Source organism: Nonomuraea sp. bgisy101 (assembly GCF_057708945.1).
Genome location: NZ_JBYITD010000001.1, coordinates 56814 through 167235 on the forward strand (window position 1 = coordinate 56814; position 110422 = coordinate 167235).

The window sequence follows — 110422 nt, forward strand, 5'->3', positions numbered from 1 at the left end:
CTCTTCATGGACGGGCTGGACGGCGTCGCCGACGGCAAGTTCGCCGAGCAGGTGTTCTTCCCGGCCGACAACGACCTGCTCAGGGGCAGGCTGACTCCCGCCGCGTTCGTGGACAGGCTCGCCACGGCGACCGCGGCGTTCTGGAAGACGCAGGGCTGATGGCACAGGCCGTGATGGCGGGCAGGCGCGCCCTGCCCGCCGCTGTCACCCCCCACCTGCGCAACCGGCGGCGGCTGTTCTGGCCGTTCACGCTGCCCGCGATCGCGCTCTACGTCGTCTTCCTCGTCGGCCCCGCCGTCGCGACCGTGGTGCTCGGCTTCACCCGCTGGTCGGGCGCGGGCCCGGTCACCTTCGTCGGCCTGGAGCAGTACGGCAGGCTGCTGGGCAGCGAGTCGTTCCGCGACGCCTTCGTCAACACGCTGGGCTACATCGTGGTGGGAGGGGCGGGCACGTTCGTGTTCGCCTTCCTGTTCACGATGGTGCTGAGGGGCATGCGGGCCTCGAAGACGGTCAGAGCGATCCTGTTCTTCCCCAACATCGTCGCGCCGGTGGCGCTGGGCATGTTCTTCGGGTTCGTCTTCAAGTACAACCCCGGACGGCAGGGCCTGGCCAACTTCCTGCTGGAGTCGCTCGGCCTGCCCGCGGCCGGATTCCTGCGCCCCGAGAACGTCACCTGGGTCGTGATCGGCGCGCTGGTCTGGTCCAGCGCGGGCTTCTACATCACCATCATGATGGCGGCGGTCGACCGCATCCCGCCCTACCTGTACGAGGACGCCGAGTTGTGCGGGGCCTCGCCCTGGCAGCAGTTCCGCGCCGTCACACTGCCGCTGACCTGGGACGTGGTGGGCATCGCAGGGGTGCTCTGGACGATCGGCGCCGTCAAGATCTTCGAGATGGTGTTCGTGCTCGCGGGACCCGGCACCTACCTGCCGCCCAGCAGGACCTGGACGCTGGCCATCTACGTCTACGACCGGTCCTTCGGCGCGCAGGGCACCCCGGAGTACGGCACGGCCTGCGCCTGCGCGGTCGTGATGATCGTCCTGGTGACCGTGCTCGTGACCGCGCTACGCCGGGTGATGCGCAGAGAGAGGCTCGAATACTGATGCTCAGACTCACGGGGAGGACGGCCGTCTGGCTGTTCACCGCGCTCAACGTGCTCCTGCTGTACTGGCTGGTCGCGGCGTCGTTCAAGACCCCGCTGGAGATCTTCCGTGACCCGTTCGGCCTGCCGTACACGTGGTTCGCCCGCGGCAATCCGTTCCGCAACTACCTGTACGCATGGAACCAGGCCGAGTTCGGCCACGCGTTCATGGTCACCGTGGTCCTGGTGGCGGCGGCCTCGGCCTCGATCGTGCTGGTCTCCGCTCCCGCCGCCTACGCGCTCAGCCGGTTCGGCGTGCGCGGGTCGGGGGCCCTGACCGGCTTCCTCGCGATCGGCATGGGCGTCCCCATGCAGACCGTGATCATTCCGCTGTTCGTCGGCCTGGCCGCGTTCGGGCTGACCAACAGCCTGTTCGGCCTCTACGTGCTCTACGTGGCCCTGTCGGTGCCCTTCACGGTGTTCCTCCTGACCGGCTTCTTCCGCACCCTTCCCGAGGAGACCGAGGAGGCCGCCGCCCTCGACGGCGCCTCACCCCTGCGCACGTTCGTCTCGATCACGCTGCCGCTGGCCCGCGGCGGCATGGTCACCGCGCTGATACTCAACGCGATCGGCCTGTGGAACGAGACCCTGCTGGCCATCGTGTTCATCCAGGAGAACTCGGGCTTCACCCTGGCCCGCGCGCTGTTCACCTTCTACGGCGCGGCGACCTACCAGTCGGAGTACGGCGGGCTGATCGCGGGCGTCGCGATCGTGGTGCTGCCCATGCTGGCCCTGTACCTCCTGCTGGCCCGCCGCATCATCACCGGCCTGACCCTGGGCGCGGGCAAGTAGGGACCGTCCCGCTCGGCTCCGGGCGGCCCACGCGACGTCCGCCTGGAAGAGGGCGGCGGGAGGCCGGTCTTCGCAACGTGGGATGTCAACCGGCGGGCCGGGGTCGTACCGTGGGAGATGTCCGCATACGGCTCTGGCCGTGGCAACGCGCGATCGAGTAGAGACCATGTCCGACGACCCCGTCACTCCTCCCGAGGAGGAGCTCGCCACGCTCCGGATGCGCCGTGCCCATCTGCGTCGCGCGTGCGACGAGCTCGAACAAGCACTGGCCGCGCTGTCGGCGGGCCCTGCCGACGACAGGGCTCGGCGGCTGGCGCCTGCCGTGGCCCGGGTGCGGGAGGCGTTCGCCGCGCACATCTCGATCGTCGAGGGCCCTGACGGCCTCTTCGACGAGATCCGGGCGGAGGCGCCGCGGCTGGAGGGCATGCTGCGGCGGCTGCATCGGGAGCACGACGACATCGCTGCCGGGCTCGCCGCCGCGGAGGAGGATCTCTCAGCGCCCGACGAGGCCGCCATGGCGCGCGTGAGAGAGCGGTTGACCGCGGTGCTGGTCGCGCTGGGCCGCCACCGGCAGCGAGGGACGGACCTGCTGTACCAGGCCTACGAGATCGACATCGGCGGGGAGTGACCGATCCCGCGGGTCTCCGGCGCTGCGTGCCGTACCCCAAGAAGCGAGGTACGGCACGCGGCCAGGCGCCGGCGGCATGGTCATCGGCTGGGTCGACGGGATGGTCGACGGCACTATCGTCGGCATGGCCGGGCATGGCGGGCGGCGTGAACCGGCTCAGCCGAGCCAGGTGGTGATCTGGTTCATGGCGTTCGTGGCCCAGCCGAGCTTGAGGTGGTTGAGTGCGAGCGTCGCGGCGGCGGACCGGTTGGCGACGCCGTCGGCGGCGGTGCAGCTGGCGACGAACACCGCGCCGTCGGAGGGACCGGTGTGCTCGTTGTGCAGCAGCGCCATGTCGGGGGAGTTGCCGCAGAGCTGGTAGACCGGCACGCTCGCGGGGGTGCCCGCGGTGATGAGCGACCTGACCAGCGAGCCCCTGTCGATGGCGTACTGGATGCCGCGGCCGGCGGTGTAGAAGCCGGTGCCCCCGTAGTAGGTGGTGTACCAGTCCTGCTCGGCGGCGGGCAGCGGGTAGACGTCGTCCCAGCGGTAGAGCATGTCGTCAGAGCCCGGATAGGCGTCGCCCTCATAGCTCAGCTCGGGGTGGTCGCGCCAGAGGCCGTAGCAGACCATCCGGGTGTGCGGGGCGGGAGCGTTCAACGAGCCCCCGCATTCAGGAAATATCGCGAAATCGTGGGTCCAGCCGTGCCGGTAGCCCCAGTCGAAGCCCTTGTTCGGCCCGCCGACGAGGACCAGTTTCCTGACGTCGCCCGCGTACGCCGTTCCCCAGGACCTGCGCAGGGACGAGACGTACATGCGGGCGTTGAACGCGCCCTTGGACCAGCCGATCACGTCCACCTGGGCCGCGCCGGTCTTGGCCCTGATCTGGGCGACGGCGTCGCGGATCTGCTCCGACCAGTAGTAGCCGTCCCCCGTGACGTGCGGGAAACCGATCGCGAACACCTTGTAGCCCTGCGCGTCGAGGTGCTGCATGAGCCCAGTCGTCGGGCAGCTCGCCTGGCCGCAGCCGTACGAGCCGCGCGCGTTGGGGTTCGCCCATGCCAGGTCCGCCGTCTGGTTGGCGCCGTGCACCAACAACACGGGGGTGGCCTTGGCGCCGGTCTGCCAGCTCGGCGCGTGATACAGCAGGAATCTCGACGAGTGCGGGCGGGCGACCTCGCCGAACAGGCGTTTCGTCTGTCCCGTGTGGTCGCCGCGCCCGTCCGGGGGATAGGTCTCTGCCTGGAATCCGCTGGAGCCGTCCCTGTAGCGCTCGACCCGCGCCCAGCCGTTCTCGAGTCCCGTCGTGTAGGTGGCCTCCAGCGTGACCGGCCCCGCCGCGGCGGCGGGCGCGGCAGGCGTCGTGAACAGTGCACAGGCCGCCAGCGTTAAGGCGGCAGCCGCTCGTCCCCAAGGGCGTCGTCGCATCACATCTCCCAGAACCTGTTGCGCCGAGACAGATGTGTTCAGTTCGCCGGATCAGGGGCGCGGGGTCAATGTGGGCGGACGCCATGTCCGCGCCCGCGTGCGTGTCGACCGCGCGATCGGTGGCACCCGCCGGAGCGGAGCCGGGTATGGGCCATTCACAACGGACAAAATCCAGCGCTCTTCCTGCTCGGGTCGTGGTCCGACGCCCTCATGGCGGGCGCCGGATTCGCCCTCGGAAGGGCGGTGATGGTGCTCACCTTCCTGCTCGCGCGGGACAAGATGAGAGCCGACACCGCGTTCGACGTCGTTTCGAGGCCTTCCGCGGCAGCCTGGGCAGGCGCCGGTGTCCGCCACCTCCCTGGCGCGCGCGGCCGTGGTGCTGCTCGCCGGGCTGGTCCTGCTGCTGGCGGCGTGAGCCTGCCCGTCCTGAGCCCTTCGGGGGTGCGCGCGGACTACGGCAGGTCCAGCTCGAAGGCCTGGGCGATCAGCTCGTAGGAGCGCAGGCGGTTGGCGCCGCCGTACACGCCTGTGGTGATCATCAGCTCGTCCGCCTCCGTGCGGTCGCGCAGGGCGGTCAGGCCCGCGCGGACCTCGGCGCCCGTGCCCTTGACGACGTTGCGGAGATAGCCGTCGACGAAGGTCTGCTCGACCTCGGCGTAGGGGTAGGCCTCGGCCTCCTCGGGGGAGGGGATGGGGCTCGGCCGGCCGCGGCGCAGGCGCAGCATCGCCAGGGCGGTCGTGCGGGCCAGGCGCAGGGCCTGCTCGGAGGTGTCGGCGGCGACCGCGTTGACGCCGATCATGGCGTACGGCTTGTCGAGCCACTGCGACGGCTGGAACCGCGTGCGGTAGAGCTCGAGCGCCGGCTCGGTGTTCTCGGCGCTGAAGTGGTGGGCGAAGGCGAAGGGAAGCCCGAGCATGCCCGCGAGCTGGGCACTGAAGCCGCTGGAGCCGAGCAGCCAGATGGGCGGCCGGTCGGCGTTGAGCGGGTAGGACTGCAGGCCTCCTGGGGCTTCGCCGTCCAGGAAGGCGGCCAGCGCGGCCACCTCCTCGGGGAACGCGTCGGCGTCGCCCCTGCGCATCGCACTGGCCGTGGCGGGGTCGGTGCCAGGGGCGCGGCCCAGGCCGAGGTCGATGCGGCCGGGGTGGAGCGCGTGCAGGGTGGCGAACTGCTCGGCGACGATCAGCGGAGGATGGTTGGGCAGCATGACACCGCCCGAGCCGAGCCTGATCGTCTCGGAGTGCGCGGCGAGGTGGGCGATCAGTACCGCAGGGGAGGAACTGGCGACGCTCGGCATGCCGTGGTGCTCGGCGACCCAGTAGCGGTGGTAGCCCCAGCGCTCGGCCCGCCGTACGAGATCGGTGCTGGTCCTGAGCGCGTCGGTGGCGCTGCCGCCGGTGCTGACGGTGGCCAGGTCGAGGATGGAGAGCGGCACGTCGGCCCGGCCGCGCGCGACGCCCCTGATCTGATCGGTCATCTTTGGGCCAACCCGCGCGCACACGGGTCTATTCCAGGGCGCGGACCTGCGGGTTCTCCCTCCCCGTACGGCACGCATGGGTCGAGCCCACCCCCTGCGCGGGGTGGGCTCTGTCCAGGGGGACAGCCGGCGGGAGCGCGGCCGCGGGTGCGTGACGACCAAGGCGGTGCGGCGGCCACCAGGAGGCCGGTGGCCGCCGCACGGCTCACGGCCTGTTCACGCCCAGCGTGTAGGAGCCCGAACCGGAGTAGGAGTTGACGCGGTACCTGTAGTAGCCGGCGGTGCCGTTGTAGCTGATCGACTCGTCCGGGTTGGCGCTGTCGCTCTTGGCGACCTGCGCCCACGAGGAGCCGTTCCACTTCTCCAGGTAGAGGTCGAAGTCGACGCCGCTGGGCCCGTCGAGGCAGCCGGCGTGGGTTCCGGACACGGTCGACTGGTAGTAGGAGTTGTTCGGCTGGTACTGGTTCTGGCCGTTGCTCAGCGAGCCGTTGTAGATCTCGCGGTAGTTCTGGCAGCCGGTGGGCGGGTTGCCGCCGCCGGTGACCAGGGTGAGCCCGTAGACGGAGAGGATCTCGTTGACCGGCTGGAAGTAGGTGGTGCCGCCGGAACTGCAGTTGCCCGACCCGCCGGAGGTCACGCCCTGCGCCTGGTTGCCGGAGATGTAGGAGCCGCCCGAGTCGCCGGGCTCGGCGCAGACGCTCGTCCTGGTCACCTCGTAGACGGTGCCCTGGGAGTAGGTGACGCTGGTGTTGAGCTGCTGGACGGTGCCGCAGTGCCATCCGGTGGTGGAGCCGGCGCGGCAGATGGAGGAGCCGACGGGGGCGACGGTCGAGCCGTTGACCGGGATGATGCCCGCGCTGTAGCCGTTGACGACGCCGACGGGGGTCCAGCTGCTGTTGACCTCGACCCACGCGTAGTCGTTGCCGGGGAAGGAGGAGCCGCGGAAGGTGCCCTGGGCCTGCTGGTTGGCGCCGCGGGTGGTGGCGCCGGTGCTTCCGCAGTGTCCCGCGGTGACGAATCCGCCGTTGGTGCCCGGCTTGGTCACGGAGAAGCCGACCGAGCACCGGGAGCCGCTGCCGATGTAGTAGGCGTCGCCGCCGCGGACGTCGGCGTACGGCACGGGCTGCTCGCCCGACTGCTCGACCCTGACGAGCGCCTTGTCGGCGCCGCTTGCCCCGACGAACGCCTCGGCCTCGGCGGGGTTGGAGGAGAGGACCACGACGCTGTTGGTCCGCACGTCGACATACCAGACGGGGGCGGTCTTGGGGGCGCTGGACGCGGCCTTGTCGAGGGCCTGCTTGCCCGCTTCGAGCTGGGCGAGGGAGTGCGCGACGACCTTGACCTGGGCGCCGGCCACGCGGCGCCTGGAGGCGTTGGTCGTGGCCACGATCAGCGTGCTCTCCGGGCCTTCGACCCAGCTGCCGGCGAACTCGCCGCCGAGGTTCTTGGCGAGTCCCGGAGCGGTCTGCGCGGCCCGCTGCTCGTTGGCCAGGCGCTTGACGGCCTGTTCCTGGGTGAGGCCGAGGTCGCGCTGCATGGCCTCGAGGAGCCCCTTGGGCGGGTTGGTCTCGGCGGGAGCCGATGCGATGGCGGGGGTCGAGGACAGGGCTAACGCGCCGATCGCGATCGCGATCAGCGCTCGGGTGCGGCGAAGCATGGGAACTCCTTCGCTTGCTGGGGGTGCCGTCACCGTAACGGTGGGTCCACCAGCCGAGGAGCTACCACTTGCCCCCTATCACGGTGTTATGGGGAGGTGCCGAAACCTGGGTTGCGGATCAGCCAGTCGTGGTAGACGGGGCTGCGCCGTACGGCGTCGGCGTGGGCCGCCTTGGCGTGGGCGGCCACCCATGACGCGCCTGGGGCGCCCGGATGGTGGCCGAGCATCTGGCGCCAGCGCAGCGGCGCGCCCGCGACGGGCACCATGACGAGTCCGGGGGCGAAGGGGTGGGTGGCCTGGCACAGGACCACCGCCCTGCCGACCTGGGCGAGGTGCACGCACGTGGCCACGTCCGTCTCGTACATCGTGCAGGGTGTGAATCCCGCGCGCGTGCAGGCGGCGGCGAAGCAGTCACCGAAGCAGCCGTCGCCCGGGGTGACGGCCCACTGCTCGTCGGCCAGGTCGGACAGCGCCACCTCCTTCTCGCCCGAGAGGCTGTGCGTCTCTGCGACCATGATGAAGACGGGGTCGATGCCGATGGTGTGCCACGCGATGTCGCCCTCGGGCACGCCGTCGCCGCACGCGCCCGCGAGCACGTAGTCGAGCCTGCCCTGGGCGACCATCAGGGCGAGCTCGCGCGACGACCACGAGGTGTAGGTGGAGACGGGGGCGGCGGCGGCCAGCCGGTCGACCAGCCCGCCGAGGACGGGTCCGTTGGTCGCGCCGATGCGGTAGCCGCCGGCGGTGGCGTTGGCGAAGCGGAGGGCTTCGTCCTGCAGCTCCTGCGCGGCGGGCAGGAGCACACGGGCGCGGGAGAGCACCAGTTCCCCGAGGGGAGTGGGTCTGGCGCCGTAGCGGTCGCGCTGGAAGAGGGCGCCGCCTAACGCGCGTTCGATGCGTTTGAGCTGGGCGGTCAGCGCCGGCTGGGCCACCCCTAGCCGGGTCGCTGCCTTGCTGACGCTGCCCGACTCCGCGACCGCTCGAACGATCTTGAGGTGCCGGAGCTCGAGGTCCATACGGGGAAGGTAAAACCGACACAACATCCCCGCAATCCCTATTGTCAGGAAAATTGACGGATGTTGTGGGGGCCAGGTAACGGGTAGCTGACGTCTTATGGGAATCGATCCAAGGGACCTGTCGGAAGAAGACCTGATCCGCGAACTGCGGCAGCTCTACCAGACACGCCTGGAGACGCTGCTGCACGGGCCCGACGACGCGCTCGCCCGCCACACCTCGCGCACCAACGAGCTGGAGAGCGAGTACCTGCGCCGCCATCCCGTGCGGGACATCGACCCCGGCCGGTTGCGTGAAGGAGCGAGGCAGCGCTGATGGAACCACACGACGTGCAGGCGCTGTCCGACGTCGATCTGGCCGTGTATGAGGCCGTCGCCGCCATCGCGGTCGGAGGCGACGAGGCGCGGGTGGCCGACGTGTCGAGGATGGCAGGGATGAGCGAGGACGAGACGAGGCGGAGCATCGCCACCCTCGTCGCGATGGGCCAGGTGGTGCCCAAAGGCGAGGGCTACACGCTGGGCCGCCACGACTTCGGCCTCGAATACTGAGACATCACCTACTGAGACATCACCCGTTCAGGGCTCGCAGCACCGCGGCCTGCTCGGCCGTCACCCCCCGGGCCCGCTGCGCCGCCGCCTCAGCCGGGGTCAGGCCCGCCGCGCACCAGGCGGCGACCTCGCCGACGGGCACCGCTCCCCACCAGTCCATGACGAGCGCCACCGCCTCCCTGCCGAGTGCCGCGGCCTCCGCGGCGGTGAAGCCCAGCGCGGCGAACAGCCGCGCGTCCCCCGGGTCGACCCGCCGCGCCGCCCACTGCTCGCCGGCCGCGCCGTCCCAGCCCGCGTCGGCGTAGGCGCGTGCCACGTCCGCGGGGACGCCCGCCCGCAGCAGGTGTCTGATCGGCCCCTCGGGCATGTCAGGCGCCTTGGCGAACCACGACACCCTCCTCGCCCGCTCGCCGCACAGATGCCGCCTGGCCGCGTCGTGCGGGGCGACGCCGAGCTCGTGCCAGCGGACCGCCTCGCCGGGCGTCATCCCCGCGCGCTGCCAGACGACGACCGTGCGGGGAGCGGCACCCGCCGTACGCCAGAGGCGGGCGTCGCCGGGGTCGAGCACGCCCGCCTCCCGCCACGCGGACGCCTCCACCCGGTCGAACCCCGCGTGCCGCCAGCGCCGCGTCTCGCCCAGGCTGAACCCCTCCCAGCCGCTCACGCCGCCACCCGCACCACGCTCGCCCACGGCGGGACGTCGGGCGTCCCCCGCGCGTCCACCAGGCAGACGATCACGTGCGCCCGCCGGCGGCGCTCGGGCCACGGCGTGTCGCCGTCGGTCAGCGCGACGACCACGTCAGGGCGGAGCGCGTCCGCCGCCTCGAAGCCCTTCCGCAGGTCGGTGCCCCCGCCGCCGACGAGCTCGACCTCGGCGGCCCTGGTGACCCGCTGTACAGGACGGGCGGCCGCGTCACAACAGATCACCTCGACGCCGCGGTGCCCGCAGGCGCGCAGCACCCCCTCGATCTCCCCCAGCACCCGCCGCAACGCGGGCTCGCCGAGGCTGCCGGAGGTGTCTGCCAGCACGACGACGCGCGGGCTCGGCCTGACCATGGCGGGCAGCACCACGTGCGGAAGGCCGCGCCTGGACGGGCGCCGGTAGCTGTAGTCGACCTGGCCGCGCGACAGGCCCCGCCGGACGAGGAAGGCGAGCGCGCGCCGCCAGTCCACCGATGGGCGCAGGACGGACTCGGCCCAGCGCCGCCAGCCGTACGGGGCCTCTCCTCTGATGCGTGAGGCCACCGCCCTGGCCAGCAGGTCGCGCTCCAGCGCCGACATGACGGCGGGCCCGGTGAACGGCGCGCCGCCGCAGGGAGTGAGCTCGGACGGCACGTCGATGAGATCGAGCAGCCGGTGGTAGTCCGCCGCCATCAGGCCGGACGGCAGCCCGAGCCGGTCGGGGGTGACCGCGGTGGCGGGGGCGGCGCCGAGGTCGTCGTTGATCTCCGCGTCGTTCGCCGTGTTCCATGTGACGCCGTCACGGCCGCTGACCAGATGGTCGCGCAGCAGGTGGCCGACCTGGTGCAGGAGCGACCACGCCAGCTCCTCCACGGGGATGGCCTGCGCGGTGGCGGGGGAGAGGTGGAGGTTCCAGTTGGCGTCGGCGCACGCCCCCACGGCGTCCTCGTGGACCAGCGGGGTGAGCGCGAACAGCGCCGAGGCCAGGTACGGCGCACGCGCCGCGGCCAGGAGCCTGGCCGCCGCGAAGCGGTCCATGACGCTCATCGCAGCAGTCCTGCCGCGCGCAGGATCGGTGCCAGCTCCATCATCGCGGTGGGCAGGTGCGCGCCGTAGGGACGGGCGGCCGCCAGCGAGCGCGCGGCGCCCGCCGCCACGTCGGGCGTGCGCCTGGCGACCCTGGCGATCAGCGGCCACGCCCGCTGCCAGGTCTCCGCGCTGCCGTCGGCCGACACGTGCGCCACGACAGAGCCGAGCACCGCGTGCACCCTGTCGATCCGGTCGGGCAGCGGCGCCCCCGGATCGGCAAGCAGCGTCTCCGGGTCGGGCAGATCGAGGTCACGCAGCCACGACAGCAGCTCGAAGCCCGCCGCGTCGCCCACCGCCCCTCGCACCAGCTCGGCGGCGACCTCGCCCTGCGCGCAGGCCACCGCTCGGGCCGCCAGCTCCCACGTGCGCGGGCTGGGCCACGCCCGCGCGGGCCCGTCCGGTACGGCGAGCACCAGCTCGGGCCGCACCCGCAGGAACGCCCCCACGAGCGCTTTGGCCCTCGCCACCGCCGCGGGGGAGGGCGGGGGCCCGCCCAGCGCGTCCGGTACGACGAAGCCGCCGGTGAACCCCTCGGCCACCACGGCGGCGCTCGCCCGCCAGTCGAGGTGGATCAGCCGGTTGGCCAGCGGCGCCGACAGGTCCCAGCCGTCGGCCGCCTGCTCGGGCGGGTTGGCGGCGGCCACGATCCGCACCTCGTCCGGCAGCACCAGATCGCCGACGGTCCTCTCGAGCACCACGCGGAGCATCGCGGCCTGGACGGCGGGCGGCGCGGTGGTCAGCTCGTCGAGGAACAGGATGCCGCGCCCCGCCCTGGCCAGCCGTTCGGCCCAGCGGGGCGGGGCGAACCAGGTGCCGCCTTCGCGCAGGACCGGCAGCCCGGCGAAGTCGCTCGGCTCCCTGATCGAGCCGACGACGGCTTCGACGGGCAGGCCCAGGCCTGCGCCCAGCGCGAGGACGGCCGAGGTCTTGCCCGTCCCAGGCGCGCCCCACAGGATCACGGGGAGGTTCGCGGTCACGGCGACGGCGAGCGCTTCCATGCGGTAGCCCCTTCGTGCGTCAACTAATGTTGACGTCAACTCTGGTTGACGCACCCGTGATTTGTCAACTCCGGCCCGGCGGCAGGGGTGCCCCGCACGGCCGCCTCTTGATCAGCAAGGAGAAGTGGAGGATCGTGTCGGTTGACATCGCTCCAGGGACGGAGACGACGACACATGCACCCTCCCTACGGGGACGACGAGCACCGGTACCTCCCCCGTCCGGCCACAGCGCCGACGTCGGGCGCCGCGGTGGCCAGCCTCATCTTCGGGATCTTCGGGTTGTTCGGCAGCTGGTGCCTGTTCGGCATTCCGTCGATCATCGCCGTGATCCTCGGCCACGTGGCCACCTCGCAGACCAGGCGCGGGCTGAGACCCGGTCACGGCATGGCGGTCGCCGGGCTCATCCTCGGCTACGCCGTCGTCATCCCCGCGCTGGTCGTCACGGTGTTCGTCTTCACCCACCCCACCGCGCTCGCCGAATGGGTCAACACCGTCTTCTCATGGGTCGACTCGTCCTGAATCCGTAGACTCCACGAAAAATCAGAACATCGCCTGGCAAAGCTGTGACAAGGCAGTCGCCATGTCGGATCCGCGAGGGTAAGGCCCCACCCGAGGGATCCGATCGGGGGACGCGGTGAGAGCACAAGTCATCGGCGGAGTTCTGGTAATTCTCGGGCTGGCCGTCGCATGCGGTACGGCAGGGCAGTCGGGTCAGGCGGGAAACACTCAGGGCGGCACCGCCAGCGCGAGCGCCATCGGCACGGTCGAGCAGGGCTTCAAGATCGGCCTGCTGCTTCCCGAGTCGAAGACGGCCAGATACGAGAAGTTCGACCGGCCGTACATCACCAACGACATCAAGGCCCTGTGTCCCAAGTGCGAGGTCGTTTACAACAACGCCAACCAGGACCCCAACCAGCAGCAGCAACAGGTCGACTCCATGCTGACCAACGGGGTGAAGGTGCTGATCCTGGACGCGGTGGACGCCAAGGCCGTGGCCTCCTCCGTCGCCAAGGCCAAGAGCCAGGGCGCCATGGTGATCGCCTACGACCGGCTGGCAGGCGGACCGGTCGACGGCTACACCTCCTTCGACAACCTGCAGGTCGGCAAGGCGCAGGGACAGGCGCTCCTGGACGCGATCAAGGCGGGCGGCGACCCCAAGCGAGGGCCGATCGTCATGGTCAACGGCTCGCCGACCGACCCGAACGCGGCCGACTTCAAGAAGGGCGCGCACTCGGTGCTCGACGGCCAGGTCACGATCGGCAAGGAGTACGACACCCCTGACTGGAGCCCCGACCAGGCCAACACCGAGGCGGCCGGCGCGTTCACCGCGCTCGGCGCGAGCAACGTGATCGGCGTCTACGCGGCCAACGACGGCATGGCGGGCGGCATCGCCAGGGCCATGCAGAACGCGGGCGTCAAGCCGGGCACCCCGCTGACCGGCCAGGACGCCGAGCTGGCGGCCATCCAGCGGATCCTGCTCGGCACCCAGACGATGACGATCTACAAGCCGATCCAGCCCGAGGCCAAGAACGCCGCCCAGATGGCGATCGACGTCGGCACGGGTAAGTCGATCAAGGGTACGACCACCGTGGACAACGGATCGGGCAAGCCCGTCCCCGCGCAGATCATCGCGCCCATCGTCGTCACCAAGGACAACATCAAGGACACCGTGGTCAAGGACGGCTTCTGGAAGGCCGCCGAGATCTGCACCCCCGCCGTGAAGGCGGCGTGTGACGCGGCAGGGATCTCCTGAGATGGCCACCGTCCTCGCCCTCGAGGGCATCTCCAAGCGGTTCGGCGCCGTCCAGGCGCTGACGGACGTCGACCTCGAGGTCAACGAGGGCGAGGTCGTCGCGCTGGTCGGCGACAACGGCGCAGGCAAGTCCACGATGATCAAGGTGATCGCCGGCGTGGGCCCGCCCGACGAGGGGACGATCACGTGGGAGGGCAGGCGCGTCTCGATCACCAGCCCCTCCGACGCGCAGGCGCTCGGCATCGCGACCGTCTACCAGGACCTCGCGCTCTGCGACAACCTCGACGTGGTCGGGAACCTCTTCCTCGGCAACGAGCTCACGTCGACGGCCGTCCTCGACGAGGTCTCCATGGAGAAGCGCTCGCGCGACCTCCTCCACACGCTGTCGATCAAGATTCCCAGCGTGCGGATCCCCGTGGCCTCGCTGTCGGGAGGCCAGCGGCAGACGGTGGCGATCTCCCGCTCGCTGCTGGGCGAGCCGAAGGTCGTGCTGCTGGACGAGCCGACCGCCGCGCTCGGCGTCGAGCAGACCGCCCAGGTCCTCGACCTGGTCGAGCGGCTGCGCGCCCAGGGGCACGGCGTGATCCTGATCAGCCACAACATGGTCGACGTCATGGCGGTGGCCGACCGCATCGCGGTGCTCAGGCTCGGGCGTAACAACGGCTTCTTCGACGCCAAGGCGACCACCAGAGAAGAGATCATCGCGGCGATCACCGGGGCGACCGACAACGCCGCGTCACGCAGGGACAGGAGGCTCAGTGACTGAAACCCCGGTCGACCCGCGGCTGGTGGTCCGCGAACAGGGCCTCACCGGCTATCTGGAGGAGTTCAAGCAGAAGGTGAGGGGCGGCGAGCTCGGCCCGCTGCCGGTCATCGTCGGCCTCGTCGTCATCTGGCTCGTCTTCCAGAGCCTGAACAGCCAGTTCCTGTCCGCGCAGAACCTGTCCAACCTGAGTGTCGACATCGTCCCGACCGGGATGATCTCGGTGGGCATCGTGTTCGTGCTCCTGCTGGGCGAGATCGATCTGGCGGCGGGCGCGGTCAGCGGCGCCTGCGCGGCGGTGCTGGCCGTGCTCAACGTCAACCTGGGCATGAACCCGATCCTGGCCATCCTGCTCGCCGTCGTGGTCGGCGCCGTGCTCGGCCTCATCCACGGCTTCTTCTTCGCCAAGATCGGGGTGCCCTCCTTCGTGGTCACGCTGGCGGGCTTTCTCGCCTGGACCGGCTTCCAGCTGTGGGTGCTCGGGCCCAACGGCACCATCAACCTGCCGAGCGAAGGTTTCGTCGCCGGACTGACCAGCACCTACTTCGTCTACGTGATCGCCGCGTACGGCCTGGCGGCCCTGGCCGTCGCCGGCTTCTTCGTGGTGTCGGTCATGGGCAACAACCAGCGCCGCGAGGCGGGCATCCCGTCCAGGACGACGGGCGACATCGTCTTCCGGACGGTCGTGCTCGCGGTGGTGGCCTTCGGCGCGGCCTACATCCTCAACCTGTACAAGGGGCTCCCGCTCGCGCTGCTGATCTTCCTGGTGATCGTCGTCGGAACGGACTTCGTGCTGCGCCGCACCAAGTACGGGCGCAGCATCTTCGCCGTCGGCGGCAACATCGAGGCGGCCAGGCGCGCGGGCATCAGCGTGCCGTTCATCAGGATCTCCGTCTTCGTCATCTCGGGCTCGTTCGCCGCGATCGGCGGCATCTTCGCCGCCTCCCGCATCTCCAGCGCCAGCCAGGCGACGGGGCAGAGCAACGTGCTGCTCATGGCGATCGCGGCGGCGGTGATCGGCGGCACCTCGCTGTTCGGCGGGCGCGGCACCACGTACTCGGCGTTGCTGGGCATGCTCGTCATCCAGTCGATCGCCTCGGGAATGGCGTTGCAGGGCGTCAGCAACTCCATCCAGTTCATGGTGACCGGCGCGGTGCTGCTGGCGGCGGTCGTCATCGACTCGGTCTCGCGCAGGAGCCAGAAGGCGGCCGGCCGGGCGTAGCGTGGGTCCATGGAGGACGCCGCAGCACCTCTTCGCGAGAGAACCCTGACCCCTGCCCAGGCTCGGGCCCGCTTCAGGGCGGGGGAGCACACCCCCACGGCCGGCTGGTGCGAGGGCTGGATCCAGGCCAACCTCATCGCCGTCCCCGAGCGGCTCGCAGGGGACCTGCGCCTCTTCGCCGAGCGCAACCCCCAGGCCTGTCCCGTGCTCGACGTCGGGGAGCCTGGCGCGACCAGCACCCGGATCTTCCCCGGCGACCTGCGCACCGACCTGCCCGGCTACCGGATCTACCGTGAGGGCGAACCGGTAGCCGACGCCGGCGACGTCGTCGAGCACTGGCGGCCCGACCTCGTCGCCTTCCTCATCGGCTGCAGCTTCACCTTCGAGGCCGCCCTCATCCGGGCAGGCGTACCCGTCAGGCACGTCGAGCTCGGCACCAACGTCCCGATGTACCGCACCGCCGTGGCGTGCGAGCCCGCGGGCGTGTTGCGGGGGCCGCTCGTGGTCTCCATGCGCCCGGTGCCCGAGCGTTTGGTGGCCACCGCCGTCGAGGTCAGCGGCCGCTACCCGGACGTGCACGGCGCCCCGGTGCACATCGGCGATCCCGCGGTGCTGGGCATCGCGGACCTGTCCCACCCCGACCACGGCGACCCCGTCCCCGTACGACCCGGCGAGGTTCCGGTCTTCTGGGCGTGCGGCGTCACCCCGCAGGAGGCCGTGATGGCAAGCGGCGTCGACTACGCCATCGGCCACCTGCCGGGCCACATGGCGATCACCGACCTCCGCGAGACCTAGCCAGGTGCCCGCCGCGGCGCCTTCACCCGGCCGGCCTCGCGGCGCCCGGCCGGGCTCGCGGCGGCATGCCCGCCGCGCTGAGCTGGTCTCCCAGGTCGGGCGCCCCCCGCCGGTTGTCGATCTCCAGATGCGGTACGGCGGGCGGCTCGTCCACCATGATCGCCTTCAGGTAGGCGTCGAAGGCCGCCAGCTTGCCCTCGTCCCTGGCCAGCCCCCTGGCGAGAAGCCGCTCGCGCAGGGTGGGCCCGTCGGAGCGGACCCACACCAGCCGGACCGGCGGCCCGCCGAGCCGCTCCACCCAGTCCTCCCACAGCGCCGCCGCATGCACCTGCGAGGTGAAGGGGCCGTCGAGCATCACCGGGCACCCGTGCGCGCGGATCTGCCGTGCCAGCCTGGTCAAACCGCCGTACTCGTGGTGTTTGACGTGCTCGTCGTACCAGGGGCCCTCGCGCTCGCCCCGCGGCCTGCCGCGCGCGGACAGCAGTTCGGCGACGAAGTCGCCGTAGACGGCGTCCTTGTCGAGCAGCGCGGGGACGGGGTCCAGGCGCGCCAGCAACGCGGCGGCGACGGTCGACTTGCCCGCGCCAGGCGGGCCGCTGATCACCCAGACAGGAACCACAAGGTCAGAGCGTACGCGGATCTGCGTACGCCGATGCCGCCCGCCTGCGGACGCCCTTCCGCGCGATCATGGACAGACTCGGCGCATGCTCACCTTGGTCCTGCGCGCCTTCAAGATCCCTGACCTGCGCAAGAAGATCCTTTTCACGCTGGGCGTCATCGTGCTGTTCAGGCTGGGGCAGATCCTGCCCGCGCCCGGCGTCGACATGGTGGCGGTACGCCAGTGCCTCGGGGGAGCGCGCGGCGGGATCGTCGACATGGTGCAGTTGTTCAGCGGCGGGGCGATGCTGAAGCTGTCGGTGTTCGCGCTCGGTGTCATGCCGTACATCACGGCGAGCATCGTCATCCAGCTGATGGCGGTCCTGATCCCGCGCCTGGACCAGCTCCGCAAGGAGGGGCAGAACGGGCAAGCCAAGATCACGCAGTACACGAGGTACCTGACGGTGGGGCTGGCCGTGCTCAACGCCACCACCGTCGTCGCACTGGCCCGCTCGGGCCGGCTGCTGCCCGGCTGCACGCGTCCCGTGCTCTACGACACCGGCCTGCTCGCGGTCGTCGTGCTGGTGGCCGTGCTGGTCGCCGGCACGTGCGTGGTGATGTGGCTGGGAGAGCAGATCAGCGGCAAGGGGATCGGCACCGGCATGTCGATCCTCATGTTCACCCAGGTCATCGCGGTCTTCCCGTCCTACATGTCGACGATGTTCGTGATGAGCCCCTTCGCGGCGGTGACGATCCTCGTCGCAGGCCTGTTCCTGGTCGCGGCGGTGATCTTCATGGAGCAGGCGCAGCGGCGGGTTCCCGTGCAGTACACCAAGCGGATGGTCGGGCGGCGGATGTACGGCGGCAGCAGCACCTACATCCCGCTCAAGGTCAACCAGGCCAGCATCGTTCCGGTGATCTTCGCCTCGTCGCTGCTCTACATCCCCACGCTGCTCGGCGACGCCGTGCCGTGGATCAGCCGGTACATGGCAGGCGACCACCCGCTCTACATGCTGGTCTACTTCCTGCTGATCGTCGGCTTCGCCTACTTCTACGTCTCGATCACCTTCAACCCCGTCGAGGTGGCCGACAACATGAGGCGCTTCGGGGGATTCGTGCCGGGCATCAGGCCCGGCAGACCGACCGCCGAGTACCTGGGGTTCGTGCTGTCGCGGCTGACCGCGTCGGGCGCCGTCTACCTGGGCGTGCTCGCGCTGCTGCCGCTGGTGGCCTTCGCCCTGCTGCGCGACCCTTCCTCGGCGCAGAACTTCCCCTTCGGCGGCACGAGCGTGCTCATCATGGTCGGCGTCGGGCTGGAGACCGTGAAGCAGATCGAGGCCCAGCTCCAGCAGCGCAACTACGAGGGGCTGCTGAGGTAGCGCACGGGGGCGGCACGAGCCGTGCGCCAAGGGCCGCGACACGGCTCACGACGGCAGGGCGAGGCCCGCGCGCATGGCGAAGACCACGAGCTGTGCCCTGTCCCGGGCGCGCAGCTTCACCATGGCCCTGCTCACGTGCGTGCGCACGGTGTCAGGACTGATCACCAGCTCCCTGGCGATCTCGTCGTTCGACCTGCCGGTCGCCACCCAGGCGACCATCTCCCTCTCGCGCGGCGTCAGCGTCTCGACGCCGGCGACCGGCTCGGCGCCGCCCGTCCTGCCGAACAGGCCGATGACCTTGCGGGTGATGGCGGGCGACAGCAGAGCCTCGCCCGCCGCCACCACCCTGATCGCGCTGACCAGCTCGTCGGGGGCGCTGTCCTTGAGCAGGAACCCGCTCGCGCCCGCCTGCAGCGCGGCGAACACGTACTCGTCCACGGCGAACGTGGTCACCACGACGATCCTGGTGCCGTGGAGGGCGGGGTCGGCCGCGATGGCCCTCAGCACCTGCAGGCCGTCCATGCCGGGCATCCTGATGTCGAGCAGCAGCACATCGGGACGTCGTTCCCTGACCAGCGCCAGCGCCTGTCCGCCGTCGGCCGCCTCGCCCACCAACGCCATGCCGGACTCCCTGGCGATGAGCGCCTTGAGTCCCATCCGCACGACCGCCTGGTCATCGGCGATCCCGACTCTGATCACGGCTTCCCGCGTCGCGTCGCCTTCGACCGGGATCACGCGCTGTCCAGGGGGAAGCGGGCCACCACCTGGAAGCCGCCGCCGTCCCTCGGACCGGCGCGGAACTCGCCTCCCGCGGCCAGCACCCGTTCCCGCATGCCCGACAGTCCCCGGCCCTCGCCCGCGGCGGCGGGCCCGCGGCCTCTGTCGGCCACTTCGAGCACGAGCGCGTCCCGCTCGCCCGTCACCTTCACCAGCGCCCTGGTCGGACCCGCGTGCCTGATCACGTTCGTGAGCGACTCGCGCACCACCCCGTAGACGGCGCCGCGCAGGTGGGCGGGGACCTCGGGGTCGGCCGGCTCCATGTCGACGGGCAGGCCCGCGGCGCGGACCCCGCCGACCAGGCCCGAAAGCCGGTCATCGGCGCCGCGTGGGTCCATCAGGTCGAGCGCGCCGCGCAGCCTGGCCAGCGCCTCCATGCTCGTCTCCCTGATCGCCCGCAGCGACTCCCTCGCCTGCTCGGGGTCCTCCTCCAGCACCAGCAGCGCGAGCCCCGCCTGCATCGCGATGGTCGAGAAGCCGTGGCCCGCCGCGTCGTGCACCTCGCCGGCGATCCTGGACCGCTCCCGCGCCAGCAGTTCCTCGGCCAGAGCGCTCGCGGCGGCACCGGAGTCAGCCGGTACGGCACCCGCTTGGAGCGAGGACTGCCACAGAGCCGCGGCCGGCGCCGCGCCCGCGCCCTTGGCCGCCCACTCGCCGACGGATCCCGCCCAGGGGTGGTACCGCGCGGGACGCGGGGCCGCGTCGGGACCCGTGAACGCGTCGGGGCCGGAGGGCATGTCGTGGCGGCCGGCGGCGGGCGCCGGCGGCGGGGTGTCGTGCTCGTAGGCGGCGGCCGCCGCGGCGCGGGCCTGGGCCAGACCGCTCAGCGACAGCGGGACCGCCAGCCAGCCCGCCCACACCAGCATGAGGACGGCGGGCATGTCGCCCATGCGGGCAGCACGTGACGCCGCCGCGGACATGGACTCCCACAGGCGGCGGACAGGGCGTCGTTCCCGTGTCACCATTCCGCCCAGATCCTAGCCAGTTTCAGACGTTGCGGTTCGACGCCCCGTCGCCCAGGCCCCAGGAAATGATCTTTCGCGGGACGATCCTGATGAGTTCGCCGCTGTAGCCGGGAAGGGGCGGCTCCTGCTCGGTGAGAGCCTCGGCCGTCCCTCTGATCTCGATGCCGCGCACGGTCCACGGCCGTGTCGATACCAGGTCGTCGACCACGAAGCCCACCGTGCTGCCCGCGGCCACGTTCCTGAACTTCTTGGAGCCGCCCATGCCGTGCCCCCCGATGTCGAGGGTGCCGTCGGCGTTGACGAAGAAACCGACAGGGCTGTTCTGCACCTGGCCGTCGGGCGCCACGGTGGCCAGCCTGCCGAGCCGCTGCGTGCCCAGGTAGTCGAGCTCCGCTTGGGTGAATGTCATGCGGTCAAGCCTGTGACGTCAAGCGTGGTTGAGGTCAAGCGTATTCGTCGTTGAGCCGCCACCACTGGTAGGGCTCGGTCTGCGGCCGGCCCTGGGGGGAGTCCTCCCAGGTCTCCTGCCTGCCGTACGGGGTCAGGTCGAGCAGGTTGAAGTCCATGCGCAGCCGGTCGGCGCCGCGCGCGGTGGTGAAGTAGGTGCGGAAGGCGCGCTCGCCTTCGCGCAGGAACACGCTGAGGCCGAAGCCGTCGCCCGCGCCGCAGTCGGTGTTGAACTCGGGGCCCGAGTAGAGCGGCAGGCGCCAGCCAAGGCGCTGCCGTACCGGCTCCAGGTCGGCGTACGGCGAGCGGGAGATCACCGCCATCGTCGTGTCGCGGGCGCGCAGGTGCGCCAGGTTGGGGATGTTGTCGGTGAACGACGCGCATCCGGTGCAGGGCAGGCCGTCGTCGTGCAGCGGCATGAAGTGGTAGACCACGAGCTGGCGGCGGCCGTCGAACAGGTCGAGCAGCCCGAGCTTGCCCTCAGGCCCCTCGAAGACGTAGTCGGTGGCGAACTCCACCATCGGCAGGCGGCGGCGCTTGGCGGCCAGCGCGTCGAGCTGCCTGGTGGCCGCCTTCTCCTCGACAAGCAGCTCGTCTCGAGCGGCCTGCCATTCCTCGGCGGAGACGATCTTCGGTAGGTTCATACTCCTAATTTAGGAGTGCTCAGTTAGAAAACACAAGAGAGGCCGGTATGATGATCGCGTGCGTAGCTATCAGGACCCGTGCGGCGTGGCCCGCGCGCTCGATCTCGTCGGCGACAGGTGGGCGCTCCTGGTGGTCCGCGAGCTGATGCTCGGACCCAAACGCTTCACCGACCTCCACCGCGATCTGCCGGGCAGCAGCCAGAACGTGCTGTCACAGCGGCTGCGGGAGCTGGAGGAGGCGGGTGTGGTACGGCGGCGCAAGCTCCCTCCGCCCGCCGTGGTCTGGGTGTACGAGCTGACCGCATGGGGGCTCGGCCTCGAACCCGTCCTGCTGCACCTCGGGCGGTGGGGGAGCAGGGCACCCATCACGACCGCGAACAGGCTCGGGGTGACCTCGCTGGTGCTGGCGCTGAAGGCGATGTACCTGCCCGGCTTCGAGGGGAGCCTCGAGCTGCGGATGGGAGAGGAGGTCTTCTTCGTGGAGACCTCGCGGGAGGACATCGCGGTGGGGCGGGGGCCCGCGGCGCGCCCCGACGCGGTGCTGAAGGGCGAGGCGGGAGCCCTCGCCTCGGTCCTCTTCCAGGGCGCGGACCCGCGGGAGGCGGTGGCCGCGGGCGAACTGGAGATCGAGGGCGACGAGGCGGCCGTGAAGCGCCTGATCGGCCACCTCGCGTCCTCGGCGACCTGACCCCGAGGGGCGGTCGCAGGGACTCAGCGGAGGACGGTGCGGTCCACGGTGCCGGGATCCAGGACGTGCTCGATCACCATGACGGCCGCCCCCACGACGCCCGCCCGATCCCCCAGCTCGCTGGTACGGATGCTCAGGTGCTGGGTGGCCAGGGGGAGCGACCTGCTGTAGATGACCTCGCGCACGCCCGCCAGGACGTGCTCACCCGCCTCCGCGATGTCGCCGCCGATCACGATCACCGCGGGGTTGAAGAAGTTCACGATCGAGGCCAGTACGTCGCCGACCTCCCTGCCCGCCTGCCTGATCAGCTGGACGGCCTGCGTGTTGCCCTGCCGTACCAGGTTGACGACGTCGCGGCTGTGGGCCGCGGGCACGCCCGCCGCGGCCAGCTTGGCCGCCACGGCCGCGCCGCCCGCGACCGCCTCCAGGCAACCGGTGTTGCCGCACCTGCAGACCACGTCGGCCGCCGAGGAGACGCGCACGTGCCCGATGTCGCCCGCCGCGCCCTGGGCGCCCCTGTGCAGGCGGCGGTCGGAGATGATGCCGCACCCTATACCGGTGCCGATCTTGACGAACACGAGCTGGTCGGCCTCGGGCCTGGCCGCCCAGTGCTCGCCGAGCGCCATGATGTTCACGTCGTTGTCGACCAGCACGGCGGTGCCGAGCCGTTCGCCCAGCCACTCGGGGACGGGGAAGCCGTCCCAGCCCGGCATTATCGGTGGGTTGATCGGGCGTCCTGACGCGTGCTCGACGGGGCCCGGGAGGCCGACGCCGACGCCGCACACCTGCTCGACGCTGTGACCCGTCTCCGCGAGGAGTTCGAGGAAGGTCTCGAGGAGCCACTCGAGCGTCGGCTCGGGGCCGCGGTCGATCGCGAGGTCGGCGGTGCGTTCGGCCAGGACGGTGGTGGCGAGGTCGGTCACGGCGACCCTGGCGTGGGTGGCTCCGAGGTCCGCTGACAGGACGACGCGGGCCGAGCTGTTGAACGCGAACGCCACGGCCGGCCTGCCGCCCGAGGAGATGGCGTCCTCGGTGGGGACGATCCACTGGTGGGTCAGCAGCGCGTCGAGCCGCTGTGACACCGTGGACCTGGCCAGGCCGGTGAGCTGGACGAGCTCCGCCCTGGTGCGGGCCTGGCCGTCCCTCAGGATCGCCAGCAACGCGCCTGCTCCGGCGACCGTGCCGCCCGGTTCGTTCAGCATGTCCGGAGACAACACCGCTCCTCCCTGTCCCCCATCAAGCGATATGTCGAATTGAATCACACTTCTGCTTGACCATCGGCGGAAGAATCATGTCATCTTCGGGCGCCGAGATGGGCAGGTATTGCCACGCGCCTGACCGGCCGCCGGGGTCGCGCATGGGGAGGACGGCGTGCTCGGCCAGGATCCGGTGCGGCTATCCGTTGGTCAGCCAGCGGACGGGGTTGCCGTGCGTGATCGAGCGGATCGTCTCCTCGTCCACCCCCGCCTCCCGCAGGCGCGGGAGCAGCGTGCGGAACATGTGGGAGTACCCGGATCCGCCGTACCGCTGGAGCTGGGCCACGCGGGACACCCCGCTGCCGAGCAGCAGCCGGCCGGCGTGCCCCTCGGAGATCAACTCCAGTGCGACGGCGGCCGCGCGCTGGGCGCCGAGCACCACGGAGGAGAGGTTGACGTAGGCGCCCGCCTCGGCGACCTTGCGTGCCACGGCGGGGTCGTGTCCGGTGCAGGCGACGCTCACCCGGGAGGCGGGCAGCCCCTGCCCGAGCAGGATCTCCAGCGGTGCGAGCGGGTTCTGGCCGTGGACGGCGACGGGCAGGCGGGTGGAGAGCGAGGCGCGAGCGGCGGCGACCAGGCAGCGCTCCTCCGTGGGCGTGGGCTCGGCGCCCCACGCGCCGACCTCGCCGATGACGCCGGGCAGGACGCCCGTGCCGTCGATGCCGGAGGTGATCTCGTCCATCAGCCGTGCGGTGAGGGTGTCGACGTCGTCCTGCCGCACCTGGGTGAACGGCTCGGCGTACAGGCCGGTCGAGGCGACGACGGGCACCCTGCTGCCCGCGGCGACGCGGGCCAGGGAGGCGGCGTCCCTGCCCATGCCGATGCAGGAGAGTTCGACGGTGAGTCCGAGGCCGTCCGACTGGCGCAGCTCGCGGAGCTCCTCGGTGACGGTGCGCTCCTCGTCGAGCCAGCGGTGCGGGTCGGAGTCGATGCCCACCGCCCAGCGCAGGTCGCAGCGCAGGTGCTCGTGGGGGAGGACGGCACCGGTGACCGCGTCGGCGCGGATTTGACCGGTGACGGTGCGTATCAGAACCTCGGGCATGCACGACATTAACCGATATTTGACGGTAAACGCCTAATGTCTGCCGAAAGCTTTACCTGACGAATGTTTCATGGCTGACCTGCGACGACGCGCGGACCCCGGCATGGCTCGCGTCACCGCGGGACACGTCGCCGCGCATCCTGGCCGGCTCCCCGCGCACGCGCGCCGAGAGGGGCCGGAGATGGAGTGGCGATCTACCAGGGAGCCTCATTCCGCCCATTACGCTGGATGCGTGGCAAACTCCGAAACCGGTGACGCCGACCAGCTCAAGGGCGAGGCGGCACGCCGCGCCGGCATACACGGCTGGCTCGACGGCATCAGGTCCACCAGGACCGGCGCCCTGACCCTCAAGATCGTCATTGGCGTGATCGGCGCGGTGATGGTCGTGGGGGGCCTCATCATGGTGCCCTTCCCCGGCCCTGGGTGGCTGGTCGTCTTCGCGGGCCTCGCCGTGCTGGCCACCGAGTTCCACTGGGCGCACAAGCTGCTCGAGTTCGGCAAGCACGTCCTGCACGCCTGGACCGAGTGGTACAAGCGGCAGGGCTGGCCCGTGCGGATCATCGTGCTGCTCGTCACGCTCGCCACCATGGGTGTGATCATCTGGGGCGTCACGAAGCTGAGCCTCGGCATCGATCTCATCGTGGAAGGCCGCAAGCTCCTCGGTATCTGACATTCATGCTCGTTCGGTCTGCCAGGCGGACGAAAGGGTGATCGCTGCCTAGGCTGCCGCCGTGCTCACCGTCCTCGTGGCTCTCGCCCTCATCCCGCTTCCCGGGACCTCCGTGGTGCTCCAGGAGAAACCAGGAGATCCCGTCCGGCTGACCGCCTACGGCCTGGGCACCAGGCAGGCCTACCTGCGCGGCGCTTCCACCTTCGTCAGGCAGCGCGGCGCCGCCGAGGTCGTCGTCTCGCCCGACGGCCGGATGGCGGCCGCCGTACCGGCCGCCTACCGGGGCGGGCGCGACGCGCTCGTCGTCACCGACCGCGCGACCGGCCGGGTGAAGCGCATCCCCACGGTCGCCCGGCCCCTGCTGGCCTCCTACGCCTCGTGGTCGCGCGACGGCAAGAAGGTTCTGCTCACGATGGAGCGGAAGACCTCCGGCAAGTGGGTCACGAGCGGCTACGTCACGGTCGACGTCGCCGCGGGCACCGCGCACCCCACCACCGTCGCGGGCGTGGACCCCGCGGCCACCTTCTGGTGGACCCCCGACGGCGGGGTGATCTCGCAGCACAAGGGGGACGCGATCGTCTACAAGGAGGGCAGAAGGCCCAGGATCCTCCAGGGCGTCGGCACCCTGACCGGGCCCGACCTCTTCTCGCCCTCCGGGGGGCGCATGACGACGTGGTGTCCCTCGAAGTTCGCCGAGCACGTGTGCCTGGTCGACCCCGCGACGGGAAAGATCGTCTCGCGGTCCGGGCTGAGGCCCGAGACGGTGGTCGGCTGGTGGAACGACAGCAGGCTGATCGCCGTCGTGCCCCATCGCAAGGCCTACAGGCTGGTCGTGGCCGACACCTCGGGCACGGTCAGGCGGGTGCTGGCGGCGATTCCGTCGGGCACCTGGCAGGCCGAACTCTGGCTGAGCTTCACCCGTAAGTGAGAGGGTGCCTCCCGTGAGCTTAAGCACCCTCCTTCTCGCCGCCACGCTCGCCCTCGCAGGGGCGGACGTGAGGCTGCCCGGACTCGACGTGACCCTGCACGAGCAGCCGGGCGACCCGAAAAGGGTCACCGCCTACACCACCGCCGGCTCGGCCTACCTGCGGACCAGGGGCGGCTTCGCGGGGCAGCGCTCCTACAACGACCTCGCCGTCTCGCCCGGAGGGGGATTCGTCGCCGCGATCCCCAGGAAGTTCGCCAAGGGCTACGACCGGATCGCGATCACCAACCGCGCGACCGGGAGGACCACCAAGATCCGCACGGTGAAGGCGCCCATGGTGGCGGGCACGCCGTACTGGTCGCCGGACGGGCGCAAGGTCGTGCTGACCGTCTCGAAGGGCGACGACGGAGGCGGCGGCTGGCGCAGCATCGGGTTCGTCGTCGTCGACGTGGCCGCCAAGCGCGCCCGGCTGGTCAAGGTGCGCGGCGCCTACCCCGACGCGCTGTTCCAGTGGTCGCCCGACGGCAGGCGTGTCGTCTCCGACTACTGGGACGGCGTGCGCTTCTACGTGCCGGACGGCAGGGTCGCCTGGACCCTCTGGCGTACTGGAGGGCTGGTCGGCGGCGAGAGCGCCTTCTCACCCGACGGCCGCAGGATGGCGACCTGGTGCCCGAAGCGGTACAAGGCCGCCCTGTGCACCTGGAACCCGTACAACGGCAAGCTGGACAAGAAGGTGAAGGTCCCCGCCGTCGCCTCCTACGGCTGGTGGGACCGCGAGCACCTGATCGCGGTCGGCAGGCACGGCAAGGGCTACCTCAGCGTCGTGGTCGACCTGAAGGGCAGGGCGGTGCGCCCCCTCGCCGACATCAGCCGCACCGCGTGGCGCGACTACGACCTCTATCTGAGCTACACGCGCAACTGAGAAGGCTAGAGGTAGAGCCCCGTGCCGTGGTCGGTCTCGTGTGTCGCCACGGCATGCAGGTCACGCTCGCGCATGACGAGGTAGACCTTGGTGTGGAGCTCGACCTCGTACTGGTCCTCGGGGTTGAGCAGCACCTTGTCGCCGACCTTCACCGAGCGCACGTTGGCCCCCACGCCGCAGACCTCGCCCCAGGCCAGCCTGTTGGCCATCTTGACCGTCGCGGGGATCACGATGCCGGCGCCGCTGCGCCGCTCCTCGCCGTCCTTCTCCAGCCGGATCATCACCCGGTCGTGAAGCATCTGGATCTCGAACTTGGGGTCTGCCACGAATGCCAGTCTACGCGGGCCCGTGAGGCCGATTTCCCTGACAGTGAGGTGGGCGGCCGATAACGTTCCCGGAGCCAGGGGGCGCGAGACGGCGGGGGAGGCGGCGCGCGGTGACCCGGTTGTGCGGCGGGGGGCCGCCCGGTGGGGCCGGGACCGGGCCCTTCACGCTCGTGCCCGCCTACTTCCACCCCGGCACCGCCGTCCACACCTGGCGGCGCCTGCTGGCCGATCCGCCGCGCATGGCGGTGGTGACGGTCGATCACGGCCCGGGTCAGGCCAGGGATCCAGGCTGCGCGGCCGCGGTGGCCGCGCTGCGGGCCGCGGGCACCGAGGTGCTCGGCTACGCCGAGACCGACTTCGGCCTGCGCCCCGCCACCGAGGTCCGCGCCGACCTGCGCCGCTATCTGGTCTGGTACGGCGTGCGGGGCGCTTTCCTCGACCAGGTCGCCGCCTGCGCCGACCGCGTGGCTCACTACAGGGCGCTGGTGGAGGAGGTGCGCGGGCCCGTCGTGCTCAATCCCGGCGTCTACCCCGACCCCGCCTACGCCTCGCTGGCCGACCTCCTGGTCACCTTCGAGGGGTCGCTGGCCGCCTACCGCTCCATGCGCGAACCGGCGTGGGCGCGGAGGCTGGCCAGGGGCAGGTTCTGCCACCTGGTCCACGGCGTGCCGTACGAGCAGGTGGAGCCGACCCTGCGCAGGGCGGTTCGGCACGCGGGAACCGTCCACGTGACGGACCGGACAGGCGCGGCCCCATGGCGGGATCTACCCACATATTTCGGGTGAGCATGGCAGGATGACCGCCATGATCATGGCCTTTGGCTCCTCCGACTGGCAATGGATCAACCCTCCCCGCGAGTGGACCGCCGACGACGGCCTGAGCCTGGTCTGCGATCCCGGCACGGATCTGTGGCGGAAGACCCATTACGGCTACACCTACGACACCGCCCACCTGTTCGGCCGGATCGTCTCCGGTGACTTCGCGCTCACGGTGACGTTCTCGGGCGACTACGCCGAGCAGTACGACCAGGCGGGCGCCGTCCTGCGGATCGACGAGGAGAACTGGGTCAAGGCGGGCGTGGAGTACGTGGACGGCGCCTTCCACCTCAGCACCGTCGTGACGCGCGAGGTGTCGGACTGGTCGGTCCTGCCGCTGCCCCAGACCTCGGGCAGCGTCACGTTCGCGCTGGAGCGCAAGGGCGACGCGGTGACCGTCCGCTACGGCCTGGACGGTGCGGCGCCCGAGTCGATGCTGCGGCTGGCCTACTTTCCCGCCGCCGTTCCCACGCTGGCGGGCGCGATGGCCGCCGCCCCTGTCGGCAAGGGCTTCCCCGTCCGCGTCGACGACCTGAGCATCACCGAGGACTGACGGGCGGCAGGCTCACGGAGGGCTCACGGCAGGGCTCACGGCAGGGCTCACGGGAGGGTGAGCTCGGCGAAGACGGGCCTGTGGTCGGTGCCGGCCAGCGGGTGGACGCTGAACGACCGCACCCCCATCCGCCGGTCGGCCAGCACGTGGTCGATCGTCACCCCCGGCAGGGGCCGCCATCCCTGCTGCGGCCAGGTCGCCGTGAACCCCTGTCCCCTCATGTCGGCCGCGTCCCTGTAGCCGGAGTCGAGCAGCTCCCGCACCGGCCAGTGGTCCAGCGTGGCGTTGAAGTCGCCCGCCAGCACCTTGAGCTGCCCTCCCGCCCTGGGCAGGGCCGTCAGCCCGGCTCTCCAGCAGCCCATCTTCGCGGCGTGACTCGGCGCGCACGGGTGCACGGAGACCACCTCGATCTCCGGCCCGCCCTTGACCTTGACCACCGCCCTGGCCTGCCGGAAGTTGCCGAGCGCGAGCAGCGGCTTCTCGGACAGCGGGTGCAGGGAGTAGATCCCCGAGCCCCAGACACCCGTGTGGGACCTGTCGACCGTGTACGGCATGCGCTCACGCAGGCCGAGCCCGTCGAGCCGCTCCCTGGCGACGGGGGTGAGCTCCTGGATGGTGAGGACGTCCGGCTTGAGCTGTTCGACCAGCTTCACCAGCTCCCCTGCGTCTCCCGCGCCGACGGCCAGGTTCGCCGCCAGGACCCTGAACGTCCTGCCGCCCGCCTGCGGGTCCCCGTCGGCGAAGTACCTCGGCAGGACGGACAGCGCCAGCGCGCCCGCCGTCACCACGGCCACCGCCGTGGGGACCCAGCGCCTGAGCAGGCCGGCCGCCAGCAGCGGCACCACGGAGGCGGCGGCGACGTAGGGGGTGAACGCGACCAGCTGGATCCACCGGTCGGCGATGTCCACGCCCGTCACCCTGAGGGTCGCCCATGCGGCGAACGGCACGACGAGCAGCCAGGCGAGCACGGTCCGGATCATGGAGGGCAACCTATCCGGTGCGTGTGCAGAAACCGTGAAGGTCCCTGCCGCGCTTCGTGCAGTCCGGCCCTCGCCGGGTGGGCGAGCGGATGCGGCGGGTCAGACGGTGACCGAGGTCTCCACCGGCAGGCCCGCCTCCACCCAGTCCTGGATGCCTTCGCGGTACTTGCGCACGTTGGTGTACCCGAGGGCCGCCAGCCGGTTGGCGACGGCCTGGCTGTTGGGGCAGGCGGGGTTGGAGCAGTAGGTGACGATCGCCGCGTCCCTGTCGGGCAGCAGGGCCGCCGCGCGCGCGTCGACCTCGCTCTCGATCAGGGCGACGGCGCCGGGCAGGTGCTGCTGCGCGTAGTAGTCGCCGCCGAGCGCGTCGACCACGGTGACCTCTCCTGCGTCGATGGCGGCCTTGAGCTCGTCGCGGGTGATGAGGGCGGTCATTGCGACCTCCAGAGTAAATGGACTACAGTCCGGTTTGTGGATGGCATGGAAATTACCGGACCGCAGTCCGGTTCGTCAAGCGAGCTTCTGGAGATCCTGCGCGGCCGCCCGCCCCAGGAACGGGCGGACGCGGCCCGCAACCGTGAGAAGGTGCTGGCCGCGGCGGCGAGGCTGTTCGCCGAGAAGGGCGTGGAGTCGGTCTCCATGGACGCGATCGCCGCCGAGGCGGGCGTCGGCAAGGGGACGCTGTTCAGGAGGTTCGGCGACAAGTCGGGGCTGGCGGTGGCCCTGCTCGACGCCAGGGAGCGCGACCTGCAGGGGCGCATCCTGTCAGGACCGCCCCCACTGGGCCCGCCGGCCGCGGGCCAGGACGGCGCGCCTCATGACACCGCGCCACCTGGCGCCGGGGCTCATGGCGCCGGCGCTCATGACGTCGCGCCCGGCGAACGGCTCGCGGCCTTCGTCGAGGCCTACCTCGACTATCTGTTCGCCCACCTCGACCTGGTGCGGATGTCGGAGACCGCCAGTCCCGGGGCGCGTTACAGGATCGGCGCCTACCGGTTCTGGCATCGGCACGTGGCGATCCTGCTCGGCCAGGCGCTGCCGGACGCCGACGCCGAGGTGCTGTCGCATGCCGTCCTCGCGGGGCTGGCGGGCGAGCCGGCCGCCGCCCTCAAGGACAGGTACGGCGAGCAGCGCGCCCGCGCCGCGCTCACGCGGGCGGCGCTGGCGCTCTGCCAGGGCCGATGAGGCGTCAGCCGCGAGCGAGGCCCGGCGTGACGGGGTTGCGCGCCCTCCGCGCCTCGGGGACGATCAGCGGCGTCCCCGACTGGGGGTCGGCGATGATCTCGCACCGCAGGTCGAAGACCTGCTCGACCAGCGTGGGCGTCATCACGGAGGCGGGATCCCCCTCGGCCACGACCGCCCCGTCGCGCATGACGATCAGGTGGGTGGCGTACCTGCAGGCCTGGTTCAGGTCGTGCAGCACGGCCACCAGGGTCCGCCCCGCCTCGTGCAGGTCGGCGCAGAGGTCGAGCACCTCGATCTGGTGGGAGATGTCGAGATAGGTGGTCGGCTCGTCGAGGAGCAGGATGGGCGTCTCCTGCGCCAGCGCCATGGCCAGCCACACGCGCTGGCGCTGGCCGCCCGACAGCTCGTCCACGATCCGCTCCGACAGCGAGCCGACGTCGGTGGCCGCCATCGCCGCCGCCACGGCCACCTCGTCGGCCTTCGACCACTGCCGCATCAGCCGCTGGTGCGGGTAGCGCCCCCTGGCCACGAGATCCGCCACCGTGATCCCGTCGGGGACGACCGACGTCTGGGGAAGCAGCCCGAGCCGCCGTGCCACCTCCTTGGACGGCAGTGAGGTGATCACGCTCCCGTCCAGGCGCACCGCGCCCGCGCGCGGCTTGAGCATCCTGGCCAGCGCGCGCAGCAACGTCGATTTGCCGCAGGCGTTCGGGCCGATGATCACGGTGAACGACCCGTCGGGGATCTCCACGTTCAGCGACGTCGCCACCACCCGCTGTTCGTAGGCGAGGGTGAGGTCGGAGCCGGTCAGCCGAGCCATCAGCGGCGTTCCTTTCTCAGCAACAGGGCCAGGTAGGTGCCGCCGATGGCGGCGGTCAGCACGCCGACCGGGAGCTGGGTGGGGGCGAGCAGGCGCTGGGCCGCCAGGTCGGCCGCGGTCAGCAGGACGGCGCCGGTCAGGGCGGAGGCGGTCAGCGTCACGCCGGGGGACCGGGTCATCCTTCTGGCCAGCTGCGGCGCCGCCATCGCGACGAAGATCACCGGGCCCGCGGCGGCGGTGGCGGCCCCGCACAGCAGGACACCCGCGACGATCGCGGCCGCTCGCACGGGCTCCACCCTGATGCCGACGGCCCTGGCCGCGTCGTCGCCCATCTCCATCATCCGTAGCGGCCTGGAGACGTAGCAGCAGACGGGGACGAGCACGACGAGCGCGAGGGCGACGGGGATCGCGTGCTCCCAGCCCCGACCGCCGAGGCTGCCGGTGAGCCACGCGCCCGCGTTGGCCGCGTCGTTGATGTTCGCCTTGGTGAGGAGGTAGGAGTCGGCCGACAGCAGCAGGGCGTTGACGCCGATGCCGACCAGGACCAGCCGGTAGCCCTGCACGCCCCCGCGGAAGGCCAGCGCGTAGACCAGCGCCGCGGAGATCACGCAGCCGAGCATCGAGCCCGCGGCGATCTGCGCCGCCGTCCCGCCCATGACCACGGCGACGACGCCGCCGGTCGACGCGCCCGCGGTGAAGCCGATGAAGTCGGGGCTGCCCAGCGGATTGCGCGTGAGGGACTGGAAGATCGCCCCGCTCAGGCCGAAGGCGGCGCCCACGGCCAGGCCCGTGACCACGCGGGGCGCGCGCAGCTCGCTGACGATCAGCTCGGCCACCGGCGAGCCCTCGCCGAACAGGGCGGCGACGATGTCGCCGACAGGCACGGTGAACTCGCCCGTGCAGACCGCGACCAGCGCGAGCACGACCGCGGTCACCAGCAGCGCGAGGCTCACCAGGAAGGCGCGCGGCGCCAGCCGTACCGAGTAGGGGCCGACGCGAACGGGGGTGGTCATAGCGCGGCCACCCTCCTGCGCCTGGCCAGCAGGATGAAGACCGGAGCGCCGATCACCGCGCACATGATGCCGACCTGCACCTCTCCCGGCCGCGCGATGACCCGCCCGGCGATGTCGGCGACGAGCAGCACCACCGGCGCGAGGACCGCCGCGTACGGCAGCAGCCAGCGCTGGTCCGGCCCCACGACCGCGCGTACGGCATGCGGCACCGCGAGGCCGACGAACCAGAGCGGGCCCGCGCCCGCCGTGGCCGCGCCGCACAGCAGCGTGACCGCGACCGCGGTCAGCACCCTGGTGCGCCCGACGGCCACGCCGAGCGCCCTGCCCGCCTCCTCGCCCAGCGCCAGCGCGTTGAGCGGCCCGGCCAGCAGCAGCCCGAGCACGACGCCGGCCACCATGAACGGCACCAGTCGCACGGTCACGTCGGCGGTCTGGGCGGCAAGCGAGCCGGTCAGCCAGAACCGCATGCGGTCGAACGCCTGGGAGTCCATGCGCAGGATCGCCTGGGAGACGGCGGTGAACACCATGCCGAGCGCCACGCCCGCCAGCGCCAGCCGTACGGGGGAGGCGCCCGAGCGCGCGGCCGAGCCGAGCGCGTAGACCAGCGCCGAGGCCAGCGCGGCGCCGCCGAAGGCGAACCACACGTAGGCGGCGGGGTCGGTGAGCCCGAACACGCCGATCGCGACGGTCGCGCCGAGCGCCGCGCCCTGGTTGATGCCGAGCAGCCCCGGATCGGCAAGCGGGTTGCGGGTCAGGCTCTGCATGAGGGCTCCCGCCAGCCCGAGCGCCGCACCGACGCCGAGGCCGAGGATCGTGCGCGGCACTCTCAGCTCGCGGATGACGGTGTGGTCGCTGGAGCCGTCCGGCGCCACGAAGGCGCTGATGACCGTCGACAGCGGCACCGAGCGCGCGCCGAGGGCGACACTCAGCAAGGCCACCAGCACGAGCAGTCCGAACGCGGCCAGCAGCCCCGCCGCCAGTACGGCGGGGCGGCCTCGTCCGGCCGTACTGGCGGCGGCCGGTTCCGACTTGGCCGGGCCGGACAGTGGAGGCGCGGTCACGTTTCCCTCTCGTCGTAGCTGAGTTAGGCGAGGCTAATCTAACAACGCCTTTGTGGCGTTCGGTCACCCCCGTGTGCTTCGTGAAGGTAAGGCTAAGCTAATCTCCTTGTCCGGTTTAGGTAAGCCTCACCTTAGGAGTAGCACGATGTCGGTATCCCGCAGGGGTTTCGTCGCGGCGGCCACCGGCCTGGGCGCGGTGCTGGCCCTCGCCGCGTGCGGCGGGCAGTCGGCGCCCGCGCCTGCCACGCAGGCGGCGCAGGCCAGTGCCGCTGCCACCCCCTTCTCCTACACCGACGACCGAGGCAAGAAGATCGAGCTTCCCGGGACCCCGGGCAGGATCGTGGCTCAGGTCGGCTCGGCCGCCGCGCTCTGGGACTTCGGCGTCAAGCCGATCGCCGTCTTCGGCCCGCACAAGCTCGAAAGCGGCGAGCGCGACCCCCAGGTGGGCAACGTCGACATCACCCAGGTCAAGGGCCTGGGCAACGTCTGGGACGAGTTCAACGTCGAGCAGTACATCGGCCTGCAGCCCGAGCTGCTGGTCAGCAGCATGTACCTGAAGGACACGCTCTGGTACGTGCCGGAGAAGTCCAAGGACACGATCGAGAAGGTCGCTCCGAGCGCGGGCGTCATGCTCACCGGCAGGAACGCCACCGAGGTGATCGCCAAGTACGGTGACCTGGCGGCCAAGCTCGGCGCCGACATCAACGCACCCGAGATCACCCAGGCCAAGACCCGCTACGAGGCCGCGCTCCAGGAGCTGGAGAAGCTCTCCGCCAAGGGCCTGAAGATCGAGCTGGTCTCCGGCAGCCCCGACGCGATGTACGTCTCGACGCCCGAGATGGTGCCCGACTTCAAGCTGCTGAGCGACGCCGGTCTCGACATCGTCAGGCCGAAGGTCGACGCCCAGGGCTACTTCGAGCCGCTGAGCTGGGAGAACGCCGACAAGTACGAGGCGGACGTCGTCCTGTTCGACAGCAGGACCCAGGCTCTCGGCCTGGAGGAGATGAAGAAGAAGCCGACCTTCGCCAAGCTCCCGGCCGTCGCCAAGGGCCAGGTCTACCCGATGTGGGTCGAGACCCCCTACAGCTACCAGAAGTGGGCCGAGCTGCTCGAAGGCCTGGTGGCCGACCTGGGGAAGGCTAGTAAGCTCCCCTGACCTCGACGATCTCCGCCAGCGGGAACTCCAGGTAGTCGCCCGCCTCCTCGCACCAGGCGTCGAGCGCCCCTCCGCGCAGCTCGCCGTGGCTGATCGTCGCGGTCAGCCCGTCGGTCAGCGTGATGCCCGCCCGTACTCCCCGGTCGACGACGAAGCCCAGCAGCGACTGCTGGGCCGTCGGCAGCCTGGTCGCGTTCCGCCCGATGATCGCCCAGGTGCGGCCGCTCTGCTCGACGTCGTCCTGCGCCCCGAGCAGGCGGCGGGCGTGCTCGTGGGGGTCGGGCGGGGGCTCGGCGAGGACGTGCGCGGGCACCTCCACCTCGGCCACCTGGCCGCCGGGCAGCAGGATCAGCTTGCCGTTCTGCGGATCCTCGTTGCTCGCGATCCTGGTGCGCCTGATGGAGATCTCTCCCGTGTCGGCGATCGGCACGGGCGCGTAGCCGTTCTCCCTCAGCGCGGCCAGCGTGCGCTCGGTCGGCGTGGAGCTGACCAGCACGGTCGGGGCCAGCAGCCGCAGGCCCAGCCTGGCCAGGCGCCGGTGCTGGGAGATCTCGGCCAGCAGGGCAGGGTCGGAGGCCTGCACGATGCACGCCACCGTCGTCACCGTCACCTCGCCGTGCCTGCGCGCCACGTCACGGATGAGGTACTCCAGCGGCTGAGGGATCGCGCCGACCTCGCCCAGCTCGCCCAGCAGTTCGTCGGCGTCATAGCCCTGGTCGAGCGCGCCGCGCACGCTCTCGGTGGTGAAGCGCCACACCGAGGCGGCGCCGCGGGTCTCCCGTTCGGCCACCCTGTCGAGCAGTTCGGCCAGCTCGGTGCTGGGCGGCCCGGTGACCACCGCGGTCAGGTCGGGGCCGAACAGCGCGCTCCTGCGCACGCTCGCCAGCGCCCTGGTCGAGGCCTCCGCCAGGACGGGGTCGTGCTCGACGAGCGGGACGGTGTCGTCGTTCTCGTCCCCCGCGTGGGCGCTCAGCCCGGCCAGCGCCCTGCCGAGATCGGTGAGCGCGCAGTTGGCCAGCAGGCCGAGCAGCCTGGCCTCCTCCAGCACGGCCGAGGCGCAGTCGGCGAGCAGGGCCTGGTCGAGCAGGGGTGCCTGCCAGTGGGCGCTGCGCACGAGGCTGCCCCTGTCGGCGAAGGCCGTACCCGAGGGCAGGTGGGACAGGACGCCCATCACCGCCCTGCGCACGCGGGCGATGGCCGCACCGCTCTGGTCGTCGCCGAGCACGGTGAGGTACTTGCCCTCGACCTTGCGCAGCGACGAACGCTCCATCCGCCACCAGGCCGACAGCAGCACGCGCAGCCTGGCCGAGCCCTCGTCGAGCCGCCACCGGTCGAAGCGGTCGGTGGGCACCATGCCCGCCGACTTCTCATCCCAGGCGAGCAACCGGGCGACGGCGCAGATCTCCAGCAGCAGCCTGGTCTCGTCCTCGTCGCAGCCGGTCTCCTTGGCCACCCTGCGCACCTCGCGCACGCCCACCCCGCCGGTCTTCAGCAACGGCAGCGGGGTCTTGGCGGTGTTGTCGAGCAGTGCCGCGCAGCGCTCGACCACGTGGGGAGCGGCCAGTGTCATCAGGTGGTCGACCTCTTCGGGATCGACGGGGATGGTCGGCACCTCGGGCGGCTCGGGGGTGAAGGGCGGGTGATAGCCGTCGCCGCGCAACGACAGCGCCACCTCCCGCGGCATCTCGGCCAGCTCCCAGCGGGGGCGGTAGAGCAGGCCGTGGTCGGCCGCCCACTTCTCCGGCGTGCCGAGCGTCACGAACCTGCCACCGTCGACGTCGCGGACCGGCCCGTCCCACGCGAAGTCGGCCAGCAGCCGTTCGGTGCCCTCGGGCGCGTTGCGCAGCAGCGCGGTCAGGCGGCCCCCGTCCGACAGCACCTCCGTCACCCTGACGATGGTGCGGCGCTTGTTGCCGTGGGGCGGCAACCCGAGATTGCGGGCCAGCGCGCGCAACGTGTCGTTGCTGATGGTCCAGGAGTTGAGGTAGTGGTCGAGCGGCTCGCCGAGGCCGAGCGGCGCCGCCCACCAGCGCGAGACCGCCGTGGCCAGATGCACGCCGCCGTCCTCGTCGGGCCAGGCGAGCGCGTGGTCGTAGACGACGTCGAGCCAGGGGACGACCCGTGCCACGGGCGCGTCGAGGAAACCGGCCAGCCGCTCGGGGCTGACGCCGTCACCGAGCACCAGGCAGGTCTGCGTGATCTCCAGACACGGCAGCGGCAGCGTCCGCATCGCCTCCATGACGGCGAAACCGTTGCCCAGCCGCTGGGCGAGCGTGTCGAGCCGGCGCGGCCACGGGGCCGCGATGGCATCCGGTCGGTTGGACAGGACGCGGGCGAGCCTCGCTTCGTCCAGTGTTCGCAGCCAGCCGAGCAGGTGATCATCCATCTGTCAGCACTCTCAGTGGGTCGCGCGCGGGGACTCGCCGTGAGCCTTGATCATCCACGTGGGCCTCACTACGAGGCAGACCTCAGCATACGCGCTCGGTGCCCGGGTGTCCGGGCCTTCACGCGCACGGCGGACCGCCTGGAGTCAGGAGAGAACAGCCCAGACGATCTTCCCGTACGGCGACAGCGCGGACCAACCCCATCGATGGCTCAGCGACTCCACGATGTGCAGCCCGAGCCCGCCCACGTCGAGCGGTCCCGGATAGCGCAGCACGGGCACGGCGGCGGCGGGGTCGGTGAAGGCGCAGGTGACCAGCGAGCCCCTGCGCACCAGCGACATGCGCACGGGCTCGTGGTGCCGGACCTCGTCCAGCGTCAGGCCGTGGCGCAGCGCGTTGGTGGCGAGCTCCGACACCACCAGCTCCATGCTGTCGACCAGCTCGCCCATGCCCCAGCCGGCGAGTGTGCCGGAGGTGAAGCTGCGGGCGGAGTGAACGGATGAGGCCGCGGGGGGCAGGACGAACGTCGCGCTGGCGCCGATCGCCGTGCCGGGCACGAGGAGGTCGCGCGCCGCCTCAGGCCACCAGCCGACCGGGGGCCACCAGTCGAGCGTGGTCCACATGCCGAGGGGTTTGGTGGACTGCACGTTGATCATTCTGCGGCAGAGTCTCGTGCAGGTGCAAGAGCGAATGCACGTGCAGAAGCGATTGTCAGCCGCTACGGTTTGCCCTGTATCGGTGAATCAGGTGGCAAAGGGGGATCTTGCCGCGACCCATGATCTTTGGGGCGCGAAGTGACAGACTGTGTGGTACGGAAACGACCAAGGAGCAGCACGTGTCCATGGATCCGCCGGGTTCTGGCTCAACCGTTCGGCGCATCATGCTCGGCGCCAGCCTGCGTCGCCTGCGCGAGCAGCGCGGACTCACCCGCGATGTGGCCGGATTCCACATCAGGGCCTCCGAGTCCAAGATCAGCCGCATGGAGCTCGGCCGCGTCGGCTTCAAGACACGTGATGTGGAAGACCTGCTCACGCTGTACGGCGTCGTCGACGACGCCGAGCGGCGTGCCCTGCTGGAAATGGTCCGCGAGGCCAACACCCCCGGGTGGTGGCACAAGTACTCAGCCGTCCTGCCTCAGTGGTTCTCCACCTACGTGGGGTTGGAGGAGGCCGCCAGCCTGATCCGCACCTACGAGGTGCAGTTCGTGCCAGGCCTGTTGCAGACGGCGAACTACGCGAGGGCGGTCTACCAGCTCGGCAACCCCGACGCGACCTCTCAGGACATCGACCAGCGCGTGCATCTGCGCATGCAGCGACAGGAACGCTTCACCAGAAAGGACGGCCCTCGCCTGTGGGCCGTCATCGACGAGGCGACTCTGAGAAGGACCATCGGCGGGAGAGCGGTCATGTCCGAACAGCTTCAGCATCTGCTGCACGTGGCGACCTTCCCCAACATCACCATCCAGGTGATGCCCTTCAGGTACGGCATGCACGCCGCCGAAGGGGGCGCGTTCAGCATCATGCGGTTTCCCGAGTCCGACCTGTCGGACGTCGTCTACGTCGAACAGCTCTGGGGTGCCCTGTACCTGGACAAGCGTGAGGACATCGACCCGTACCTCACCGCCATGGAGCAGCTGTGCGTGGAGAGCACCACGCCGGGCGGCACCGTTGAGCTCATCGACGGTCTTCTCAGAAAGATGTAGATGGAGCACACCTACAACGGCATGCCCGCCACCGACCTGACCGAGGTCGCCTGGCGGAAGAGCCGCTACAGCAACTCGCAGGGCAACTGCGTGGAGCTCGCGGAGCTCCCCGACGGCGCGATCGCGGTACGCAACTCGCGCTTCCCCGAGGGCCCCGCGCTGATCTACACCCGCGACGAGATCCGGGCGCTGGTGCTCGGTGTGAAAGACGGGGAGTTCGACGGCCTCCTCGTTTAACACGGTGTTCACCTCCGGCGCACCCGCGTAACCCGGGTGCGCCGGAAGGGAAATCGCCAGGATTCATGCCTCAAGCAGGATCTGTGCATGCTCGACCAGATGACGCTCTACCCGATCGCCGACGACGTGCTCATCGCACCGGGCGGCAGGGTCGTGATCCGTACGTATGGTGTCTCCTCCGCCGTGCCCGACGGGGAGGTCTCCTACCGCACCTGGGTGACAGGGGTGCGCGACCAGCCGCGCTACTGGCACTGGGGCCACTTCGAGGACGCCGCCTCCGGACACCGGCGCGTCCTGGAGTGGCTGACGGGGCGCGGACCTCAGCCGGTTCCCGCCGTGGCCTGATATCATCCCGAGCAATCGCTTGGTTCGATCTCGGGAGGCCGTGGTGCGGCGAGGGATCCACCTGCTCGAGGAAGTCGACTTCCGGCCCATGAACTCCCGGCGGCCGCTGGAGTACCTCACCTGGCTGACGCGCTACAAGGAGGAGGACGCCACCCGCGACGCGCCCGAACTGACCGAGGGGATGTCCATCCGCTCCCGCGAGATCGACCTCGTCGGCGCCTTCTACGCCGTCGGCATCACCGGACACCCGCAGTTCAAGGCCGTCACGCTGTGGGACTGCCACGGCGGATGGGAGGGCGGCTGGCGGCAGATGATGGAGATCTACTCCGGCGTCGACTCGCGGCTGTTCCTGTCCGACATCGACGACCTGCGCTTCTCGGCGTTCTCCCGGCCGCTCGGCGCGGTCCACGGCAGCCCGCCGCTCGCCTCGGCGGCGCCCGCGCCGCTGTTCCTGTTCGAGAGCGCCACGGTACGGCCGGGCGCCGCCCTCGACTACCTGGAGGCCGTCCGCGCCGAACGCCTGCCCATCCTGCGCGACCACGGGCACACGCTCGTCGGGCTGTACGAGGTGCTGATGTGCGACACGGAGGTCGTCACCGTCTGGGGCGCCACACTCGACGCGCACCTGGCCCTCCAGCGGGCCAGGGACGCCGCCCTCGGGCTCGACGACGAGGTCTCACCCGACGAGCGGCTGCTGACCTGGGGCAAGAGGGCCCGCGACTACCTGTCGGGGCCCTGGAGGGAGACCATGCTGGTGCCCTTCCCCGGCAGCAGGCTCGCGCCTTAGGCGGCAGGCTCGCGCCTTAGGCGGCAGGCTCGCGCCTTGGAGGGTGGGGATCGCGGGCACGTGCCCTACTCGGAGGCGTTCCGGTGGGGATCGCGGGCGCGTGCCCTGCTTGGAGGCGTTCCGGTGGGGATCGCGGGCGCGTGCCTCAGGCCGGGGCGTTCCAGGTGAGGATCACCGGCTCGGCGTGCTCGAACCCGAGCCGCGAGTAGGTCCCCGTGTCCAGCCTGAAGAACCTTCCGTCCTGCGGTGACAAACCCAGCCACCTGGCCGTCAGCACCCGCAGGAAGTGGCCGTGAGCGACCAGGGCCACCTGGCCGGGCACGCCCTTCGCCCGCGCGATCACCCTGTCGGCCCTCGCCGCCACCTGCTCGGCGCTCTCGCCCGGATGTTCTGCGTCACCGGGGGGCACGCCGTCACGCCACAGGTACCAGCCGGGACGGCTCTCCCGGATCGTCGGCGTGGTGATGCCCTCGTAGCCGCCGTAGTCCCACTCCCACAGGTCGGGATCCACCTCGTAGTCGGACAGTCCGGCGAGCTCGGCCGTACGGCGCGCCCTGGCCGCGGGGCTGACCAGCACCAGGTCGAACGAGCGCGCCTTCACCAGCGGGGCCAGCGCCCTGGCCTGGTCCTCGCCGGCGGGGGTCAGGGGCAGGTCGGTACGGCCCGTGTGCCGCCCCGCCCTGCTCCACTCGGTCTCGCCGTGTCTCAAGAGCAACATTTCATCCATAGCAGGACCATCATCGCCGACCGGCGGCTTCCGGACCTCGCCGGGTCGCGCCTGCCCGGGACGGCGCCCCCCACGGGCCACCCGTCCTGCTGCTCCGGAACCGCCCGGCCCGCCGATCCGCCCCGCCGTTCGGCCGCCCGGTTCGTTCCGTCCGGGTTGTGGTCCTGGCCGCGCCCGGTTGACCTCAACTCGACTTGAGGTTGCATCGTGGCGGTGAAGCCACCGAACGAACGGAGAACCTCATGCGCGCCGTCGTCCTGCACGCCTACGGGCCCGCGGAGAACCTGACCTACGAGACGGTCGACGACCCCGTCCCCGCCGCGGGCGAGGTGCGCATCGGGGTGAAGGCCGCGGGCGTGCACCTCATCGAGACCCTGTTGCGTACCGGCGTCACCATCGGACCGCCGGTCCCTGAGCTGCCGGCCGTCTTCGGCGGCGAGGTGGCGGGAGTGGTGGACGCCGTCGGCCCCGGCGTCGACGAGTCGTGGATCGGGCGCGGGGTGGTGACGGGCACGAGCAGACCCGGCGGGTACGCCGAGCTCAGCGTCGCCTCGGTGGACGCGCTGCACGTCGTACCCGAGGGGCTCGGGTTCGAGGAGGCGGTGGCCATGATCGTGACCGGCACCACCACCATGGCCCTGATCGACCTCGGCGCGCCCACCGCCGACGACGTCGTCCTGGTCAACTCGGCGGCCGGCGGCATCGGCCGGCTGCTGGTGCAGCACGCGCGCGACATCGGGGCCGAGGTCGTCGGCGCGGCGGGCGGCCCCGCGAAGGTGGCGACCGTCCAGGGCCGAGCGGTCGACTACGACGTGCCCGGCTGGAGCTCCCAGGTCGGCGAGGTGACGCTCGTCTTCGACGGTGTCGGCGGCACCCGTGGGCGTGAGGCGTTCTCGCTGCTGGCCCCCGGCGGGCGGCACATCGTGTACGGCAACGCCTCCCGCGAGGAGACGGACGGGCCCACGCCGGAGGAGGTGAAGGCCAAGGACATCACGTCGATCTACGCGATCGAGCGGATCCTCGCCTGGCCGGGCGGGCGGCGAGAGCTGGAGGAACGGGCGCTCGCGCAGGCGGCGTCGGGCCGCCTGACGCCCGAGGTGCGGACGTTCCCGCTGGCGGAGGCGGCCGCGGCGCACGCGGCGCTGGAGAGCCGCGCCACGACAGGCAAGGTCGTCCTCATCCCCTGACCGTCTGGGTCCCCTGACCGCCCCTTGGAGGGTCCCTGGCCGCCCGGGCCCGGGTGGCCGCCTCAAGGGGCGCCATCCGCCGTCCGTGGCGTGAGGTCAGCGGCCGGAGAGTTCCTCGACGACGGGGGTGAACGCGTCCAGGTCCCGTTCGTGGTGGAGGACGTAGTAGGAGACGTCGTGGGTGTCACGCCAGTGGCGGAGCTTGTCGACGACGTCCCGTCTGGTCCCGAGGAGCACCTGGGGTGTCTCGCGCTGCGGGGAGGAGTCGGCGGCGCTCCACGACTCCCTCGACCGTTCGGTCCCGAGTTGCTGGATGCTCGTCCCGAGCTCCACGTCGGAGTAGCGGCCGGCCGCCGCCGTACGGACGAGGTCGATCTTGTCGAGGAACGCGGACAGCCCGCCGTCGGCGCCGTCGGGGCCGGTGCCGTCGGCGCGGACCCGCATGCCGAGGTTGATCACGTTCGCCTCGCGGGCGGCCAGGCCGAGCATGCGCGGGCCGCCGCCGCCGAGGAGCAGCCGAGGGTGGGGCCGCTGGACCGGCTTGGGCTGCTGGTCGAGCGCGTCGACGCGGTAGTGCGCGCCGCTGAAGGAGAACGGCGCGTCACCCCAGAGCCCCTTCAGCACGGTCACGGCCTCGGCCAGCCGGGAGACGCGCACGCCCGGTGGGTCGAGTCGCAGGCCGGCGGCGATGTAGTCCGCGGCCATCCAGCCGGTGCCGAGTCCGAGCTCCAGGCGTCCGTCGGACAGCAGGTCGAGGGTGGCCGACTCCTTGGCCAGCACGGCGGGGTGCCGGAAGTCGTTGGCGGCCACGAGGGTGCCCACCCTGAGCCGCGTGGTGGCGCAGGCGGCCGCCGTCATCGCGGCGAAGGGGGCCAGGCGGGGGCCGACGAGGTGGTCGGGGACCAGGAGCACGTCGAATCCGGTGGCTTCCAGGCGCCTGGCCTTCTCCGCCCAGGCCTTGCCCGACTCGGCCTGCCGTACGACCGCCGCGAACCTGAACCGCCGCATCCCGCCTCCCGACCAAGCGTTTGGTCAGAACCCTAGATCGGGCGGGCCCCTTCCGCCAGGGCCGGGCCGTGCGGACGGCCCGGCCGGTGCCGTTCAGCGCTGGTTCAGCAGCCCGAGGGCGACGCCGCCCATCCCGGCGGTCATGATCAGCCAGGCGATCCCGGCGGCCGCGCTCCCCAGCCCGGCGAACCACGGGATCGGGATCGCCACCGGCCCGACGATCAGCGCGATGGCCGCCCACGGGGGCGCGGTCTTGCCGAGCAGTGCGGCGACGCCCAGCAGGAGGAAGCCCACCAGGCCGAGCAGGAACGCCATCCCGAAGATCGAGGTGGGCAGGCCCTCGTTGTAGGCGGTGTAGAGCGCGGTCAGCTTGGCGGGGTCCAGGCCGGCCTTGACGCCCGCGTACAGCACGTCGTCCGAGTTGCCGCTGACCGGGACGATCATGATGAAGGCGAGGATCGTGGCGACGAGGCCGAGCGTGGGCTTGCCGAGGCGCGCGACCCTGGACACGCCGAGCGCCGCGGGGATGATCGTGATGGCGCTGATCGCCGACAGCCAGGCGAGCACGGGGTAGGAGGAGGCGTTGGCGGCGAACTGCCGGACGTACGCCTCGCCCTCCGCGGTGATGTCGCCCGGCGCCAGCATGATGGACACGCCGATGGCCAGCGGTGCGATCACCGCAGCGGCGATCATGGCGTAGCGGGCGAAGGTGTCGGCTCCCGACCGGGGAGTCGTGTCGAGACTGGTCATGGCCCGAGCGTCCGCGCGGAGCGGATTCCGCGCATGAGTAGGTCCCTACTCATCTTGTTTTACCAAGCGCTTGCTCAGACACTGTGGGCATGGACGTGCGCGCGACGACCGACGACGAGGTCGCCTTCTTCCAAGCCAACGGGTGGGTGAGGCTGGCCCGCCTCGTCGATCCGGCCACCGTGGCCGACCTGCGCGAACGCGCTCTCGCCCGGCTCGGCGAGCGGTCGAGGGCCCGCGCCACCCTGGTCGACCGGGCCTTCGGCCAGTCGCGCGACATCGCGCGCGAGGACGAGCGGTTCGGCGAGCTGACCGCACGCCTGGCTCCCGCCGCCGTGCGGTTGCTGACCGGCGTCGCCGCGGTCCGGATGCAGGTCACCAACCTGCTGGTGAAGGAGGCGGGCCACGCGGGGGAGCACGGCGCGACGCCCTTCCACCAGGACTTCCCCTGGATGCCCATGGACCGCTCGGCCATGCTGACCGTCTGGCTCGCCCTGGCCCACGTGCCCGCCGACATGGGCGCGCTGCGCTTCTACAACGGCTCGCACCGCCACGGCCTGCTCGGCAGGAGCTTCACCACGGCGGGCGACGACCAGCTCACCCAGCATCCGTGGCTCAAGGAGCTGGAGCTGTCGCCGCCGCTCGACCTGGCGGCGGGCGACGCGACCGTCCACCACGCCCTGACCGTGCACGGCGCGCCCGCCAACCGGCACGACTCGCCGCGGCTGTCGTTCACCGTGACCTACTTCGACGCCGACACGCTCTACACCGGCATGCCGTACGGCCAGACGGACGGCCTCGGTCTGGAAGTGAACAAGCCCTTCGACCACCCGAGGTTCCCGTGCCTTGGACAGTGAGCGGCTTCAAGGACGACCTCGGCGCGACGCTCATGCACGAGCACGTCTTCGGGCTGAGCCCGGAGATCCTGTGGAACTGGCCCGACATCCCCGAGGGCTGGGACCTGGAGACACGCGCCAGGGAGGCGGCGGACAAGCTGGACGCGCTCAAGGCGGCGGGCATCGACACGATCGTCGACCTGACCGTGGTCGGCCTCGGCCGCTACGTGCCCGCCGTCCAGCGGGTGGCCGAGCTGACCGAGCTGACCATCGTCGCCGCCACGGGCCTCTACACCTATGACGCGCTGCCGCCGTACTTCGGCAACCGGGGGCCCGGCAGCCTGTTCGGCGGCCGGGACCGGCTGGCGGAGTTCTTCGTCAGGGACATCACCGAAGGCATCGGCAGGACGGGTGTGAAGGCGGCGATGCTCAAGTGCGCCTCCGACCATCTCGGCATGACGCCCAACTGCGAGCGGGTGTTCAGGGCGGTCGCCGAGGCGCACGTGGCCACGGGAGCGCCCATCACCACCCACAGCGCCCAGCCTGGCGGGCTGGAGCAGCAGCGGGTCCTGGCCAAGGCGGGCGTGGACCTGAGCAGGGTGGTCATCGGTCACGCGGGCGACTCCACCGACCTGGCCTACCTGGAGGAGCTCATCGCCAACGGCTCCTACCTCGGGATGGACCGCTTCGGGATCGAGTCGATCAGCTCCTTCGACGACCGGGTCGACGTGGTCGCCAGGCTGTGCGCGCGCGGCCACGCAGGACGGCTCGTCCTGTCGCACGACTCGTACTGCTTCAACGACAGGTTCGACCCCGACGTCGTACGGCGACGCCACCCCAACTACCACCTGCTCCACATCCCCACCGACGTCCTGCCGGAGCTGCGGAGACGAGGCGTCACCGAGGAGCAGATCCACCAGATGCTCGTCGACAACCCGCGGAGGATCTTCGGATGGACTTCGACGTCACCCAGGACTGGCACGTCGCCTCGCCGTACGACTTCCTGAGACGGCTGCGGCACGAGCGGCCGGTCTTCCGCAGCGAGCACCTCGGCGCCTACGTCCTGACCAGGTACGCCGACGTGCGAGCCGCCTACGGCGACGCCCGCAGGTTCTCCTCCAAGGGCTCGCTCACGATCTCGCGCAGCCTCACGGAGGAGACCAGGGCCAGGCTCGGCGAGCACGGCTCGTTCCTGTCGAGCTTCGTGGCCAACGTGGATCCGCCCGACCACACCCGCCTGCGCCGCTCGGTCTCGCGTGCCTTCACCCCCCGGGCGGTGGCGGCGCTGGAGCGGCGCTTCCGCGAGCTCAACGAGGACGTGCTCGACCGCGTGGCGGGTCGCGGCCGCGCCGACTTCGTCGAGGAGATCGCGCACGAGCCCTCGGTCAAGCTCACCGCCGCCTTCATCGGCGTGCCCGCCGCCGACGAGGAGTTCGTCCAGCAGAGGGTGAAGGAATGGTTCCAGCTGTTCCTGTCGCCGCAGCCGCCCGGCAGGCAGCTCGAGCTGGCCGACGGCTTCCTGACCTACCTCGACTACGTGGACCGGCTGGTCGTGGCCAGGGCCAAGGACCCGCAGGACGACTTCACCTCGCTCATGACCTCGCTCATCGGCGAGGAACTGTCCCACCGCGAGGTGGTGGAGCTGATCTCCACGATCCTGCTCGGCGGCAACGACACCGTGCCCAACCAGCTGGGCAACAGCGTCCTGCGCCTGCTCAGGGAGGGCCAGTGGCCGGTGCCGCCCGAGCGGGTGGCGAACGCGGTCGAGGAGTGCATGCGCATCGACGGCGCCGCGCTCGGCTCCTTCAGGTTCGCCACCACGGACGTCGAACTGCACGGCGTGACGATCCCCGCAGGGGAGCTCGTGCTGCTGTCCACCGACTCCGCCGCCCATGACGAGACCGTCTTCCCCGACCCCGAGAGGTTCGTGATCGACCGGCCCAACGCCGACGCGCACATGGTCTTCGGATACGGCATCCACTTCTGCGTCGGCGCCGCCCTCGGCCGCCTCCAGCTCCGCACCGCCCTCGACGTGCTCGGCGCCCGCCTGCCCGGACTGCGCCTGGCCGAGGGAGCCTCCGTCGCCTACCGCAGGTCGATCGTCGGCCGCGGCCTGCCGTCCCTGATGGTCGAATGGTGAGCCGCTTCGACGGCAGGGTGGCGCTGGTCACCGGAGCGGGTTCGGGCATCGGCGCGGCCTGCGCGGCCAGGCTCGCCGCCGAGGGGGCCTGCGTCGGCGTCGCCGACCTGCGCTCGGCCTCGGCCAAGCGCACGGCGGCGGCCATCAGGGGGAGGGGCGGCACCGCCATGGCCATCACCTGCGACGTCTCGGACGAGAAACAGGTCGCCGCGGCCGTGGCCGACCTGGTGGCCGCCTTCGGCCGCCTGGACGTGCTGCACTCCAACGCCGCCTGCCTCGACCGCGACGTCTACGGCCGCGACGGAGACCTGGCCGACCTCGACGTCGCCGTGTGGGACAGGACGATGGCGGTCAACCTGCGCGGCGCCATGCTCATGGTCAAGCACGCCGTCCCCGCGATGGGGAGCGGCGCCGCGATCGTGATCACCTCCTCCCTGTCGGGTCTTCTCGGCGACGTCGACCACGCCGCCTACGGCACCTCCAAGGCGGCCATCGGCGGCTTCGTCCGCTACGTCGCCACCATGTACGGCGGGCGCGGCGTCCGCTGCAACGCCGTCGCCCCCGCGCTCGTCATGACCGAGGCCGCCAGGCTCGCGCTCGGCCCCGGCCGTCTGGCCGACAAGGCCGCCGAACGGCTGCTGCCGTGGCCGTGCGAGGTGGAGGACGTGGCCGCGCTGGTCGCCTTCCTCGCCTCCGACGAGGCGCGCTGCGTCACCGGCCAGACGCTGGTGATCGACTCGGGCACCTCGGCGCATCGGCCCGAGCACGCCATCCATACGTGGCAGGGCCTAGAGTGACGATCTATGGAGCCTTTGGCGGTAGGACTGGTGGGCGCGGGGCCGTGGGCGGAGATGGCGCACGCGCCGATGCTGGCCAGGGGGCCGCACACGAGGCTCGCGGGCGTGTGGGCCCGCCGTCCCGAGGCGGCGGCCAGGCTGGGCGCCCCGGTCTACGAGCGGATCGAGGAGCTGTTCGACGCGGTCGAGGCGGTGGCCTTCTGCGTGCCGCCGGCCGTCCAGGCCGAGCTCGGCGTGCTGGCCGCCAAGGCGGGCAAGGCGCTGCTGCTGGAGAAGCCGCTGGCGGCCGATCTCGACGGCGCGCGCAGGCTCGCCGCCGCGGTGGCGGAGGCGGGCGTGCCGTCCCAGATGCTGCTCACGCTGCGCTACTCGCCGCAGGCGCGGGAGTTCCTGTCCAGGTGCGCCGAGGTCGAGGCGTTCGGCGGCCATGCGGCGGCCATCTCGGGCACGCTCTCCGGCGGCGGCCCCTTCGCGACCCCGTGGCGGCTGGAGCGCGGCGCCCTCCTCGACGTGGGGCCGCACGTGATCGACCTGCTCGACGCGGCCCTCGGCAGGGTGGTCGGCGTCCGGGCCCACGGCGACCCGCTCACGTGGATGGGCCTGCTGCTCGACCACGAGGGCGGCGCCGTGAGCGAGGTGTCCCTGTCCATGTCCGCCGTGGGCGACGTGCCGCCCATGCGCGTCGAGGTGTACGGCGCCGCGGGCGGCGTCCAGCTGCCCGCCTTCGACGACGACCCGCTGGACGTCGTGGCCGAGGAGTTCGCGGCCACCGTACGGCGGGGCGGCGGTCACCCGCTCGACGCGGCGCGCGGCCTGCACCTTCAGGAGATCATCGCCGAGGCCGAGTCCCAGCTCACCACCCCTTGACTTCGGCCCCACGGGGAGAATTGATAGCGTTTGTCCGACGCGCAGCGTTGCAGCGAAGTCCGGTGTGAATCCGGCGCTGTCCCGCAACTGTCATAGCCAGGTCGCCTGCCGCCGCGCCGACGTCGTCAACCCTCGTGGAAAAGGGTGATCCGTCGCGTATTCGCGGGTCTCTCGGTTCCGACAGTGTGAAAGGACTACTCGTGAGGCCCGTACGCACGGCCTTCGCGGGCGCGCTGCTGGGAACGGTCGTCCTGGCCGGCTGCGGCCAGACTCCCGCCCCCGCCGCCCCCTCGTCGAGCGCCCCCTCCTCCGCCCCTTCGTCGTCCGGCACCGCCGCGCAGGACGCCGCCTTCCCCGCCACCGTCCAGGCGGGCAACGGCGCGGTCACCATCGCCGCCAAGCCCCAGCGCATCGTCTCGATCTCGCCGACCGCCACCGAGACGCTCTTCGCGATCGGCGCGGGACCCCAGGTCGTCGCGGTCGACGACATGTCGACCTACCCCGCCGAGGCCCCCAAGACGGACCTGTCAGGCTTCAACCCGAACGTCGAGGCGATCATCGCGCACAAGCCCGACCTCGTCGTCGCCTCCGACGACAAGGTCGCCGCCCAGCTCGCCAAGGTGAACGTGCCCGTCCTGGTGGAGCCGGCCGCCACCAAGATCGACGAGGCCTATGACGAGATCATCGACCTCGGCACGGCCACGGGCAACAAGGCCAAGGCCGACGAGGTGGTCGCCGGCATGAAGGACAAGCTGGCCGCGCTCTCCTCGGCCGCGCCGCAGGCCAAGAAGCTCTCCTACTACCACGAGCTCGACACCACGCCCTACGCCGCGACGTCCACGACTTTCATCGGCCAGATCTACGGCATGTTCGGCCTGGTCAACGTGGCCGACAAGGCGCCCGAGGCGGCCGGCGGCTATCCCAAGCTCTCGGCGGAGTTCGTCGCCAGGGCCGACCCCGACCTGATCTTCCTTGCCGATGTGAAGTGCTGTCAGCAGAACAGGGAGACGCTGGCCAAGCGGCCCGGATGGCAGAACCTCAAGGCCGTCAAGAACGACCGCGTCATCCAGCTCGACGACGACATCGCCTCCCGGTGGGGTCCGCGCATCGTGGACCTGGCCACCGCGATCGGCGAGGCCGTGCGCAAGGCCGACGCGAGCCAGTGAAGCCGCGCGTGCCCGCCAGGGCCAGACCGCTGTGGGTCGCCGCCGCCCTCGCCGTCCTCGCCATCTCGATGATCGCGGGACTGCTGGGCGGCGCGGCCGGCATCTCGCCCTGGCAGGTCGTGCTCCAGGCCGTCGACTGGCTGCCCGGCGTCCACGTCGATTCGGGTCTCGCTCCCATCGAGCGGGACCTGCTGTGGCAGATCAGGCTGCCCGGCGTGCTGGTGGCCGCCACCGTCGGTGGGCTGCTGGCCATCGCGGGCGGCGGCTACCAGGGCGTCTTCCGCAACCCGCTGGCCGACCCCTACCTGCTCGGCGCGGCCTCCGGCGCGGGCCTCACGGTCACGATGGTGATCGTGTTCCTGCCCGGCAGCGCCGCGAGCGTCCCCGTTGCCGCCTTCGTGGGCGCGGTCGGCGGCGTGTTCCTCGCCTACGCCCTCGGCAACACCGCGGGCCGCTCGGGCGGCACCGCGACCCTGGTGCTGGCGGGCGTGGCCGTCACGTCCTTCCTGACCGCCATCCAGACCTTCGTCCAGCAGCTCAAGGTGGAGGAGCTGCGGCGCATCTACTCGTGGATCCTCGGCGACGTCAGCGGCGGGTGGGACCAGCTCGCGCTGGTCGCGCCGTACGCGCTCGTCTCCACCGTCCTGCTCCTGCTGCACGGGCGCATGCTGGACGTGCTGTCCGTCGGCGACGAGGAGGCCACGGCCCTGGGCGTCAGGGCGGCGAGGGTACGGCTCGCCGTGCTCTTCGGCGCGTCCCTGGCCACCGCGGCGGCCGTCGCCGTCAGCGGGCTCATCGCCTTCGTCGGCATCGTCGTCCCGCACGTGGTGCGCCGGCTGGCGGGCGGCTCCTATCGCATCGTGCTGCCGCTCTCGCTGATCGGCGGGGGCGCGTTCCTCGTCCTGGCCGACCTCATCGCCCGCACCGTCATGGCCCCCGCCGAGCTGCCCATCGGCGTCGTCACCGCCTTCGTCGGCGCGCCCTTCTTCGTGGGCGTCCTGCGCATGACCAGGAGGGCGGAGATGTGATCGAGACCCGGGAGCTGTCGGTGGTCCTCGGCCGGAGGCAGGTGCTGTCCGAGGTCTCGCTGACGGTAGCGCGGGGCGAGTGGCTGGCGGTGATCGGGCCCAACGGCGCGGGCAAGTCCACGCTGCTGCGCGCGATCATGGGGCTGGTGCCCCGCGCAGGCTCGGTCCTGTTCGACGGCGCGCCGCTCGACCGGCCGAGAGAGCGGGCCAGGCGGGTGGCCTTCGCCCCCCAGACGCCCGCGCTCCCCGCCGACATGACCGTCTTCGACTACGCGCTGCTGGGCCGCACGCCGTACATCCCCTACCTCGGGCGGGAGAGCAGGCGGGACAGGGACGTGATCGCCTCGGTGCTCGACAGGCTCGACCTGACCGAGCTGGCAGGGCGGCGGGTGGAGAACCTGTCGGGCGGCGAGCGGCAGCGGGTGGTGCTGGCCAGGGCCCTGGCCCAGGAGGCCCCCGTCCTGCTGCTGGACGAGCCCACCACCGCCCTCGACCTCGGTCACCAGCAGCAGGTCCTCGAACTGCTGGACCGGCTCAGGCTCGGAGACGGGCTGACCGTCGTCACGACCCTGCACGACCTGAGCCTGGCAGGGCAGTACGCCGACAGGCTGCTCCTCGTCGCCGACGGCCGCGCGGTGGCCTCGGGCAAACCGGTCCAGGTGCTGACCGAGGAACTGGTGGGCAGGCATTTCGAGGCGCACGTCAAGATCGAGCCGGGCCCCGACGGGCGGCCTGTCGTCCACCTGGTGAGGGGCCGTTGAAGCTGTCGTACCGCGTGGAGGAGGGGGCCAGGCTCGGCTCGCTGCTGTGGGAGTTCGGGCCCGGCTGGAGGATGATCTCCTCGGCGATGCTCGGCGGCGGCATCGGCCCGCGCTCGTGGGTGCTGAACGCGCAGGTCGTCGCCGGATACTCGCGCATGGACCCGGTCGACCACCTGACCTCGCTGGGGCCCGAGGGGGAGGGCGTCGGCATGATGACCGCGGCCTCCGTCGACCGCTACACGACCGGCTCGGACGGCGGCGTGCAGGCGGTCGCGACCGTCGGTCTGCGCGTGCCCACGTGGGCCGCCGCCCCTCCCGGCCACGTCGACCCCGAACTGGCGCCGCTGCGGGTCGGCACCATCAACCTCATGATCACCGTCCCTGTGGCGATGACCGACGCGGCCCTGGTCAACGCCGTCATGACCGCCACGGAGGCCAAGACCCAGGCGCTCATCGAGGCGGGCTTCCCCTGCACGGGCACCGCCTCCGACGCCGTCTGCGTCGCCGTGCCCTCGTCGGGGCCCGAGGAGGTGTTCGGCGGCCCGCGCTCCCTCTACGGCTCCAGGCTCGCCCGCGCCGTCCACGCGGCGGTACGGCGGGGCGCCACCGGGTGGCGCCCGCGCGGCACCGGCTGAACGCCCGCGGCGGCCCTCACAGGGACAGGCCGTAGTCCTCCGCGGCCGAACGCGCGCTCACCCGGCCCGCCCGGAGGTCGGCCTCGACCAGGGCTCTGTCCCTCAGCATCGGCGAGCCGAGCCCGCCGCCTCCCGTCGTCTCGACGACGAACGCCTCTCCGGCCTGGAACAGCACGTTGTTCGCCTTGTCGGGGAGCCGCTCGAGCGAACCGTCCGCGTGCCGTTTGAAGAAGCCGCCCAGCCTGCCGGGCAGCCCGCCGTCCCGCCCGGGAGGGGCGTTGCGCAGCCGGTCGCCGCGCGTCGTGACGTGGCACGGGGCGAGGAATCGCAGGACCGTGCGCGAGCCGAGGCCGCCCCTGAACGCGCCTGGTCCGCCAGAGTCGGGAACGGTCTCGATCGACTCCACCACCAGCGGGCAGCGGGTCTCCACCGGCTCGGCCTGGGGCACGGAGTTCCGGCCGATCCCGAAGTGCACGCCCGTCGCGTCGGGCCCGTCCAGCCCGCGCCGCGCGCCCACGCCGCCGAAGTCGTAGGAGAGGTGAATCCAGTAGGGCGCTCCGACGGCGGCGATCGAGAACGGCTGGAGGATGCCGCTGGCGGCGATCGCCCGCTCCGGCATCGCGTCGGACAGCGCCTGGAAGATCGCCTCCATGGCCGCGTAGATCGGCACGAATCTGCCTCCGCACGGGTGCGGGGGGCCGGCGTTCACCAGCGACCCCTCGGGCAGGCGCACGTCGATGGCGCGCAGGCAGCCGTCGTTCATGGGGATCGTCGGGTCGAGGAAGCAGCGCACGGCGAAGACGGCGGCGGCCAGCGACTGCGAGGAGGAGGAGTTGATCGCGGCCGGCACCTGCGGGTCGGTCCCCTCGAAGTCCACGACCACGTCGGCGGCGCCGGTCGTGACCGCGACCCTGACGGTGTGCGTCCTGCCGGGGTGGACGCCGTCGCCGTCGATCGGATAGGAGGCGGTGAAGCGGCCGTGCGGGAGGTCGGCCAGGGCGGCGCGGGTGCGGGACTCGGTGTGGTCGAGGTAGGCGTCGATCCCGCGCGCCAGGCCCTCGGCGCCGTACTCGCCGGCGAGGGAGGACATGCGCGAGGCGGCGACGGCGGTGCCCGCGACGAGCGCGCGCACGTCGCCCATCACCTTGTCGGGAGTGCGCGAGTTGGCGCGCAGGATGGCCTCGACGGCCGGTTCGAGACCCGCCGCGGTGGCGAGGCGCACGGGAGGGAGCTGGAGGCCTTCGAGGAAGATGTCGGTCGCCAGGGGCGCCATGCCGCCCGCCGACAGGCCGCCCAGGTCAGAGACGTGGATCATCGCCGCGGTGAAGTAGGCGGGGACTCCGGAGACGAAGACCGGCCGGTAGACGAGCAGGTCGTTGGTGTGCACCCCGCCGCGGTAGGCGTCGTTCAGGACGTAGACGTCGCCCTGCTCCATGGCGTCGAGGGGATGGTCGGCCAGCAGCGAGGGCAGGGCCACCTTGAGCGCCATGCTGTTCATGAGCGTGGTGGCCATGGACTGGGAGACCAGCCGGCCCCCCGCGTCCAGGACGGCGGCGGAGGCGTCGGAGCCCTCGACGATGAACGTGGAGTAGGCCGAGCGGACGACGACGATGCTCGCCTCCTCCGCCGCGACGACCAGGGCGTTGCGCAGGACCTCGGCGGTCAGGTCGTCGTTCACGCCTGGTCCTCCTCGCGCAGGGTCCTGGTGAGGACCACGGCGCCGTCGGGCGCGAGGGCGGCGCTCCAGCCAGGGGGGACGACGATGGTGGACTCGGGGTCCTCGACGACGGCGGGGCCCTCCACGCGGGTCAGGGCGGCGCGGGCGAGCACGGGCACCTCGACGTGGCCGCCGCGTTCGGGAAAGTAGGCGGTCCTGGTTCCCGCGCTCGCGGACGGCTCGCGGGCGAACCGGCGCGCCGGACCTTTCGCGGAGGCGACGCTCAGCCGGAGGCGGAAGCTGACCAGCTCGATCTCGCCCTCCTGCGCTATGCCGTACACCTGCCGGTACTTCGCGAAGAAGGCGCCGGCGACGGACGGTCCCCACGGAACGGTGAGCTCGTGCGCCTGGCCGCGGAAGCGGACGTCCACCGAGCGCTCGACGCGCACCCCGGTGGAGCCGGGCGCGATCGCGAGGTCCTCGCGGGCCGCGGCCTCCAGGGAGTCGAAGACGGCCGCGGGATCGGGGGCCGACGGCGCGGACAGCACGCGCTCGGTCGACAGCTCGCCCGCGAGCAGCCCGGCGGCCGAGGCGACGCCGCACAGGGCGGGCACGACGACCGTGCCGATGCCGAAGCGCTCGGCGACCCTGGCGGCGTGCATCGGGCCCGCGCCGCCGAAGGCGACCATGACGAACCCTCTGGGGTCGATCCCGCGCTGCACGGTCACCACGTGCACCGCCGACCCCATGGCCGCGCACACGATCTCGTGGACGGCGTGGGCCGCCGCCTCGCGTGACACCCCCAGCGGCCCCGCCACCCTGTCCAGCGCCTTCTCCGCCAGCTCGGCGGAGAGCGGGAAGGCAGTGAAGGAGCCGGGGGAGAGGTAGCCGAGGACCAGGTTCGCGTCCGTGACGGTGGGGGCGGAGCCGCCCACCCCGTAGCAGGCGGGCCCGGGGGAGGATCCGGCCGAGCGGGGGCCCACTCGTAAGGCGCCCGCCGTGTCCACCCACGCGATGCTGCCGCCGCCCGCCCCCACCTCGGCCAGGTCGATGGCGGGCGTCTTGACCGGCACGCCCGTGCCCGCCCTGCGGCCGCCGAAGCTGCCCTTGCCGCCCACGTGGAACTCGTGGGTGATCTCGGGCCTGCCGTTCCTGATGACGCACGTCTTGGCCGTGGTGCCGCCCATGTCGAAGGAGATCACCTCGGGATGGCCGGTGAGCGCGGCGGCCAGGACGCCCGCGGCGGGGCCCGACTCGATCGTCGCCACCGCCCTGCGCGCGGCCTGCGCGGCCGACATGACGCCGCCGCCCGACTCCATGACGTGCACGGGGGCGGTGATGCCGAGCGAGGCGAGCCCCTCGCGCAGCCGGGTGAGGTAGGACGACATGAGCGGCCCGACGTAGGCGGACATGATGGTGGTCGTGGCACGTTCGTACTCCCTGAGCTCGGGCCACACCTCCGACGAGACCACCACGTCGGGCACGTGCTCCCTGAGGACGGCGGCCACCTGCCGCTCGTGCGCGGGGGCGGCGTAGGAGTGCAGGAGGCACACCGCGACCGAGGTGATGCCGCGGGCGGCGATCTCGCGGGCGGCCTGCCGTACGGACTCCAGGCGGAGCGGCACCAGCACCGAGCCGTCGGCGGCGACGCGCTCGTCGACCTCGAAGCAGTCCTCGGCGGCCACGGGCGAGAGCGGCGGGGTGAAGCGGAGGTCGTAGCGGTCCTCCTCCACCCGCGCGTAGCGGCCGAGCGGGATCACCGAACGGAATCCGCGCGTGGTCACGAAGGCGACGCGAGCGCCCGTGCGCTCCAGGACGGCGTTCGTGGCCAGGGTGGTGGCGTGCACCACCCTCGTGACCAGGGAGGGGGTGGCATCCGTGAGCAACTGAGAGATACTGAGCATGATGCCCGTGAGGGGGTCGTCGGGCGTGCTCAGGCATTTGGCGACCGACACCTCGCCGTGCGGACCGCGCAGCACGGCGTCCGTGAACGTGCCGCCGACGTCGACCCCGATCTGGTACTCCACGTCGATACGGTAGGACTCAAGCAAGCGCTTGTCACGATTGACTTTCGGTGGGCGGTTGGGACTCTGGTTCTGTCGTAGGGGAGGGAGCTCGTTATGAGGCGTCTCGCATTGCCTGGAGTAGCGGTCGGCCTCGTGCTGATGAGCATGCCCGCCGCGCTGGCCCACGAGCATCCCAGCGGCATCACCGACCTGGTCACTCCCGCGGTGACCAGGGTCGAGGCCAAGGCCCTGATCCACATCACCCTGCTCGACCACGTCGGCGAGCTGCTGCACATCGAGCGCAGTTACGAGGTGCCGATCGGCACCGGCACCGGCACCGTGGTCAATCCCGACGGCACGCTTGTCACACTCACCCAGGTGATCAGGACTGACAAGAACCTGGCGGTCTACGCGGCGAACAGGGTGTTCGCCGACTATCACAAGGCCGATATTCCCACCGACTTCAGCAAGCACAAGGTCGACGACGAGACGCTCAACCATCATCTGCAGCTTTGCTACGACCTCACGAGCAAGATGTCGACCTGCATCGTCGACATCAAGCAGGACATCACCGTCTTCCCGCACATCGCGCCCGCTGACGGGCGCGGGTTCAAGGCCGAGGTCGTGAAGTTCGGCGACGGCCCCGCGACCCCGGCCGTCCTGCGGCCGACGTCGAGGGCCGACGGCGGCGTCGGGCTGCCCACCGCGCCGCTGGCCGAGAAGGTGCCCGACAAGCCGGGTTCGCCCACCGCGGTCGCAGGGTTCCTCGGCAGGCCCGCTCCCAACCAGCCGATCAAGGTCGACATCGCCCACCTGGGGCCCGGCGGCGCGGCCGAGGGCGGCCGCACCTTCAGCGACCCGCAGAAGAAGGCGGACGAGCCCGTCAAGCTCGGCAAGCTGATCGACCAGGGCCTGCTCGGTGCGCCCGTCATCGGCGACAAGGACGGCCACGTCATCGGCCTGCTGGTCGGAGGCGGCAAGACGGCGAAGATGATCGGCGTCCGTGAGATCACCTCCGCGCTCGCCGTCGCCAAGACGCCCGCGCGCAGAGGTCAGCTCGACGCGGCCTTCGAGGCGGCGCTGACCCGCTTCCACACCAAGAACTACACCGACGCCGCGCCCGCCTTCCAGCGCGTGCTCGACCTTTACCCCGGCCAGCCCGTGGCCGCGGCGCACCTGAAGGAGTCGCTGGCCAAGAAGGGCACCGCGGCCGATCTGGGAGTCCGCAAGGCCGCGCCGCCGAAGGCCACCACGATCCCGTTGTGGCCGTTCATCGCCGGAGCGGCGCTCGTCCTGGCCCTGACCACGGGGCTCGGGCTGCTGCTGTGGCGGCGACGGCGAGGCGCGCGCGACGAAGAGGACAGAGAGGAGATGCCGCCGCAGGAGATGAACCTCGCCGCTCGTTCCCCCGATGACGGCGCCGACCCGACCGTGATGGTCAGGCGATCCCAGGCCTTCCCCATGATTCCGACGCAACAACCGCAACCGCAACCGCCGCAACCTGTGCTGACCGCACAGCAACAGGTCAAGTTCTGCACGTCATGCGGTATGAAACTGGGCCCCGCGCACCGGTTCTGTGGCTACTGCGGCCACCCGATCGAAACGTGATGCACTTGAACGAGAGATCCCTGATCGGCCAGGAGGTCGCGGGGTATTACATCGAGGACGTCATCGGCAAAGGCGGCATGGCGGTGGTCTACCTTGCCCTGGACCCCCGCCTGAGCCGCAAGGTGGCGCTGAAGATCCTCAATCCCATCCTGAGCGTGGACGACCGCTTCCGTCAGCGCTTCATCCTGGAATCGAGGACCGTCGCCAGCATCGAGCATCCCAACATCATCCCGATCTACGAGGCCAACTCCGACGAGCAGGGCGTGCTGTACATCTCGATGCGCTATGTGGACGGCCTCGACCTGCGCAGGTTCATCTACGACAGGGGCCCGATCGCCGTCGGGCAGGTCAACAGCATCGCCGCGCAGGTGGCCGCGGCCCTCGACGCCGCCCATGCGCACGACCTGATCCACCGCGACGTGAAGCCCGCCAACATCCTGCTCGCCGGCGACCACGTCTACCTGACGGACTTCGGCATCACCAAGCACCGGACCTCGATCTCCGGGCTGACACAGACCGACCAGTTCATCGGCACCCCTCGTTACATGTCGCCCGAGCAGATCAACAAGGAGCACATCGACGGCCGCGCCGACCAGTACGCGCTGGCCTGCGTCGTCTACGAGGCGCTCGCCGGCCGGATGCCCTTCGAACGTGACAACGACGTGGCTCTGCTGTGGGCCCATCTGGCCGAGTCACCGACGCCGCTGTCGCACCTGCGTCCCGAGCTGCCGCTCGAGGTCGACGGCGTGATGATGAAGGCGCTGGCGAAGTCGCCCGACCAGCGCTACCCCACCTGCACGGCGTTCGTGGGCGCGCTGCGCGACGCCATCAGCGGCGAGATCGCGCCCACCCGACCGCAGCAGCCGGTCCAGCCCAAGACCAAGCCGAAGGCCAAGCCCAAGACCAGAGCGAAGGCCCAGACCACCACGGCCAGGCCCGCGACCGCCAAGCCCCGCATGAGCGGGAGGCTGCCACTCATCCTGACGGGAGTGGTGGCCGCCATCGCCGCGATCGCCCTCGTGGTGGCGCTCATGCTGTCCAACAGGGGCGACGGCATGCTCGTCTACAAGCCGACCCCGGCCGTGCCGATGACCTTCGACTACCCGGACTCCTGGACGGCGCTGACGCACGTGGACCTGTTCGCGATCGCCTCACCGAGCGCCCCGCAGTTCGAGTCGCTGTTCCTCGCGGGGTCGGCCGCCGACTGGAGCGAGGTCAACAACCTGGAGCCGGGCGACGCCACCGGCCTGTACGTCCAGTTGGCCGACACCCTCGACCCCAAGGCGGACCTGCAGAGCATGCAGGAGACGCTCAGCACGATGCTCCCCGGCAAGATCACCTTCACCACCGACCCCAGCAGGGCGTTGATCGCGGGCCGGGAGGGGACCATGTTCGTGGGCATCATGCACGGCTCCGGCAACTCCGGCGAGCTCAACGTGACGGGCTACCTCGTCGACACCCCCACCAGGCCCGCGCTCGTCCTCTACTTCTGCGCGTCGAGCGCGTGCGACCCCTCGCTGCTGTCGAAGATCAGGACCAGCGTCGCGCTCACTTGAGCCTGACTTGGAGCCCGCTGTACCCCTATGGGCAACGGCGTCCTGAACGTCTACTCTCCGCGTGTGGGTATTCGAATCGTCATCGCGGACGACCAGGCGATGGTCAGAGTCGGCCTTCGCATGGTCGTCGACAGCGAGGAAGGCATGGAGGTCGTCGGCGAGGCCTCCGACGGCCACGAGGCGCTCGCCGTGGTCAGGCGGACCCGTCCCGACATCGTGCTGATGGACATCTCCATGCCCCGCATGGACGGCCTCACCGCGGCCAGGCAGATCTTCGAGGAGCCCTCGCCGCCGAAGGTCGTCATGCTGACGACGTTCGACACCGACGAGAACCTCTACGCGGCCCTGCGGGCGGGCACCAGCGGCTTCCTGCTCAAGGTGTCGCCGCCAGAGCAGCTGGTGGAGGCGATCAGGGTCGTCCACGCCGGCGACGCCCTGCTCGATCCCGCGGTGACGAGCCGGGTCATCGCCTCCTTCGCCGGGCGGCACGATCCCACGCCGCCGCCCCAGCTGGCCGACCTGACCCCGCGCGAGCTCGAGGTGCTGCGCCTGCTGGCCAGGGGGCTGACCAATGCCGAGATCGCCCGCGAGCTGTTCGTCGGCGAGGCCACGGTCAAGACGCACGTGGCCCGCGTACTGATGAAGCTGCGGCTGCGCGACCGGGCTCAGGCCGTCGTGTTCGCGTACGAGTCGGGCGTGGTCAGGCCGGGCGCCGCCATCGGGTAGTAGGCGGCCCACGCGGCGTCGCCCATGCGCAGCACCTTCAGGCCCGTCCAGCCGAGGGCGAGCACGGGGGCGCTCCAGAAGGGCACGGTCAGCGGGCCGTACGGCACGGCGAACGAGCCCAGGTAGCCGACGGCGACCACCAGCGGCACCCACCAGCCGACGAATCCCGACCGCCACACCGCCACGGTCAGGAGCGGCAGCCCGATCATGCCCAGGAACATCCATGGCAGCTGGAACGCGCCGACCGTGATCGGCAGGTCGAGCATCTCGTCCATGATCTGCTGCGCGCGCTCCGGCGAGAAGTGCCTGCCCAGCCACCATTCGACCGGGTCGATGATCAGCATGCCGGACAGCGAGCTGTAGCCGACCACCGACATGGCGGCGGCCACGTGACCGAGCCTGGTGCCGGCCCTGCGGGTCAGGTGGGCCAGGCCGAGGGCGGCCACGGCCATCAGCAGCCAGCTCCAGTGGTAGAGGGCGGACTGGACCTGGGCGAGTGTGGGGTTGACCCCGAAGCTGACCGCCTCGCGGTCATCGCCCCACGTACCGGGATCGACGACGACGGCGACCGCCTGGAGCAGCGGTGCGGTGATGAGGAGCGTGCCCGCGGCGATCCTGCGGAAGGCGACCTGGTTGTTCAGCATGCCAGGGACGGTAGGTCGGGCCCGGAGGCCGGGTCGTCCGCCTGCTGACCGATCCGCCCTCACCCGGCCGGGGGACGGGACGCCCCCCTGTCTCGCGATTCGGGAGGGTCTGGCGTTGCATGCCCAGGTTGTGTGTATATTTTCCGTAAGAAGGCGTCCGAAACAGGAGATTTTTATGCGAGCGTTCCCCAGGGTGCTGTTCGACGAGGCGCACAGCGAGTCATGGACGATCCGGCGCGACGTCGCCGAGACCATCAACCCCGCGCACCCCGACGACAACAGTTACGCGCGCGCGGCCGACCTGCTGCGCCGCCTGGGGCATCAGGTGACCTCCGGCGGCCTGGAGAAGCTCGCCGAGCAGGACGTCCTGGTGATCGCCCACCCGTCACAGGAGCGCTGGGAGCGGACCACCGGCCAGGGCAGCCCGATCTTCACCGCCGACGAGCTGAACGCGATCGAGTCGTTCGTCGCCGACGGCGGCGGGCTGATCGTCCTGGCCGAGGAGGAGCAGGACAAGTACGGCAACAACCTCGCCGAACTGCTCGGCCGCTTCGGCATCGGCATCACCCACGCCACCGTCCGCGACCCCGGCAACGCCCACCGCGGCGTCGCCACCTGGGTGCTCGGCGCCCCGGCCAAGGGCGGCGTGCTCGCGGGCGTCGACAGCGCGTGCTTCTACCGCTCCGGCGTGCTCACCGCCCGCGACGACGCCACGGTCCTGTTCGCCACCTCCGCCACCGCCGACCCGGTGGGCGCGCCGCTGGCCGTCTCCGTCGAGTACGGCAAGGGCAAGGTCGTGGCCTTCGCCGACTCCGACCTGTTCGGCGACGACTCCATCGACGACTACGACCACCGCACCCTGTGGGGCAACGTGGTGACGTGGGCGGCCAGGGTGCCCGCCGCCACCCGCTCGGCAGGCGCGCAGGACGACGCGAAGGCCCAGCTGTTCGCTCAGCTCAAGGCCGTCGTCGAGGAGCTGCGTCCGCTCCAGGTCAAGGACGGCTCCGTCCCCGAGGACAAGCCGCACGCCGCGGCGCTCGTCGGCTACGTCTCCGACCTCGTGGGCAGGCTGTCCGGCTACTTCCCGCACGACGCGGCCTACCTCGCCGCGGTGCAGGCGGACCTGGCCAAGTGGATCAAGCAGGACCTGGGCGTGCCCGACTTCCTCGACTCGCTCAACCTCTTCCACCCCGACACCCAGCGCGTCGACGGCCTGGAGCACCTCGTGGTGTTCCCCATGTACACCCAGAACGGCAACCCCAACCGCAACCTCGAAGCGGTCTGGATCCGCACGATCTGGCCCGAGTGGCTGGCCGCGCTCGAGTCGGGCGGCTACGACAACCCGCTGTTCGTGCCCATCGCCTTCGAGGACTTCACCTCCGGCTACGACACGTTCTCGGCCGTCCTGTTCCCCGAGACCGTCGCCGTACGGCAGGCGCCCGAGCGCTTCACCTGGGGCGGCATCTTCGCCGACCGGGAGGCCGCGCGCTTCCGCAAGGTCAGCGCCGCCGCCGCCCAGACGCTCAAGCTCGACCTGCCGCCGGACGCGGGCAGGCTGCTGGAGTCGCAGGAACTGGCCCAGGACACCTTCGTCATGTGGGACCTCATCCACGACCGCACGCACAGCCACGGCGACCTGCCGTTCGACCCCTTCATGATCAAGCAGCGCATGCCGTACTGGCTGTACTCGCTGGAGGAGCTGCGCTGCGACCTGACCGCGTTCGGCGAGGCCGTCAAGCTGGAGGCGGCCGGCGTTCCGCACGCCAGGTACGTACAGCTGGCCATCCTGTTCGACCGGCTCTTCCGCTTCCCGATCACCGGTGAGCGGGTGCGCAACTACGACGGGCTCGGCGGGCAGCTGCTGTTCGCCTACCTGCACCGCAACGACATCATCAGGTGGACCGACAACCGCCTGTCCGTCGACTGGAACCGCGTCGCCGACGGCGTGGCCGACCTGCGCGGCGAGGTGGAGAAGCTCTACCGCGACAGCATCGACCGCTCCAAGCTGGCGCACTGGCTCGCCGCCTACGAGCTGGTCACCGCCTACGTCGAGCCGCACCCGCGCTCGGCGTGGAAGCGCGGCGACCTGCCCGAGGAGCAGAAGGCCATGGTCGACGCCGTCCTGCCCGACGAGTTCCCCCTGAGCATGTTCTACGAGGCCCTTCGCCGTAAGCTCGGTGACGTCGTCGAGTCCACGAAGGGAATCACGGGAGTGAGCCCGACGCAGTGAGCGGAGTGGAGAGGAAGCGGAGCGAGCTCTCCGCGGAGGGAATGAGGAGGGCGCACGACCAATGGAGCGCAGCATGATCATTCTGATTACGGGAGCGGCGGGGCCCACGGGGCAGGCCGTCGCCCGTCACTTCACCGAGAATGGTCACACGGTCATCGGCGTGGACAAGGACGACGTCGACCTGCTCGACCGCGCCGCCGTCCAGGAGCTGGTCGCGAGCATCGACAAGGAGCACGGCCGCCTCGACGGCGTCGTGCACCTGGTCGGCGGGTGGCGCGGCGGCAAGACCTTCGCCGACACCGACCTGGAGGACTGGAACGTCCTGCACGACCTGCTCGTCCGCACCCTTCAGCACGTGTCGCTCGCCGTCGAGCCGCTGCTCAGGAAGTCCGACAACGGCAGGTTCGTGATCGTGTCGGCCAAGGCGGCCGAGCGGCCCAGCGCGGGCGGCGCCTGCTACGCCGCGGCCAAGGCCGCAGCCGAGGCGTGGACGCTCTCGCTGGCCGACGCGCTGAAGGACACCGGCTCGGCGGCGACCATCCTCGTGGTCAAGGCCCTGCTGAACGAGGACATGAAGGCCGCCAAGCCGGAGGCGAAGTTCGCCGGGTTCACCCACGTCGACGCCCTCGCCGAGGCGGTCGCGGGGCTCTACGAGCGGCCCGCCCACGAGATCAACGGCACGCGATTGGACCTCACCCAGTGATTCCCCGCCACGACCCCGCCCTCAAGGCGTTCGCCAGCGACAACTACGCCGGCGTGCACCCGGAGATCCTTCAGGCCATCGTCACGGCCAACGAGGGACACCAGATCTCCTACGGCGAGGACGTCTACACCGAGGCGCTGCAGGACCTGTTCAAGCGCCACTTCGGCGACAGCGCCCAGACCTATCCGGTCTTCAACGGCACCGCCGCCAACGTCGTCTCGCTGCGCGCCATGACCCGGCAGTGGGAGGCCGTGGTCTGCGCCGACACCGCGCACATCCACACCGACGAGGGCGGCGCGCCCGAGGTCGTGGGCGGCATCAAGCTGTTCACCGTCCCCACCCCCGACGGCAAGCTCACCCCCGCGCTGATCGACACCCAGGCGTGGGGCTTCGGCGACGTCCACCGGGCCCAGCCCAAGGTCGTCTCCATCTCCAACACCACCGAACTCGGCACGCTCTACACGCCCGACGAGATCGCGGCCATCTGCGACCACGCCCACGCCCTCGGCATGGCCGTCCACCTCGACGGCTCCAGGCTCACCAACGCCGCCGCCGCGCTGGACGTGCCGCTGCGCGCGCTGACCACCGACGCGGGCGTCGACGTGCTGTCCTTCGGCGGCACCAAGATCGGTCTCCTGTACGGCGAGGCCGTCGTCGTCCTCAACCCCGACGCGGCCACCGGCGTCGACTACCTGCGCAAGACGTTCATGCAACTGTCGTCCAAGATGCGCTTCGTCTCCGCGCAGTTCGAGGCGCTGCTGTCCGGCGACCTGTGGCTGCGCAACGCCAGGCAGGCCAACGCGATGGGCCGCAGGCTCGCCGCCGCCGTACGAGACATCCCGGGCGTCGAACTGTCGAGGGAGGCGCAGGCCAACGCGGTCTTCGTCCGCCTGCCCAAGGACGTCACCGAGCGCCTGCAGAAGCGCTTCCGGTTCTACACCTGGAACGCCGCCATCGGCGAGGTGCGCTGGATGTGCTCCTTCGACACCACCGAAGCCGACGTCGACGCCTTCGCCGCCGCCGTGGCGGAGGAACTTCAGGGAGAGCCGCCCGTCTCCTTCTCGTAGGCGCTCAACTGCTGCTCCAGCGCCTTCATCAACTCGAAGACCTGGCTCGGCGGAATTCTGATACGGCTGACGATCCTGGTCGGGACATGCACCACGGGCTGTCCCGACTCGGGCTCCTCCGCCAGTTGCGGCGGCCGCGTGATCACCGCGAAGTCGAGCACGAACCCGTCGCGGGTGTGCCAGACCGAGGCGAAGTTGGCGTACTGTCCCGCCTCGACCTCCGGCGAGATGCTGACCTCCAGGCGGCTTTCGGGCTCTTCCATGCCGCCATCGTGCCCTAAATCACGATCCACAGGCATGCCCATCGCGCCGCGCCCGCCTCACCCGGCCTCGCCGTCGGTCCTTCGGGCGCGCGACCCACCCCGAAACCGAACCTTACTTGTTGAGGATCGAAGCGAGCGGTGTCGCCCCGCGCTGCTTCAGCAGGTCGGCCATCAGGTTGATCTCGCTGGTCTGGCTGTTGACGATCTGCTGGGCCATCCCCTTCACCTCGGCCCTGTCCGTCAGCTCCAGCAGTCCCTTGGACATGTCGACGCCGCCTTCGTGGTGGCGGATCATCAGCTGCAGGTAGAAGACCTCGGCCTCCTTGCCCTGCAGGCTCCTCAGCTTGGCCATCTCCGCATCCGTGGCCACGCCCGGCATCGGCTCAGGCTTCTCCTGCGTGCCGCCGTGCCCCGCGTGCCCGACCATCCACGCCATCTCTGGGCGGTCCGTGGCCTGGCCGAGCCCCCACTGCTGCAGCCACCCCATGAACATGCCGCGCTGCGCGGTCTGGGTGACGATGATGTCCTCGCTCAGGTTCCTGACGTCGGGCGAGGTCGACCTGTCGCGCACGATGAACGACATCTCAGCCGCCTGCGCGTGGTGTTTGCCCATGTCGCGGGCGAACCCGGCCTCAGGGGACGAGTCGGTGGGCGTGCCGCTCCCGCCCACCACGAAGAACAGGACGGCGGCGACGGCGAGCACCACGAGGCCCGCGATCTGAAGAGGCTTTTTCGTCATCGTTTTCCAGAGTACTGACCGGTCCTTCCTTATTCGCCTCATACGCCCCGAGGGCATAAGGTGACCCGCAGTTGGTGAGCCCATGGAGGAGACTGATGACGAAGGAGAAGGCGCAGGCGCGGCGCGAGCATCTGGCGAAGATGCGCGCCGAGCAGCAGGCCAAGGAGCGCCGGACCGCCATGGTGATGTGGGGCATCGGTGGCCTCGTCATCCTCCTCGTGATCGGCGGAGTGGGCTTCTACATCGTCAAGGATCGGCAGGCGACCTCGCTCGACGCCGTGACCAGCGTGTCCTACGCGGGTGGCGAGCACGTCTGGACGCCGGTGACGTACAAGGAGGCCCCGCCGGTCGGCGGCAAGCACAACAACTACTGGCAGCAGTGCGCCATCTACGACAAGCCCATTCACAGCGAGCACGCGGTCCACTCGCTCGAGCACGGCGCGGTCTGGATCACCTACCGTCCCGACCTGCCCAAGGCCCAGATCGAGAAGCTGAAGTCGATCGCCGAGTCGACGGGCGACTCCGCCTACATGCTGGTCAGCCCGTACCCGAACCTGCCCGCGCCGATCGTGGCCAGCTCGTGGGGCCACCAGCTCACCTTCCAGAACGCGGACGACGCCAAGCTGCCCAAGTTCATCACCAAGTACCAGAACGGCGCCGGCACCCCTGAGCTCGGCGCCACCTGCGGCGGCGAGTACGCGATCACCACGACCGCCGACCAGCAGCCGCTGCCGCCCGAGCCCAAGGGCCAGGCGACGCCGGCGCCGAGCGAGTCGCTCGCCCCCTCGGCCACGCCGTCGCCCTCGAAGTCCTAGGCCAGCACCTCCGCGAGGGATGTCGACACGAGCCCGTGCGCTTCGGCCACGGGCTCGCTGGTCAGGCGCCCCTCGTGCGTGCTCAGGCCTCGGGCGAGCATGGGATCGGCCCTCAGCGCGGCCAGCCAGCCGCTGTGGGCGATGGCCAGCGCGTACGGCAGGGTGACGTTGGTCAGCGCGAACGTCGAGGTGTGCGGCACCGCCCCTGGCATGTTGGCCACGCAGTAGAAGATCGACTCGTGAACCTTGTAGGTCGGCTCCGCATGAGTGGTGGGCCTGGAGTCCTCGAAGCAGCCGCCCTGGTCGATGGAGATGTCCACCAGGACGGATCCCGGCTTCATCCTGCTGACCAGCTCGTTGGTGACGAGCGTCGGCGCCTTCGCACCGGGCACCAGCACGGCGCCGATCACCAGGTCGGCCTCCATCACCGCCTTCTGGATCTCCAGCGTGTTCGACGCGATCGTCTGGCAGTGGCCCTGATAGATCACGTCGGCCTGCCGCAGCTTGTCGATGTTGCGGTCGAGCAGCAGCACCTCGGCCTGCATGCCCAACGCGATCGCCGCCGCGTTCATCCCCGACACACCCGCGCCGATCACGACGACGGTCGCCGCGCGCACTCCCGAGACGCCGCCCATCAGGACGCCCCTGCCGCCTTCAGGGCGCATCAGGTGGTAGGCGCCCACTTGCGGGGCGAGCCGCCCCGCAACCTCCGACATCGGGGCGAGCAGAGGCAGTGCGCCGTTGTCCGCCTGGACGGTCTCGTAGGCGATGCCGGTCACGCCCGAGTCGAGCATCGCTCGCGTGCACGGCTCGGAGGCGGCCAGGTGGAGGTAGGTGAACAGCACCTGCCCCTTGCGCATCCTGTGGTACTCCTCGGCGACCGGCTCCTTGACCTTCAGGATGAGGTCGCCCGTGCCCCACACCTCGTCGGGACCTTCGAGGACCACCGCGCCGACGGCGGCGAAGTCCTCGTCGGGGATCGCCGACCCCCTTCCGGCATCACGCTCGACGAAGACCTGATGCCCATGCCTGATCAGTTCGTGCGCGCCCGCGGGTGTGAGGGCCACGCGATACTCATGGTTCTTGACCTCGCGAGGAACTCCGACCTTCATAAGAGCAATGTTCCCCGGGCAGGGGGTGACACTGTGTATGGACCGTGCCAAGGTTCTTGGCAGTCTGTCGATGATTTCCGGGTTCTTGCCGTCCTCGCTAGGCTCTGCGGAAGCACCAGTCAGGATGGGGTTCACGGATGGAGAAACCGCCGCCGCCGGGGCAACCGCCCGGGGCGCAGCCCTCAACGGTCCCGGACGGGCCGAGGGCAAGCAGGCTCACCACCATCGTGCTCATCGTCTCCCTTGTCCTGGTCGTGCTGACCGCGGGCGTGCTCGGCACCGTCGCCGTGCTCATGACGAGGAACCCCGACTCGCCGCTGTTCGGGGGCAAGCCGCCGATCAGGCTCGGCCAGCCGATCTACTTCGCCCCCGTCGAGGATCAGAAGGCCTCGCCCTGTCCCGGCGAGAAGGTGGCGCTCTCGCTCGACGGGAAGATCTGCTACTTCCTGTCCGAGGCGGTGCCCGTCTCGGCCGTGCAGACGATCGAGACGGTCAAGGAGAAGGACAGCTACGGCGTCAGGATCGCCGTTGCCCCCGCCTTCCGCGACGCGCTCGCCGCGTTGATGAAGGAGCGCGTCGACGAGCAGATCGCCATCCTGGTCGGTCAGAACGAGACCGCCACCGTGCTGGCCGCGCCCACGGTCGCGCAGCAGATGAGCGGCGACAGCGTGAGCATCGCGGGCTTCACCAAGGAGAAGGCGGACGAGCTGGTGAAGGCGATGCTCGGAGCCGTGGCGCCGCCCGCCACTCCGAACGCGCCCGGAACGCCTGGCACGGGCACCACCCAGCCGGGGACGACGCCGGGGGCGACGTCTGGGGCGACGTCTGGGGCGACGCCTGGGACGACGCCTGGGGCGACGTCTGGGGCGACCCAGCCCGGCGTTCCCCAGCCGGGCACGACCCAGCCCGGCTCCACTCAGCCCGGCACCGGGGCGGTGACGCCCGGGACGACGCAGCAGGGCGTCCCTAGCCCGGGAGCCACCCAGCCCGGTGCCACCCAGCCGGGCGCCCGCACGACCGCCACCACGCCGCCAGGCTCGGGCACCGCCGCGACCACCGGCGGCACGCAGAGCACGGGTTCCACGCTCACCGCCGGCAGCGAGAAGCGCTACCCCAGCTGCAAGGAGGCCAGGGCGGCCGGGTACGGCGGGCCGTACCAGAAGGGCAGGCACCCGCAGTACTACTGGTACACGGACAAGGACGCCGACGGGTTCGCCTGCGACCCCCAGGACGGCTGACGGCAGCTCTCACCCGATAGGTTCACGGCCGTGGAAGGGATCGCGGGGACCGTCGCCACGGCGGTGGGGATGTTCGCCGGCACGAACGTGGACGACATCATCGTGCTGACGGTGTTGTTCCTGTCGTCGAGGGCCGGCGGGGCGCCCAGGGCATGGCAGATCTGGGGTGGGCAGTACGCCGGGATCGCGGTCCTGGTCGCCGTGTCGGTGGTCGCCGCCCTCGGCCTGACGATCGTTCCCGACGACTGGGTCGGCCTCCTCGGCCTGATCCCCTTCGCGCTCGGCGTCCGCAGCCTCGTCTCCGCGATCCGTGCCCGCGGCGACGACGACACTCCGCCGCCCGTCGCCTCGAGCCTTGCCGCCGTCGCGGGAGTGACGATCGCCAACGGCGCCGACAACATCTCGGTCTACACCCCGGTGTTCCGTACCATCGGCGCGGGGCCCACCCTCGTCACGATCGCCGTGTTCGCCGCAGGCGTCGCCGTGTGGTGCCTGGCGGGCTCCTGGCTCGGCTCGCACAAGAAGGTCATCGAGATCGTCGAGCGGTACGGCCGATGGCTCGTCCCCGTCGTGTTCATGATCATCGGTGGTGTCATCGTCGTCGAGTCGGGCGTCCTGGCGCAGCTCTTCTGAGCGCGTCCGGCCAGAGCCACCGCGCGTCATGGCCGGTAGGGGCCCGAGGTGACCGCGTAGATGTAGATGACCATGTTGGAGTACCCGGGTGTCTCGATGAGAAGCGCGAACCACGTGCGCGGTCGCGTCGGCACGTAGGAACTCTCGGCGACGCTCACCCGGCCGATGGAGCAGCAGGAGGACTTCGGGTACGGTCGCACGAACGGGACGCCCCCTCCCGGTCCGCCGGCGACCGACCGGGTGAAGCCGCCGTCCATCTCGCGGCTCTCCGCGTCGTCGAACGGATTGCCCATGCCGTCGGCGCCGACCGCCTGCCCTGCGCTTCGGGCGCCCAGCTCCCCTGCGCACGGAGCTGCCGTGGACTCCGTGACGAACGCCATCCGCGTGGTGATCAGGTCGCCGCTGCTGATCCGGTGGACGGGCCTGGTGAAGTTCCATCGGAAGCGGAGCCGTTCCTTGCCACCAGGGCATAGCCGGTACCTGTCGCCGGGGATCTCGATCCGGAGGTCGCCACCCCGCGCGTCAGGCGTGCGAACATCCTCGAACGAGGCGGCCGGATCGGTCCGATGGAAGCGGATCTCGACCAGCCGCCACGTGGTGGGCTGCAGCTCCGCGCCGGTCACGGGCGGGGCGCCGAGGACGCCCAGCATGGCCGTGCCCACAGCGCCCGCGGCCAGGAACGTCGGAATGCGGCTCATCGTGGCAGCCCCCTGTCAGGGCCGGGCGACGCCTGATCACCAGGAGAGAAGGAGACCTCCGTTCCACTGTCTCACCAGGTCAGGGCGCCGAGCAATGGACGGCGTGAGCCGGTGGTCGTGCGTCCCCGCAGAGCGGCGGGCCGCTCCCCGGCGTCCGCGTCAGAAGAAGCCGCTGATCGCGAAGTACACCAGGAAGATGAGCGAGACCACCCACAGCAGCCAGGGGATCTCGGCGAACTTCCCCCTGGCCGCCTTGACGACCGTGTAGGCGATCACCCCGGCCCCCACCCCGTTGGTGATGCTGTACGTGAACGGCATCAGCGCGATCGTCAGGAACGCGGGGATCGCCAGCTCCAGATCCTCCCACGGCACGTTGCGGCTCTGCGTCATCATCAGCGCGCCCACCAGCACGAGCGCGGGAGCGGCCGCCGCGGCGGGCACGACCTCGGCCAGCGGGGTGAACAGCATGGTCAGCCCCAGCAGCGCCCCGGTCGCGACGCTGGCCAGTCCGGTGCGCGCGCCCTCGCCCACGCCCGCCGCCGACTCCACGAACACGGTGTTGGACGAGGCGCTGCAGAAGCCGCCGATCACGCCGGCGACGCCGTCCACGGTCAGGATGGCGCCGAGCCGCGGCACCCTGCCTTGGGCGTCGACCAGTGAAGCCTCGTCGGCGACGCCGATGATGGTGCCCATCGCGTCGAAGAAGCCCGACAGGACCAGCGTGAACAGCACGATGGAGGCGGTGACCACGCCCGCGGTGGCGAATCCGCCGAACAGGTCGACGGCGCCGATCAGCGCGAAGTCGGGCGGTGAGATCACCGCTTCGGGCACGTCGGGCACGACGACGCCCCACTGTTTGGGGTCGATCGTGGCGACGGCGTTCACGATGATCGCGACGATCGCGGTGATCACGATGGAGAGCAGGATGGCGCCCGGCGTCTTGCGGACGAACAGCACGATCATCAGCAGCAGCCCGAAGCAGAACACCGTGACGGGCCAGCCCGCCAGATGACCGGTCGCGCCGAGCTGCAGGGGAGTGGCGCCCGCGCCCGAGACGAAGCCCGCGTCGACCAGGCCGATCAGCGTGATGAACATGCCGATGCCCACGCTGATGGCGTGCTTGAGCGCCAGCGGGATCGAGTCCATGATCAGCCGGCGGACGCCGGAGACCGCCAGCAGGATGATCACCAGGCCCTCGAGCACGACCAGGCCCATCGCCTGGGCCCAGGTCATGTGCGGGGCCGCCTGGTAGGCGACGACCGCGTTCAGCCCGAGCCCCGCGGCCACCCCGAAGGGGGCGTTGCCGATGAACGCCATCAGCAGCGTGCTGACGGCCGCCGCCAGCGCTGTCGCCGTGGTCAGCTGGCCGATGTCGAGCCGCGCCCCGGTGATGTCCGTCGCGCCGGCCAGGATGATCGGGTTGAGCAGGATGATGTAGGCCATCGCCATGAAGGTCGTGACCCCGCCACGCACCTCACGCCCGACCGTCGTGTCGCGTGCGGAAAGCTCGAACAGCCGGTCGAGCACGATCATCCCCCCTACGGTCGAAGGGGGATGATCGTTTTTCTACCCCGGTTTGCCCTGCGGCTACCGCTGCTCGTGCTTCCCGCCGCCGACCAGTGCGACGAACTCGTCCAGCGTGATGCTGCCGTCACCGTCACGGTCGGCCGACGCGACGAACGCCTCGATCTCCTCGTCGGTGACCCCGTGACCGCCCAGCGCCTGATTCACCTGCCGGATCTCGCCCGCCGTGAGCACGCCGTCGTGGTCGGTGTCGAACTTCTCGAACTCGGCCTTGGCCGCCTCGCGCGCTTCGGACATGAGGGCACTTTCCTCCGTGATTAGTCGAGCCTGTCGAGCACCCAACCTAGCGCGGCCACGCGATTCTCATGAAAGGACCCCGACGATGTGCTCGGGCCGTACCGGCACCCTGGTCAGCGCGACGCCGGTGGCGTCGCGGACGGCGGCCACGATGGCGGGCGTCGAGGAGAGCGTGGGCGGCTCGCCCGCGCCCCTCAGCCCGTACGGCGCGGCGGGGTCGGGGTTCTCCAGGATCGACAGCTGCATGGGAGGCATGTCGAGCGCGGTCGGGATGAGGTAGTCGGTGAAGGACGGGTTCAGCACCTGCCCGTCGCGCACCTGGATCTCCTCCATGAGCGCCAGGCCGAGCCCCTGCGCCGAGCCGCCGTGGATCTGCCCCTCCAGCGCGACCGGGTTGAGTATCCTGCCGACGTCCTGCACCGCGGCCAGCTCCACGACCTTGACCAGGCCGAGCTCCACGTCGACGTCCACGACCGCCCTGTGCACGCACAGCGCGAGCTGGGTGTGGGAGTCGGCCTGTCCCGTGACGGGGTCCATGGGGTAGGTGGGCCGGTGCCTGAACTCCCGCGTCTCCTCGATCGGCCCGTGCTTCTCCAGCGCCTCGGCGACCGGCAGCCCCTCGAACCGCTCCCGCACGGCCTCGCAGGCCGCCTTGACCGCGCCGCCCGTGACATAGGACTGGCGGGAGGCGGAGGACGAGCCCGCAGAGCCGACCCGGGTGTCGGCGGTGGCGACCGTGACCCTGTCGACGCCCAGCTCGGTGCGGGCGATCTGGGCCTGGATCGTCACCAGGCCCTGCCCGACCTCGGCGGCCGCGGTGTGCACGGTGGCGTGGGGCTCGCCGCCGATCATCTCCACCCGGACCCTGGCGGTGGAGTAGTCGTCGAAGCCCTCGGAGAAGCAGATGTTCTTGATGCCGACGCCGTAGCCGACGCCTCGCCGTACGCCCTCGCCGTGGGTGGTCTGGGAGACGCCGCCCGGCAGGTCGCGCAGGTCCTGGGTGGCGGGGCCTGGCATGGGCATGGCGGCCAGCTCGCGCAGCATCTCGGCCAGCGGCGCGGGCGAGTCGATGATCTGGCCCGTGGCCAGCGCGGAGCCCTGGGAGACGGCGTTGCGGACGCGGATCTCGACGGGGTCGAGGCCGCAGGCGGCGGCGAGCCTGTCCATCTGCGACTCGTAGGCGTAGCAGGCCTGCACCGCGCCGAACCCGCGCATCGCGCCGCACGGCGGATTGTTGGTGTAGACGCCCGTGGCCACGATGTCGACGTTGGGCACCTCGTACGGCCCGACGCCGAGGGAGGCGGCGTTGCCGACGACGGCGGGGGAGGAGGAGCAGTACGCGCCCCCGTCGAGCAGGATCTCCGCCTTGACGTAGACGAGTTCGCCGTCGCGGGTGGCGCCGTGCTCGTAGCGCATCCACGCGGGATGGCGATGCACGTGCCCGTAGAACGACTCCTCCCGGCCGTAGACGATCTTGACGGGCCGGTCGAGCCGGAGCGCGAGCATGCAGGCGTGCACCTGCATCGAGAGATCCTCGCGGGCGCCGAACGCGCCGCCCACGCCCGCCAGCGACAGCCGTACCTTCTCCGGGGGCAGGCCCAGGCAGGGCGCGAGCTGGTCGCGGTCCACGTGCAGCCACTGCGTGGCGATGTAGAGATCGACCCCGCCGTCCTCGGCGGGTACGGCCAGGCCGGACTCGGGGCCGAGGAAGGCCTGGTCCTGCATGCCGACCTCGTACTCGCCGGTGACGACGACCTCCGCCTCGAAGGTGTCGCCGACCCTGACGGGCTGCCTCCTGACGAACTCCGTGGCCAGCCGTGGGTCGGTGACCGCCTCCCTGACCTCGTAGTCGACGACGATGGCGGCCGCGGCCCTGCGAGCGGTCTCCGGGTGCTCGGCCGCCACGAGCGCCACCGGTTCGCCCTGGTAGCGGACCTGGTCGATGGCCAGCACGGGCTGGTCCTTGTGCTCCAGGCCGTAGAACTTCTCGCCGGGCACGTCCTCGTGCGTCAGCACGGCCAGCACGCCGGGCATGGCCAGCGCGGGACCGATGTCGATCGACCTGATCCACGCCGAGGCGTGCGGGCTGCGCAGCGTCACGCCCCACACCATGCCGTCGAGCCACAGGTCGGAGGAGTAGGCGAACTCGCCCGTCACCTTGAGGGTGGCGTCAGGTCGCCTGACGCTCTCGCCCACGCCCTGCCGCGTGGTGCTGGCCGTCTCCGTCATCTTCCGAGTACAGCACTCGGCATCGGGACGGCCTATGTCTGTGATGTGAAATCGCGGTAAGCCGTCCTTGGGTCCACTTGTATATTCCTCCAAGTGCGCATCAGGGACCTGCTCGCCGTCTCGGAGCTCGGCCTCATCCTGCTGACAGGGGACGAGGACACCGAGTTCACCGCCGTGCACGTCACCGACCTGCCCGACCCCGGCCGCTACCTCACCGGCGGAGAGCTGGTGCTCAGCGGGCTCATGTGGCGCCACGAGCCGGCCGACTCCGCCCGTTTCGTCGCCGCGCTGCGGGCCGCGGGCGTCGCGGCGCTCGGCGCGGGCCAGGCGTGGCTCGGTCACGTCCCCGACGACCTGGTGACCGCCTGCGCGCAGGCGGGCATGCCGCTGCTGGAGATCCCGACCGCCGTCTCCTTCCGCGCTGTCGGGGAGGTGGCGGCCCCGCGTCTGTCGGGTGAGGTCAGGGCCGCGCTCGGCCGCCAGCGCAGGATCGTCGACGCCGTCGCGGAGGGCGCGGACCTGGCCGAGCTGTTCTCCCTCACCGCCGCCGAGCTGGGTGTCGGAGGGGCTGTGCTTTCCTCCATAGGCGAGGTCGTCGTCGGCTCCTGCGCCGATCCCGAACGGCTCGCCATGGCCTATCTGGCGGCGCCCAGGCTTCCCTGCGTGTCCGAGGGCCACACGCTCTTCGGCGTCGGAAGGGGTCACAGGGCCGCGGGGTGGGTGCTGGCGTGCGAAGGGGACCTGCTCGGCCGTGCCGACCTCGGCTTCGAGCTGGCCGCCTGCGTCGCGCTCGAGCGCACCAGGATGGAGGAGGGCAGGCGGGTCGAGCGCCGCCTCGTCGAACAGCTCGTCGGTGCCGCGCTCGCCGACGAGTCCGATCCCGCCGAGCTCAACGCCCGGCTGCGGACGTGCGGGCTGGAGCCGGGCGAGCCGTACGCGGTGGTGACCGCGTCGGTCCGGCGGCCGGGGGCCGCCCGCGGCCCCGACCCGGCGACGCTGGGAGGGCAGGTGCTGGAGGAACTGCTCGGGCGCGGCGTGGTCGCCGCGGCGGGCACGGACGGAGCGGTGGCCCTGGTCCCGCTGACCGGTCCCGTCTCCTTCCTCGCCGACCGGCTGCGAGCGGGCCTCGGCGTGCTGTCGGCCCTGCGCGACACCAGCGTCTCGATCGGCGTGAGCGGCGCGCTGACCGGCGCCTCCTCGATCAGAGGAGGGATCGAGGAGGCGGGCCACGCCCTCCGCATGGCCGAGGCCCGCTCCGGCGGCGTCGTCACCAGCGACGAGATCTACACCCACGCCCTTCTGCTGGCCACGGTGCCGGGCGATGTGCGGCGCTCGTTCACCCACCGGCTGCTGGAGCCGCTGTTCGACTACGACGCCAAGCACCAGTCGGAGCTGGTGCGGACCCTCGGCGCCTTCCTCGACACCGCCGGGTCGTGGAACGCGTGCGCCGAGCGGATGCACGTGCACGTGAACACGGTGCGCTACCGGATCAGGCGCGTCGAGGAGCTGACGGGCAGGGACCTGTCGACGATGGCCGACCGCGTGGACTTCTTCCTGGCCCTGCGGGCCCGCTGACCCCGGATCCGCGGAGCCGGTGGCCGGGCCCCGCGGTGGCGCGGAGGCCCGCCCGTCAGACCAGTCCGGCCAGGGGTAGCGCGTCGCCCGCCCCCTGGGCCTGCCGCTCCTCGGCCACCTGGCGGCTGAACTCGGCCGACTGCATCGCCCTGGACAGCGACGCGGCCTCGCTCAGGAACGCGCGCGCCTGCCGCGGCCTGCCGAGCAGCCGATGCGCCCTGGCCAGGGTGATGAGGCAGTTCATCTCGGTGTTCAGCGACTTCACCGTGCGGGCGACGGCCAGCCCCGCCGTCAGTGCCTCCACACCGGCGTCGAGGTCACCCTCGTCGATCTTGATCAGGCCCAGCACGCCGAGGATGGCGCCCTCGTGGCCCAGGTCGCCGACCTTCCGCGCCATCGCCAGCGCGCTGGTCAGGCACTCCTCCGCCTCGGCGAACCTGCGCAGGCGGCCGTTGGCGTGCCCCGCCATGAGCAGCGCGTAGCGCTGGCCCACCTGGGATCCGATCTCGGTCGCGATCTTCAGCTGCGCCATCGCATGGCGCAGTGTCAGGTCGTGGCGGCCCACGTCGACGTAGGAGTTGGCCAGGTTGCCGAGCGCGCGCTGCTCGGCGAACCTGTCGCCGAGCCGCCTGGCCAGCTTGAGCTCCTCGTTGAGATGGCGGACCGCCGTGTCGGCCTGGCCCTGATGACCGAAGCCGCTGGCGATCCCGCCGTGGGCCTCCAGCGCCATGGCGTCGTCGCTGAGCCGTCTGGCCACCGCGAGCGCCCGCTGGCACAGCGAGATCATGTCCACCAGGCTGTAGGAGTGGCGCTGGAACCAGCGCAGGGCGATGCTGAGCGCGGCTCCCAGGCGCGCGATCCGCTCGTCGGGGTCGTCCATCGCCTGGGCGGCCGCGGCCACCAGGTTGGGCTCCTCGGCGTTGAGCCAGTCGTGGGCCTCGTCGCGGTCGGTCACCGGGTGCGGGCGCATCTGGACGGCGGGGCTGTCGGCCTGCACCCTGTGCGGGTCCATCAGGCGGGTGGCGTGCTCGACGGAGACGAGGTAGTAGCCGAGCACCCTGTCGAGGCACGCGACGCGGTCGGCCACGACGTGTTCGCTGGCGAACAGCCTGACCAGGTCGTGCATCTGGTAGTGCCACGCGCGCCCCCGCTCGACGAGGTTGGCGTCGACCAGCCGGTCGAGAGCGCGCTCGGCCTCGGCGGCGGGCGCGTTCAGCAGCGCCGCGGCGACCTCCGTGCTCACGTCGGGCACCCTGATGAGCGCGAGCAGCAGGAGCAGCCTGGCCGCCGTTCTGTCGGTGGGGTGGTCGCTGTCGTGCAGGGCCTGCCAGCTGGCCGTCAGACCCGACCTGACGGCCAGATCACCCGACTCCAGCTCGTGGAGCCTGCGCTGCTCGTCGGCCAGGCGGTCCACCAGCATGCCGACGGTCCAGTCCGGGCGGCTGGCCAGCCGCGCGCCCGCGATGCGCAGGGCGAGAGGCAGCCCGTCGCACAGCCTGACCAGCCTGGTCGTCGCCGCGGGGTCGGCGGAGGTACGGCTGGCCTCTGTCAGCCTGGCCAGCATGGTGACCGCCTCGGCGTCCTGCAGCGTCCCCAGGCGCACCTGCACGCAGTCGTCGGCGGGCGCCAGGGTCTCCCTGCTGGTCACCAGCACCGCGCAGCCGGCGGGAAGCGACAGCAGCGGCCGTACCTGGGCGAGGTTGGCCGCGTCGTCGAGCAGCACGAGGACCCGGCGGTCGCTGAGCAGGTCGCGCCACAGCGCGGCGGCCTCGTCGAGGTCGACGGGCACCCGCTCGGGCACGGTGCCGAGCGCTCGCAGCAGCCTGCCGAGCGCCTGGGCCTGGGTGAGCCGCTTGACGCCCGGGGTGCCGCCGCGCAGGTTCACGTAGAGCTGCCCGTCGGGGAAGCGGCGGGCGACGGCGTGGGCCACGTGGACGGCCAGCGCGGACTTGCCCGCGCCCGGTGGACCCGAGATCGCCACCACGGGCGTGGGCGGCGCCTCGTCCCATGGCGCGAGATGCGAGCGGATCCTGAGCTGCTCGGTGGTGCGCCCGACGAAGCCGAGCAGGTCGCGGGGAAGCTGGCGGGGGACGGTGATGATGGGGGGCGCCGGTGCGGGGGTCTCGCCGCGCAGGATCACGTCGCGGTAGGCGCGCAGCCGTTCGCCGGGGTCGACGCCGAGTTCCTCCGCCAGCAGGTGCTCGCCGTCCCTGAACACCTCGAGCGCCTCCGCCTGGCGTCCGCTCAGGTGCAGGGCTCGCATCAGCGACTCGCGCAGCCCCTCGCGCAGCGGCTGCTCGTTCACCAGCTTCATCAGCGAGGGCAGGATCTCCTGGTACCTGCCGAGCTCGACCATGACCTCGGCCCTGCGCTCCATCGCGGTGACGCGCAACTCGTCCAGGTGGAGCCTGCGCGCCTCGGCGAACGGCCCCGGCACCCCTGGGAGCGCGGGTCCCCGCCACAATTCCAACGCCAGATCGAGTTGGTCAAGGCACCCTTCGAGATCGCCTTCCGCGCGCCGGCGCGCGGCGTCCTCGAGGCGGGCGGAGAAGGCGACGCAGTCGACGTGGAGAGGGTCCACGTGTAAGGAATAGCCACCGGGGACACCGACGAGTATCCTCGGCTCTCCACGCGATCCTCTGCCGGGTTCGAGGACGTTTCTCAATCCGGCCACATACGTGTAGACGCTCTGCTCGGCGCTCTTCGGGGGATCTTCGCCCCACAGGCCGTCGATGAGGTGTTCCTTCAGGACCACCTTGCCGGCCGAACAGGCGAGGATCGCCGCGATCGCCTGTTGGCGGGGTGCGCCGAGCGAGACCTCGCGTCCATGGAGCCGTCCGAGCACAGGGCCCAGAAGAGCGATGAACACACAAGCCTCCGGAATTCGCCGCAGAGGGATGGTGAGACGGCAAGCCTAATCATGAACGCAGACGATCGAAGATCAATATCGCCTGTAGTTGAAATATAGACGGGCTGGTTACGCTGTTAATCCCCCGTGGGAATGCCGAAGCCCCCGAATTGTGGCGATTCGAGGGCTTGACAGCGGCATCTTCCAGCAAGCACTGGCGCGCACTAGCAGCAGAGGTAGTCGAAGCTCGGCTGACTAGGAGACACTTCGGCACCGGCAGTCGTAACATGTCCTCCAATCGTGGCAATAGCCGCGATGAGGACAGTGAGTGCGGACATGACAAGTCGCTTGCGCATGGGGGGTTCTCCCTCGCTCAGGTGGTGCTTGAAGTACATCATCCCAGGGAGACGTTGCCGTGACCACATCTGATCTGGTCGGACTCCGTATCAAGACGGTCCGCCGCCAGCGTGGCCTGTCACAGGCCCAGCTCGCTCACCCTGAGTTGTCTGACAGTTATGTCTCGCTCATCGAGAGCGGTAAGCGCACGCCAACCCCTGCGGTGCTTGAGCTCCTGGCCCAGAAGCTCGACTGTTCACTCAGCTACCTCGTCAACGGCGTGACCGCCGAGCAGATGAACGATCTCGAGCTCGGGTTGGGCTACGCGCGGCTCGCGCTGGAGAACGGCGAGGTTCACGAGGCTCGGACCAGGTTCGCCGAGCTGGTTGCGGACAATAACCTGACGGGTCTGACCGCTCTTCGTCAAGAGGCGGAGTACGGCCTGGCGCTCGCGACGGAGGCCACGGGCGACATCGCCGAGGCCATCAGGATCCTCAGGCGGCTCGACGGCGAGGACCTCAGCGCGGAGCGCCACGTGGAGATCGCGCTGGCGCTGTGCAGGTGCTACCGCGACAAGGGCGAGCTGGTCGCCGCCGTGCAGGTCGGCGAGCGGATCCTGTCCGGGGCGGTGCGCCCCGCCTGGACCGACGGCCTGGTCGAGCTGGGCGCGACGCTGCTGTCGGTCTACTGGGTGCGCGGCGACCTGCTGCGCGCCCGCCAGTTCTCCGCCGAGCTGCTGGCCGCCGCCGAGCTGCTCGGCACCCCGCGCTCGGCCGTCGCCGCCAGCTGGAACGCCGCCAGGGTCGCCGAGTCCATCGGACGGGCGGAGGAGGCGCTCAGCCTGGTCGAGCGCGCCTACGCCATCCAGTCGGAGACCGCCACGGCGCCGCGCAACCTGGCCAGGCTCCGCGGCGCCGTGGCAGGGCACCGCGCCAGGCTCCAGCCGCACGACACCGACAAGCTCAGGGAGCTGTTCAGCCAGACGGCCAAGGACATCGCCGAGACCTCGGCCGGCGTGACCGACCAGGCCATCGCCGAGCTTCAGCTCGCCACGGTGGAGCTGACCGCGGGCAACCCCGAGCGCGCGGCCGAGCACGCGAGGTCGGCCGAGGACCTGCTGGCCGACCAGACGCCCGAGATGGACGCGCACATGCGGATGGTCCTCGCCAGGGCGCAGGGCGCCATGGGCGGCAGGGAGGAGGCGCTGGCCAACGCCCGCGACGCGGTGCGGTTCATGGAGCGGGCCTCCACCTCGCGCCAGGCGGCCACCAAGTGGTACGCGTTGGCCGAGACGCTGGAGGGCCTCGGCGACGAGGAGGCCACCGTCGAGGCCTACCACCGGGCGCTCGCCTGCGTGGGCCTGTAGCGACGTCACCACCGGGCGGGGCGGTAGGTAGCCTTGGGGATGCCATGAAGAGATCTCCGCTGGCGGCCTTCACCGCCCTGCTCGCTGTCCTGGTCGCCGCCGTCCTGCCGGCGTCGCCCGCGCTCGCCCACGACGCGCTGAAGGGCAGCACCCCGAAGAAGGACTCCACCGTCTCGACGCTGGAGAAGGTGGAGCTGGAGTTCAACGCCACTCCCAAGCTTCCGTTCGTGATCGTGCGCTCCGCCGACGGGGCGCAGGTGCAGGAGGGCAAGCCGGAGATCGACGGCAAGGTCGTGACGCAGAAGCTCAAGGGCGTCCTGCCCGACGGCGGCTACACGATCGCCTTCAGAGTGGTCTCCTCCGACGGGCATCCCATCGAGGGCGAGATCCCGTTCAAGGTCAAGGGCGCGCCGCAGCCGACGCCTGCCGAGGAGCCCGCCTCCACGGCCGCCGCGAGCGCGCCGCCCGCCGCGACCTCGTCAGCGGCCCCTGCGGCCCCTGCCACGCCCCAGCCGGCCGCGCAGCAGCAGGCGGCCCAGGCGTCCACCGGCTTCCCCGTCTGGTTGGTCATCGTGATCGGCGGGCTCGTCGGCGTCGGCATCGGCTTCCTGCTGAGCGCCAGGAAGAAGAAGCCGTGACCAGGACCGCGCGTCTCGCGCTCGCGCTGGCAGGGGCGGCGCTCGTCGCCCTCGTCATCGGCATGATCGCCGGAGGCGCCGCGTTCCCTCGGATCATCCCCGGACTGCCCGACGAGGGCACGCTGACCCGGTGGGGCCTGCCGATCGCGAAGATGGCGATGGACTTCGCGGGGGTGGCCACCGTCGGCCTCCTGCTGGCCGCCACCGTCTTCCTGCCCAGCGACAAGGGCATGCTCGGCAGGTCGGCGCTGCGCTACGTCACGGCGGCGTCATGGACAGCGCTGGTCTGGGCCGGCGCCGCCGCCCTCACCATGATCTTCTCGCTGTCGGAGCAGCTGGGCCTGCCCGTCGCCGAGGTGCTCGGCGGCAACGAGCTGACCAGTTTCGCCAGCCAGGTCGGCCAGGGCATCGCGCTCACCCTCGTGGTGCTGTTCGGCGTCGCCATCGCGCTGTTCTCCCGCGGAGTGATCACCGCGGGAGCCTCGGCGGGCCTGCTCGCGCTGGCGCTGGTGACGATGCTGCCGCCCGCGCTGACCAGCCATGTCTCCTCCTCGCCCAACCACGGTCTGGCCACCACAGGCGTCGGTGTCCACCTGGTGTCGCTGGCGCTGTGGGTGGGCGGGCTGATCGTGCTGATCATCCACGGGCTGCGCAAGCAGCCGCAGCTGGAGGTGGCGGCCAACCGCTTCTCCAGGATGGCCGTGTGGTGCTACATCGGCGTCGGCCTGTCGGGCTTGTTCAGCGTCCTGGCCAGGCTGACCGCGGTCAGCGACCTGTGGACCTCCGCGTACGGCGTGCTCCTCGTGGCCAAGACCGTCGCGTTCGTCGTGCTCGGCTACATCGGCTGGTGGCACCGCCAGCGCACGATCGGGCAGCTCGACAAGGGCAAGCCCGGCGCCTTCACCCGCCTCGCGGTCGGCGAGCTCGTGCTGATGTCGGCCACCATGGGCCTGGCCGTCGCGCTGTCGCGCACCAAGCCACCGGTCACGGCGCTGCCCGCCGACCGCGCCTTCGAACTGCTCGGCTTCACGATGCCGCCGGAGATCTCGCTCGGCAACGTGGTCTCGCTGTGGTGGCTCGACCTGTTCTTCGCGCTGCTCGCCGCCGGGCTCGCCGGCCTCTACGCCGCCGGTGTCCTGCGGCTGCGCCGCCGCGGCGACGCGTGGCCGTGGGGGCGCACGATCGCCTGGTTCGTCGGCGTCGCGATCCTCGTCATCGCCACGCAGAGCGGCCTGGCCCGCTACGCCAAGGTGCTGTTCAGCGTCCACATGATCGAGCACATGACGCTCGCGATGCTGGTGCCGATCTTCCTGGTCCTCGGCGCGCCCGTCACGCTGGCGCTGCGCGCGCTCAAGCCCGCCGCCCGCCGCGGCGACAGGGGTCCGCGCGAGTGGCTGAACGTCATCCTGCACAGCCGGTTCGTCCGCGTCCTGGCCCACCCGGCGATGGCCACGGCCATCTTCATCGCCTCGACCTACGCGCTCTACTTCACGCCGCTGTTCGCCGCGGCGATGGAGGAGCACCTCGGCCACATCGCGATGACGCTCCACTTCCTGCTGAGCGGGTCGCTGTTCTTCTGGGTGATCATCGGCGTCGACCCGGCGCCGCACAAGCTCCCGCACGTCGGCCGGCTGCTGACGCTGTTCGTCACCATGCCCTTCCATGCCTTCTTCGGCATCGCGCTGATGATGATGGGCACCGTCGTCGCAGCCGAGTGGTACGAACAGCTCGGCCGTACGTGGGGGGTGTCCTCGCTGGTGGACCAGCAGGACGGCGGGGCGATCGCCTGGGGCTTCGGCGAGATCCCGACCCTGATCGTGCTGCTCGCGCTGGCCTTCCAGTGGTACCGCGACGACGACAGGCAGGCCCGCAGGGCCGACAGGAGGGCCGACGCGGTGGCCGCCCGCACCGGCGGCACGGGCGACGCGGAGCTCGATTCCTACAACGACTACCTGGCCAGGCTGAACCGCCGCGACCAGGTCGAGTAGCCCTGCGGCTACGGCCTTCTATCTTCGGCCACGCGCTTCCGAACCGCCCGGTAACCTTGCGGGCGGGGGAGACGGGCATCACATTCATGAGCTGCCGGTCCTGGCCATCGTGGGGGCGCCAGGGAACGGCCTCGGTGATCGCCCGCCATGTGCTCAGGAAGGTGAGTGCAGAGTTGGTGGATGAGACGCGCATGCGCGGGGGGCAGGGCCTGGCCGAGGCCCTCGACGGATGTCTGACGGAGTGGTCGCAGCGCACGGGCATCGCCGTGGAGGTCTGGGCCCTTCCGCAGGGCGACGTCCCCGCGGCGATCGCCGGAGGCGTGCTCGCCGTGGTCGAGGAGGCGCTGCTCAACGTCGAGCTGCACAGCGGCGCCGCCACGGTCTCCGTGGCCGTCACCGTGGGCAGGCGGGGGCTGAGGCTGACGGTGAGCGACGACGGCGACGGGTTCTCGATGCCGCACGAGCGAAGGGGGATCGCTCGCATGCGCGCGCTGATGGCCGAGCTCGGCGGCACCCTGTCGGTCAGCAGCGTTCAGGGCGAGGGCACGACCGTGTCGGGCGCCGTACCGCGCAGGCGTTGATCCGGTACGGCAGGCCCGTGGCCGCGGACGACCTCGCCCGCGGCGCTCACGGGAGTGTGAGGATCTCACTGCCGCCGTCGGTCACCAGGATCGTGTGCTCGAACTGCGCGGTGCGCTTGCGGTCCTTGGTGACGGCGGTCCACTTGTCGGGCCAGATGTCGTAGTCGATCGTGCCGAGCGTCAGCATCGGCTCGATCGTGAACGTCATCCCCGGCACCAGCTCCACCTGGTGCGACGGGTCGTCGTAGTGCGGGACCATCAGCCCGGAGTGGAACGTCGTGCCGATGCCGTGCCCGGTGAAGTCGCGCACGACGCCGTAGCCGAACCGCTTGGCGTACGCCTCGATGACGCGGCCCACGACGTTGAGCTGCCGGCCGGGAGCGACCGCCTTGATCGCGCGCATCATCGCCTCGCGGGTGCGCTCGACCAGCAGGCGCGACTCCTCGTCCACGTCGCCGACCAGGTAGGTGGCGTCGGTGTCGCCGTGGACGCCGCCGATGAAGGCGGTGATGTCGATGTTGACGATGTCGCCGTCGCGCAGGACCGTGTCGTCCGGGATGCCGTGGCAGATCACCTCGTTGATCGAGGTGCACAGCGACTTCGGATAGCCGCGGTAGCCGAGGGTGCTCGGGTAGGCGCCGTGGTCGAGCAGGAACTCGTGACCGATCCGGTCGAGCTCGTCGGTGGTGACGCCGGGGGCGATGTGCTTGCCGACCTCCTCGAGGGCCTGCGCGGCGATCCTGCCCGCGACGCGCATCCGCTCGATGATCTCCGGGGTCTTGACGTCGGCCTCGCCGGTCTTCGGTTGCTTCTTGCCGACGTACTCCGGCCGCTGGATGTGGGCGGGAACCTTGCGCATGGGCGAGATCCGCCCGGGCTGGAGCAGTGTGGTCATGAAACCGAGTTTACGGGGCACAATTCACCCCGTGAGCGAAGGTCAATGGTGGTTCTGCCTCAAGCACATGCGCGTCGAGCCCGACCAGGGCTGCCCGAACAAGGACCGCATGGGCCCTTACGCCTCCGAGGAGGAGGCGGCAGGCGCGTTGCAACGCGCCGCCGACCGCAACAAGGCATGGGACGAGCAGGATCAGGATGACGACGACTAGAGCACCGCGTACGCCCTGACGGGGAAGGTGCCGAGACCGGCGACCATCGGCGGCGCGGCGTGGAAGCGGAACCCGCTGTCGGGCAGCCCGGCCAGCCCGGTCAGGTGCTCGACCAGCGGGATGCCCGCGGCGAGGAGCAGGGTGTGGGCGGGGCGCTCGCCTCGCGGCGGGGTCGCGTCGATGTTCAGCGAGTCGATGCCGACGAGCGCCGCGCCCTGTTCGGCCAGCCACGCCGCGGCCTCGGCCTCCAGGTGGGGGTGTGCGTGCCGGTACTCGTCCGTGCCGAAGTGCCTGTCCCACCCGGTGTGCAGGAGGACGGCCATGCCGCGCACGTCGAGGCCGTCCAGCAGGTCCATGCCGATGCTCGGGCGGCCCTCGGCGCGCACGACCATGCCCGGCAGGTCGGCCAGCCGCTCCACCGGCACCTGTGACAGGTCGGGGCCGTCGGCGTAGCGGTGGTGCGGCGTGTCCACGTACGTTCCCGTGTTGCAGGCCATGGAGATGGTCCCGAGGTGGAACTCGGTGCCGGGCGCGTAGACCTCGCGGGAGTCCTCCCTGGTCAGGTGGGATCCGAGGACGGGCCCCGGGACGCCGGGATAGGTCACCATGCCTTCGGTGATCCGGTGACTCAGTTCGACGATCAACGGGCGGCCTCCCTGTGGTTCATGCCGCTCATTGTCGTGAACGCCTTTGGTGCAGAGCAAATAACGAAATCTTCAGCTCCGGTTAAGCTGAGCTAATGGAGATCGATCCCAGGCGGCTGCGGGTCCTGCACGAGGTCGCCAGGCGCGGCGGGGTCATGCGGGCGGCCGAGGCCCTGCATCTCACCGCCTCGGCGGTCTCCCAGCAACTGGCCCAGCTCGAACGCGAGGTCGGGCTGGCGCTGATCGACCGTTCGCAGCGCAGGGTGTCCCTCACTCCCGCCGGGCGCGTGCTGGCCGGATACGCCGACCGGATCGAGGACGAGCTCGCCGAGGCCAGGCGGGAGCTGACGCTCTTCACCGAACGGCTCGCGGGGCCCGTGACCATCGCCGCCTTCCCCACGGTGATCACCCACCTGCTGGTGCCCGCGCTGCGGGCGCTGGCCGTACGGCATCCGCGGATCACGCCGGTGATCCGCGAGCTGGTCGGGCCGCCCGCGCTGGAGGAGTTGCGGTTGGGCGGGGCCGATCTGGTGATCACGGAGCGGGACGCGAGCCTCCCGGCGCCGGTCCAGCCCTCGCTGGTCTCGCGAACGCTCCACGTGGACGAGTTTCGCGTCGTGGTGCCGCCCGGCTGGCCCTCGGCGCCCACGACCGTCGCCGAGCTCGCCGCGGCGCCATGGGTGGCGGGGCCGCGCGACCAGGCCTGCGGGCAGGCGCTCGAACGGCTGGCGTCGCTGCACGGGTTCGCGCCCAGGAGGGTGCACGTCATCGAGGAGTTCCCGCCGACGCTCGCGCTGGTGGCGGCGGGACACGGGGTGGCCATCGTGCCCGAGCTCGCGCTCCTCGACGTGCCCGAGGGGTTCGTCAGGGTCAGCGAGATCGCTGACGTGGGCGCCCGCAGGCTCGACGCGGTCACCCGCCTGAGCCGCACCAGGTCGGGCGAGCCCGACCCCGTGCACGCCGTGGTGATCGCGGCGATCGAGGAGGCGCTAGTCGACCACCTGAGGGCCGCTGACGCGCTCCAGGAGCCTGGCGAGCCGGTCTCGTAGCCCCGGACGCTGCGGCAGCTCGCCCGCCGCGGCGCTCACCAGATGCTGCGCGCCGTCGAAGCTGACGGGCCCGCCGGCGGGGATCGCCAGCGCGTCGTGCGCCAGGCCCGCCAGGTCGGGATCGCCGCCTTCCAACGCCAGGATCGTCGCGCCGGTGCGCCTGGCGTCGTCGACCCGCTCCAGCAGCGGCGTCGGCGCCTGCCGTTCGGCGACCACGAACAGCGTCTCACCCTTGCCCGCCCGCTCGATGCGCTCAAGGCCCACCCGCAGGTGGGCGGGAGCCTGCCGTGGCGGACGCCATCGCACCAGGGTGGGCGCCAGCTGCGGCAACCCGGCCAGCCGCGCCTCGTCGCCGAGGTGCGCGGTGAGGTGCCACGGCTCGTCGTCGGGTGTGCCGACCAGGAGCAGGCCGCCGGGGGAACGGGTGGCTCTCAGCGCCATGCCCAGCTCGCGCGTGCGTTCCAGCCAGCCGGTCTCGGCCAGAACCTCGCGAAGGAAAGCCACCGAGCCTGCGTCCATCCGTCTATGGTGCCTGACCTGTGACACTGCCGCCGCCGCTTTCCGCCGTTACGGCGTTCGGGTCCATGGGGGACCTGGGTTCGGGACGCGAACTCCGGTGCTGGCATGATCTGCCCTATGACTGACCTTCCTGAAGTGAGCGGGTTGACGATCGGCATCCTGGGCGGCACCGGCGACCAGGGGAAGGGTCTCGCCCGCCGGTTCGCCCTGGCCGGACACCCCGTGCTCATCGGCTCGCGCAACGCGGGCCGCGCCCACGAGGCGGCCGAGTCCATCGGCGACGGCGCCAGGGGAGCGGAGAACGCCGAGGTGGCCGCCGAGGCCGACATCGTGATCGTCGCCGTCCCGTGGGACGGGCACAAGGCGACGCTGGAATCCCTCCGCACCCCCTTGTCCGGAAAGATCGTGATCGACTGCGTCAACCCGCTGGGCTTCGACAAGCAGGGCGCCTACGCGCTGCCGGTCGAGGAGGGCTCGGCCGCCCAGCAGGCCGCCGCCGTCCTGCCCGACAGCCGGGTCGTCGCCGCCTTCCACCACGTGTCGGCCGTGCTCCTGCTCGACCCGGCGGTGGACAAGATCGACCTCGACGTGCTGGTGCTCGGCGACGACCGCGAGGCCACCGACGTCGTGCGGGCCCTCGCGTTCCAGATCCCCGGGGCGCGCGGCGTGTACGGCGGGCGGCTGCGCAACGCCCACCAGGTCGAGGCGCTCACGGCGAACCTGATCTCGATCAACCGCCGGTACAAGGCGCACGCCGGCATCCGCATCACCGACGTCTGACGTCGTGCTCTCCCGGGCGGCCGCCGGATGGCCGCGCCGCCCGGATCAGAGCCAGCCGGCGTCCTCCGCGATCCTGATGGCGTCGATCTTGTTCCTGGCGCCCGTCTTGGTGATCGCCCCCGTGAGGTAGTTGCGCACGGTGCCCGCCGACAGGTGCAGCCGGGAGGCGATCTCCTCCGCCGTCGCCCCCCGGGCCGACTCCGCCAGCACCGTGCGCTCGCGCTGCGTGAGCGGGCTCTCGCCGTACTCCATCGCCGAGGCCACCAGGTCGGTGTCGAGCACCCTGAGCCCCGCCGCCGTCCTGCGGATGGCGTCTGCGAGCCGATCCCCCGGGGCGTCCTTCACCAGGAACGCCTCGATGCCCGACTCCAGCGCCCGCCGTACCTGGCCGGGCTGGCCCATCGCGGTCAGCACCAGGATCCGGCAGGACGGCAGCAGCGTGCGCAGGCCGGCGGCGGCGGTGATGCCGTCGACCACCGGCAGGTCGATGTCGACGATCGCGACGTCGGGCCGCACGTCCAGCGCCGCAGGGACGATCTCGTCGCCCCTGGTCACCTCCGCGACGACCTCGATGTCGGGTTCGAGGCGGAGAAGCGCGGTCAGCGCCGCTCTGATCATGTGCATGTCCTCGGCGAGCAGCACTCTGATCACGTGGGGACCTCCATCGTGAGGCGGAACCCGTTCGCTCCGGAGGGCTCGGCGGTGACGGCGCCGCCCGCCTGGCTCGCGCGCTCTTCGAGGCCGGTCAGGCCGTTGCCCGCGGACACCGGCGAGACGGCGGAGGCGCCGTCGTTGACGATCTCCAGGCGCGCCCTGCCCGCTCTGACCGAGGTGCTGATGGAGCAGGTCGTCGCGCGGCTGTGGCGCAGGACGTTCGTGACGGCCTCGCGCACGCCCCACGCCATCGCCTCCTCGGACAGTCGCGGCAGCGTGGCCGCGGCCAGGTTGACCTGGCAGGCCACGCCTGAGGCCTCCAGTAGGGACACCGCCCTGTCGACCTCTCCGGCCAGCGACATCTGCCGGTAGCCGCGCGCGACCTGCCGTACGTCCTGGACGGCCTCGCGGGCGACCTGCACCAGCTCGCCGACCTCGGTCTTGGCGGAGACGGGGTCGCGCTCGACGAGCCTGGCGGCCAGATCGCCCTTCAGCGCGATGGCGGTGAGGCTGCGGCCCAGCCCGTCGTGCAGGTCGCGGGAGATCCTCAGGCGCTCCTTGAGCACCGCCGCCTCCGCCAGCTCCGCCTTCGCCTGGTCCAGTTCCTTGGCCATCAGGGCGCTCCTGACCAGCGCGTAGATCATCACGCCGGTGCTGAACACGGTGACGGCGTAGAAGAGCGTGAGCGCCATGTGCCCGCCGGTCGCCCCGTAGATCTGCCAGCCCTGGTACACCGTGGCCAGCCCCACCAGCGGCCACGCGAGACGTGTCGGCAGCAGGATCAGCAGCGACCCGGCGAAGAGGGGCGAGACGACGGCGGACCAGCCGTACGGGAGGACGAGGTTGGTCAGGTAGGTGGCCACCGCCTGCACGATGAGGGTCGTCGGGAACAGCGGAGGCCGCTCGCCCCGCAGGCCTGCCCGCACGTGCAGGTAGTGGGGGACGCCGGTGCAGACGCCGGCCGCGATCGCCCAGAGGCTCATCGAGAACGGGACGTAGACCAGGTAGGTGGAGATGAGATAGAGCACGACGGCCATCACCGTGTAGCAGGCGGAGATGGTCGCGATCACCGTGATCGCGAGGCGGCGGGCGGCATCGGAGGTCATAGTGCGACCAATTATGACTTTCGAGGTTCCCAGCGGAACCTGAGGCGGATCGCGGCGAGCGCGACGGCCGCCCAGACCGCCAGGTTCAGCAGCGGGAGGAGCAGATCACCCTGCCCCGTGTAGGCCGCGCGCGCGCCCGCCACGAAGCCGCTGGTGGGCAGCAGGTTCAGCAGGGTCCCCACCCACGAAGGGAGCAACTGGACGACGGGTCCGAAACCACCCGCCCCCACACCCGCCAGGAGGAACCACGGCATGGTCATGACCGCGGCCACCTCGGCCCTGGAGATCGCCGCCGTCCACGCCGCGCCGAGCAGCGACAACACGCCCGCGGCCGCCACCACGAACAGCACCAGCACCACAGGGTCGCGCGGGATCCGCAGGCCCGCGGCGGCGTAGAGGACCACACACACGGTCAGGGCCAGCAGCACGGCCTGCGCGGCGACGTTGAGCAGCTCGCCGCCGATGATCTCGCGATCGTGCAGGCCGGTGGCCCGCATCCGCTTGAGGATCAGCTGGTCCCTGCGCGCCGTCAACGTCACCGCCGTCTGCATGAGCGCGGCGACCGTCAGGCCCATGGCGAGCACGCCGAGGTGGGTGTCCAGCAGCACCCCGGCCTCCGCCGGCCGTACCTTCGCCATCATGAACGGCAGGCCGATGCCGAGCCCGAGCGACAACGCCACCGAGGTCGACAGAGCGACCTTGTCCCGCCAGTACAGCCGCCCGCCGAACCTGGCCACGGCCACGAACTCACGCATGGTCGACCCCTTCCAGAAACAGGTCTTCGAGCGACGCCGTCCGCACCTCGAGGCCGCGCAGCCGCAGGCCCTTCTCCGCCGCCCAGCTCAGCAACTCCTGCGCGGCCAGGTCGGGATCCTCCGTCCTGCACGTGGCCACGCGCCCCGCCACGGTCACCGCCAGAGGCACGTCCCCGGGCGAGAGGCCGGTGGGCAGCTCGAACGACACCCTGCCTGCCTGCGCGGCGAGCGTGTCCGCCATGCCGCCACCGGCGACGATCTCCCCGTGGTCCATGATCGCCATACGGTCCGCGAGGCGCTGCGCCTCGTCCAGATAGTGCGTGGTCAGCAGGATGGTGGCGCCCGAGGCGGCGATCCCGCGGACGACGTCCCAGGTGTTGCGCCGCGCCTCCGGATCCATCCCGGTGGTCGGCTCGTCAAGGAACAGCACCTCGGGACGGCCGAGCAGGGCCAGCGCCAGGTCGAGCCTGCGCTTCTCGCCGCCCGACAGCTGCCGCACCTTCGTCGGCGCCCTGTCCAGCAGGCCCGCAAGCTCCAGCGCCTCACCCGTCGGCCTGGCCGCGGAGGTGAAGTCCCGCCACGAGTCGACGGTCTGGGCCACCGTGAGATCGGGGAAGAATCCCGCCTCCTGCAGCATGATGCCGGTGCGCCGCCGTACGCCTCTGCGGTCCCTGGCCGGGTCGAGGCCGAGCACGCGCACCTCGCCCGCGTCGGCGCGCTGGAACCCGGCCAGCACCTCGATCGTGGTCGTCTTGCCCGCGCCGTTCCTGCCGAGGAGCGCGAAGACCTCCCCTGGGGCGGCCTCGAACGAGATGCCCTTCACCGCCGGGAAATCCCCGTAGCTCTTGGTGAGTCCGTTCACCTGGATCATGTGTCTGATTCTTCGGGGTGCCACTCGCGGTGGGCAGTGAAGAATTCATGACTTGCCGCGCTTTCCCCGGATCGATGAGGTGATGGGGTCGCAGCGGGTAGCCACGTGAACGCCCGTCGGGCGTCGCATCGGGCAGGCCACGCGCGGGTGCGGGGTGCCGGCGCGTCAGACGATCAGGGTGTGCCGGGTGGCGGTGTGGTGGGCGCCGTCGTAGGCGTCCCACGCGGCCGCCAGAGCGTCGACCGCCGCCGTCAGCTCCGCCGGCGGGAAGAGGAAGTGCAACCGCATGTGGTCGGCGTGGCCTCCCGCAGGGTCGAACGAACGGCCCGGCGGAATCGCCACCCCGTGCCGCAGCGCCACCTGCGCGAAGGCGTCGGCCTCGCCGCGAGGCAGCCGGACCCAGATCGTCTGACCGCCGAGCGCCGGAGCGAACTCCCACGACGGCAGCTTGGCCCGCAGCTCGCCCAGCAACCGGTCGTGGCCTGCGCGAAGCACCTTGAGCCGTGCCCGCCGTACGTCGTCGAGTCTGGACAGCACCGAGACCGCCGCCAGCTGGGACAGCACATCGCCCCCGAGGTCGTGGATGGCGCGCAGCCTGGCCAGCCGGGCGGTCAGCGGGGCGGCGGCGCGGATCCAGCCCACGCGCAGGCCACCCCACACGAGCTTGCTCAGCGAGGCGATGGTGATGACCTGCTCGCCGGAGGTGAAGGAGGCCAGCGGCGGCGGGGTGTCGCCCGAGAAGCACAGCTCGGCGCAGACCTCGTCGTCGATGAGCGGCACGTCGTGCGCGACCGCCGAAGCGGCCAGCCGCCTGCGCTCGGCCGTATCCATGATCGCGCCTGTGGGGTTGCTCGCCGTGGGCGTGACGTAGATCAGGGCAGGCCGCTGGGCGGCGTCGACGCTGGACCGCACCACCGCCGCGGCGTGGCGGAAGACCTCCAGCGCGCCGGGGTAGGTGGGCGTCTCGGTCTGGACGGTGTCGCCAGGGCTGACCAGCAGGCCGGTGAGCAGGGTGAGCGCCTGTTGCGCGCCGGTGGTGACGATGATCTCGGCGGCGTGGGTCGCCAGCCCGCGCCGCGTGTAGTAGTCGGCGATCGCCGAGCGGAGCGCGGGATGACCGGCTGGGTGGTAGCCGAGATCGCGGCGGGGCAGCAGCGTGACCGCCTCGCTGAAGGCGTCGGCCAGCAGCGGCGGCGGCTCGTCGGGCGCGGCGCAGGTGAGGAGCGTGACGCCGTCGGGTGGGTGCAGGATGTGCGACAGCAGCGGGTTGCTGCTCACCTCGTTCGTCGTACGGGTGGCCGGCAGGTCGGCGGAGGAGACGCGGGTGCCGCTGCCCCTGCGCCTGACCACGCGCCCCTCTTGCTGGAGCAGGTCGTAGGCGGCCACGACGGTGCCCCTCGCCACCGCCAGCCGCCTGGCGAGAACCCGATCGGGCGGCAGTGAGGCGCCCGGCGGCAGCAGCCCGTCGTCGATCAGGTCGCGCAGCCGGGCGGCGAGCAGCAGGTAGAGCGGGCCGCGTCCGGACGCCCACCGGCCGAGAAGATCCGCAAGATTGGCCTCATCCATGGACCAATTATCGGTGATTGGATCTGACATCCAACCGTCAAACGGGACATCCTTATCGGTATGACCGAACTGCGTCCCGAGACCCGCGCCGTCCACATCCCCAGGCCCGTGATCAGCGGAAGCGTGCCGATCTCTGTGCCGATCTACCAGACCTCCGGCTTCGTCTTCGACGACCCCGAGGTCTTCGCGGACGGCATGGGCAGGCCCGACGGGGCCTTCGTGTACGGCAGGCTCTCGAACCCCACGGTGCGCTCGCTCGAGGAGGCCGTGGCCGGCCTGGAGGGCGGCGTCGCGGCCGTCGCGACCGCCTCCGGAATGGGTGCGATCAACTCGGTCCTGCTCGGCCTGCTCAAGCCAGGCGACCACCTGATCGCCCAGAAGGCGCTGTACGGCGGGACCGCCGCGATGATCAACGACCTCGTGTCGCGCTTCGGCATCACCGTCAGCCACGTCCCGGAGGACGATCCCGCCGCCCTGCGCGCGGCTGTCCGCCCCGAGACGAAGCTCGTCTACCTCGAGACCATCGCCAACCCCGTGTGCCAGGTCGCCGACCTGCCCGCGATGTGCGCGGCCGCCAAGGACCTCGGCCTGCTGTCGGTCGTCGACAACACCTTCGCCTCGCCCCTGCTCTGCCGCCCGCTCGAACACGGCGCGGACATCGTCGTCCACTCGACCACGAAGTATCTGTCGGGGCACACCGACGTGCTCGGCGGCATCGCGGTCTTCGCCGACGAGGAGCTCTATCGCAAGGTGTGGCACTTCGCGATCGAGCTCGGCTCGACCCCCGACCCCTTCGCCGCGTGGCTGACCCTGCGAGGGATGCAGACGCTGCCGCTCAGGATGGAGCGCCACTGCGCGAACACCCGCGTGCTGGCCACCAGGCTCGCCGAGCACCCCGCGGTCAGCGCCGTGCACTGGCCCGGACTGCCTTCGCATCCCTCGCACGACGTGGCGGTCAAGCTGCTGCCGGAGTTCGGTGGCGTGTTCTCCTTCGACCTCGTCGGCGGCCGCGCGGCGGGCGAGAAGTTCATGGCCTCGTTGAAGCTCGCGCTCCTCGCCCCCTCGCTGGGCGGGGTGGAGACGCTGGTGTTGCACCCCGCCACGACCTCGCACAGGTCGCTGAGCGCCGAGGAGCTGGGACGGCATGGCATCTCCGAGGGGACGGTGCGGGTGGCGGTCGGCATCGAGCACGCGGAGGACCTGTGGGCCGACTTCACCCAGGCCCTGGAAGGAACCCTCTAGAACCCTGGCCCTGAACGGCGCCGCCCAAGCTCCTTGGCCCTGGACGTGACCCACCACAGGACGCGGCCGGCCAACCACCCGGGTCCTGGGCGGGGGCAGGCCGGCCAGGTCCTGGGCACTGCCTGACAAGGTCTCCAGATCCCGGGCGAACCGGCTCTTGTGCGGTTGGCAGGCCGAACCCTGCCGGCTGCCAGGCACAGCTCCGGATCCCGGACGGGCCCGCTCGTGCACGGCGCGCAGGCCAAGCCCTGGCCGCAACCGGGGGCAGCTCCGGACCCTGGGCCCGCAGGACAGACCCACCGCACCCCGGCAAGGTCGCGGATCCTGGACGGACCCGCTCGCGTACGGTCGCACCGGCCCGGCCTTGGTCGCAGCCGGGTGCAGTTCCGAACTTTGGGTGGGCCTGTAGAGCGGCGCCACCCCCGCCGGGTGCAGTTCCGAACTTTGGGTGGGCCCGTAGAGCGGCGCCACCCCCGCCGGGCGCAGCTCCGCGCTTTGGGCGGGGTGGGGCGGCGGCCTCACCTCAGCCGGGCGCGGCTGCGGATTCCGGGCGGACCCGCAGGGCAGGGTTGCGGGCGAGGTAGGGCACGTCTCCGGCTCTTGCGCGGGCCGGACCTCGGGCTCTGGGCGCAGCCGGGCACGGCTCCGGACCTTGGGCTGACCGGGCCTCGGGGCTCTGGGCAGAGCCGGGCACGGCTCCGGACCTTGGGCGGACCCGGAGGCCGGGCTCTGGCGGATCGGGGTATGGCCAGGCCTTAGGAGGAGCCCACTAAGTAGGCCTCGCGGACCCATCCCGCGAACTCCTCGTCGAGTTCCTCGCACCCCCGCAGGTGGAAGCGGTGCACGAACAGCCGGTCGGTGTAGCGTGTGGCCCCGCCGAAGCGGGGGTCGTGGACGACGCGGCGCAGGCCGAGGTAGCCGGTCAGCCCGAGAGGGGTACGGCGGGCTCCGGCGAAGTCGCGGCGGGGCCCGCGGAAGGTCATCGAGGTGGCGGACCTGACACAGGTCACGGGACCACAGGACTCCACCAGTTCGACGAAGCGTTCGCACAGGTTCGATTCCATGTTCGGAAAGCTACTCGACGGCACCGACGGTTTGACGTGACGCTTAGTTATTTAGGAAACTTCCTAAGTGCTAGCGATTCTCCGCGCGCTCGCGAGCGAGCCGAGGCTGCTGATCCTCGACTGGCTCAAGGATCCCGTGGCCCACTTCCCTCCGCAGGTCGACGGCGACCTGGTGGAGGACGGCGTCTGTTCGATCTTCATCGCGACCAAGCTCGGCATGACCCAGCCGAGCGCCACGGCGCATCTGAAAATCCTGGAAAGAGCCGGGCTGATCCACGGTACGAAGATCAAGCAGTGGGTCTTCTACCGGCGGGACGAGGCGCGGATAGCCGACCTGAAGCAGACGATCGAGCGGGAGCTGTGATGACGGTTTCGTATGACGACGTGCTGGCGGCGGCGCGCAGGATCGAGGGCCGCGTGCTGCGGACACCGGTCATCGAGATCGCCGAAGGGCTGTTCCTCAAGCTGGAGGGTCTGCAGCATTCAGGCTCGTTCAAGGTGCGCGGGGCGTTCAACAGGATGCTGTCGGCCGCCGTGCCCGCCGCGGGCGTGATCGCCGCCAGCGGGGGCAACCACGGGCTCGCTGTCGCCTACGCGGCGCGGGCGCTCGGGCTGCGGGCCGAGATCTTCGTGCCCGTGGTCTCCAGCCCCGTGAAGGTGGCGGGGCTGCGGGCGCTCGGCGCCGAGGTCACCCAGACCGGGGCGATCTACTCCGAGGCCGCGGAGGCGGCGGCCAAGCGCGCGGCCGAGACGGGTGCGCTGGAGGTGCACGCCTACAACCATCCCGACGTGGTGGCGGGGCAGGGCACGCTCGGGCTCGAGCTGGTGGACCAGACGGGCGGCGTCGACACGATCCTGATCGCGGTCGGTGGCGGCGGCTTCGTGGCCGGCGTCACCGTGGGCGCCGGTGCCGGTGCCGGTGCCGGTGCCGGTGCTGGAGTTGGAGCTGGGGTGAGATCTGATGCCGGTGTCGGAGCTGGAGCCGGGATGGGATCTGATACCGGCGCCGGAGCTGGAGCCGGGATGGGATCTGAAGCCAGTGCTGGGGTGGGATCTGATACCGGTGCCGGAGTTGGAGCCGGGATGGGATCTGAAGCCGGTGCTGGAGCGGGAGCCGGAGCTGCGGTGGGATCTGAAGCCGGTGCCGGAACTGGCGGCGCGCGTGAAGGCGGCCGCCGTGGAGTGCGTGAAGCGGAGCGGGATGGCGGGCGCGATGGCGCGTATGGAGGTGAGCGGGACGGCGGGCCTAACGGTGGGCAACGAGGCTGGCGCGATGGCGTGCGTGAGGACGGGCGGAGGCCGACGATCGTCGCGGTCGAGCCCGAGCTGATCCCCACGCTCCACGAGGCGCTGAAGGCGGGCGGGCCGGTCCCGGTGGCCGTGAGCGGGGTCGCCGCCGACGCGCTCGGGGCCACCCGGCTCGGAGACGTGGCCTACGACATCGTCTCCAAGGCGGGTGTCAGGAGCCTGCTGGTGTCCGATGACGCGATCGAGGCGGCACGCCGTACCCTCTGGGCCGAGTACAGGATCGCCGCCGAGCACGCCGGTGCGACCGCCTACGCGGCGCTGCTGTCGGGCGGCTACGTCCCGGCCCGCGGCGAGCGGGTCGCGGTGGTGGTGTGCGGCTCCAACACCGACCCCGCCACGCTGCTCTGAGCCGCGCCCCCCGTCGTCGACGGTCGCCCCGCTCTGAGCCGCCGGTGCACCGATCCGCCGCCTCTCATGTGAGCTGCTGCGTGGGTGCGAACCTTCCCGCTGTGGTGCGGATCGCGGGTGGGGCTGGTCGGCTGCTCCGGTGTGAGCCGGGGGGTGACGCCGGCGTGATGACCCCTGGCTCGCCGCCCGCCGCGAGGGGTGTGCCTGCCGCTCGGGTGTGGCCGACCCCACCACCTTCGTGGAGTCGCGGGTTCGGCGGGTCTGGGATGAGGTGCCAGGGCCGCCGAACCCTCAGGTGCCGCGGGACTCGGGGTGCCGCGGGGCCGGAGCCGGCCCCGCGGCGGGTGTCAGCCGGCAGTGGGGTGTCAGCCGACGGCGGCGTGTCAGCTGTAGGCGTGCTCCGGCGCGGGGAAGGCGCCGGAGGTGACCTCGGCGGCGAAGGAGCGGACCGCCCTGCCCATCTCCGCCCCCAGGTCCGAGTACGCCTTGACGAACTTGGCGGGCTTCGGCGTGAGGCCCATCAGGTCCTGCCAGACGAGTACCTGGGCATCGGTGCCCGCGCCCGCCCCGATGCCGATCGTCGGGATGGCCAGCGACGTGGTGACCCGCTCGGCCAGGTCGGCGGGCACGCACTCCAGCACGACCGCGAAGGCCCCGGCCTGCTGCAGGTCCTTGGCGTCGGCCATGAGCTCGTCGCCGGCCTGGCCACGCCCCTGTACCCGGTACCCGCCGAAGGCGTTGACCGACTGCGGTGTGAGGCCGAGGTGCGCCATGACCGGCACACCCGCCGAGACCAGTGCTTCGACCTGGGGCAGGACCCTGCGGCCTCCTTCCAGCTTGACCGCGTGCGCTCCCGCCTCCTTCATGAACCTCGCGGCCGACTCCAGCGCCTGCGCGGGGGAGGCCTGGTAGGAGCCGAACGGCAGGTCGGCCACCACCAGCGCCCGTGAGGAGCCGCGCACCACGGCCGCGGTCAGCGGCAGCAGGTCGTCGACGGAGACGGGGAGCGTGGAGTCGTAGCCGTAGACGACCATCGCCGCCGAGTCGCCGACGAGCAGGACGGGGATGCCCGCCTCGTCGAACACGCGGGCCGTCATCGCGTCGTAGGCGGTCAGCATCGGCCACTTCTCGCCGCGCTCCTTGGCCGCCGCGAGGTCGCGGACGGTGACCCTGCGCCCGGAGGCGCCGCCGTACAGGGAAGAGGACATGGGTGTAACCCTCCAGAGGCGTCTCGAGTCGCCCCAGTGGCGTACCCGGACCCCTCCGATGATGACATGCGGCGAAAAGTGTCGGTGCCTAACGAGACAATGGTGGCGGAGGTAAGCAATAAAAATGGGTATCGAACCTTACCGTCGTCTGCTCAAGCTCTCCGGTGTCCGCACGTTGCTGCTGGTCGGGCTACTCGCCAGGATCCCCGCCACGGCAACGGCCATGGCCTTGACGCTGCATGTCGTGAACGGCCTGAAACTGGGCTTCGCCGAAGCGGGCGTCGTCGCCATGGCCAGCACCATCGGCATGGCCGTCGGCTCGCCGCTGTCGGGAAGGTTCGTTGACAAGCACGGCCTTCGCCCCGTGCTGGCCGTCACGACGGTCGCGCAGGCGGTGTTCTGGGCGACGGCGTGGCTGCTGCCGTTCGCGGTACTGGTGCCGGCGGCGGGCGTGGCGGGGCTGCTGGCGCTGCCGATCTTCAGCGTGATCCGCCAGTGCCTGGCCGCGATGGTGCCGGTCGAGCAGCGCAGGATGGGCTTCTCGCTCGACTCGATGATGGTCGAGCTGTCCTACATGGCGGGTCCCGCGCTGGCCGTCGCGGGGATCACCACGCTGGGAAGCGCCTGGACGATGACCGTGATCGCGATCGGGCTCGCGGGGTCGGGGTCGGCGCTTCTGATCCTCAACCCGCCGATCAGGTCCGAGGCGGAGATGGAGGAGAAGGCGGAGAAGGTCTCGCGCCGCCAGTGGCTCACCCCCTCGCTCATCGCGTTGTTCGGCACGGTGACGGCGGCCACGTTCGTCCTGACCGCCACCGAGCTGTCGCTGGTGGCCACGCTCGAGCACGCCGGTCAGACCGAGTGGATCGGCCTGGCCGTCGGCATCTGGTGCGTCTACTCGCTCGTCGGCGGATTCGTGTACGGCGGGCTGCCGCGCGGCTTCCCCACCCTCCTGCTGACCGGACTGATGGGCGCGCTAACGATCCCCGTGGGCCTGGTCGGCGGCGACTGGCGGTGGCTGGTGGTGGCGCTGGTGCCCGCCGGGGTGCTCTGCGCGCCCGCCCTGTCGTCCTCCATCGACACCCTCAGCAGGTGGACGCCGGCGGCCGCGCGCGGCGAGGCCATGGGCCTGCACGGCACCGCCCTGCTGATCGGCGGAGCCACGTCGGCGCCGATCGCGGGAGCGGTGATCGACGCGCACGGGCCCAGCTGGGCTTTCGCCGTCGCGGGGCTGGTGGCCGTCGTGATGGTGCTGCTCGCGCTGCCGTTCTGGAAGCGGACGCCGCGGCAGGAGGTCGCGCCAGAGCCGGAGACCGTGAACGCCTGAGTTCGCAGGGGATTCCATTTATGAAACGACACCGTTGCGTATCGTATTAAGTTGCGCTACGGTGTCGTTGCGAAACTAAGTCGTATCGAAATTTGGAGTCCCTGATGGAACCACAGACGGGCCATCCCCGCCGCTGGGCGATCCTCGGCGTCCTCGTCTTCAGCCTTCTGGCAGTCGTGCTGGACAACACCATCCTGAACGTCGCGATGAAGACCATCGCCGACCCGGTCCACGGTCTGGGGGCGACGCAGAGCGAGCTGGAGTGGGCGATCAACTCCTACACGCTCGTCTTCGCGGGACTGCTCTTCACCTTCGGCGTGATCGGTGACCGTACCGGCCGCAAGAGGATGTTGTTCATCGGCATGTTGCTGTTCGGCCTGGCCTCGCTGGCCAGTGCCTACTCACAGGATCCGATGCAGCTCATCATGGCGCGCGCCGCGATGGGCATCGGCGGCGCGGCGATCATGCCCGCCACCCTGGCGATCATCTCCAACGTCTTCCCGCCGCAGGAGCGTGGCAAGGCCATCGGCATCTGGGCCGGCGGCGTCGGCCTGGCGGTGGCGATCGGCCCCATCACCGGCGGCTTCCTGATCGAGCACTTCTGGTGGGGTTCGGTCTTCCTGATCAACGTGCCGATCGTGCTGATCAGCATGGTCCTCATCGGCACCGTCGTCCCCGAGTCGCGCGACCCCAGGCCGTCCAGGCTCGACCCCGTCGGCGTGGTGCTGTCGATCATCGGGCTGGTCGCCGTCGTCTACGGCATCATCCGCATGGGCGAACTGGCCACCGTCGCCAGCGCGGAGGTGCTCATCCCGACCGTCTTCGGCGTGCTGGTGCTGGCCGCGTTCGTCTGGTGGGAGCGGCGCATCGACCACCCCGCCTTCGACGTGCGCAACTTCTCCAACGTCCGCTTCAGCTCGGCCATCGGCATGATGGGCATCACGTTCTTCGCGATGATGGGCGGGATGTTCTTCCTGACGTTCTACATCCAGATCGTCAAGGGCTACAGCCCGATCGTGGCGGGCGCGCTGATGATCCCCTTCGCGGCCGCCCAGCTGATCTTCGCCCCGCTCAGCCAGCGGGTGAACCAGCGCTTCGGCGCGAAGGCCGCCTCCACAGCCAGCATGCTCGTGGTCACCGCCGCCCTCGCCGGCTACGCCCTGTTCGACAGGAACACCCCGATCTGGCTGATGGAGGCCGTCTTCTTCATCCAGGGCGCCGCGATGGCCAACATCATGCCGCCCGCGACAACCGCGATCATGGAGGCGCTGCCCAGGGAGAAGGCGGGCGTCGGCTCGGCCATGAGCAACACCGTCCGTCAGGTGGCGGGCGCGCTGGGCGTGGCCGTCCTCGGCTCGGTGCTGTCGTCGTCCTACCGGGGGGAGATCGCCCCCGCGCTGACCGCCCTGCCCGAGGGCATGCGGCACGCGGCCGGCGAGTCCATCATGGCGACGGTCGGCGTGGCGCAGGGCAACCCCGCCATCCTCAACCCCGCCTTCGACGCCTTCATCGACGGCATGCACACCACGGCCCTGGTCTCCGCGGTCATCGCCCTGGTCGGCGTGGTCGTCGTGGCGATCTGGATGCCGGGTAAGGCACGGGCCGTCGTCAATGTCGAAGAGAAGGAACCAGCGGTAGTCTGAGGCGGCGATGACGACGACAGAGACCGGCACGGCCCGCCCCGCGGGCCGTCCGCGCAGCGAGAAGGCCGAGAAGGCGATCATCGAGGCGACGCTCGATCTGATCGGCGAGGGGATGGGGATCTCCGAGCTGTCCATCGAGGCGATCGCCTCACGGGCCGGGGTCGGCAAGACGACCATCTACCGGCGCTGGTCGAACAAAGAGGACCTGGTCGCCGACGCGCTCGCCTCGCTGAAGGCGCCGGTGCCCCCGCTCGCGGGGGTCTCGGCGCGCGACGACTTGGTCGCCCTGCTCGACACGATGATGCGCGAGTCGGGTCACGCCCGCACGCGCTGCGTCATGAACATCGCGATGAGCGAGTCCGACCGCTACCCGGAGCTGTTCGCGAAGTTCATGAAGGTGGCCGTCGAGCCGCGCACGGCTGCGATGACGGCGGTCATCGAACGGGGCGTGCGGACCGGCGAACTGCGGGCCGACCTGGACACCCGGCTGGCGCTCGGCACGCTGTCCGGCGCCATGATGTGGCACATCAAGCGGGCCAGGGGCGACGACGACCTGCCCGACGACCTGCCCGCCCGCATCGTCGACAGCGTCCTGCGCGGCCTGGCGGGCTGAGCCCGCCTGTTCAGGTGGGGTTGCCGGTCTGGCGGTTTGAGCCTGTCTAGGCCGGACTGCGGTCTGGCGGTTTGAGCCTGTCTAGGCCGGGCGCAGGCCGCTCGACCGCGGCATGCGGTCGAGCAGTCTGGACAGCGGCCAGCGGGGATGGGCCGCCGCCCTCGCCGCCACCAGCCGTACGGCGAGCGGCAGCCCGCCGCAGCGCCGGACGATCTCTCGCGCGACGGCGGGCTCGGCGGCCGCGCGGGAGTCGCCGATGGCGCTCTCCAGCAGGCTGATCGCCTCGTCCTCGGCCATGGGCTCCAAACGCACGTGCGCCGCGCCGTCGAGCAGGGTGAGCGGCCGCCGCGAGGTCACGACGACCATGCACCCGGCCCCCGAAGGCAGCAGCGGTGTCACCTGTGCCGCGTTCGCCGCGTCGTCGAGCAGGACGAGGATCCGCCTGCGCGCGGTCACCGACCTGAACCTGCCCGCCGCCTCGTCCGCCCCGGCGGGCACGTCGGGTCTGCCGAGCGAGCGCAGGAACCTGCCGAGGACCTCCGCTGGTTCCAACGGGTGGGGGGTGGAGCCCCGCAGGTCGGCGTAGAGCTGGCCGTCGTCGAACCGGCCCACCAGCCGGCGCGCCGCCTCCACCGCCAGCACCGACTTGCCCACGCCCGCGCGGCCGCTGATCGCGGCGATCGGCCGATCCTCCCCGGCCAGCTTGTGCACGTGCCTGAGCTCCGCCGCGCGGCCGACGAACGCCGACGCGGCTCCACGCGGCAGCTCGGCGGGCCGTTCCGTGGAACCTGTCTCCCCGGGCGCCGGTCCGGGCCGTCCGGCGGGTGCCGCCTCTGGCGTCGAGCCAGGTCGTTCGGTGGGTGCCGTCACTTCTGGTGCCGGGCCGGGCCGTTCGCCGGGCGCCGCCGTCCCGGGCGTCGCGGGTCGTTGGGCGGGGGCCGCCTCGGGTATCGCGACAGGCCGCGCGAGCGTTGCCGGGGCGGGCTCCAAGAACAGCGAGGGATCGTCGGCCAGGACGGCGCGCTCCATCCGCCGCAGCTCGGGCCCCGGTGCGAGGCCGAGTTCGACGTCGAGCAGTTCGCGGCCCTCTCTGTACGTCTCCAGCGCCTCGGCTCTGCGCCCCATCCGGTAGAGCGCGAGCATGAGCTGCGCGCGGGAGCGCTCGCGCAACGGATGCTCGGCCACGAAGGCCGCCACGCTCGCCACCAGCTCCCCGTGCCTGCCCAGGGCCAGCTCCAGCTCCACGCACTCCTCGGTGACGGCCAGGCGCAGTTCGTCCCAAAGACCGACGCCCTGGACCTGCCTTCCCATCCCGACCAGTGTGGGGCCGCGCCACAGTGCCAGCGCCCTCCGCATGCCGGCGGCGGCTTCCGTGGATCGCCCGGCCGCCGCTGCCGCCCGGGCTGCGGCGATCCCGTTCTTCGCCTCCGCCGCGTCCAGCGGTACGGCGGGCCGTACCCGGTAGCCCGCGCCGACCGTCTCGATCACGTGGGGATCGCCTCCCGCCTCGCGCAGCACCCGGCGCAGCCTGGAGATCGCGATGGCCACCTGGGACCGTGCCGAGCCGGGCGGGTTCTCGCCCCACACCAGGTCGACCAGCCGGTCGACGGCCACGACACGGCCCAGCCCGAGCAGCAGGGCGGCCAGCGCGGCCTGCGGTTTCGGGCCGCCCACGTGGACGGGCACGCCGCCCACGAGGACCTCGAGGGGGCCCAGGATCCTGAACTGAACCTCGGCGAAGGACATGGCAGGCCACCGTACGCGCGGGGCGTTGGGCCCGCGTTGGGTCGCTCCGGTCGGTCGGGTGTGACTCCGCGCGAGCCGGCGAACGTTCCGGTCGGGTGTGACCCCGCGCGAGCCGGCGAACGCTCCGGCCGAAGGTGACCCCGCGCGAGCCGGCGAACACGGTGCGACCGCCTGCCGCCACGAAAGGGCGGAGAGAAGGCCCTAGGCAGAACGTGAGCAATGTTCTAGTCTCGCCGCCATGCCCCTCATCGCCCGAAGGACACTGACGCTCTTAGGCGTGGTCCTCGCCCTGCTCCTGCCCGCCGGCGCCGCACTGGCCCACGAGGAGCGGGAGGTGAAGCTGCCGGACGGCGCGGGAAGCGTCCCCGTCTACCGGCAAGGGGAGCCCGACCTCCTGGTCTGCAAGACGGATAAATTCGATTTCGAGCGGCGAATCTCGAAATTTCCGGAGGATCTCAAGCGGCGGAACCTCGCCCTCTTCGCCCGCTGCCAGAAGGAGGGCGTGCGCCACCTCCAGGACGCGGTCGACCGTGTCGACAAGCCTGGCATGAACATCGCCATCCTGCCGGGCCTCTACCTCGAGGAACCCGGCCAGCCGCAGCCCGAGGGCGCATGTTCCAAGCTCGAGGCCCGCTGGTCGAGCTGGGGCTACCAGATCCTCTCGTACGAGCAGCAGGTCCAGTGCCCGCACAACCAGAACCTGGTGGCCATCCTCGGCAAGAAGGACCTCCAGATCGAGGGCACCGGCGCCGGCCCCCTCGACGTCGTCATCGACGCGCAGTACCGCAAGCTCAACGCCATCCGCGCCGACATGACCGACGGCGTCTACTTCAGGAACTTCACCGCCCAGCGCACCACCTTCAACTCGCTCTACATCCTCGCCACCGACGGCTTCGTCATCGACAACATGCTGACCAGGTGGAACGACGAGTACGGCTTCCTGACCTTCGCCAGCGACCACGGCCTGTACACCGACTGCGAGTCCTACGGGAACGGCGACTCAGGCCTCTACCCCGGCAGTGCCTCCAACATCAACGATGGCCGCGGCCACGAGGTCCCGCGCTACTCCATCGAGATCAGGCGCTGCAAGAGCCATCACAACATGGTCGGCTACTCGGGTACGGCGGGCGACTCCGTGTACGTGCACGACAGCGAGTTCTGGGGCAACCTCGCGGGCGCCACGATGGACAGCGCCTTCCCCGGGCACCCCGGGCTCCCGCAGAACCACGCCAGGTTCGAGAACAACAAGATCTACGACAACAACGCCACCTACTACGAGTACGTCAGGGACGGCACCTGCGCCAAGCCGCCCGCCGAACGCGGCTACGAGAAGGGCGTGGTCTGCCCGCAGATCGGCCTGCCACCCGGCAGCGGCATCATCACCGGCGGCGGCAACTGGAACGTCTTCAAGGACAACTGGATCTGGGGCCACGACAACGCCGCCTTCAACCTGCTGGCGGTGCCGGCCTTCATCCGGGGCGAGGAGTCGTGGGACAAGCAGTTCGACACCTCGCACAACAACCTCTACACCGGCAACCACCTGGGCGTCTCCCCTGCGGGTGAGAACAGGCCCAACGGCGCCGACGTCTACTGGGACGGCCAGGGCGGCGGCAACTGCTGGGAGGGTGTGCGCGTCAGCAGCCCAGGAGCGCTTCCCTCCTGCGGAGGGAGCGGTCCCGCGAGAGTGGTGGCCGAGCCGGTGAAGCTCGTGCAGATGTACCTCTGCAACGACTACAGCATCGGCGACCGCCGCCTGCCCGGCGGGTGCTGGTGGTTCGGCTCCAGCGGCCTTTCCAGGGTGGAGGTGCAGCTCGCGCTGGGCGGCTCGCTCGTGCTGGCGCTGATGGCCGTCCTGCTGTGGCGGCGCCGCCTGCGCTCGCGCTGGGCGCTGCCGCTGACGCTCGTCGGCCTGGCCGGGCTGGCGCTGGACGTGTTCGGGGCGCTCGACTCCTACACGGTGCTGCCCGCCGTCGCGCTGGCGCTGACGGGAGTGTGGCTGATCGGGTCAGGGCTGATCATGCGAGGGGCCTTCGGCTGGTTCGGTGTCGTGCTCGGCGCGCTCTACCTGGTCGACGCCTTCGACAAGGCGGTGTGGATGCTGCCCGTCCTGCCGATCGGGCCCGGCTGGATCCGGGGGCTGCTCACAGGGGTGTGGGTGCTGTGCGCGGTGGTCGCGGTCGCGCCACGCCGTACGGCGAGGGCCGCGGAGGTGCCGGCGTGAGGCGGGTGGCGGCGCTGGCCGCGTTCGTGCTGGTCGCGGTCGTCCCGGTCACGGGGTGCGCTTCGCTGCCGGAGACGCACCACAGGCCGGGAACGGGACACGAGGTCGCGACGGGGGCGCCCGCGGCGGGCGCCCCGCACGCGGAGATCACGATCGCGGGAGGGAAGGTGACGCCGCCCTCCGGCTGGCTGGAGGTGAAGCGCGGCCAGACCGTGACCCTCACCGTGACCAGCGACGTCGCCGACGAGCTGCATGTGCACGGATACGACCTCGCCAAGGAGCTCCTTCCTGGCAAGCCCGCCGGCGTCAGCTTCGTGGCGGACATGACAGGCGTGTTCGAGGTGGAGACGCACGAGAGCAAGCTGGTGCTCATCCAGCTGGCGGTCACGTGACGGGCGTGCTCGCGCACGGGATCGGCAGCCGCAGCGACCTGCCGATCCCGCTCTTCTACGCCTACGCCGGGGCGTTCGCGGCGCTTGTCGTGTCCTTCCTCGCGCTGGGGCTGCTGTGGGCGGACTCCCGCTTCAGCGGTGACAGGGCGGGCAGGGTGCTGCCGTGGCGGCCGGCCGGCAGGACGCCACGCGTCATCACCGCGCTCATGGCGCTGTACACGCTGGGATGGCTGGTCCTGGGCCCGGCCGAGGACAACGCCGCGCCGTACCTGATCTATGTGGTCTTCTGGGTGGGGCTGGTGCCCGCCTCGCTGCTGTTCGGGCCGGTGTGGCGGCTGGTCAACCCGTTCAGGCTGCTGCCCGACAGGCCGCGCCGCCCGCTTCCAGGGCGGCTCGGCTACTGGCCCGCCGCCGCGGGCCTGACCGCCTTCACCTGGATGGAGCTGGTCTCGCCCGAGCCCGCGGCGACGGCGACCCTGCTGGTCTTCCTCCTTCTGTACGGCACGGCGACGGTCGCGGGCACCCTCACGTACGGCCACGCGTGGCTCGACAGGGGCGACCCGTTCGAGGTCTACTCCACGCTCGTCGGCCACCTGTCACCGCTGGGCAGGAGGGCCGACGGGACGCTGGTCGTGCGCAGCCCCTTCAACGGCCTGGACGCGATCGTCCCCGCGCCCGGCCTCGTCGCGACCGTGTGCGTGCTGCTCGGCAGCACCGGTTACGACGGGTTCGCCGGCGCGCCCTTCTGGGTCGACGCGTTGCAGACCGGCCCGCTCGGCAGGGTGGGGCTCGGCACGGTCGGCCTGCTGACGGCCATCGGGGGAGTGGCGCTGCTCTACGTCGCCTGCCTGGGCGCGGCGGGACTGATCGGCGGGACCCGCGGGCTGGCGCCCCGCTTCGCGCACTCGCTGGTGCCGATCGCGATCGGCTACCTGGTGGCGCACTACTTCTCGCTCTTCGTGATCGAGGGGCAGCGCGCGGTCGTCCTCGCCCTCGGCCTGGACGCCGAGGTGAACGCGGACGTGGTCGGCGCGGGCACCATCGCCACGGTCCAGGTGCTGGCCATCGTGATCGGCCACGTGCTCGGCGTGGTCGCCGCCCACGACAGGTCGGTACGGCTGCTCGAACCCGCCAGGGCCGTCGCGGGGCAGATCCCGCTGTTCGTGCTCATGGTCTGCTACACCATCGGCGGGCTGACCCTACTCTTTGCGGCATGAGACGCATCCCGGTCCAGAGGCGCAGCGCGGAGAAGGTCGACCGGATGCTCGACGCGGCGGCCGCCCTGCTGGACGAGGGCGGCTACGACGCGCTGAGCACCAGGACGGTGGCCGCCCGCACCGGGATGCCGATCGGCTCCATCTACCGTTTCTTCAGTGACAAGCGATCGCTGGCGGCCGCGCTCACCAGGCGCAACCTGGAGCAGTTCGTCGCCCGCATCGAGCCGAAGCTGGTCGGGGCCCGCGCGTGGGACCCCGTCATCGACATCGTCGTGGACGAGTACCTCGACATGAAGTCGTCGGTCCCCGGCTTCGCCGTCCTCGACTTCGGCGACAACTCCGAGGTCGCGCGGGCCCTCGCCGACCTGCTCGGCATCGAGGGGCTCAACCCGATGCTGGTGGCCGTCGAGGCGGCCGACACCCTGCTCAGGGCCCACCACGGCGACCCCGAGCTGGTCGAGGAGACCAAGCGGCTGCTGCGCGCCTACCTAGGCCGTCGGCTCCCTCCACCTGTTGGTGATCGGTAGCCTGCGGTCCCTGCCGAAGTTCTTCGGCGTGATCTTCGGGCCAGGCGGGTACTGCCTGCGCTTGTACTCCGCCAGGTCGACCAGCCTGATGATCCTGGCCACCAGCTCCGGATCGTGTCCAGCCGCGATCAGCTCGGCCGAGCCCATGTCCTTCTCGACGTAGTCGTCCAGCAGCCGGTCGAGCACCTCGTACGGCGGCAGCGAGTCGGTGTCGCGCTGGTCGGGCCGCAGTTCCGCACTGGGCTCCTTGGTGATGGAGTTCTCGGGGATCGGCCGCTCGGCGGACAGCAGGAACGAGGAGTCGGTGTGCTCGTTGCGCCACCTGGACAGCGCCCACACCATCGTCTTCGGCACGTCCTTGATCGGCGCGAATCCGCCGGCGGAGTCGCCGTACAGGGTGGAGTAGCCCGTCGCGAGCTCGCTCTTGTTGCCGGTGGTCAGCACCAGGTGGCCGTGCTGGTTCGACAGCCCCATGAGGATCATGCCGCGCACCCTGGCCTGCAGGTTCTCCGCGGCCAGCCCGGAGAGGTCGATCTCCTTCTCGAAGGCGGTGACGATGTCGGCGATCGGCACGACCTGGCTGTTGAGGCCCTGCCTGCGCACCAGCTCGTCGGCGTCGCCGAGGGAGTGGTCGGAGGAGTAGCGCGAGGGCATCATCACGACGTGCACGCGCTCGGGACCGATCGCGTCGGAGGCGATGGTGGCCGTCAGCGCCGAGTCGATGCCGCCGGACAGGCCGAGGATCACCGAGCGGAAGCCGTTCTTGGCGACGTAGTCGCGCACCGCGAGGACCAGCGCCTCGTAGACCTCGCCGGTGTCGTCGAGCCTGGGTGCCACCTCGGGCGCCTGCTTGGCGTACGGCGCGACCGGCTCGTCCGACAGCACCAGCCGTTCCACCGTGATCGTCGTGCCGTCGCCCGCGTCGAAGGGGAAGACGCCAGGCTCGGCGTCGGACACCGGCAGGTCGAGGTCGACGACGAGCAGTTCCTCCTTGAACTGCTCCGCCCGTGCCACGAGCTCGCCGGACGCGTCGACGACGATCGAGTCGCCGTCGAAGACCAGCTCGTCCTGGCCGCCGACCTGGTTGGCGTAGGCGAGCGCGCACCCGGCCTCGCGCGCCCTGCGCGCGACCAGCTCCAGGCGGACGTCGTCCTTCTCCTTCTCGTACGGCGAGGCGTTCGGCACCACGAGCAGGCCCGCCCCCGCCCGGCCGACGACGGCGACAGGGCCGCCGTCCTGCCACAGGTCCTCGCAGACGGCGATGGCCACGTCGACCCCGTGCAGGCGGAAGATCGGCAACCGGTCACCGCGGACGAAGTAGCGATACTCGTCGAACACGCCGTAGTTGGGCAGGTGGTGCTTGGCCGTACGGGTGACGACCCTGCCCTGGTGGAGCAGCGCGGCCGCGTCGAGGGGCGCGCCCTTGGGCTGGCCGACGCGCGGAGCGAGCCCCGCCCTGTCGACGTAGCCGACCACGACGGGCAGGTCGCCGAGGCCTTCGTCGGCCAGTCGGACGGCGACGTCCTCGAGCGCCTCGATGCTGGCGTTGAGGAAGGAGGTCCGCAGGACGAGATCTTCGACCGGGTAGCCGGTCAGGAACATCTCCGTGAAAAGGACGAGGTGAGAGCCGTGGTCGGCGGCCTCACGCGTCCATCGGACCAGCGCGTCGGCGTTGCCGGTGATGTCGCCGACGACCGGGTTTGTCTGAGCGAGGGCGATGCGCAATTGAGCCACGGGCCCAGCCTAGTACCCCCGATTTTTTATCGTCAAAGCGACGATAAGTGACGTCTCATCGTCCCGGGGTGACCAGGCCCGACTCGTAGGCCGCGACCACGAGCTGGGCCCTGTCGAACAGGCCCAGATGATCGAGCAGGCCGGCCACGGCGGTCGCCACCTGGCGATCGGGGACGGCGAGCGTGTGCGCGATCTGCCGGTTCGTCAGGCCACGGGCGATCAGCTTGAGCACGTCGAGCTGCGTGTCGGGGAGCCCGGCCAGGGCAGGGGGCGCGGCGGGATCGGTCCTGCCGGCGAAGGCGGAGATGATCCTCGTCGTCAGGGCGGGGTCGATCAGGGCGTCACCCGCCGCGGCCGCGCGGATGGCGGCCACGAGCTGCTCGGGCGGCGAGGTCTTCAGCACGAAGCCGCTGACTCCCGCGCGCAGAGCGGCGTAGAGGTTCTCGTCGGTGCCGAAGGTGGTCATCATGATCACCTTCGGCGGGTTGCGGTCGGCGAGGATCCTGCGCGCGGCGGTCAGGCCGTCGAGCCTCGGCATCTGGATGTCCAGCAGGACCAGATCCGGGCGGGTGTCCCTGACGACCGCGATGGCCTGCTCGCCGTCGGAGGCCTCCCCGGCCAGTTCCAGGCCGGGTTCGGTGTCGATCACGACCCGCAGCCCCGTCCTGACGAGCGCCTGGTCGTCGGCGACCACCACCCGCAGTTCCTTCGCCGGATCCCCGTCTTCGGCAGGGGCGGGGCCGGCCGTCCTTCCGGTGGCCGGCTGGCCGGAACCCGGCTGGACGGAGACGGGCGCAGCTGCGACGGGGTCGGCGTCCAGGTGAGGCGACTGGGCGAGCATGTCCGCCTCCAGCCGCTGCAACACGGCGGAGGGGTCCAGGCCCAGCTCGTCGCGCCAGATCGCCCGCGCCCTCCTGAGGGTCGCCAGCGCGTCGCCCTGGCGACCGCTCCGGTAGAGGGCCGTGGCCAGCAGCCGCCACGCCTCTTCCCGCAGCGGACACGCGCTCGCGTGCGCCTCCAGGTCGGGGACGAGCGAGGTCGACCGGCCCAGGCGCAGCCCCGCGTCGGCCCGCCGTTCGAGAGCGACGAGCCGCAGCTCCTCGAGACGCCCGCCCTCGGTCGACGCCCAGGTCAGGTCGGCGAACTCGGCCAGCGCCGGCCCACGCCACAGCCCCAGCGCCTCCTCCATGGAGGCCCATACCTCGGGGGCGGGTCCCTCCATCCGCACGAGCCGCTCGAAGTGCCAGCAGTCGACCTGCTCGGGCGTCGCGCGCAGCGCGTATCCGGGAGGCGCCGACACCAGCACCTCGGCCTCGGAGCGCGGGGCCCTGTTCGGCTCGAGGGCGCGGCGCAGCCTGGAGACGTATCCCTGGATGGTGGACAGGGCCTGCGCGGGCGGCCGGCCAGGCCACAACTCGTCGATGAGCGTGGTCACGGGCACCGCGCGGCCCCTCGCGACCAGCAGCCTGGCCAGCACCGCCATCTGGCGCTGGCCGCCGAGGTCGAGGGGAAGCCCGTCGAGGAGGACCTGGAACGGTCCCAATGCACTGAAGGTCACCATTGCAGGCGTAAGCGTAGAGCCCTCCGCGAGTGCGCGAAATGGCGACATATTCCAAAATCTCCAATCACTGGGATAGCTCGACACGATCGGGCTCGGCTCGGGCCGCTCCGGCCCCCGGCTGCCGGGCCTTCCGGAACCCGGCCTCCTGCTGTCCGGCCTGCTGTCCGGCCTGCTGTCCGGCCTGCTGGCCGGTCTCCTGTCCGGGGCAGGGCAGGTCGGCGACGACCTCGGTGCCGCCGCCCCGTGCGGGCCGTACCGTGCAGGTGCCGCCGAGTTCGGCCGCTCGCTCGCGCATCGAGGCCAGCCCGACGCCCGCAGGCGCGCCCGGACGGATCCCGAGGCCGTCGTCGACCACGGTGACCCGTAGCGAGGCCGCCCTGTCGATGCGGACGCTCACCTTGGAGGCGCACGCGTGCCTGCGCGCGTTGGTCAGCGCCTCCTGCACGATCCGGTACGCGGCGACCTCCACGGCGGCCGGCAGCCCCGACAGATCGCCCGACACGGTCACGGGCTCGCCCGCCAGCCCGGCCACCGCGCCGGCGAGGCCCAGCTCGTCGAGGGCGGGAGGGCGCAGGCCGTACACGAGCTCCCTGATGTCGGCGCCGA

At 71.1% G+C, this 110422-nt stretch carries 110 protein-coding genes and 1 pseudogene (2 of these 111 only partly in view); 61 read left to right on the forward strand and 50 right to left on the reverse strand.

Annotation, left to right across the window (positions count from 1 at the left end; genetic code table 11):
• From AC3EO4_RS00240 to AC3EO4_RS00255, 4 genes are all read left to right on the forward strand, one after another.
• A protein-coding gene (locus tag AC3EO4_RS00240) for an ABC transporter substrate-binding protein (protein WP_379579972.1) crosses the window boundary here: on the forward strand, window positions 1-159 show its final stretch. It extends 1194 nt beyond the left edge of the window; only the last 159 of its 1353 coding nucleotides appear in the window; its start codon lies off the left edge, out of view; its stop codon occupies window positions 157-159.
• On the forward strand, window positions 159-1103 hold the full coding sequence (locus tag AC3EO4_RS00245; RefSeq protein ID WP_379579970.1) for a carbohydrate ABC transporter permease: 945 nt from the start codon (window positions 159-161) through the stop codon (window positions 1101-1103). The genes AC3EO4_RS00240 and AC3EO4_RS00245 overlap by 1 nt, the downstream gene beginning before the upstream one ends.
• Window positions 1103-1933 carry a carbohydrate ABC transporter permease gene (locus tag AC3EO4_RS00250; protein WP_379579968.1) on the forward strand — a complete coding sequence of 277 codons (831 nt, stop codon included), beginning with the start codon at window positions 1103-1105 and terminating at the stop codon, window positions 1931-1933. The genes AC3EO4_RS00245 and AC3EO4_RS00250 overlap by 1 nt, the downstream gene beginning before the upstream one ends.
• Window positions 1934-2099: 166 nt before the next feature.
• Complete coding sequence (locus AC3EO4_RS00255) at window positions 2100-2561, forward strand: hemerythrin domain-containing protein (protein WP_431892770.1); 462 nt, start codon at window positions 2100-2102, stop codon at window positions 2559-2561.
• A gap of 156 nt (window positions 2562-2717) precedes the next feature.
• On the opposite strand, the gene AC3EO4_RS00260 is transcribed toward AC3EO4_RS00255, so the two are convergent.
• The 4 genes from AC3EO4_RS00260 to AC3EO4_RS00275 form a co-directional block, all read right to left on the reverse strand.
• Window positions 2718-3968, reverse strand: a complete 1251-nt coding sequence (locus AC3EO4_RS00260) for an esterase/lipase family protein (RefSeq protein WP_431892771.1) — start codon at window positions 3966-3968, stop codon at window positions 2718-2720.
• 452 nt (window positions 3969-4420) lie between these two features.
• Window positions 4421-5443, reverse strand: a complete 1023-nt coding sequence (locus tag AC3EO4_RS00265) for an LLM class flavin-dependent oxidoreductase (protein WP_431892774.1) — start codon at window positions 5441-5443, stop codon at window positions 4421-4423.
• 205 nt (window positions 5444-5648) lie between these two features.
• Complete coding sequence (locus AC3EO4_RS00270) at window positions 5649-7100, reverse strand: alpha-lytic protease prodomain-containing protein (RefSeq protein ID WP_431892776.1); 1452 nt, start codon at window positions 7098-7100, stop codon at window positions 5649-5651.
• An 86-nt stretch (window positions 7101-7186) separates the two neighbouring features.
• A complete protein-coding gene (locus AC3EO4_RS00275; protein ID WP_379579959.1) occupies window positions 7187-8116 on the reverse strand; it encodes a LysR family transcriptional regulator in 930 nt (309 codons plus the stop codon).
• Between the two features lie 97 nt (window positions 8117-8213).
• Between AC3EO4_RS00275 and AC3EO4_RS00280 the strand changes: the two genes are divergently transcribed.
• Both AC3EO4_RS00280 and AC3EO4_RS00285 read left to right on the forward strand, forming a co-directional pair.
• Entirely contained in the window at window positions 8214-8429 is a 216-nt protein-coding gene (locus AC3EO4_RS00280) for a DUF6158 family protein (RefSeq protein ID WP_379579957.1), read from the forward strand.
• A complete protein-coding gene (locus tag AC3EO4_RS00285) occupies window positions 8429-8662 on the forward strand; it encodes a hypothetical protein (RefSeq protein ID WP_379579956.1) in 234 nt (77 codons plus the stop codon). Before AC3EO4_RS00280 ends, AC3EO4_RS00285 begins: the two co-directional genes overlap by 1 nt.
• Window positions 8663-8681: 19 nt before the next feature.
• Here AC3EO4_RS00285 and AC3EO4_RS00290 read toward each other — a convergent pair whose 3' ends face one another.
• From AC3EO4_RS00290 to AC3EO4_RS00300, 3 genes are read right to left on the reverse strand one after another with little or no spacing between them, the layout of a single operon-like run.
• Window positions 8682-9326, reverse strand: coding sequence for a hypothetical protein (locus AC3EO4_RS00290; protein ID WP_431892780.1), 645 nt, complete (start codon window positions 9324-9326; stop codon window positions 8682-8684).
• Window positions 9323-10390, reverse strand: coding sequence for a vWA domain-containing protein (locus tag AC3EO4_RS00295; RefSeq protein WP_431892782.1), 1068 nt, complete (start codon window positions 10388-10390; stop codon window positions 9323-9325). Before AC3EO4_RS00295 ends, AC3EO4_RS00290 begins: the two co-directional genes overlap by 4 nt.
• On the reverse strand, window positions 10387-11430 hold the full coding sequence (locus AC3EO4_RS00300) for an AAA family ATPase (RefSeq protein ID WP_431892783.1): 1044 nt from the start codon (window positions 11428-11430) through the stop codon (window positions 10387-10389). Before AC3EO4_RS00300 ends, AC3EO4_RS00295 begins: the two co-directional genes overlap by 4 nt.
• A 174-nt stretch (window positions 11431-11604) precedes the next feature.
• Between AC3EO4_RS00300 and AC3EO4_RS00305 the strand changes: the two genes are divergently transcribed.
• The 5 genes from AC3EO4_RS00305 to AC3EO4_RS00325 all read left to right on the forward strand — a co-directional run bounded on the left by AC3EO4_RS00305 (window position 11605) and on the right by AC3EO4_RS00325 (window position 15963).
• Window positions 11605-11949, forward strand: coding sequence for a DUF4190 domain-containing protein (locus AC3EO4_RS00305; RefSeq protein WP_379579948.1), 345 nt, complete (start codon window positions 11605-11607; stop codon window positions 11947-11949).
• Window positions 11950-12064: 115 nt separating this feature from the next.
• Window positions 12065-13183: a sugar ABC transporter substrate-binding protein gene (locus AC3EO4_RS00310; RefSeq protein WP_431892786.1), complete on the forward strand. Its 1119-nt coding sequence runs from the start codon at window positions 12065-12067 to the stop codon at window positions 13181-13183.
• 1 nt (window position 13184) lies between these two features.
• Window positions 13185-13949, forward strand: coding sequence for an ATP-binding cassette domain-containing protein (locus AC3EO4_RS00315; RefSeq protein WP_379579944.1), 765 nt, complete (start codon window positions 13185-13187; stop codon window positions 13947-13949).
• On the forward strand, window positions 13942-15168 hold the full coding sequence (locus AC3EO4_RS00320) for a sugar ABC transporter permease (RefSeq protein WP_379579942.1): 1227 nt from the start codon (window positions 13942-13944) through the stop codon (window positions 15166-15168). Before AC3EO4_RS00315 ends, AC3EO4_RS00320 begins: the two co-directional genes overlap by 8 nt.
• 9 nt (window positions 15169-15177) lie before the next feature.
• A complete protein-coding gene (locus AC3EO4_RS00325; RefSeq protein WP_431892789.1) occupies window positions 15178-15963 on the forward strand; it encodes a putative hydro-lyase in 786 nt (261 codons plus the stop codon).
• 22 nt (window positions 15964-15985) lie between these two features.
• Here the strand turns inward: AC3EO4_RS00325 and AC3EO4_RS00330 are convergent, their stop codons facing one another.
• Window positions 15986-16582, reverse strand: a complete 597-nt coding sequence (locus AC3EO4_RS00330; RefSeq protein ID WP_431892792.1) for a P-loop nucleotide/nucleoside kinase family protein — start codon at window positions 16580-16582, stop codon at window positions 15986-15988.
• Window positions 16583-16667: 85 nt separating this feature from the next.
• Between AC3EO4_RS00330 and secY the strand changes: the two genes are divergently transcribed.
• Window positions 16668-17939 (forward strand): preprotein translocase subunit SecY, encoded by a 1272-nt coding sequence (gene secY, locus AC3EO4_RS00335; protein ID WP_431892795.1) that lies wholly within the window; start codon window positions 16668-16670, stop codon window positions 17937-17939.
• Window positions 17940-17984: 45 nt separating this feature from the next.
• On the opposite strand, the gene AC3EO4_RS00340 is transcribed toward secY, so the two are convergent.
• From AC3EO4_RS00340 to AC3EO4_RS00355, 4 genes are all read right to left on the reverse strand, one after another.
• Window positions 17985-18638 carry a response regulator gene (locus tag AC3EO4_RS00340; RefSeq protein ID WP_379580274.1) on the reverse strand — a complete coding sequence of 218 codons (654 nt, stop codon included), beginning with the start codon at window positions 18636-18638 and terminating at the stop codon, window positions 17985-17987.
• Between the two features lie 32 nt (window positions 18639-18670).
• Window positions 18671-19606, reverse strand: coding sequence for a sensor histidine kinase (locus AC3EO4_RS00345; RefSeq protein WP_431892797.1), 936 nt, complete (start codon window positions 19604-19606; stop codon window positions 18671-18673).
• Between the two features lie 97 nt (window positions 19607-19703).
• A complete protein-coding gene (locus AC3EO4_RS00350; RefSeq protein WP_379579932.1) occupies window positions 19704-20090 on the reverse strand; it encodes a PPOX class F420-dependent oxidoreductase in 387 nt (128 codons plus the stop codon).
• 34 nt (window positions 20091-20124) lie between these two features.
• Window positions 20125-20772 carry a DUF899 domain-containing protein gene (locus tag AC3EO4_RS00355; protein ID WP_379579930.1) on the reverse strand — a complete coding sequence of 216 codons (648 nt, stop codon included), beginning with the start codon at window positions 20770-20772 and terminating at the stop codon, window positions 20125-20127.
• 58 nt (window positions 20773-20830) lie between these two features.
• Between AC3EO4_RS00355 and AC3EO4_RS00360 the strand changes: the two genes are divergently transcribed.
• Window positions 20831-21460, forward strand: a complete 630-nt coding sequence (locus tag AC3EO4_RS00360; protein ID WP_379579928.1) for a winged helix-turn-helix transcriptional regulator — start codon at window positions 20831-20833, stop codon at window positions 21458-21460.
• A 23-nt stretch (window positions 21461-21483) separates the two neighbouring features.
• Here AC3EO4_RS00360 and AC3EO4_RS00365 read toward each other — a convergent pair whose 3' ends face one another.
• Window positions 21484-22662, reverse strand: coding sequence for an ROK family protein (locus AC3EO4_RS00365; protein WP_379579926.1), 1179 nt, complete (start codon window positions 22660-22662; stop codon window positions 21484-21486).
• A 193-nt stretch (window positions 22663-22855) separates the two neighbouring features.
• Window positions 22856-23758 (reverse strand): phosphotriesterase family protein, encoded by a 903-nt coding sequence (locus AC3EO4_RS00370; protein ID WP_379579924.1) that lies wholly within the window; start codon window positions 23756-23758, stop codon window positions 22856-22858.
• A 232-nt stretch (window positions 23759-23990) separates the two neighbouring features.
• Here AC3EO4_RS00370 and AC3EO4_RS00375 point away from each other — a divergent pair, with 232 nt between their 5' ends.
• The 3 genes from AC3EO4_RS00375 (at window position 23991) to AC3EO4_RS00385 (ending at window position 26275) form a co-directional block, all read left to right on the forward strand.
• Window positions 23991-24428, forward strand: a complete 438-nt coding sequence (locus AC3EO4_RS00375) for a TIGR02611 family protein (protein ID WP_379579922.1) — start codon at window positions 23991-23993, stop codon at window positions 24426-24428.
• A 61-nt stretch (window positions 24429-24489) separates the two neighbouring features.
• Complete coding sequence (locus AC3EO4_RS00380; protein WP_431892805.1) at window positions 24490-25356, forward strand: hypothetical protein; 867 nt, start codon at window positions 24490-24492, stop codon at window positions 25354-25356.
• Between the two features lie 13 nt (window positions 25357-25369).
• Window positions 25370-26275, forward strand: a complete 906-nt coding sequence (locus AC3EO4_RS00385) for a TolB family protein (protein ID WP_431892806.1) — start codon at window positions 25370-25372, stop codon at window positions 26273-26275.
• Window positions 26276-26280: 5 nt separating this feature from the next.
• Here AC3EO4_RS00385 and AC3EO4_RS00390 read toward each other — a convergent pair whose 3' ends face one another.
• Window positions 26281-26601, reverse strand: coding sequence for a GroES family chaperonin (locus tag AC3EO4_RS00390; RefSeq protein WP_354913060.1), 321 nt, complete (start codon window positions 26599-26601; stop codon window positions 26281-26283).
• A gap of 110 nt (window positions 26602-26711) precedes the next feature.
• Between AC3EO4_RS00390 and AC3EO4_RS00395 the strand changes: the two genes are divergently transcribed.
• Both AC3EO4_RS00395 and AC3EO4_RS00400 read left to right on the forward strand, forming a co-directional pair.
• Window positions 26712-27386 (forward strand): spherulation-specific family 4 protein, encoded by a 675-nt coding sequence (locus AC3EO4_RS00395; RefSeq protein WP_379579915.1) that lies wholly within the window; start codon window positions 26712-26714, stop codon window positions 27384-27386.
• A gap of 19 nt (window positions 27387-27405) precedes the next feature.
• Window positions 27406-27969 (forward strand): DUF1349 domain-containing protein, encoded by a 564-nt coding sequence (locus tag AC3EO4_RS00400; RefSeq protein WP_431892807.1) that lies wholly within the window; start codon window positions 27406-27408, stop codon window positions 27967-27969.
• A gap of 47 nt (window positions 27970-28016) precedes the next feature.
• Here AC3EO4_RS00400 and AC3EO4_RS00405 read toward each other — a convergent pair whose 3' ends face one another.
• Together AC3EO4_RS00405 and AC3EO4_RS00410 are read right to left on the reverse strand one after the other, a co-directional pair.
• The gene (locus AC3EO4_RS00405) at window positions 28017-28949 is read right to left on the reverse strand and encodes an endonuclease/exonuclease/phosphatase family protein (RefSeq protein WP_431892810.1); all 933 of its coding nucleotides are present in this window, start codon (window positions 28947-28949) and stop codon (window positions 28017-28019) included.
• Between the two features lie 99 nt (window positions 28950-29048).
• A complete protein-coding gene (locus AC3EO4_RS00410) occupies window positions 29049-29384 on the reverse strand; it encodes a rhodanese-like domain-containing protein (RefSeq protein WP_379579909.1) in 336 nt (111 codons plus the stop codon).
• Window positions 29385-29429: 45 nt separating this feature from the next.
• On the opposite strand from AC3EO4_RS00410, the gene AC3EO4_RS00415 reads away from it, so the two are divergent.
• Window positions 29430-30134, forward strand: coding sequence for a TetR/AcrR family transcriptional regulator (locus AC3EO4_RS00415; protein WP_379580272.1), 705 nt, complete (start codon window positions 29430-29432; stop codon window positions 30132-30134).
• 4 nt (window positions 30135-30138) lie between these two features.
• Here AC3EO4_RS00415 and AC3EO4_RS00420 read toward each other — a convergent pair whose 3' ends face one another.
• From AC3EO4_RS00420 to AC3EO4_RS00430, 3 genes are read right to left on the reverse strand one after another with little or no spacing between them, the layout of a single operon-like run.
• The gene (locus AC3EO4_RS00420) at window positions 30139-30954 is read right to left on the reverse strand and encodes an ABC transporter ATP-binding protein (protein WP_379579907.1); all 816 of its coding nucleotides are present in this window, start codon (window positions 30952-30954) and stop codon (window positions 30139-30141) included.
• Complete coding sequence (locus AC3EO4_RS00425; protein ID WP_379579905.1) at window positions 30954-31967, reverse strand: FecCD family ABC transporter permease; 1014 nt, start codon at window positions 31965-31967, stop codon at window positions 30954-30956. The genes AC3EO4_RS00420 and AC3EO4_RS00425 overlap by 1 nt, the downstream gene beginning before the upstream one ends.
• Complete coding sequence (locus AC3EO4_RS00430; RefSeq protein ID WP_379579903.1) at window positions 31964-33028, reverse strand: FecCD family ABC transporter permease; 1065 nt, start codon at window positions 33026-33028, stop codon at window positions 31964-31966. Before AC3EO4_RS00430 ends, AC3EO4_RS00425 begins: the two co-directional genes overlap by 4 nt.
• A gap of 145 nt (window positions 33029-33173) precedes the next feature.
• On the opposite strand from AC3EO4_RS00430, the gene AC3EO4_RS00435 reads away from it, so the two are divergent.
• On the forward strand, window positions 33174-34184 hold the full coding sequence (locus AC3EO4_RS00435) for an ABC transporter substrate-binding protein (protein ID WP_431892814.1): 1011 nt from the start codon (window positions 33174-33176) through the stop codon (window positions 34182-34184).
• Here the strand turns inward: AC3EO4_RS00435 and AC3EO4_RS00440 are convergent.
• Together AC3EO4_RS00440 and AC3EO4_RS00445 are read right to left on the reverse strand one after the other, a co-directional pair.
• Window positions 34168-36570, reverse strand: a complete 2403-nt coding sequence (locus AC3EO4_RS00440) for a helicase-associated domain-containing protein (RefSeq protein WP_379579900.1) — start codon at window positions 36568-36570, stop codon at window positions 34168-34170. The two genes, AC3EO4_RS00435 and AC3EO4_RS00440, sit on opposite strands and share 17 nt — an antisense overlap.
• A 144-nt stretch (window positions 36571-36714) precedes the next feature.
• The gene (locus AC3EO4_RS00445) at window positions 36715-37224 is read right to left on the reverse strand and encodes an ATP-binding protein (RefSeq protein WP_379579898.1); all 510 of its coding nucleotides are present in this window, start codon (window positions 37222-37224) and stop codon (window positions 36715-36717) included.
• A 224-nt stretch (window positions 37225-37448) separates the two neighbouring features.
• On the opposite strand from AC3EO4_RS00445, the gene AC3EO4_RS00450 reads away from it, so the two are divergent.
• The 4 genes from AC3EO4_RS00450 to AC3EO4_RS00465 all read left to right on the forward strand — a co-directional run bounded on the left by AC3EO4_RS00450 (window position 37449) and on the right by AC3EO4_RS00465 (window position 39639).
• On the forward strand, window positions 37449-38270 hold the full coding sequence (locus AC3EO4_RS00450) for a helix-turn-helix domain-containing protein (RefSeq protein WP_379580270.1): 822 nt from the start codon (window positions 37449-37451) through the stop codon (window positions 38268-38270).
• A complete protein-coding gene (locus AC3EO4_RS00455) occupies window positions 38271-38507 on the forward strand; it encodes a DUF397 domain-containing protein (RefSeq protein WP_379579896.1) in 237 nt (78 codons plus the stop codon).
• A gap of 87 nt (window positions 38508-38594) precedes the next feature.
• Complete coding sequence (locus AC3EO4_RS00460) at window positions 38595-38852, forward strand: hypothetical protein (RefSeq protein ID WP_379579894.1); 258 nt, start codon at window positions 38595-38597, stop codon at window positions 38850-38852.
• Between the two features lie 43 nt (window positions 38853-38895).
• Window positions 38896-39639, forward strand: a complete 744-nt coding sequence (locus tag AC3EO4_RS00465) for a hypothetical protein (protein ID WP_379579892.1) — start codon at window positions 38896-38898, stop codon at window positions 39637-39639.
• A gap of 145 nt (window positions 39640-39784) precedes the next feature.
• Here AC3EO4_RS00465 and AC3EO4_RS00470 read toward each other — a convergent pair whose 3' ends face one another.
• The gene (locus AC3EO4_RS00470; protein WP_379579890.1) at window positions 39785-40366 is read right to left on the reverse strand and encodes a histidine phosphatase family protein; all 582 of its coding nucleotides are present in this window, start codon (window positions 40364-40366) and stop codon (window positions 39785-39787) included.
• A 242-nt stretch (window positions 40367-40608) separates the two neighbouring features.
• Here AC3EO4_RS00470 and AC3EO4_RS00475 point away from each other — a divergent pair, with 242 nt between their 5' ends.
• Entirely contained in the window at window positions 40609-41553 is a 945-nt protein-coding gene (locus tag AC3EO4_RS00475; RefSeq protein WP_431892816.1) for a zinc-binding dehydrogenase, read from the forward strand.
• Window positions 41554-41649: 96 nt separating this feature from the next.
• Here the strand turns inward: AC3EO4_RS00475 and AC3EO4_RS00480 are convergent, their stop codons facing one another.
• Together AC3EO4_RS00480 and AC3EO4_RS00485 are read right to left on the reverse strand one after the other, a co-directional pair.
• A complete protein-coding gene (locus AC3EO4_RS00480; RefSeq protein WP_431892818.1) occupies window positions 41650-42561 on the reverse strand; it encodes a TIGR03621 family F420-dependent LLM class oxidoreductase in 912 nt (303 codons plus the stop codon).
• Window positions 42562-42654: 93 nt separating this feature from the next.
• On the reverse strand, window positions 42655-43311 hold the full coding sequence (locus AC3EO4_RS00485) for a hypothetical protein (protein WP_379579885.1): 657 nt from the start codon (window positions 43309-43311) through the stop codon (window positions 42655-42657).
• Window positions 43312-43400: 89 nt separating this feature from the next.
• Here AC3EO4_RS00485 and AC3EO4_RS00490 point away from each other — a divergent pair, with 89 nt between their 5' ends.
• The 9 genes and pseudogenes from AC3EO4_RS00490 (at window position 43401) to AC3EO4_RS00530 (ending at window position 51538) form a co-directional block, all read left to right on the forward strand.
• Window positions 43401-44165: a phytanoyl-CoA dioxygenase family protein gene (locus tag AC3EO4_RS00490; RefSeq protein ID WP_379579883.1), complete on the forward strand. Its 765-nt coding sequence runs from the start codon at window positions 43401-43403 to the stop codon at window positions 44163-44165.
• On the forward strand, window positions 44150-45151 hold the full coding sequence (locus AC3EO4_RS00495; RefSeq protein ID WP_379579881.1) for a phosphotriesterase family protein: 1002 nt from the start codon (window positions 44150-44152) through the stop codon (window positions 45149-45151). The genes AC3EO4_RS00490 and AC3EO4_RS00495 overlap by 16 nt, the downstream gene beginning before the upstream one ends.
• Window positions 45097-46284 carry a cytochrome P450 gene (locus tag AC3EO4_RS00500; protein WP_431892821.1) on the forward strand — a complete coding sequence of 396 codons (1188 nt, stop codon included), beginning with the start codon at window positions 45097-45099 and terminating at the stop codon, window positions 46282-46284. The genes AC3EO4_RS00495 and AC3EO4_RS00500 overlap by 55 nt, the downstream gene beginning before the upstream one ends.
• Entirely contained in the window at window positions 46281-47081 is an 801-nt protein-coding gene (locus AC3EO4_RS00505; RefSeq protein WP_431892823.1) for an SDR family NAD(P)-dependent oxidoreductase, read from the forward strand. The genes AC3EO4_RS00500 and AC3EO4_RS00505 overlap by 4 nt, the downstream gene beginning before the upstream one ends.
• A 6-nt stretch (window positions 47082-47087) precedes the next feature.
• Window positions 47088-47948 (forward strand): Gfo/Idh/MocA family protein, encoded by an 861-nt coding sequence (locus tag AC3EO4_RS00510; RefSeq protein WP_379579877.1) that lies wholly within the window; start codon window positions 47088-47090, stop codon window positions 47946-47948.
• A 200-nt stretch (window positions 47949-48148) separates the two neighbouring features.
• Window positions 48149-49114: an ABC transporter substrate-binding protein gene (locus AC3EO4_RS00515; protein WP_431892826.1), complete on the forward strand. Its 966-nt coding sequence runs from the start codon at window positions 48149-48151 to the stop codon at window positions 49112-49114.
• A gap of 68 nt (window positions 49115-49182) precedes the next feature.
• Complete coding sequence (locus tag AC3EO4_RS00520) at window positions 49183-50142, forward strand: FecCD family ABC transporter permease (protein WP_379580268.1); 960 nt, start codon at window positions 49183-49185, stop codon at window positions 50140-50142.
• A 56-nt stretch (window positions 50143-50198) separates the two neighbouring features.
• Window positions 50199-50903 (forward strand): annotated as a pseudogene (locus tag AC3EO4_RS00525) (ABC transporter ATP-binding protein); the annotation flags it as partial.
• The gene (locus AC3EO4_RS00530) at window positions 50900-51538 is read left to right on the forward strand and encodes an adenosylcobinamide amidohydrolase (RefSeq protein ID WP_431892828.1); all 639 of its coding nucleotides are present in this window, start codon (window positions 50900-50902) and stop codon (window positions 51536-51538) included. The pseudogene AC3EO4_RS00525 and the gene AC3EO4_RS00530, both read left to right, overlap by 4 nt.
• A 16-nt stretch (window positions 51539-51554) precedes the next feature.
• Here AC3EO4_RS00530 and AC3EO4_RS00535 read toward each other — a convergent pair whose 3' ends face one another.
• Window positions 51555-53216: a hydantoinase B/oxoprolinase family protein gene (locus AC3EO4_RS00535; protein ID WP_379579869.1), complete on the reverse strand. Its 1662-nt coding sequence runs from the start codon at window positions 53214-53216 to the stop codon at window positions 51555-51557.
• Entirely contained in the window at window positions 53213-55222 is a 2010-nt protein-coding gene (locus AC3EO4_RS00540; RefSeq protein ID WP_431892831.1) for a hydantoinase/oxoprolinase family protein, read from the reverse strand. Before AC3EO4_RS00540 ends, AC3EO4_RS00535 begins: the two co-directional genes overlap by 4 nt.
• 93 nt (window positions 55223-55315) lie before the next feature.
• On the opposite strand from AC3EO4_RS00540, the gene AC3EO4_RS00545 reads away from it, so the two are divergent.
• The 3 genes from AC3EO4_RS00545 to AC3EO4_RS00555 all read left to right on the forward strand — a co-directional run bounded on the left by AC3EO4_RS00545 (window position 55316) and on the right by AC3EO4_RS00555 (window position 59091).
• Window positions 55316-56809: a hypothetical protein gene (locus AC3EO4_RS00545; protein WP_379579865.1), complete on the forward strand. Its 1494-nt coding sequence runs from the start codon at window positions 55316-55318 to the stop codon at window positions 56807-56809.
• Complete coding sequence (locus tag AC3EO4_RS00550) at window positions 56809-58365, forward strand: serine/threonine protein kinase (RefSeq protein WP_379580266.1); 1557 nt, start codon at window positions 56809-56811, stop codon at window positions 58363-58365. The genes AC3EO4_RS00545 and AC3EO4_RS00550 overlap by 1 nt, the downstream gene beginning before the upstream one ends.
• Window positions 58366-58428: 63 nt before the next feature.
• Window positions 58429-59091 (forward strand): response regulator, encoded by a 663-nt coding sequence (locus tag AC3EO4_RS00555; protein WP_379579863.1) that lies wholly within the window; start codon window positions 58429-58431, stop codon window positions 59089-59091.
• Here AC3EO4_RS00555 and AC3EO4_RS00560 read toward each other — a convergent pair.
• Window positions 59031-59735, reverse strand: coding sequence for a hypothetical protein (locus AC3EO4_RS00560; RefSeq protein WP_431892835.1), 705 nt, complete (start codon window positions 59733-59735; stop codon window positions 59031-59033). The two genes, AC3EO4_RS00555 and AC3EO4_RS00560, sit on opposite strands and share 61 nt — an antisense overlap.
• Window positions 59736-59910: 175 nt before the next feature.
• Between AC3EO4_RS00560 and AC3EO4_RS00565 the strand changes: the two genes are divergently transcribed.
• The 3 genes from AC3EO4_RS00565 (at window position 59911) to AC3EO4_RS00575 (ending at window position 63735) form a co-directional block, all read left to right on the forward strand.
• Window positions 59911-61965, forward strand: coding sequence for a DUF6421 family protein (locus AC3EO4_RS00565; protein ID WP_431892838.1), 2055 nt, complete (start codon window positions 59911-59913; stop codon window positions 61963-61965).
• Window positions 61966-62038: 73 nt separating this feature from the next.
• Window positions 62039-62668 (forward strand): SDR family NAD(P)-dependent oxidoreductase, encoded by a 630-nt coding sequence (locus tag AC3EO4_RS00570; protein WP_431892841.1) that lies wholly within the window; start codon window positions 62039-62041, stop codon window positions 62666-62668.
• On the forward strand, window positions 62665-63735 hold the full coding sequence (locus AC3EO4_RS00575) for a threonine aldolase family protein (protein WP_379579855.1): 1071 nt from the start codon (window positions 62665-62667) through the stop codon (window positions 63733-63735). The genes AC3EO4_RS00570 and AC3EO4_RS00575 overlap by 4 nt, the downstream gene beginning before the upstream one ends.
• On the opposite strand, the gene AC3EO4_RS00580 is transcribed toward AC3EO4_RS00575, so the two are convergent.
• Together AC3EO4_RS00580 and AC3EO4_RS00585 are read right to left on the reverse strand one after the other, a co-directional pair.
• Entirely contained in the window at window positions 63705-63998 is a 294-nt protein-coding gene (locus AC3EO4_RS00580) for a DUF3467 domain-containing protein (protein ID WP_379579853.1), read from the reverse strand. The genes AC3EO4_RS00575 and AC3EO4_RS00580 overlap by 31 nt on opposite strands.
• 112 nt (window positions 63999-64110) lie before the next feature.
• Window positions 64111-64737, reverse strand: coding sequence for a DUF305 domain-containing protein (locus AC3EO4_RS00585; protein WP_431892844.1), 627 nt, complete (start codon window positions 64735-64737; stop codon window positions 64111-64113).
• A gap of 95 nt (window positions 64738-64832) precedes the next feature.
• Between AC3EO4_RS00585 and AC3EO4_RS00590 the strand changes: the two genes are divergently transcribed.
• Complete coding sequence (locus AC3EO4_RS00590; RefSeq protein WP_379579849.1) at window positions 64833-65552, forward strand: thioredoxin-like domain-containing protein; 720 nt, start codon at window positions 64833-64835, stop codon at window positions 65550-65552.
• Here the strand turns inward: AC3EO4_RS00590 and ald are convergent.
• The gene (gene ald, locus AC3EO4_RS00595) at window positions 65549-66664 is read right to left on the reverse strand and encodes an alanine dehydrogenase (protein WP_431892846.1); all 1116 of its coding nucleotides are present in this window, start codon (window positions 66662-66664) and stop codon (window positions 65549-65551) included. The genes AC3EO4_RS00590 and ald overlap by 4 nt on opposite strands.
• A gap of 227 nt (window positions 66665-66891) precedes the next feature.
• On the opposite strand from ald, the gene AC3EO4_RS00600 reads away from it, so the two are divergent.
• Both AC3EO4_RS00600 and AC3EO4_RS00605 read left to right on the forward strand, forming a co-directional pair.
• Window positions 66892-67902, forward strand: a complete 1011-nt coding sequence (locus AC3EO4_RS00600) for an excalibur calcium-binding domain-containing protein (RefSeq protein ID WP_431892848.1) — start codon at window positions 66892-66894, stop codon at window positions 67900-67902.
• Window positions 67903-67932: 30 nt separating this feature from the next.
• Entirely contained in the window at window positions 67933-68535 is a 603-nt protein-coding gene (locus tag AC3EO4_RS00605; RefSeq protein ID WP_431892850.1) for a cadmium resistance transporter, read from the forward strand.
• A gap of 26 nt (window positions 68536-68561) precedes the next feature.
• Here the strand turns inward: AC3EO4_RS00605 and AC3EO4_RS00610 are convergent, their stop codons facing one another.
• The 4 genes from AC3EO4_RS00610 to AC3EO4_RS00625 all read right to left on the reverse strand — a co-directional run bounded on the left by AC3EO4_RS00610 (window position 68562) and on the right by AC3EO4_RS00625 (window position 73283).
• Window positions 68562-69233, reverse strand: coding sequence for a hypothetical protein (locus tag AC3EO4_RS00610; RefSeq protein WP_431892852.1), 672 nt, complete (start codon window positions 69231-69233; stop codon window positions 68562-68564).
• A 159-nt stretch (window positions 69234-69392) separates the two neighbouring features.
• Window positions 69393-70766, reverse strand: a complete 1374-nt coding sequence (locus tag AC3EO4_RS00615; protein ID WP_431892853.1) for an NCS2 family permease — start codon at window positions 70764-70766, stop codon at window positions 69393-69395.
• A gap of 54 nt (window positions 70767-70820) precedes the next feature.
• Window positions 70821-71099, reverse strand: coding sequence for an EF-hand domain-containing protein (locus AC3EO4_RS00620; protein WP_379579839.1), 279 nt, complete (start codon window positions 71097-71099; stop codon window positions 70821-70823).
• Between the two features lie 21 nt (window positions 71100-71120).
• Window positions 71121-73283 (reverse strand): xanthine dehydrogenase family protein molybdopterin-binding subunit, encoded by a 2163-nt coding sequence (locus AC3EO4_RS00625; RefSeq protein WP_379579837.1) that lies wholly within the window; start codon window positions 73281-73283, stop codon window positions 71121-71123.
• A gap of 93 nt (window positions 73284-73376) precedes the next feature.
• Between AC3EO4_RS00625 and AC3EO4_RS00630 the strand changes: the two genes are divergently transcribed.
• On the forward strand, window positions 73377-74858 hold the full coding sequence (locus AC3EO4_RS00630; RefSeq protein ID WP_431892855.1) for a helix-turn-helix domain-containing protein: 1482 nt from the start codon (window positions 73377-73379) through the stop codon (window positions 74856-74858).
• 55 nt (window positions 74859-74913) lie between these two features.
• Here AC3EO4_RS00630 and AC3EO4_RS00635 read toward each other — a convergent pair whose 3' ends face one another.
• On the reverse strand, window positions 74914-77727 hold the full coding sequence (locus AC3EO4_RS00635; RefSeq protein ID WP_431892856.1) for an AfsR/SARP family transcriptional regulator: 2814 nt from the start codon (window positions 77725-77727) through the stop codon (window positions 74914-74916).
• 394 nt (window positions 77728-78121) lie between these two features.
• Here AC3EO4_RS00635 and AC3EO4_RS00640 point away from each other — a divergent pair, with 394 nt between their 5' ends.
• The 4 genes from AC3EO4_RS00640 (at window position 78122) to AC3EO4_RS00655 (ending at window position 82615) form a co-directional block, all read left to right on the forward strand.
• A complete protein-coding gene (locus AC3EO4_RS00640; RefSeq protein WP_379579831.1) occupies window positions 78122-79408 on the forward strand; it encodes a helix-turn-helix domain-containing protein in 1287 nt (428 codons plus the stop codon).
• A 44-nt stretch (window positions 79409-79452) separates the two neighbouring features.
• Window positions 79453-80046, forward strand: a complete 594-nt coding sequence (locus AC3EO4_RS00645; RefSeq protein WP_379579829.1) for a copper resistance CopC family protein — start codon at window positions 79453-79455, stop codon at window positions 80044-80046.
• Window positions 80043-82034: a bifunctional copper resistance protein CopD/cytochrome c oxidase assembly protein gene (locus AC3EO4_RS00650; RefSeq protein WP_431892858.1), complete on the forward strand. Its 1992-nt coding sequence runs from the start codon at window positions 80043-80045 to the stop codon at window positions 82032-82034. Before AC3EO4_RS00645 ends, AC3EO4_RS00650 begins: the two co-directional genes overlap by 4 nt.
• 176 nt (window positions 82035-82210) lie before the next feature.
• Window positions 82211-82615: a sensor histidine kinase gene (locus AC3EO4_RS00655; protein ID WP_431892860.1), complete on the forward strand. Its 405-nt coding sequence runs from the start codon at window positions 82211-82213 to the stop codon at window positions 82613-82615.
• Window positions 82616-82661: 46 nt separating this feature from the next.
• On the opposite strand, the gene map is transcribed toward AC3EO4_RS00655, so the two are convergent.
• Window positions 82662-83510: a type I methionyl aminopeptidase gene (gene map, locus AC3EO4_RS00660; protein WP_379579823.1), complete on the reverse strand. Its 849-nt coding sequence runs from the start codon at window positions 83508-83510 to the stop codon at window positions 82662-82664.
• Here map and AC3EO4_RS00665 point away from each other — a divergent pair.
• A complete protein-coding gene (locus AC3EO4_RS00665) occupies window positions 83509-83721 on the forward strand; it encodes a hypothetical protein (RefSeq protein WP_379579821.1) in 213 nt (70 codons plus the stop codon). The genes map and AC3EO4_RS00665 overlap by 2 nt on opposite strands.
• Here the strand turns inward: AC3EO4_RS00665 and AC3EO4_RS00670 are convergent.
• The gene (locus AC3EO4_RS00670; RefSeq protein ID WP_431892863.1) at window positions 83718-84365 is read right to left on the reverse strand and encodes a cyclase family protein; all 648 of its coding nucleotides are present in this window, start codon (window positions 84363-84365) and stop codon (window positions 83718-83720) included. The genes AC3EO4_RS00665 and AC3EO4_RS00670 overlap by 4 nt on opposite strands.
• 95 nt (window positions 84366-84460) lie before the next feature.
• On the opposite strand from AC3EO4_RS00670, the gene AC3EO4_RS00675 reads away from it, so the two are divergent.
• A complete protein-coding gene (locus AC3EO4_RS00675) occupies window positions 84461-85414 on the forward strand; it encodes a LysR family transcriptional regulator (RefSeq protein WP_379579816.1) in 954 nt (317 codons plus the stop codon).
• Here the strand turns inward: AC3EO4_RS00675 and AC3EO4_RS00680 are convergent.
• Window positions 85355-85933, reverse strand: coding sequence for a hypothetical protein (locus AC3EO4_RS00680; protein WP_379579814.1), 579 nt, complete (start codon window positions 85931-85933; stop codon window positions 85355-85357). The genes AC3EO4_RS00675 and AC3EO4_RS00680 overlap by 60 nt on opposite strands.
• 117 nt (window positions 85934-86050) lie before the next feature.
• Between AC3EO4_RS00680 and npdG the strand changes: the two genes are divergently transcribed.
• The gene (gene npdG / locus AC3EO4_RS00685; protein ID WP_379579812.1) at window positions 86051-86713 is read left to right on the forward strand and encodes an NADPH-dependent F420 reductase; all 663 of its coding nucleotides are present in this window, start codon (window positions 86051-86053) and stop codon (window positions 86711-86713) included.
• A 45-nt stretch (window positions 86714-86758) separates the two neighbouring features.
• Here npdG and AC3EO4_RS00690 read toward each other — a convergent pair whose 3' ends face one another.
• From AC3EO4_RS00690 to AC3EO4_RS00710, 5 genes are all read right to left on the reverse strand, one after another.
• Window positions 86759-87364, reverse strand: coding sequence for a response regulator transcription factor (locus AC3EO4_RS00690; RefSeq protein ID WP_379579810.1), 606 nt, complete (start codon window positions 87362-87364; stop codon window positions 86759-86761).
• The gene (locus AC3EO4_RS00695; protein WP_431892866.1) at window positions 87361-88473 is read right to left on the reverse strand and encodes a sensor histidine kinase; all 1113 of its coding nucleotides are present in this window, start codon (window positions 88471-88473) and stop codon (window positions 87361-87363) included. The genes AC3EO4_RS00690 and AC3EO4_RS00695 overlap by 4 nt, the downstream gene beginning before the upstream one ends.
• A gap of 11 nt (window positions 88474-88484) precedes the next feature.
• Window positions 88485-89228, reverse strand: coding sequence for an ABC transporter permease (locus tag AC3EO4_RS00700; RefSeq protein WP_431892869.1), 744 nt, complete (start codon window positions 89226-89228; stop codon window positions 88485-88487).
• On the reverse strand, window positions 89221-90099 hold the full coding sequence (locus tag AC3EO4_RS00705) for an ABC transporter ATP-binding protein (RefSeq protein WP_379579803.1): 879 nt from the start codon (window positions 90097-90099) through the stop codon (window positions 89221-89223). The genes AC3EO4_RS00700 and AC3EO4_RS00705 overlap by 8 nt, the downstream gene beginning before the upstream one ends.
• A gap of 165 nt (window positions 90100-90264) precedes the next feature.
• Window positions 90265-91665, reverse strand: a complete 1401-nt coding sequence (locus AC3EO4_RS00710; protein ID WP_431892872.1) for an aminotransferase-like domain-containing protein — start codon at window positions 91663-91665, stop codon at window positions 90265-90267.
• A 60-nt stretch (window positions 91666-91725) separates the two neighbouring features.
• Between AC3EO4_RS00710 and AC3EO4_RS00715 the strand changes: the two genes are divergently transcribed.
• Window positions 91726-92907 carry a trans-sulfuration enzyme family protein gene (locus AC3EO4_RS00715; RefSeq protein ID WP_431892875.1) on the forward strand — a complete coding sequence of 394 codons (1182 nt, stop codon included), beginning with the start codon at window positions 91726-91728 and terminating at the stop codon, window positions 92905-92907.
• Window positions 92908-93662: 755 nt separating this feature from the next.
• Here the strand turns inward: AC3EO4_RS00715 and AC3EO4_RS00720 are convergent.
• Complete coding sequence (locus AC3EO4_RS00720) at window positions 93663-93971, reverse strand: hypothetical protein (RefSeq protein WP_431892878.1); 309 nt, start codon at window positions 93969-93971, stop codon at window positions 93663-93665.
• A gap of 67 nt (window positions 93972-94038) precedes the next feature.
• Between AC3EO4_RS00720 and AC3EO4_RS00725 the strand changes: the two genes are divergently transcribed.
• Both AC3EO4_RS00725 and AC3EO4_RS00730 read left to right on the forward strand, forming a co-directional pair.
• Window positions 94039-94335 carry an ArsR/SmtB family transcription factor gene (locus AC3EO4_RS00725; RefSeq protein ID WP_379579795.1) on the forward strand — a complete coding sequence of 99 codons (297 nt, stop codon included), beginning with the start codon at window positions 94039-94041 and terminating at the stop codon, window positions 94333-94335.
• The gene (locus AC3EO4_RS00730) at window positions 94335-95627 is read left to right on the forward strand and encodes a pyridoxal-phosphate dependent enzyme (protein ID WP_431892881.1); all 1293 of its coding nucleotides are present in this window, start codon (window positions 94335-94337) and stop codon (window positions 95625-95627) included. Before AC3EO4_RS00725 ends, AC3EO4_RS00730 begins: the two co-directional genes overlap by 1 nt.
• A 383-nt stretch (window positions 95628-96010) precedes the next feature.
• On the opposite strand, the gene panB is transcribed toward AC3EO4_RS00730, so the two are convergent.
• Entirely contained in the window at window positions 96011-96835 is an 825-nt protein-coding gene (gene panB / locus AC3EO4_RS00735; protein ID WP_379579791.1) for a 3-methyl-2-oxobutanoate hydroxymethyltransferase, read from the reverse strand.
• A gap of 124 nt (window positions 96836-96959) precedes the next feature.
• On the opposite strand from panB, the gene AC3EO4_RS00740 reads away from it, so the two are divergent.
• The 3 genes from AC3EO4_RS00740 (at window position 96960) to AC3EO4_RS00750 (ending at window position 100418) form a co-directional block, all read left to right on the forward strand.
• Window positions 96960-98162, forward strand: a complete 1203-nt coding sequence (locus AC3EO4_RS00740) for an MFS transporter (RefSeq protein WP_431892883.1) — start codon at window positions 96960-96962, stop codon at window positions 98160-98162.
• Between the two features lie 104 nt (window positions 98163-98266).
• A complete protein-coding gene (locus AC3EO4_RS00745; protein WP_431892886.1) occupies window positions 98267-99805 on the forward strand; it encodes an MFS transporter in 1539 nt (512 codons plus the stop codon).
• Window positions 99806-99812: 7 nt separating this feature from the next.
• Window positions 99813-100418 (forward strand): TetR/AcrR family transcriptional regulator, encoded by a 606-nt coding sequence (locus AC3EO4_RS00750; RefSeq protein WP_379579785.1) that lies wholly within the window; start codon window positions 99813-99815, stop codon window positions 100416-100418.
• 81 nt (window positions 100419-100499) lie between these two features.
• Here AC3EO4_RS00750 and AC3EO4_RS00755 read toward each other — a convergent pair whose 3' ends face one another.
• Window positions 100500-102164: an AfsR/SARP family transcriptional regulator gene (locus tag AC3EO4_RS00755; protein WP_431892889.1), complete on the reverse strand. Its 1665-nt coding sequence runs from the start codon at window positions 102162-102164 to the stop codon at window positions 100500-100502.
• 238 nt (window positions 102165-102402) lie between these two features.
• On the opposite strand from AC3EO4_RS00755, the gene AC3EO4_RS00760 reads away from it, so the two are divergent.
• From AC3EO4_RS00760 to AC3EO4_RS00775, 4 genes are read left to right on the forward strand one after another with little or no spacing between them, the layout of a single operon-like run.
• Window positions 102403-104385 carry a right-handed parallel beta-helix repeat-containing protein gene (locus AC3EO4_RS00760; protein WP_431892892.1) on the forward strand — a complete coding sequence of 661 codons (1983 nt, stop codon included), beginning with the start codon at window positions 102403-102405 and terminating at the stop codon, window positions 104383-104385.
• Window positions 104382-104777 (forward strand): cupredoxin domain-containing protein, encoded by a 396-nt coding sequence (locus tag AC3EO4_RS00765; RefSeq protein WP_379579779.1) that lies wholly within the window; start codon window positions 104382-104384, stop codon window positions 104775-104777. Before AC3EO4_RS00760 ends, AC3EO4_RS00765 begins: the two co-directional genes overlap by 4 nt.
• A complete protein-coding gene (locus AC3EO4_RS00770; protein WP_431892895.1) occupies window positions 104774-105994 on the forward strand; it encodes a hypothetical protein in 1221 nt (406 codons plus the stop codon). Before AC3EO4_RS00765 ends, AC3EO4_RS00770 begins: the two co-directional genes overlap by 4 nt.
• The gene (locus AC3EO4_RS00775; RefSeq protein WP_379579775.1) at window positions 105991-106521 is read left to right on the forward strand and encodes a TetR/AcrR family transcriptional regulator; all 531 of its coding nucleotides are present in this window, start codon (window positions 105991-105993) and stop codon (window positions 106519-106521) included. The genes AC3EO4_RS00770 and AC3EO4_RS00775 overlap by 4 nt, the downstream gene beginning before the upstream one ends.
• Here the strand turns inward: AC3EO4_RS00775 and AC3EO4_RS00780 are convergent.
• The 3 genes from AC3EO4_RS00780 to AC3EO4_RS00790 form a co-directional block, all read right to left on the reverse strand.
• Window positions 106483-108255, reverse strand: coding sequence for an NAD+ synthase (locus AC3EO4_RS00780; protein ID WP_431892897.1), 1773 nt, complete (start codon window positions 108253-108255; stop codon window positions 106483-106485). The two genes, AC3EO4_RS00775 and AC3EO4_RS00780, sit on opposite strands and share 39 nt — an antisense overlap.
• Before the next feature lie 55 nt (window positions 108256-108310).
• Window positions 108311-109816: a BTAD domain-containing putative transcriptional regulator gene (locus AC3EO4_RS00785; protein ID WP_431892899.1), complete on the reverse strand. Its 1506-nt coding sequence runs from the start codon at window positions 109814-109816 to the stop codon at window positions 108311-108313.
• 64 nt (window positions 109817-109880) lie between these two features.
• On the reverse strand, window positions 109881-110422 hold the 3' end of the coding sequence (locus AC3EO4_RS00790) for a sensor histidine kinase (RefSeq protein WP_431892902.1). 1450 nt of this gene lie beyond the right edge of the window; only the last 542 of its 1992 coding nucleotides appear in the window; its start codon lies beyond the right edge, outside the window; its stop codon occupies window positions 109881-109883.

What these genes read in the sequence shown, in the direction of transcription:
- AC3EO4_RS00245 (WP_379579970.1), top strand. Translation starts at nt 159, where the DNA reads ATGGCACAGGCCGTGATGGCGGGCAGGCGCGCCCTGCCCGCCGCTGTC.
- AC3EO4_RS00250 (WP_379579968.1), top strand. Translation starts at nt 1,103, where the DNA reads ATGCTCAGACTCACGGGGAGGACGGCCGTCTGGCTGTTCACCGCGCTC.
- AC3EO4_RS00255 (WP_431892770.1), top strand. Translation starts at nt 2,100, where the DNA reads ATGTCCGACGACCCCGTCACTCCTCCCGAGGAGGAGCTCGCCACGCTC.
- AC3EO4_RS00260 (WP_431892771.1), bottom strand. Translation starts at nt 3,968, where the DNA reads ATGCGACGACGCCCTTGGGGACGAGCGGCTGCCGCCTTAACGCTGGCG.
- AC3EO4_RS00265 (WP_431892774.1), bottom strand. Translation starts at nt 5,443, where the DNA reads ATGACCGATCAGATCAGGGGCGTCGCGCGCGGCCGGGCCGACGTGCCG.
- AC3EO4_RS00270 (WP_431892776.1), bottom strand. Translation starts at nt 7,100, where the DNA reads ATGCTTCGCCGCACCCGAGCGCTGATCGCGATCGCGATCGGCGCGTTA.
- AC3EO4_RS00275 (WP_379579959.1), bottom strand. Translation starts at nt 8,116, where the DNA reads ATGGACCTCGAGCTCCGGCACCTCAAGATCGTTCGAGCGGTCGCGGAG.
- AC3EO4_RS00280 (WP_379579957.1), top strand. Translation starts at nt 8,214, where the DNA reads ATGGGAATCGATCCAAGGGACCTGTCGGAAGAAGACCTGATCCGCGAA.
- AC3EO4_RS00285 (WP_379579956.1), top strand. Translation starts at nt 8,429, where the DNA reads ATGGAACCACACGACGTGCAGGCGCTGTCCGACGTCGATCTGGCCGTG.
- AC3EO4_RS00295 (WP_431892782.1), bottom strand. Translation starts at nt 10,390, where the DNA reads ATGAGCGTCATGGACCGCTTCGCGGCGGCCAGGCTCCTGGCCGCGGCG.
- AC3EO4_RS00300 (WP_431892783.1), bottom strand. Translation starts at nt 11,430, where the DNA reads ATGGAAGCGCTCGCCGTCGCCGTGACCGCGAACCTCCCCGTGATCCTG.
- AC3EO4_RS00305 (WP_379579948.1), top strand. Translation starts at nt 11,605, where the DNA reads ATGCACCCTCCCTACGGGGACGACGAGCACCGGTACCTCCCCCGTCCG.
- AC3EO4_RS00315 (WP_379579944.1), top strand. Translation starts at nt 13,185, where the DNA reads ATGGCCACCGTCCTCGCCCTCGAGGGCATCTCCAAGCGGTTCGGCGCC.
- AC3EO4_RS00325 (WP_431892789.1), top strand. Translation starts at nt 15,178, where the DNA reads ATGGAGGACGCCGCAGCACCTCTTCGCGAGAGAACCCTGACCCCTGCC.
- secY (WP_431892795.1), top strand. Translation starts at nt 16,668, where the DNA reads ATGCTCACCTTGGTCCTGCGCGCCTTCAAGATCCCTGACCTGCGCAAG.
- AC3EO4_RS00345 (WP_431892797.1), bottom strand. Translation starts at nt 19,606, where the DNA reads ATGGGCGACATGCCCGCCGTCCTCATGCTGGTGTGGGCGGGCTGGCTG.
- AC3EO4_RS00350 (WP_379579932.1), bottom strand. Translation starts at nt 20,090, where the DNA reads ATGACATTCACCCAAGCGGAGCTCGACTACCTGGGCACGCAGCGGCTC.
- AC3EO4_RS00355 (WP_379579930.1), bottom strand. Translation starts at nt 20,772, where the DNA reads ATGAACCTACCGAAGATCGTCTCCGCCGAGGAATGGCAGGCCGCTCGA.
- AC3EO4_RS00365 (WP_379579926.1), bottom strand. Translation starts at nt 22,662, where the DNA reads ATGCTGAACGAACCGGGCGGCACGGTCGCCGGAGCAGGCGCGTTGCTG.
- AC3EO4_RS00370 (WP_379579924.1), bottom strand. Translation starts at nt 23,758, where the DNA reads ATGCCCGAGGTTCTGATACGCACCGTCACCGGTCAAATCCGCGCCGAC.
- AC3EO4_RS00400 (WP_431892807.1), top strand. Translation starts at nt 27,406, where the DNA reads ATGATCATGGCCTTTGGCTCCTCCGACTGGCAATGGATCAACCCTCCC.
- AC3EO4_RS00405 (WP_431892810.1), bottom strand. Translation starts at nt 28,949, where the DNA reads ATGATCCGGACCGTGCTCGCCTGGCTGCTCGTCGTGCCGTTCGCCGCA.
- AC3EO4_RS00410 (WP_379579909.1), bottom strand. Translation starts at nt 29,384, where the DNA reads ATGACCGCCCTCATCACCCGCGACGAGCTCAAGGCCGCCATCGACGCA.
- AC3EO4_RS00415 (WP_379580272.1), top strand. Translation starts at nt 29,430, where the DNA reads ATGGAAATTACCGGACCGCAGTCCGGTTCGTCAAGCGAGCTTCTGGAG.
- AC3EO4_RS00420 (WP_379579907.1), bottom strand. Translation starts at nt 30,954, where the DNA reads ATGGCTCGGCTGACCGGCTCCGACCTCACCCTCGCCTACGAACAGCGG.
- AC3EO4_RS00425 (WP_379579905.1), bottom strand. Translation starts at nt 31,967, where the DNA reads ATGACCACCCCCGTTCGCGTCGGCCCCTACTCGGTACGGCTGGCGCCG.
- AC3EO4_RS00435 (WP_431892814.1), top strand. Translation starts at nt 33,174, where the DNA reads ATGTCGGTATCCCGCAGGGGTTTCGTCGCGGCGGCCACCGGCCTGGGC.
- AC3EO4_RS00440 (WP_379579900.1), bottom strand. Translation starts at nt 36,570, where the DNA reads ATGGATGATCACCTGCTCGGCTGGCTGCGAACACTGGACGAAGCGAGG.
- AC3EO4_RS00445 (WP_379579898.1), bottom strand. Translation starts at nt 37,224, where the DNA reads ATGATCAACGTGCAGTCCACCAAACCCCTCGGCATGTGGACCACGCTC.
- AC3EO4_RS00450 (WP_379580270.1), top strand. Translation starts at nt 37,449, where the DNA reads ATGCTCGGCGCCAGCCTGCGTCGCCTGCGCGAGCAGCGCGGACTCACC.
- AC3EO4_RS00455 (WP_379579896.1), top strand. Translation starts at nt 38,271, where the DNA reads ATGGAGCACACCTACAACGGCATGCCCGCCACCGACCTGACCGAGGTC.
- AC3EO4_RS00460 (WP_379579894.1), top strand. Translation starts at nt 38,595, where the DNA reads ATGCTCGACCAGATGACGCTCTACCCGATCGCCGACGACGTGCTCATC.
- AC3EO4_RS00470 (WP_379579890.1), bottom strand. Translation starts at nt 40,366, where the DNA reads ATGGATGAAATGTTGCTCTTGAGACACGGCGAGACCGAGTGGAGCAGG.
- AC3EO4_RS00475 (WP_431892816.1), top strand. Translation starts at nt 40,609, where the DNA reads ATGCGCGCCGTCGTCCTGCACGCCTACGGGCCCGCGGAGAACCTGACC.
- AC3EO4_RS00480 (WP_431892818.1), bottom strand. Translation starts at nt 42,561, where the DNA reads ATGCGGCGGTTCAGGTTCGCGGCGGTCGTACGGCAGGCCGAGTCGGGC.
- AC3EO4_RS00485 (WP_379579885.1), bottom strand. Translation starts at nt 43,311, where the DNA reads ATGACCAGTCTCGACACGACTCCCCGGTCGGGAGCCGACACCTTCGCC.
- AC3EO4_RS00490 (WP_379579883.1), top strand. Translation starts at nt 43,401, where the DNA reads ATGGACGTGCGCGCGACGACCGACGACGAGGTCGCCTTCTTCCAAGCC.
- AC3EO4_RS00500 (WP_431892821.1), top strand. Translation starts at nt 45,097, where the DNA reads ATGGACTTCGACGTCACCCAGGACTGGCACGTCGCCTCGCCGTACGAC.
- AC3EO4_RS00510 (WP_379579877.1), top strand. Translation starts at nt 47,088, where the DNA reads ATGGAGCCTTTGGCGGTAGGACTGGTGGGCGCGGGGCCGTGGGCGGAG.
- AC3EO4_RS00520 (WP_379580268.1), top strand. Translation starts at nt 49,183, where the DNA reads ATGATCGCGGGACTGCTGGGCGGCGCGGCCGGCATCTCGCCCTGGCAG.
- AC3EO4_RS00545 (WP_379579865.1), top strand. Translation starts at nt 55,316, where the DNA reads ATGAGGCGTCTCGCATTGCCTGGAGTAGCGGTCGGCCTCGTGCTGATG.
- AC3EO4_RS00550 (WP_379580266.1), top strand. Translation starts at nt 56,809, where the DNA reads ATGCACTTGAACGAGAGATCCCTGATCGGCCAGGAGGTCGCGGGGTAT.
- AC3EO4_RS00560 (WP_431892835.1), bottom strand. Translation starts at nt 59,735, where the DNA reads ATGCTGAACAACCAGGTCGCCTTCCGCAGGATCGCCGCGGGCACGCTC.
- AC3EO4_RS00565 (WP_431892838.1), top strand. Translation starts at nt 59,911, where the DNA reads ATGCGAGCGTTCCCCAGGGTGCTGTTCGACGAGGCGCACAGCGAGTCA.
- AC3EO4_RS00570 (WP_431892841.1), top strand. Translation starts at nt 62,039, where the DNA reads ATGATCATTCTGATTACGGGAGCGGCGGGGCCCACGGGGCAGGCCGTC.
- AC3EO4_RS00580 (WP_379579853.1), bottom strand. Translation starts at nt 63,998, where the DNA reads ATGGAAGAGCCCGAAAGCCGCCTGGAGGTCAGCATCTCGCCGGAGGTC.
- AC3EO4_RS00585 (WP_431892844.1), bottom strand. Translation starts at nt 64,737, where the DNA reads ATGACGAAAAAGCCTCTTCAGATCGCGGGCCTCGTGGTGCTCGCCGTC.
- AC3EO4_RS00590 (WP_379579849.1), top strand. Translation starts at nt 64,833, where the DNA reads ATGACGAAGGAGAAGGCGCAGGCGCGGCGCGAGCATCTGGCGAAGATG.
- ald (WP_431892846.1), bottom strand. Translation starts at nt 66,664, where the DNA reads ATGAAGGTCGGAGTTCCTCGCGAGGTCAAGAACCATGAGTATCGCGTG.
- AC3EO4_RS00610 (WP_431892852.1), bottom strand. Translation starts at nt 69,233, where the DNA reads ATGAGCCGCATTCCGACGTTCCTGGCCGCGGGCGCTGTGGGCACGGCC.
- AC3EO4_RS00615 (WP_431892853.1), bottom strand. Translation starts at nt 70,766, where the DNA reads ATGATCGTGCTCGACCGGCTGTTCGAGCTTTCCGCACGCGACACGACG.
- AC3EO4_RS00625 (WP_379579837.1), bottom strand. Translation starts at nt 73,283, where the DNA reads ATGACGGAGACGGCCAGCACCACGCGGCAGGGCGTGGGCGAGAGCGTC.
- AC3EO4_RS00645 (WP_379579829.1), top strand. Translation starts at nt 79,453, where the DNA reads ATGAAGAGATCTCCGCTGGCGGCCTTCACCGCCCTGCTCGCTGTCCTG.
- AC3EO4_RS00665 (WP_379579821.1), top strand. Translation starts at nt 83,509, where the DNA reads ATGAAACCGAGTTTACGGGGCACAATTCACCCCGTGAGCGAAGGTCAA.
- map (WP_379579823.1), bottom strand. Translation starts at nt 83,510, where the DNA reads ATGACCACACTGCTCCAGCCCGGGCGGATCTCGCCCATGCGCAAGGTT.
- AC3EO4_RS00675 (WP_379579816.1), top strand. Translation starts at nt 84,461, where the DNA reads ATGGAGATCGATCCCAGGCGGCTGCGGGTCCTGCACGAGGTCGCCAGG.
- AC3EO4_RS00680 (WP_379579814.1), bottom strand. Translation starts at nt 85,933, where the DNA reads ATGGACGCAGGCTCGGTGGCTTTCCTTCGCGAGGTTCTGGCCGAGACC.
- npdG (WP_379579812.1), top strand. Translation starts at nt 86,051, where the DNA reads ATGACTGACCTTCCTGAAGTGAGCGGGTTGACGATCGGCATCCTGGGC.
- AC3EO4_RS00695 (WP_431892866.1), bottom strand. Translation starts at nt 88,473, where the DNA reads ATGACCTCCGATGCCGCCCGCCGCCTCGCGATCACGGTGATCGCGACC.
- AC3EO4_RS00700 (WP_431892869.1), bottom strand. Translation starts at nt 89,228, where the DNA reads ATGCGTGAGTTCGTGGCCGTGGCCAGGTTCGGCGGGCGGCTGTACTGG.
- AC3EO4_RS00705 (WP_379579803.1), bottom strand. Translation starts at nt 90,099, where the DNA reads ATGATCCAGGTGAACGGACTCACCAAGAGCTACGGGGATTTCCCGGCG.
- AC3EO4_RS00710 (WP_431892872.1), bottom strand. Translation starts at nt 91,665, where the DNA reads ATGGATGAGGCCAATCTTGCGGATCTTCTCGGCCGGTGGGCGTCCGGA.
- AC3EO4_RS00715 (WP_431892875.1), top strand. Translation starts at nt 91,726, where the DNA reads ATGACCGAACTGCGTCCCGAGACCCGCGCCGTCCACATCCCCAGGCCC.
- AC3EO4_RS00720 (WP_431892878.1), bottom strand. Translation starts at nt 93,971, where the DNA reads ATGGAATCGAACCTGTGCGAACGCTTCGTCGAACTGGTGGAGTCCTGT.
- AC3EO4_RS00730 (WP_431892881.1), top strand. Translation starts at nt 94,335, where the DNA reads ATGACGGTTTCGTATGACGACGTGCTGGCGGCGGCGCGCAGGATCGAG.
- panB (WP_379579791.1), bottom strand. Translation starts at nt 96,835, where the DNA reads ATGTCCTCTTCCCTGTACGGCGGCGCCTCCGGGCGCAGGGTCACCGTC.
- AC3EO4_RS00740 (WP_431892883.1), top strand. Translation starts at nt 96,960, where the DNA reads ATGGGTATCGAACCTTACCGTCGTCTGCTCAAGCTCTCCGGTGTCCGC.
- AC3EO4_RS00745 (WP_431892886.1), top strand. Translation starts at nt 98,267, where the DNA reads ATGGAACCACAGACGGGCCATCCCCGCCGCTGGGCGATCCTCGGCGTC.
- AC3EO4_RS00750 (WP_379579785.1), top strand. Translation starts at nt 99,813, where the DNA reads ATGACGACGACAGAGACCGGCACGGCCCGCCCCGCGGGCCGTCCGCGC.
- AC3EO4_RS00755 (WP_431892889.1), bottom strand. Translation starts at nt 102,164, where the DNA reads ATGTCCTTCGCCGAGGTTCAGTTCAGGATCCTGGGCCCCCTCGAGGTC.
- AC3EO4_RS00760 (WP_431892892.1), top strand. Translation starts at nt 102,403, where the DNA reads ATGCCCCTCATCGCCCGAAGGACACTGACGCTCTTAGGCGTGGTCCTC.
- AC3EO4_RS00775 (WP_379579775.1), top strand. Translation starts at nt 105,991, where the DNA reads ATGAGACGCATCCCGGTCCAGAGGCGCAGCGCGGAGAAGGTCGACCGG.
- AC3EO4_RS00785 (WP_431892899.1), bottom strand. Translation starts at nt 109,816, where the DNA reads ATGGTGACCTTCAGTGCATTGGGACCGTTCCAGGTCCTCCTCGACGGG.